Raw genomic sequence first — 113,104 nt, forward strand, 5'->3', positions numbered from 1 at the left:
ACCTCGTTGGCTCCAACGACGTCCTACGTCAGGCGGAGAGGAACGTCGCGCGGCGGGGCCGGATCGTGGTCGTCGGCCTGTCCGACCAATCGATCCAACTCGGCACGTCCGAAGTCTTCGGCATCCGCAAGCATCGCCTCCTGGGGCACCTCGGCTACTCCCGCGAAGATCTCGAGACGGTTGCCTCCCTCACGGGGTGGGGCCGACTGGACCTGTCGCAGTCGGTCAGTGCCACCTACCCGCTTAGCGAGATCGAGCGTGCACTGGCCCACCTCACTGACCGGGCCTCCGATGTAATCCGGGTCGTAGTCAGTCCCTGACCATGTGTCCAACGCCCTCCGCCTGTTTCCCTCGACTGTTGGGTGCACAGGAATCACGGTCGCGTACCAATTGTCCGCAGTGCTATTCGGTGGCCTTCTTCCGATCGTGACAGCTCGCCTCGTGGCCACGGCGGGCTCGAGTTGGCCGGCAGCCGCAGTCTTCGCCGCTTCGGGAGGCCTCACCGTCGGCGGAGTCATGGCCTCTAGACGGCTTGGACGCGGTGCGGCTCACGCGGCCGCGACTGATTCTCTCGGGTCCGCGAGTCAGGTACACCGTTGGCCCGCCGGCCCGCCGGCCCGGCGAACCAGTGAGCAGCCGCCCGGTGACGCGTCGCAGTTGGAATAGACCATTTTGGGCGCTCTTGCGCCGACCAAACATTGGCAGGTCGTTCGGCGATTGCACTGATTCGCGTATGGACGGATCGACCATCATTCAGGCCCTTGCGGGGCAGGGCGCGGCGATTCGACCGACGTGACGCTCTGGGCCGTCGTCGGTCGACGCCGCGGCCTCGAGGTCGCCCCGCGAGAGGAAATTTCGATGTCCCGGATGGTCTCCTCGCGCACCCGCGATCTGTCGTCGCGAAACTAGCGGCGCCAACAGGCCGCGGGCTGAGATCGCTCGCGAATGCTCGGCTGTGACGAGACTTGCGCGCGCTGTGGCGTTGCACCCAGTGACTGGGCGATCACCGTTGCTTTGCGTTGGGCGGCCAGTGCATGGTGTCGGTCGGCGTGTTCGGTATCGGTTCGAGGGCCCGGTCCGAGTGGGAGGTTGCTTGTGATGCCGTAGCGGTCTCGGTAGGCCGCGACGGTAGCGACAGAGGTCAACCAGTCTTGCCGTGCCGCCGGAATCGTCGGTGGATCTCCGAGGCGGCGGAGCCAGGCGGGGCGGGCGAGGAAGGCCGCTGCGGTGAGTTCGGCGGCACGATTCTCGATGAGGTCTCTGCGCTGGTCCAGCGCTTGTCTCATTTCGCGAGCCATCGCGCCCGCGGCCTCGGGGATCATGCCGGCGATGAACGTCGGGCACGTTGCGAGTGACACCGGTTTCACGTCACCGGGGTCCATCGAAAGCCGAAGTCGGTGTTGCAGGACGGCACCGATGTCCTCGGCGTCGCCGAGGTCGCGTCGCGCGACCAGGCGTGGGAGTAGATGGTCGATGTTGTGGCCGTAGGCTTCGGCCCGGCGTAGGGCTGCGGTCAGAGGGCCGAAAGAGTCACCGGCGATCACTGAGTCCACTTGGGCCTCGTCGAGGCCGGAGGATCGTAGAAGTTCTTCCCATCGTGGGCGTTGGGCCGAGGAGGCGATGGTGTCGTACTCGGCGGCGAGCTGGGCGATGGAGGTCCAGGCCTCCTGTTCGGCTGCCATTGTCTGGTGGGCGGAGAACTCGACACTGGAGCGCTGGAGGATACCGAAGAGAATCGACCGGGCGCTGAGGTCCATGTCGGTCGACGGGCTGGTGTGGAGTTCGTCGGGCTGGTCCAACGCGACGTACGCCTTGTTGGACTCGCGGCCTCGTGTCATGGAGACGTACAGGCTCGCCTTGGGGGTTCTCGCGGAGACGAGGACGTGGGCGGTGTCGACCGTGACGCCTTGGGCGCGGTGGGCCGTGATGGCATAGCCGAGTTCGACGTGCTCAGCGAGGTATGCAGGAGGGAGGGTGATCGTTCCAGCGTGTCCGCTTTGGCGGGAGACGGTGATGCTGCCGTCCATGTTGACCTTGTCGATGCGCCAGTGGTCTCCGTTCCGTACCCAGACCCCGCGTCGGCTGCGGAGGCGGCGGTCGTTGCGGCGGGTGATGACGAAGTCGCCCGCCGAGGCAGGTTCGCCGCTGGCGAGGGTGACCTCGCGCGAGATGCATGTCCGGCCGGTGAGGATGCGTTCGGCTCGTGCTCGGGCGTTGAGGGCATGCATTGTCTCGGTCGACTCGGCGACCAGGATGGTGGCCAGGCCGTTGGCCTGGTCGCTGATCCAGGAGGCGTACGCACCATCGAGCATCTCCTCTGTGGTGCCACCGCGAAGGCGATCATGGCTGCCGTAGGCGGTGATGGCTTCGAGGCGGCCTGCGCGCAGGTCCAGGCTCGCGGACCGTTCCCAGTCCTGGGTGAACCGGTGGATCTCGGTGAGCTCAGCGACATCGGTTCGAGCCGCCACGAGGAGCGCGAAGGCGCCGCCTGCGTCGACAGACTGGAGCTGAGCCCAATCACCGACCAGGAGCACCTTCGCGCCGGCGGTCGCGGCAATGCCGGTGATCTGATCCAGGGTGCTCGTGTCCGCGAGGGTTGCCTCGTCGATGATCACCAACTGGCTGGGACGAAACTCGCGGAGACCCACGGTGTAGTCGCGGAGCCACTTCGCGGTGTTCTCGCACCCGATGCCGAGGTCACCGGCGAGCACCTCCGCCGCGGCGGCCGATGGGGCGAGCCCGACGACGCTTTGACGACCGTGCTCCCGGGTCCAGGCGAGGAGTAGTGCGTGCATGGTGGTCGTCTTCCCGGCCCCGCGGGGCCGACGAGCAGGTCGACCTGGCGCCGGGACGTCGCGATCGCGGTGATCGCCTCAGCCTGACTGCGCGTCAAACGCCGGCCGTCGTGTCGGCGCCGGACAGCGGTAGCGATGAACAGGGAGCTCACCACTGGAGAGCTGAGGTCGTTCGCCCGGTCCAGGAGGCGCTCCTCGGCAGCCATCACGCCGGTCGAGGAGTAGATCGCACCATGGCGGGGACGGAAGACCGAGGTGCCGTCCTCGCGCCGGAACTGAGTTGGACTCACTGCGGACTCCGGCGGAGTAAGCGCCACCGAGTTCCTCTCCGCGGACTCGACCACGCGCGCCACCACCGTCTCCCGCTCGCGTGCATTCTTGAACCGCAGGTGCATGGTCTGGCGTGATGCCTCGGCCCACAGGTTCCACCGGCGCCAGGTCGCCCTCTTCCCCGCGACCTCAGCCACGACGACAGACCCGACCTCCTCCACAAGGCCCGCCGGGATCTGGTCGGCGGACGTAAACCTTGGCGTGCCGGCAGAGATCACCGATCGTGCCCAGTCTGTTGCGTCGCGTCGCAGGAGACGGGCCGCTCGGTGACGCCACTCTGCGGTCAGGTCTTCGAGCGACCTGACCTGTTTCTCGGGTCGTGTTGCCAACGTCGCCTTGGCTCGGAGCACCACGATCGCGGCGTTGTTGGGTCGCCGGCCGTGCCGTTGGACGTAGGCGTTGATCATCTGTTCCTTCTCGATCTCGATCGCCCGGGTACGGGTGGAGAACTCCTTCACCAGCGACTCCGAGACGCCGGTGATCTCCCACTGCGGGCTGCGGTCGGCGCCTCTCCCCCGCTGCTCCCAACCCAGCCCGAAGGTACGGGTCAGCCGGTCAGCGAGCACCGCGTTGTAGTACGCCGAGATGGCCGTGACCGCGGCGTGCATCGGTCGACTGTCCAAACTGCGCCACCGGCCATCGAGAACTGTCTGCACCTTGTTCGAGATCACCACATGCGTATGCAGCTGCGGGTCGTTTGCGCGGGAGTCCCAATGGTCAAACGCTGCCGCGATGATCCCGCGGGTCGCGACCTGCGCCACCGCGCCATCGGCGTTGGCCACACCGGCGCGGGTCGCGGCGATCTCGCGCTCGATGTAGTCGACGACGTCTGCGACGGCTGCGTGGTGTGCCGCGACGATCAACTCTTGAGTATTCGGGTCGGCCACACCCCACAGCACCGAGGCCGACTTCGGGACACTGAACGTGTAGTCATAGCCAGCCACCGCCCGCCGACCAGACTGCACAGTCTCCTCGGCCTTGATCCGTGAGGTCTCGGCGGCACGCTCGGTCGTCGAGAGGTCTGGATCCAGACCACGAACACGTTCCTCGACTCGCTCATGGGCCGGTTGATACTCCGGGTAAGCCCGGCCCAAGGGCTCGCCCGTTACCGGGTCACGACCGAGTCCGATCAGCAACGCCAACTGCGTCTCAGTGACTTGCGACCCGGTCAGGATCCGTCCTTCCCCGACAGTGGGCAGTCCCGATCCGGTCCACCGCCCCGGCGGCGTACCCACCTCGGAGTAATAACGAGTCAACGGCGTCGAAAGCGAACGATTGCCATCGCCCGCCGCCACACTCCGAAGGAGGTACTTGTAGCCATCACCGGCATGCATCACACGCATCGACACCGTCATCTGCTGCTCCTCCTCCAACCTGAGGTGCGCATCGGTATCCCGGCATCACGGAACCGTCCTCGATCTGCCAAACGTGTGCCGCTGAAGAAAGGTGGGGGAATCGGGTCTCAGTGGGGCGGAGGATGGATATTCACCATCGGTGAGCCCAACGACACAGCCGCAGCTGTCCGATCCAATCGGAGTCAGCCATCTTGTAGTCGACCCGTAGTTCCTATTCGCTGTCGTGAGCCCGGTGGGCCTCAGCCCGGCCGTGGCATCAGATCACGAGCGGACACCTCGCGAATGATGTCTCGTCGAACCTTTACATTCAATTGGTCGAACAGGCACACGACGTGCACCATGAGCCGTTGACCCATCACTCGACACCGAGCGGCCGATGACTCCAGTGACGCCCCACAAACACGGCGTTCGTCGCCCAAGCCGGTTCTCGTTCGCAGTTTTCTCGTACTAAGTTCAGATTGATTTTCGTGCCACCGGGGGCGTGGCCAGATCCGTTCCAAGTGGACACTCTCGCGATCGAGACGACGGCGTGAGAAATCTTCGGGAGCATCCTGCTGACCAGCGAAAACGCTATGCACCCCCGAGGTGCTCCCCCCGATCATAAGCGGCGCAGGGGGAGCATGGGTGCGACAGGATGGCGAGCGCCGCCCAGCGGCGCGACTCGCGTTTCAGTCGTGTAACTAGATGACATGGCCACGAAATTTGCTGTTGCGTAAAGGGAAACTACAGGTGCCTAATAGACCGATACGCAGAAATCTCGGGCCCTCGGTCCGGAACGATGCACAACCTCGAAGAGCCCCAATCCGCTCAGCGAGGAAGGTGAACCCATTGATGCGACCCCGCCGAATTCCGATCGTCGCGACTTGCGTTCTGGCGCTTGCCGCCGTCACCTCGTGTGCCCAGAGCGACCCCAATACGTCGCCCTCAAGTCCGCCGGCGCACAGCACGACAGAACCGACCGCGGCTCAAACGTCCGACTCCGAAGCCGCTGGGAAGGCGGCAACGACGACCGTTCATAGTTACTACGCGACACTCGATCGCCTTCGCCAAGACCATAACGAGTCCATCGACGCACTGTCCGAGGTCGAGACGAGCACACAACTGAGCGCCGACCGCCACCTGCTGGAGGGCGAGCGGTCGAAAAAGCTGCGCCAAGTCGGAGACACAGAGGTAGCTGACACGTCGGTCGAGAGCGTTAACCTCGACAATTCCGACCCGGAAGCGGGCAAGATGCCGACCGTGACCGTCGACGTCTGCTGGGACGTCAGCGGTGCCGATCTCGTCGACGCCAGCGGTAAGTCAGTGGTCAACCCAGACCGCGCCGACATCGGGTGGACGCGCTACATCGTGGCCAACTACCACTACCGCACCGACCCGCTGACCGGTTGGCGTATAGCCTCCGCACAGGATCTCAAGCAGCCACCATGCGAATCCTGATCCGAGCACTCGTCCTGGTCTGCGTCGCCGCCGGCCTAGCGGCGCTCGGCCTGAGCCATGCGTACGCAGACACGGTCTGCCGAGTCACTGATCCCCTCACCGGACAGTGCAAACTCTCCGTCGAAGTGCCCGGTGGCAATGGTGAGTCTGGCCACGACGATCAGACCGGCGATGGCGGACCGAAGGACACGGGTAGCGGCAACTCGTGCTACTTCAACCCCTCCAAACAACGGGTGCCGGGAAGCGCGGCGATGGTGCCGTGCAGTTCGCCATACGGATCATGGTCGAACGCACACAACTGCTACATCCAGCCATCGCAGCCGCCCCCGCCTGCAGGTGATCCGGCGTGGAAGGGACACGAGCCTGGTGACGGGGCCGTCTACGACTGCTTCCAGCCGCAGACCAACCTGCTTGTCCAGATCTGGGCCGCCACGCCACCACCCGGCGCAGCAGCCGGACCAAGTCCGCGCGAGGTCGCGCAGATGGCTGTCGAGAAGCTGAACCTCAAGGCGATCGATATCGGCATCACGCCCGAGCCCGGACCGGACAGCGTCGGTCTGGTCGGGATGCCGGTGTGGCTGTGGGCAAGGTCGCCGGACATCCAAACGTACGGTCCGGCGACAGCGTCGGCATCTGCAGGTGGGATCACGGTGACCGCAACGGCGCGGGTGCATGAGATCACCTGGGACATGGGAGACGGCACCACGGTTGAGTGCCGCACCGCGGGGACGCCGTATGAGGCGTCCTTCGGGAAGAAGGCGTCGCCCGATTGCGGCCACGTCTACAGGTTGTCATCTGCCAGGGAGCCGGGCGGGACCTACACCGTCACGGCGACCTCGGAGTGGGTGATCACCTGGCAGGGAGCTGGACAGACCGGGACGATCCGACTGGACGGGTTGAGCCGTTCGGTCGAGATCGCGGTCGGGGAAGCGCAGGTGCTCGTGCGATAGCCGGGCACAAGGGGGCGGATAGGGCATGACCAAGGCAGCAAGCGAGGAGAACCCGTTCTCCGCGAAGGCGCCTGTGCCGCGCCTGGTTCCACCGCCCAAGATCCGGCGCCGGCCGGTCCACATCGTCGCCACGATCGCGGCGATCCTCCTAGGCGCCGCGATCGCCGCATGGGGCTGGACGGCCACGACGACGAGCGAGGCGGTGGTTGCCGCCAGAACCACGATTCCTCGCGGCGCCGTCATCACGGCCGACGATCTCACCACCACGCAGATCTCGGGTGACAACACACTGAAGGTCATCCCTGGCGACGAAGTCGACGAGCTCGTCGGCAAGCGAGCTGCTCTCGACATCGCGGCCGGTGGGCTGCTGACCCCGGAGATGGCAACGGACGACAACATGCCCCCGGCTGGTCAGTCGATCGTCGGGATCTCCTTGACTCCGGCGCAGGTCCCGGCCATCACGCCACGCAGCGGAGACAAGGTCCGGCTCGTCGCGACGACAGGCGAAGGCGGCGAGACTTCGTCGGGTACGCCGCTGACTACGAGTGCCGAGGTCATCGACTCGAGTACCGATGAGGTCTCGGGCAACACCGTGGTCAACGTGCTGGTTCCCTACGCCGACGCCGCCGTGCTCGCCGATCGGGCCAGCACCGGAAACATCGCCCTCGTCGTAGATCCGTTGGAGCGCTGATGGCGGTCATCGCACTCGCTTCCGCGTCCGGGTCGCCGGGCGTCTCCACCACAGCGCTCGGACTCGCGATGGAATGGCCCAGGCCCGTGCTCGTCGTCGAGGCCGACCCGACCGGCGGGTCATCGATCCTGGCCGGCTATCTGCGCGGACACATGCAGCCCGGGCCCGATCTGGTCGACCTGATGATGTCGCCTCTCGGGCCCGCCGAGTCCCTACCGCGGATCGCTGTGCCGATCCCGGGTACCACGATCTCGTACGTCGCGGGGACCCGCACCCACGTCCAAGCCGCGGCACTTCGCGACCGCTGGGCGAGCCTGTCCGAGGTCCTCGCTGACCTCGAGGCGACCGGCCAGGACGTGATCGTCGATGCGGGCCGACTCGGGCTGATCGGTTCTCCCGAGCCGCTGATGTGCACGGCTGATCTGACCGTTCTTGTCGTACGCACCTACCTCCCCGCGTTGGTTGCCGCTCGGTCGTGGGCAGAGAACGTGACCCAACCCGGGGTCGGATGGCGCTGGCCCGGACTCCTACTCGTCGGTGAGGGCATGCCCTACACCTCTCGCGAGATCTCTCGCCTGCTTGGGCTACCGGTGGTCGCCGAGATCGCCGACGACCCGGTCGGCGCTGCGGTCTTCCACCGCGGAGCGCCGCAGCCGCGGCACTTCACCACGGGGGCGTACGCCCGGTCTCTGCGGGCAGCCACCGAGGAATTGCAAGCCGAGGTCGGCCGTTCGCGCGCCGCAGTCACGTCGGAGGCGGCACGATGACCAACCACTGGGAGCCATACCGTCCTGATGTCACCACCCTCCCCCTGTTCAAACCCACGCTCCGGGCAGTTGGCGAAGGATCGTCACAGGCGAATGGAGGTCCCTCACTGACCGCTCCCTCAGTGCCCGACCGCCGCGCTGCCGTGCCGTCGAGAGACATGGACTGGGCACTCGTCGCATCACTGCGCTCCCTAGCCTCCGAGCAACTCTCTCAAGCGGTCGCAGCCGAGTCGCACGCCCTGGACCGCCGGGCGCAGGAGGAGCTCGGCCGATCGATTGTGTTGGACCTGATCGAGGCAGCGATGGCCGACGCCGTCGACGCAGGCGACCCTTCCTGGAACCAGGAGCACCAAGACGCGGTCGCACGGGCGGTGTTCGACTCCCTGTTCAGGCTCGGCCGGCTGCAACCCCTCGTGGATGATGACCGGGTCGAGAACATCATCATCTGCGGCTACGACAACGTCACCCTCGACCTCATCGACGGCTCCCAGATCCCCGGTCCACCGGTGGCGGACTCGGACCAGAGCTCATCGACTTCTTGGTCTTCCTCGCCTCCCGCAGCGAGGTCAACGCCCGCGGCTTCTCCGAGGCTCAACCCAAGCTCCACCTGCGCCTCGACGACGGCTCCCGCTTGGCGGCTGCTGCCTGGGTAATGCCCCGCCCCTCGGTCGTCATCCGCCGCCACCGACTCATGGAGGTGACCCTGGACGATCTCGTAAGCCGCGACATGCTCACCCCCGTCGCTGCCTCCTTCCTCCGCGCCGCGGTCCGGGCTCGCAAGTCGATCGTCGTCGCGGGCGCCCAAGGAGCTGGCAAGACCACCCTGGTCCGTGCACTCTGCGGGGAGATCGACCCGTCCGAGGCGATCGGGACCTTCGAGACCGAGTACGAACTCCACCTCCACCTGCTCCCCGAGCGGCACCCCATCGTGCACGCCTGGGAGTCCCGCCCCGGCTCCGGTGAACGCGGTCTCGACGGACGACAGGCTGGCGAGTTCACGCTGGATGAGGCGTTGGTCGATTCGTTCCGGTTCAACCTCTCCCGCCAGATCGTCGGCGAAGTCCGGGGCAAGGAGATCTGGGCGATGATCAAGGCGATGGAGTCCGGCACCGGCTCGATCTCCACCACCCACGCCTCCGACGCCGTCGCCGCGGTACGAAAGCTCGTCACCTGCGCGATGGAAGCCGGCCCCCACGTCACCCAGGAGCTCGCGACCTCGAAGCTCGCCGCGACGGTCGACCTGATCGTCCAGCTCTCCCTGAAGACCGAGACCACCCAAGGCACCTCGCAGCGCACCCGACGGGTCGCCGAGATCATCGCCCTCGCCCCGGGCGAGCGGGAGACCGGGTACGCCACCACCCACATCTTCGCCCCCGACCGCACCGACACCGCCGTCCCAACCGTACTGCCCGACGACTACCGCGCGCTCGCCAAGCACGGGTTCGACCTCGGCGCCTACATCGCCACCCAGCCGCCGGGAGAACAGCGATGACGGCCCAGCTTCTGATCGCGGCGCTCAGCGGCGGGCTGATCGCCGGTGGTCTCGCCGGCCTGATCAGGGAACTACGCGGCGTCGAGGTCGGCGACCATCCCCCAAGGCACCGCCTCCGACTCCCCAAGATCTCCCTGCGTACGCGCGCCCTCATCGCCACGGGGATCGTTGTTGGCGCCATCGGGTGGCTCGTGACCGGATGGCCCCTTGCCCTTGTGATCGCTCCCGCAGCCATCGTCGGGTTGCCCTACCTTCTGTCCGCTCCCGACGCGAAAGACCGCATCGAACACCTGGAAGCACTCGAGGAGTGGACCCGATCCCTTTCGGGCGTCCTGACCGTCGGTATCGGCCTCGAACAAGCCCTGATCACCACCTTGCGGTCGACACCCGAGCCGATCTCCAGGGAGGTCGGACTCCTGGTCGCTCGTCTCCGCGCAAGGTGGGCCACCGAGGACGCCCTCCGTGCCTTCGCCAACGACCTCGACGACGCCACCGGCGACCTGGTCGCCGGCAATCTCATCCTCGCCGCCCGTCGCCGCGGCGCCGGCCTCACCAACTTGCTCGATGGGCTCGCCGAATCGGTCGCGGCCGACGTACGGGCTCGCCGCCAGGTCGAGGCCGACCGCGCCAAGCCACGAGCGACAGCCCGCTGGGTCACCATCATCAGCGCCAGTGTCCTGGTCGTGCTCGGGCTTACCGGCTCCTACATCGCCCCCTATGGAAGCCCTCTCGGACAAGCCATCCTCACAGTGCTACTCACCGCGTACGTCGCCACCTTGGTGTGGATGCGGCGAATGGCCGAGGGCCGCAAGCTTCCGCGCATCATCGGCCCAGCGGTCGAAGACGTACCAGCAGCGGACGGCGCCAGTCTTCGGCCGGTCCATGGAGGTCGGTCATGACTCCTCCGACGCTGATGTCGATGATGATCGCCGGTGGCTTGATCGGGCTTGGGCTCGCGCTACTGGTCATCTGGTTCACCCCCGCCCAACCCGACCTCAACGACGCAGTCAAACGCCTCTCGAACACCTCACCCCACCGGCCCGACGCCGAGGCCAGCACCGTCAACGGCAAGGAGCGCCTCGGGATCTGGGCGATGCGTACGCTCCCGGTCGGGCTATGGGCCAAGACTCCGACACGCGAGCTGGCGCTGCTGCGGATCCCGCTCGCCCGGTTCTACGGCGACAAGCTCACCTACGCCGCGCTCGGATTCGTGATCCCCATCGGGCTGGCGACGTTCCTCTCCTTGCTCGGCTTGGGTTTGCCGTTCGCGATGCCGGTCATCGCCTGCATCGCGCTGGCCGTGGTCATGTTCTTCCTTCCGAACTACAACGCGATCGATGACGCCAAGAAGGCCAGGATCGAGTTCAACCGAGCCCTCGGCGCATACATCGACCTGGTCGCTCTCGAGCGGACCAACGGATCCGGGGTGCGCCAGGCCATGGAGACCGCGGCGGGCATCGGCGACTCCTGGGTCTTCAACCGACTGGCCGAGGAGCTCAACAGGTCCCGCTGGTCCGGGCTCCCGCCGTGGGATGCCCTGCACGCCTTGGCAACCGAGCTCGGCCTGCCCGACCTCGACGACTTCGCCGACATCATGCGCCTCTCCGGCGAGGAAGGAACCGCCACCTACGCCACCCTCCGCGCCCGCTCTGCGGCGATGCGCACCGCGATGCTCAACGACGAGCTCACCGAGGCCAACGCCATCGGCGAACGCATGTCCATCCCCGGCTCCCTGCTCGGAGTGATCTTCATGGCCATCCTCCTCACCCCGTCTCTCCTTCGGATGATCCCCGGCTGAAAGGAACCACCCATGCTCCGCTTCCACACGCTCCGCCTCTACACCATCCTCACTCTTGCCTGGTTCACGATCAGCGATCGCCTACGCCATCCACCGTCCCGCAAGGACGAGCGCGGTTCTGTGACGATCGAGAACGTTCTGTGGGCCGTCGCGGTGATCGCGATCGTGGCGATCGTGGTCGCGGCGATCCGGGCGTTCGTGACCAGTGAGTCAGGCAAGATCAGGTAGACCGCTATGACCCGGGATACGCATAGGCGGGATGAGCGCGGCGCGGTGTCGATCGAGATGGTCGTGCTGTTGCCGGCGCTGTTCGCCGTTCTTTTCCTCGGGATGCAGGCCGCGCTCTACTACCACGCCCGCACCATCGCCATCGCCGCCGCACAGGAAGGCGCCCGGGCCGCTGCCGCGAAACACGCCGGCTCCGGGGATGGGGTTGCTGCTGCGTACGCCTACTTGGCCGACACCGGCGATTCACTGGAATCCTCGAGGGCCTCCGCCCGTAGGACGGCGACAACAGCGACTGTGACCGTCCGCGGGCATGCGCTCTCGGTGATCCCGGGCTGGAGACCGCTCATCACACAGCGGGCCAGCGCCGAGGTCGAGCGGCTCACGGCTCCGGGTGAAACTCGATGACCGCGCAGCCAAGGGACGAGCGCGGGTCCGCTGCCATCGAGGCCGCGATCGGATTACCCGCCTTCATCCTCCTCGTCGGGCTGATCATCGCCGGCGGCCGCATCGCCATCGCCCACCAAGCACTCCAGTCCGCTGCCGCTGACGCCGCCCGGACGGCCTCCATCTCTCGCGAGGCCAGCGAGGCCGACTCCGCGGCACGAGAGGAGGCGAGGACCAGTCTCAACAACCAGAAGCTTCGTTGCCGCAGCACCCAGGTCAGTGTCGACACGAGCGGATTCCGAGTCCCGACCGGGCAGCCCGCCGACGTCACCGTGACATTGACGTGCCGCGTCGACCTCGCCGACCTCTCCGTACCAGGCGTGCCCGGCAGCCGTCTGATCCGAGCCACGATGAGCAGCCCGATCGACACCTGGCGGGAACGAGGCACGCCATGACACAGCCCTCATGGATCCGAGACGAGCGCGGCTCCGCCACCATCTGGATGGTCACCGCGGCCTTCGCGATGAGCATCCTGGTCGGCCTCGCCGTCGACCTCGGCGGCCAGGCCCACACCCAACAGCGGACCCACGACCTCGCAGCCCAAGCCGCACGAACCGGCGCCGAAGAAGTCCTCGCCGCACCTGCGATCGAGGGCAGGTACGCCCACATCGACACCGCCGCAGCCGGCCGCGCCGCCCGTTCGTACCTCGCACAATCCGGCGCCACCGGTGCCGTGCGTGTCCGCGGCAACCGGATCCACGTGCGCGCCACCGACACCTACCACACCCGGTTCCTCTCCATCATCGGCATCACCTCCGTCCGCGTCAGCGGCGATGCCGAGGCCGAACTCGTCCGCAGCCTCAACGGGGAAGAACGATGATCGCGACCCGTGTCTGGGGCCTCCTGGCCAGCCTGGCCATCCTCGCCCTCCTCGTCGGCGCACCCGCTGTATTGCTCCTCCTCGGCGCCGTCCCCACACTCGAAGGACTCACCTGGCGCGACCTTCTGCGTCAAGACGACGGCGCCCTGGCCCTCCAAGCCGTCACCGCCGCCGCGTGGATCGCATGGGCTTGGCTGGCGGTCACCATCTTGCTCGAGGTCACCGCCCGACTCCGCAGCACGCGGACACCGCGTCTGCCCGGGCTCCCCCAAACGACAGCGACCCGACTCGTCGGCACAGCAGCCCTCCTCTTCATCGCCGTTCCCGCGGCCGCACCCACCCTGACACCAGCACGTGCCGCGGCAACGCCACCGATCCCGGAAACACCTCCGCAGCCCGCCACCACACAGGTCGTGATCACGCCCGCTCAAGCGGCTCCGGAATTGGACCAGCCATCGTCGACAGTCCCCTACACCGTCAAACGCGGCGACAGTCTCTGGCGAATCGCAGAAACATACCTCGGAGCAGGAACTCGATTCACCGAGATCATCGACCTCAACCCAGACGCATTAGGCGGCCACGCCGACTTCCTCCCGATCGGACTCGTCCTCCGCCTACCGGCCCCAGCACCACAGGACACAGACGACGAGATGTACGTCGTCCGACCAGGCGACACCATCGCCGAGATCGCCGCGACCGAACTCAACGATCCCGACCGATACCCCGAGATCTTCGAAGCCTCCCGCATCACCACTCAGGCCGGCGGCGCCCACTTGACCGACCCGGACGTGATCCAGCCGGGCTGGACCCTCACCATCCCAAGCCCAGACTCCACTCAAGAGGAATCGCGAGTTCCGACGCGGGACACGCCGGAACGCCATGAACCGCCGATCAGGACGCCCGAGGCGAAACCAGTCGTCCCGACGCCAACGCCACCGTCCCCCGCCAGAGCGTCAACACCAGAGCACGCCGATGAGTACGGCGACGCTGAACCCGCGCCGTCCTGGCTACTGCCCGGCCTAGCAGGGGCCGGGGCCGTACTGACCGGCGGCCTGATGCTCCTACTTCGCCAACACCACCGATCCCAACGGCGCCACCGTCTACCCGGCCACGAGATCACAACACCCCCGCCAGGGCTTCGTCCCGCAGAGAAGTCCATTCACTTCGAAGGCATCAGCACCGCCACACTCATCGAACACCTCGACGCTCTCCTCCGCATGCTTCCCAACCAGGAGCAACCACACCTTCTCGCCGCGGAACTCGGCCACGGCCGGATCACCCTCCACCTAACCGCACCCGCGGCACTCCCCCACCCCTGGACCGGCGGCCCCACCATCTGGGTCACCGATGGTGAAGCTGCGACCACCGGCAACGGAGACAACGCCCCCTACCCGCTGCTCGCTTCCATCGGTCAATCCGACGACGGCCATCTGTGGCTCCTGAACCTCGAAGAGATCAAGATCATCAACCTCACCGGCGACCACGAACGCGCCGAGGCGCTAGGCCGCCACCTCGCCGCCGAACTCACCGTCACACCCTGGTCGATGCTCGTCCAGGTAGACACCCAGAGCCTCGCACCAGAGCTCACCGGCCTCGACCCCCTCCGACTTCACCATCACGACCACCCCGACTCGCTGCTACCACTCGCCGCCGACCTCGACGCCACAGGAAGACTCCCTGGCTTCGACCCGGACCGCTACCACGCCATCATCGCCGCTCAAGACTCCGAACCCATCCGGACCATTGCCAAGACCATCGCCTCCGACCACGACCGCTCCGGAGCAGCAGTCGTCGTCCTCGATGCCGTGCCCGACCTCGACGCCACCAAACTCACCATCACCACCGATGGCCGCCTCACCATCGCGCATCCAACGCTTCAAGACGTAGGCCTCATCGCGGCAGGTATCACCCCCGAAGAGGCCACCACCTGCGCCGCCATCGTTGAGGCGGCGCGAGGCGCAGAGGACCGACCGATGCCACGGAACGAGTCGGCGACCAACGGAATGGAGGCCCTCATCGACGCAGCTGGCGCACTCCGTCCGGAGTACGTCCACGAGCGCTCATCCTCCGGCCGGAAGCCGGCCGGCCACGACTCGTTGCTGCCCGCGCCGACTGAGACGTACGTCGCCCAATGCGCAACCACCCGAGACGACGTGAATCAACTGGCCCCAGTCGTCGACACCGCGACCCGCGACACCGTAGCGACCCTCGACCGAACGCTCGACGACGACGTCGCGGAGTGGCTGTCGCCCCAGCCTCGCTTGCCGAAGCTCACTCTCCTCGGCCCCGTCCACCTACGTGCATGCGGCGCTGTGCCACCCGCACGACGGCCGTACTTCGCCGAGCTCCTCGGTTACCTCACCCTCCACCCTGATGGCGTACGCACAGACGAGTTCCTAGACGCCATCGGAATCAGTCGCAGCCGGCTCACCATCGACCTGGGCAAACTGCGCAACTGGCTGGGCAAGAACCCACGCACGGGCAAAGACCATCTCCAGGACGCACGCAAAACACGCGCCTCCCAGCAACTCGGCTACCCCGCCTACCAAGCCGAAGACGTCCTCGTCGACCTCGACCTCTTCCGCCGCCTTCGGACCCGTGGCCAAGCCCGCGGGGCAGAGGGCATCACCGACCTAGACCAAGCCCTCCGCCTGGTCACCGGCGAACCCTTCTCACAGCTGCGTGACAAGGGCTGGTCCTGGCTCCTCGACGACCAGCGCCACGACCACATCGCAGTCTCGATGATCGTCGACACCGCCCACCTGGTCGTCAACCGGGCCCTGACCGAGGGTCAGCACGACATGGCCCGCGAAGCCGCCGAGATCGCCTCCAAAGCAGCACCGTACGACGACATCCCCCACCTCGACTTCTCCAGAATTCTCTCAGCCACAGGCCACCCGGACCTCGCCGAGGAACACATCGCAGAACACATATACAGCCGCGACGACGGCGAAGGGCCTGCTGAACCACCCGCCCGGTCCAGGCGCGCTGCCAGATAGTTCGTCACGTCGTCGTCAACAACAACCACGCAGCCGCAGACTACGATCGCCCTCACTCCTGCCGGCCTCAGAAGCTTGGGTGCCGACGATGGAGCAGTTGGATGATGGTCATTGCACGGTTTCGTTCCCAGACCGGCTCGCCGCCGATACCCATCACACCGCTGTTTAAGGCGCAGCCGAGGTTGGGATCTACACGGTGATGTGCAGACGTGGTACTCGATCGCAGATGTCCGTCGATGGGCCGCGTCTGAGTCGGGAGCGACTCAGGGGCGACCAAGACGTTCAACGCACCGTTCGACTTCACTTGCCGGCCTCGCTGCTTGGCCAGAAGGTCAGCGTCCGACGTCGTCTGGTGCCTCCGAGACTTCCGCGCGACGGCGGACGCTTGTTAATAGGCCAGACGACAGTGCGTTGGCGGGAGCGTCGAAGAGGCGTCGGATCGGCATGTCGCCGATCATTGTCACGGCCTCGGGATTGGTGATGAATTCCACGGTCGCGCCGCTCGGGTCAGCCAGGGCGGCCTCATCGACGAGTGCCGGGCCAACCACCGCGTGACCAAGCCACTCGCGAAGCGTTGACCCTTCGGTCAGCGCGACCTCGGGACTACGGGAATCGATCTGCACGCGCGCCGACTGGCGCAAGTCGCGCGAGGACGCACCGACCGAGATCTGTGCTTCCCCACCGTCGACGCACCAACCATGCAGTCGGTCATCCCACCGCGCAAAGGCCCGCCAGTGGACGGTGACGTCGACGGCGATCTGATCACCCGGTTCCAGGTGGTGCCTGCCGAAGCTGCACAGTGCACGGCTGGGAACAGGCACGGGAGCCGCCGAGGGCGTGGCGTAGACCTGCCAGACATCTGCGCCGGCGCGACTCCCGGTATTAGTCAGGGTGAACCTCACGCGTACGTCATCGCCGGCTCGAGTGACCGTGAGATCGCCGTAGTGGAACGCGGTATAGCTCAAGCCGTGGCCGAACGGGAAGGCGATCTCGCCGCCGGTTCGGTCGTAGCCGCGGTAGCCGACGAAGACACCCTCGCCGTGGAACGTTCGGCCGCCAGCGCCCGGGAAGTCGAGATACGTCGGAGTGTCGGTGATGTTCATCGGCATCGTCTCTGGCATCCGCCCAGACGGGTTCCTCGCCCCGAAGATGATGTCCGCAAGAGCTTCGCCATAACCCTGTCCTGGTAACCACGCCTCCACGAGCGCCGCCGGTCTCGATGCCCAGTCCCCGCCCGCGAGCACGCCGCCGTTGTTCAGCACGACGACCGTGCGGGGATTCGCGACGATCAGTCGGCGGATGAGCGCGATCTGATCGGGTGGCAGCTCGATGGAGGCTCGGTCGTGACCCTCCGACTCAGTTTCACCCGCGACGAACATGACGACGTCACGCACACCGGTCGCTGCCTCGACCGCCCGGTCGGCATGTTCATGTTGCGATCCTTGGGTGCTTCCATAACCCGGCTCGTAGTGCACCGGTCGCCCCGTAACGGCCCGAATAGCCGCCAACGGCGCCTGCACGTCTCCGACGCCCACCCCAGAGCTGCCGCCACCTTGGATTCGCGGGTCGATAGCAGCGAGACCTATGACCAAGATCTGCTCCTCCCCGCTAATTTTCAACGGAAGCACCCCGTCGTTGCTCAACAGCACCATCGCCGCAGCGGCCGTCTCGACTGCGAGCCGATGGTGATCGGCCGCGTCGGCGGGTCGAGAGCCCTCAGTCGCGTTCGAGCGCCCGGCAAGCTCGGCTATCCGCCGCGCGCTCGCCCGCACGCACTCTTCGTCAAGGTCGCCGGCCTCGACCGCTGCGAGGAGCTTGTCGCGCGAGGCCGTGCCGGTGCCGGGCATCTCGAGGTCGAGGCCAGCCTCAAGAGCGCGTACGCGGTCCTCGACGGCACCCCAGTCGGAGATGACGACGCCGTCGAAGCCCCACTCTTCCCGGAGGATCTCGGTGAGGAGTCGGCGGCTCTGCGAGACGTACTCGCCGTTGACGCGGTTGTAGGAGGCCATGACGGCGGCGGGGCGCGCGGTGCTGACGATGTGCTCGAATGCCGGCAGGTAGATCTCGCGCAGGGCGCGCTCGGACAGCTCCGCGCTCACCCGCATCCGGTCGGTCTCCTGGCTGTTGACTGCGTAGTGCTTGACGCAGGCGCCGACCCCGGAGCTCTGCACTCCCTCGACGAAGGCCGCACCGATGTGCCCGGCCAGGAGCGGGTCCTCGGAGTAGTACTCGAAGCCGCGGCCGCCGAGCGGGGAGCGTTTGATGTTGACGCCCGGCCCGAGGAGCAACGAGGCACCGTTCGCCTTGGCCTCGGCGCCGATGGCGGCGGCAACCCGGCCAACCAGCTCGGTGTCCCATGTGGCCGCGAGCGCGGTGGCGGCCGGGAAGCAGGTGGCACGCACCTTGCCCGACCAGTCCGGCAGGTTCATCGCGAGTCCGGAAGGACCGTCGGACATTCTCACGGAGCTGATCCCACGTTCCGGCAAGGCGTGGGTGGAAGCCATGTCTGCGCCGCTGAGCAACGTGGCTGCCTCGACGAGGGTGAGGTCGTACGCGGCCGTCATGCGGTTCGCCGGTTGTTCTGGTCCGGCTGCTTCGCCAGCGCGGCCTCCATCTCGAGACGTTCCTCCGGATCATGGATGTTCCAAGTCCGACTGGGTTTCGGATCGTCGTCCGGTCGACGGTATCTGCAGCCGAAGCGGTGCGTTCCCGAGCCGACGGTGACCGGTCCCTCGCCTGAAGGCAGGGTGACAGTGGCCCGTACGCCGACAGGGACCGTCACCTCGAGGTCGAACCGATTTCCGGTGCGCCTCCAGGAGGTTGCGATCCGACCGTAGGGAGAGTCGTGCGCTGCCGTCGCATAGGTCAGACCGCCCGCGGGTCTCGGCGCGACTGCGACGGCTGCGTACCCGGGCTCGCCGGGTGCCAGACCAGCGACCACGCGGTGCATGAAGTCCACCACGGCACCGAGCGCGTAGTGGTTGAACGAGGTCATCTCCCCCGGGTTGACCGTGCCGTCCGGAAGCATGCTGTCCCAGCGCTCCCATACCGTCGTCGCACCCATCGTGACGGGATACAGCCACGACGGACACCGCTCCTGGAGGAGCAGGTGGTAGGCGGTGTCGACGCTCCCGGTGCTGGCCAGCGCGTCGCACACCAGCGGTGTTCCGATGAAGCCGGTACGGATCAGGTGGTCACCTTGATGGACCAACGTGGCGAGGCGTCTCCCGGCATCGAGGCGCTGCTTCTCATCGACGAACAGGTCGAACACGATAGCGACCGCGAGTGCGGTCACAGTGTCGCTGACCACCCTGCCCGAGGGCGCCAGGTACTCGTGCTGGAAGGCGCTCTTCGCCCGCGAGGCGATGCCACGGTAGTGGTTTGCCATTTCGTCCTCGCCGCAGATCTCGGCCGCGCGCGCAACGAGCCGGGCCGTGTGTGCGTGGTAGGCGGTAGCGACGAGGTAGGGATCGGTGGCGGAGTCTCCGGGTCGCTCGGGCGGCGCGTGCGGGTCGAGCCAGTCGCCGAGCTGGAAGCCGGTGTTCCACAGCCCGGTGCCGCCGGTCAGCCGGTCCACCTGGTCGACCCAGTCGGTCATCGCAGACAGATAGTCGCGAAGGATCGAAGCGTCTCCGGTCCGCTCGTAGAGCACCCAGGGAACGATCACCGCTGCATCCCCCCATCCAGCCGACGGGTCGGCGGGGAAGCCGCAGTCCAGCCACGGATGGAAGTTGCGCACCGACCCGTGCTCGAGCTGTTCGGCACGGAGGTCATCGAGCCAGCTGCGCAGGACACCGGTCGCGTCGTACAGGAAGCTCGCAGCGGGCGCGAAGACCTGGATGTCGCCGGTCCAGCCCAGCCTTTCGTCGCGCTGCGGGCAGTCGGTGGGCAGCCCCACGAAGTTGTCGCGCATGCTCCACACGACGTTGTCGTGAAACCTGTTGAGCAGCTCGTGGGATGACGCGAACGAGCCGCGACGGACCATGTCGGAGTGCACGACCAGGGCTTCGACCCGCTCGGCTGGATCGAGTCCCTCGGGCCATCCTTCGATCTCGGCGTACCGGAAGCCGTGCAGCGTGAACCGTGGGGTCCAAGTCTCCGAGGCCTCTCCGGCGAAGGCATAGGTGTCGATGGATGTTGCCGAGCGCAGCGGCCGCGTCGCGAGCTCATCGTCCTCGAGCACCTCGGCGTGATGGAGCTCGAGTACGTGACCGCGCGGTGCCGTTGCGGTGAACCTGAGCTTCCCGGAGATATTCTGCCCGAAGTCCAGACGTACGCGACCGCCTGGTCGGCGCTCGATGCTGACGGGTCGCAGCGTCTCGATGACCCGGATGGGCGGCGCCGCGGCCGGGACGAGCTGTACGGCGGGCTGCCGGGGCACCGAGGTGGTAGGAGACCAGCCGGTGTCGTCGTAGCCGGGCGTCGCCCAGCGGCCGGCAGCACGGCGCTGATCGTGGACCTCTCCTTCGTACAGGCCGGTCGATGTGATCGGTGCGGGCGCCCAGGTCCAGGTCAGTGGAATGACCGAGACGGTGCCGTCGGCCGAGGTCGCCTCGAGCTGGACCAGCAGGGCGACGTCCCTCCCGTATACGTCCCACAGGCCGCCGTTGAAACCGAGCCGTCCCCGGAACCAGCCGTCGGCGAGCCATGCGCCCAGCGCGTTCCGGCCGGGATGGACGAGTTCGTCGAGGTCGTAGGTGCGGTAGACGAGGCGATGGTCGTAGGAGGTCCAGCCCGGCGCGAGCACGTCGTCGGCGACCTCACGCCCGTTCACGAGCAGGTCGTAGACGCCTCTGGCGGTGGCGTACGCACGGACGCGTGTCGTCTTCTCGGGTAGATCGAACTCGGCGCGGAGCAGGTAGGCGGGCCGTGGCCCGGACATCGACGCTTCCTGCGAGGGCGACACGAACTCTGCGCTCCACGCGTCCGTCGGGAGGGCGACCTCGACGGTGATCGTCTCGGACCACTCGGTGGGTTCCTTCTGGTCCTCGAGCCAGATCCGGACGCGGATCTGGGCGCGTTGTCTGGGCCGCAGCGTCAGCGAGCTCCACTCGACCAGCTGCGAGCGGCCGGACATCGTCTTCGCGCGGTGGGTCGCGAGCCCCTCACCGGAGCACTCGACCTCGTATGCGACCTGGGTCGCGCCAGGCTCGGCGTCGACGATTCGCCAGCTCAGCCGGGGCCGGTTGTCCCCGATCCCGATCGGATCGTCCAGATGCTCGATCCGGAGGTCAGTCACGCCTGCCATCTCAGCCCTTCACCGATCCGGCCGTGAGGCCCTTCATGACCCGCTGGTTCAGGAACAGGTAGAGCGCGAGCGTGGCCAGAACATTGATGGAGATCGCCGCGAAGGTCGGGCCGTACTGCACCTGACCGAACTGTCCGGTGAAGTTCAGCAGACCGACCTGGACCGTGCGCAGTTCGTCGCGGTTGGTGAACGTCAGTGCGATCAGCAGGTCGTTCCAGATGAAGAAGAACTGGACGAGGGCGACCGTGAAGACGGCGTTCTTCACCAGCGGCACACCGATGGAGACGAACTGCCTGAGCATGCCGGCGCCGTCGAGGGTCGCGGCCTCGAAGACCTCCCGCGGGATCGAGCGGAAGAACGTCGCCATCATGAACACCGTGAGCGGGAGCCCGATCGCGGTGTAGGTGATGATCAACGGCCACAGTGACCCGGTGAGACCGGTCTTGAAGTAGATCGTGAAGAGCGGCAGCAGGATCATCTGGCCGGGAACCATGATGCCGGCGAGGAACAGCAGCAGGATCGGCCCGCGGCCCTTCCAGACCATCACCTCCAGTGCGTACGCAGCAGCGACCCCGAGCGCGATCGTGAGCAACAGCGACGGGAAGACCGCCAGGACGCTGTTGCGCATGTAGATGTCGAGATGGCCGTCTATCCAGGCTGCGCGGTAGTTGTCGAAGTTGGCCCAGTTCTCCGGCAGCGCGAAGACGGAGTTGTTGAGGAACTCGTCCTGGGTCTTGAGCGAGCCCAGCACGAGCCAGACGAGCGGATAGACAACGACGACAAGGAGACCCGCGATGACGATCCAGGTCGCGATACGGCCGAGGCTGAGTCGCTGGCGGGGTCGTCGGGCCCGAGTGCGGACGACGCCGGTGTCGCCATGGAGAGCGGTGGTGGCTGCCATCTCAGGCCTCCGTTCGATCGCGGCGAGCTGAGCGGAAGATCGCCAGGGTGACAAGTAGGCAAAGGGTCGAGAGCAGCAGCGCGATCGCGCTGCCGTAGCCGTACTGCCCGTAGGTGAAGGACGTTTGGAACATGTACAACGTCAGCGGTGTCGTCGTGTTGCCGGGACCGCCGGCGGTCAGCGCAAGCACGGAGTCGAAGACCTTCAAGGTCCCGTTGATGCTGAAGATGATCGAGGAGAGCAGCACCGGCGCGCTGAGCGGCAGGACCATGTGGCGTACCAGCTTGAAGCCGGTGGCGCCGTCGACTCTCGCGGACTCCAAGATGTCCTCCGGGATGTCGACGAGCCCGGCGTACAGAAGGACCGCATAGAAGCCCATCGACCGCCACGCTTCCATCAGCACGATCACGACGAAGCCCGCGCCGCCCGATCCGAACCAGTCGACGGGGGCAAGTCCGACGGCGTCGAGAAGCTGGTTGACCGGTCCCATCTGGGGTGCCGACTCGAAGAGTTGCTGGAACAGCAGCGCGACGGCCACGGTGGGTAGGACCACAGGGAAGAAGACGAGCGTGCGCACCAGGCTGGAGCCCCGGCGCAGCACGAAAGTGTAGAGCAGGGCCAGCCCATACCCGAGCGCGACCTGGACCATCGTCAGCACGACGGCGAACCTGACGGTGAACCACAGTGCGTCGCGCACGTCGGGATCGATGAAGAGCTCGCGAAGGTTGGTGAGGCCGACGTACTCGAAGCCGTTGATGGCGTTGCCCTCGAAGAGGGTGTAGCCGAACGACCATCCGACGGGGAGGAGCATCACGACGCTGTAGACGAGCAGCGCCGGTGCAAGGAGGAGAACGACGATGCGTTTGTCTCCGAGTATGCGGTTCATCTGTTCCTGACTTCTCTAGGTCTGTCGCTTGCCGAGGGGCATCGGCGTGGGCGCCGACGATCGGCGCCCACGCGGGAGTGCTCGGCTCAGCCGAGGTCGCCCTGCACCGAGGCCATGAACTCCTCGGGGCTCATGTCGCCGGTGACCAGCCGCTGTGCGTTGGTTTGACTCGTCGTCGTCGCCTTCGGGCTGAAGAGCGCCTCGAACCAGAGGACGGTCTCGTCCGTCTTCTCCGCCTGCTCCTGAACACCCTTGGTCAGGGGCGGGAGGTCGCCGACGTCGCCGTTGATCTTGAACCCGCTCAGGACGCCCTGGTCCTTGAGGGACTCGGCACCGAAGTTGTCTGCGATGCACTCCAGCCATGCTTTGGAGCCGTCGTCGAACCTCTGCTGCGACATCGCCAGTGGGGTGCCGACGTTGGCGGCGAGCTGGCTCGCCGATCCGGCGCCGCCCTTGACCTCGGGGAACGGCAGGAAGCCGATGTTCTCCTCCCCGATCTGGTTCTGCTTGGGGTCGTTGAAGTTTGCCAGGGCCCAGCTGCCCATGTAGTACATGCCGGCCTTGCCGGTGAGGAACTGGTTGAGGGCAGTCGTGTAGTCGATCGAGCCGACCGAGTCCCCGAAGTAGCCCTCGGCACCCAGGTCAGCGACCGCTTTCGCCGCGCCGACGTACTCGGCATCGGTGAGCGAGGCCTCGCCGTCTGCGACCTTCTGCATCGCGTCGGGCCCGACGGTACGGAAGAGGTAGTTGCCCACCAGCCTGGTCACCGGCCAGCCGTCCTTCCCCGCCGCGGCGAACGGCGTGACACCGGCGCTCTCGAGCTTGGCAGCGGCCGCGATCAGGTCGTCCCAGGTGGCAGGCGCGGTGATCCCGTTGTCGGCGAAGATCTTCTTGTTGAACCAGATGCCCTCGACGTTGAACTCCGTCGGCAGCACGATGTGCTCACCGTCGTAGATCGCCTCGATCGTCGACTGTGCGGCCGGGAGGATGGCGTCGTCCTTGCCCAGGCTCTCGAGCTCGTCATCGATCTTCACCAGGTGACCGGCATCGTTCATCTGCTGCACGATCTGGGGGCTGTTGCCTCCGGAGAAGATCGACGGGAGTGCACCCTGGCCGGCGAGGAGCTGGATCTGCTGGTCATAGCTGGCCTGCGGCTGGGTGGTCACCTTCAGCGGTGCCTCACCCTGCTGGTCCGCGCAGGACCCTTTGCCGAGGGCGTCGAAGGTGTCCTTGATCGCGGTGTTCTCAGCGAGCGAGAGATAGTCGAAGTCCGAGCTCTCCTCGTCACCGCTGCCGCCAGAGCCGCCCGAGCAGCCGGCGAGCACGAGCGCTCCCGCGGCCGCGATCGCCAGGGCCATCGGGGCCCGACGGCGTGCTGTTGCGCGTGCGTTCATCGCACATCCTCTCTGTGTAGCGCTGCCGATTGAAGCGCTTCAAAGCGAGACCGTAGGGTGTGGCGACCCTCACACACAAGAAGTTCCGACTACGTTTCACAAACTCGAATGAGGCCTATTCGCCGAACGAATACCCAAGCCGCGGAAACGTCAGACAACATCACCCGAACCCGCGGTTGAAGCGCGTCAATCCCGGTGTCGTCGACGCGGCATCGCGCCGTATGCTTCCTGCTGACCGAAGGAGAAGAGCGATGGGTACGCCACAAGAGAAGCGATTCCACGGCCGGACGCGCGCGGGCATCGGAGATGTCGCCGCCCTCGCCGGTGTCGCCCAGGGCACGGTGTCCAACGTCCTCAACCACCCCGACCGAGTCTCTCCCGCGACGCGGGACAAGGTCGAGCGCGCCATGGCGATGCTGAACTACGTACCGAACCAGATCGCCCGCTCGCTCGCAGTAGGTGTCTCCAGCTCGGTCGGGCTCGTGCTCTCGGACCTGAGCAACTCGCTCTTCATCGACATCGCACGCGGCGCGGAGACCGCGGTCGCCGCGTCCGGCGGGAGCCTGCTGCTCGCAAACACCAACAGCGAGCTCGAGCGCGAGCAACGCTGCCTGCAGATGTTCGCCCAGAGCCGCATCACGGGCGTGATGATCACCCTCAACGACGCCAGCCACTACGCGGCGATCGCCAAGGTCGCCCCACACACGACGCCGGTGGTCATGCTCAACTATCGCGCCGACACGAACCACTTCTGCTCAGTCTCGGTCGACAACGAGCTCGGCGGATATCTCGCGGCACGACACCTGATCGGCATCGGCCGTCGGCGGCTCGCGTTCGTCGGCGGACCTGACGAGCTGACTCCTGTCCACGACCGTGAGCTCGGCTTCTGGCGGGCAGTGAAGGAAGCGGATGTCGCGGCGGAGGTGCTCCGCCCGAAATCCGTCAACCGCGCCGACGGCTGGCACATCGGAGTTGGCCTCGCCGATCGAAGCCCCGGCGATCGACCGGACGCGGTGTTCGCGGCCAGCGATCTGCTGGCGGCAGGCATCCTGCAGGCCCTCGCGTCCCGTGCGGTGAAGGTTCCCGAGGATGTCGCGATCGTCGGCTACGACAACAACCAGGCGGCCTGGGACAGTCCGGTTCCGATAACGACGATCGCTCAACCAGGCGAGGAGATGGGCCGCCTCGGAGCGGAGATGGTCGCGGAGGAGGTCAGGGCCGAAAACGGCACCGCCCACCATGCCCACCGAGCTCAGGTGCTTCAGCCGCAGGTCGTGGCACGCGAGAGCACGACCCGGTCACACTGACGTACGGCCCATCACGCGATCTATGGTGCATGAGTGAGAGCGATGTCACTTCGAAATCTCGACCTGAACCTGCTCGTCACCCTTGATGCCCTCCTCGAGGAGCGGAACGTGACGAGAGCCGCGGGCCGGCTCAGCCTCAGCCAGCCCGCCGTGTCGACCGCGCTGCAGCGGCTCCGCAGGCACTTCGGGGACGAGCTGCTCGCACGTGACGGCAACCGCTACGAGCTGACACCGCTGGCCCAGCAGCTGCGGGAGCCGACCGCATCCGCACTGGCTGGTGTGGAGCGGGTGTTCGGGGCTAGCACCACCTTCGACCCAGAGACTGCGACGCGCGAGTTCACCGTGATCGTCTCCGACTACGCCGCCGCGGTGCTGGGCGACAGGCTCGCCACGGTCACTGCCGAACGAGCACCAGGGGTCCGGCTGCGCCTCAAGGCCCAGTCCCACTTCGACGTCAACCACGCTCCCGAATCGCTCCGGTCCGCTGACGGAATGGTGCTCCCCCACGGGTTCCTCACCGACGTTCCTTCCCAGGACCTCTACGAAGACAGCTGGGTGCTGGTGGTGTCACGCGACAACGCCCTGGTCGGCGACGTGGTGACCCTGGAGGATCTCGGCCAGATGCCGTGGGTGATGACCCACCATCAGCCGACCGCGTTCACGCCGGCGGCGCGCCAGCTCAGCATGATCGGCATCGAGCCAGAGATCCAGGTCGTCGTCGAGAGCTTCCTGCCCGTCCCCTTCTTGGTCGCCGGGACGCCAAGGGTCGCGCTGCTCCAGCACCACCTCGCAAGCAAGCTCTCCGATGCGGCCGGTGTACGCGTTCTCGACTGCCCGTGGGATGTGGTCCCTTTGGTGGAAGCGTTCTGGTGGCACCCAGTCCACCGATCCGACCCAGCGCACGCGTGGTTGCGCGACACCTTGATCGAGGCCGGCAGGCTGGTGACCGGTGACCCGTCCTGAATCGGCCGATGGGGTCCTGAGCCGTGCCGTACGACTCCTGGAGTGCTTCGATGCCCGATCCAGCGAGCTGACCGTCACCGATCTGTCACGCCGCGCCGGGCTGCCGCTCTCAACGACGTCGCGGATGGTTGCCGAGCTCTCCCGGCACGGCCTCCTGGCCCGGTCGGAGGATGGCCGTAAGGTCCGGGTCGGCGTACGCCTGTGGGAGCTCGGCTCGCGTGCCGCGCCGACGCGAGGGCTGCGCGAGGCGGCCCTCCCGTTCATGGAAGATCTGCACGCGGTGGTCGGCCACCACATCCAGCTCGGGGTCCTCGAAGGTCGCGAGGTGCTGTTCCTCGAGCGACTCTCGGCACGCGAGGCCGTCGTGAACGTGACCGAGGTCGCGGGCCGGCTCCCCCTCCATGCCTCCTCCGCAGGGCTGGTCCTGCTCGCCCACGCGCCGGCCGACGTCCAGCAAACCGTGCTCAGCGAACCACTGCGACGCTTCACGGCGGCCACGATCACCTCACCCGAGCAGCTGCGAACGACGTTGGCGGAGATCCGCCGTGTCGGACACATCCACACACCGGGCCACATCCGCGAAGCTGCCGCCGGGGTTGCTGTGCCGGTCCGAGGCCGCGGCGAACATGTGGTTGCGGCGCTGTCAGTAGTGGTCCCGAACGAGGAACTCGCGATCCGCACCGTGCCCGCCCTGCACGCCGCTGCCCACGGGATCCACCGCGCGATGTCGTGACCGACGCCACACAAACCCTCTCACTCAGTGGAAGAACCCTCGATCAACTAGTGGCGTCCACCACACACTCACCGTCATGGTCACGTCCTCCACTACGGGCAACAGCGTCCGGGTTGCCGCCAAGAGAACCATCGCTGACGGAATCTGTGAACTGACGCTCACCGACCCCTGCGGCCGGCACCTTCCCGACTGGACACCCGGCGCACACCTCGACCTGATGCTGCCGGGCGACCGCGTGCGGCAGTACTCGCTGTGCGGTGACCGAGGCGACGCCCACAATTATCGCGTCGCGGTGCTGCGTGAGCGCGACGGACGTGGCGGGTCGGCGTACATCCATGACGTCCTGGGCGAGGGAGACCTCCTCGGGATCGGCGGCCCGCGCAACAACTTCCGGCTGCGTCCGGCGAGCCACATCCTCTTCATCGCCGGCGGCATCGGCATCACCCCGATCCTGACCATGGTGCGAGCCGCCGAGGCCATGGGTACGTCCTGGGCTCTCCTCTACGGCGGCCGCTCGCGCGACACGATGGCCTTTGTCGGCGAACTCGAGCAGTTCGGCGACCGTGTCCAGATCGTTCCGCAGGACGCGGCAGGACTGCCGGATCTCGAGGCCGCCATCGGTGACCTTCCCGCGGGTGCGAGCGTCTACTGCTGCGGGCCGACCGGCCTGCTCGAGGCCGTAGGGCACGCGTGTGAGGTGCTACCTGCCGGGAGTCTCCGGTTGGAGAGGTTTGTCGCCCAGCCCCCCGTCGCTCCGGTCCGGCGCACCGGCTTCACCGTCGAGATCGCGTCGTCAGGCACCGTCGTGGAGGTCGACCCCACCCAATCCATCGCCGACGCGCTCGCGGCAACCGGAGCTCCCGTCCTGACCTCGTGCAAGCAGGGCATCTGCGGTACCTGCGAGACCGGCGTACTCGCCGGCGACATAGACCACCGCGATTCTCTCCTGTCCGACGAGGAACGCCGGCGCGGCGACGTGATGTTCGTCTGCGTCTCCCGCTCCTGCAGCGACCGCCTCGTCCTCGACCTCTGACCCATTCCGACAACTGGAGACGACATGCTGACCGCCGACCACCCCCGATCCGCCGCCCCGATCCTGACCGACGACCCGTTCGGACGCGAGGTGCTCACCGATCCGCTCCCCTTCCACGAGCGCCTCCGCGAGGCAGGCCGGGTGGCGTACTTGCCCCAGTACGACCTCTTCGCCATGGGCAGATATGACGACGTCCACGCGAGCCTGACAGACTGGCAGACCTTCCAGTCGGCTGCGGGGGTGGGGATGTCCAACTTCCGCAAGGAGAAGCCGTGGCGTCCGCCCAGCCTGCTCTTGGAGGCCGACCCGCCCCACCACGACGCGCCCCGTGCCGTACTCGAAGAGATCCTGAGCCCGCGCCGGCTTCGCCATCTGCATGCGCAGTGGCTCGCCGACGCCGAAGTGCTTGTCGACGAGATCCTGGACCGCGGCGAACTGGACGGCGCGCATGACATCGCTGACGTCTTCCCGCTGCGGGTATTTCCCGACGCGGTCGGCCTGCGCCAAGACGGACGCGAGAACCTGCTCCCCTACGGAGACCACACGTTCAACTCCTTCGGCCCGCCGAACGCACTTGTCCAGAAGGGCCAGGACCACCTCGGAATGACCTCCGCATGGATCGCAGCCCAGTGCGGACGTGAAGCGCTCGCCGCGACCGGCTTCGGCGCCGACATCTGGGCGGCCGCCGACCGCGGCGACATCACCCACGAGATGGCGCCCCTGATCGTTCGGTCACTCCTCACAGCTGGAGTCGACACGACCGTCCACGGCCTCAGTGCCGTTATCCATGCCTTCGTCGAGCATCCCGACCAGTGGGACCGGCTGCGGGCCCAGCCCGGACTCGCGCGAGTGGCGTTCGACGAAGCCGTCCGGCTGGAGTCGCCAGTCCAGACCTTCTTCCGGACGACTACGAGGGATCTCGACATCGACGGAGTAGTCATCCCCGACAGCCAAAAAGTGCTGCTCGTCCTTGCCGCGGCGAACCGCGACCCTCGCCACTGGGTCGACCCTGACCGCTTCGACCTGTCACGCGATCCCTCCGGACACGTCGGGTTCGGCATGGGGATACACCAATGCGTTGGCCAGCACGTCGCACGGCTCGAAGCCGAAGCCGTCCTGACCGCGATGGCCCGTCGTATCCGTCGTGTCGACGCGGTCGGCCCAGCCGTACGCCACCAGAACAACACGCTACGAGGATGGAAGTCCATCCCGATTCAAGTGGTCCCCGTCTGAGGAGTGCGCGGCACCTGCAGTCGTGCTTATGCATGGCCTGACTGGCCGACGACAACGGGAGGATGGCCCCTGTCTGAGGCGGCCAAATCATTCAGCCGACCGTACTTCGCGATACCGGGGGAGCATCCACTTGACCTGCTGGAACGTCGGTTGCTCCCTCACCTTTTGACCGGAGGTGCAGCCCGCATAGGTAGGAACAGAGGCAGGCGCCATGGCCAATCGTCGATTGCATGGACATCTCGAACCACAGTCCCTCGCCTTGGCTGACGACGGCGTTCCGCGACGCCGCACGTTCTTTTGACCTTCCGTCCGCGGCGATCACGCTGGCGCTCGCCCGCGTCCCTGTCTTCCCGTGCGTCCCCGGCGGCAAGCAGCCATTAACGGCGCGCGGCTTCCACTCCGCAACATTCGATCCACACCAAGTTCATAGATGGTGGACACGCACGCCGGACGCGAACATCGGCATCCCGACCGGCGCGACCTCGGGATTGGTCGTGGTCGACGTCGACGTGCACCGCGGCGGCGATGGGTTCCGCAACTTCTCCCGCGTCACCGAGATGGGTCTCACCAGACGGTGGGCGTGGATGGTGCGTACGCCCTCGGGTGGCATGCATGCCTACTTCGCTGCCGCTCACGATGTTGAACAGCCGTGCTGGTCAGTCCCATCTAGGCACATCGACTTCCGTGGCAACGGCGGCTACATCGTCGCGCCGCCGTCGGCGGTGACGATCTCGGACGGGAGCACCCGGCCGTACTCGCTCATGAGCTTTGGGCACCACGCCGGAACCGTCGACTCTGTCGGACTCCACCGCGTCCTCGCCCCACCCAAACCGCCACCACCGCGAAAAGGTCCACCTACCAACATGCCTGGCTCAAGGTCTTCTCCCGATCGCCTCGCGGCGTGGGTTGCGAGGCGCCCCGAGGGCGCCCGCAACGGCGGCCTCTTCTGGGCTGCCTGCCGGATGGCGGAGGCCGGGCACGACTTCACCCAGACCTTCCAACTCCTCGGCGGCGCAGCACAGTCGGCCGGTCTCCCTGACACCGAAGCATTCCGGACGATCAAGTCGGCCTACAGAATCGCCAGCCGGCTCGGACCGAGCAACGCCCCCGCGAGTCGCCCAGGCCCTACGAGACCTGAGGGGGTGGCGATGTGAGTGCCGAACCCGTCCACGACACGAAGGACCACGGCACTGAGCCGACACCACTGGCGGTGCACCGAGACCCGTCCCGAGGCCAGGCCCAGTCGGGCCTGATACCGATCTCGAAGAGCGGCATCGCCTGGGTACGTCCCAGTGACCTTCCCACCATGATCGCCGGCCGTGTGATCGGACGGGGACTGGACCTCAAGGCCGAGCTCGTACGCCGTGCCAAGCACCCCACACGACCGCGCGCACCCCTGCAGCAGACCACGAGGGCCGCGATCGCAACGCCCGAGCCGCCGTCAGCCACGCACCGGCACGGAGGGATCTCGCTATGAGCCTGGACTTCACCACCGCCAGCGGGCTTCGGATGCTCCTCACCGAGCTGCACTACGCCGGCCCGGACGCCTGGCGTCATGACCCTGACGCGGCTGCTCTGATGCGGTACTCCACTGACAAGTACGCCAGTCTCGCGACCAAGCACGGCCTCGAGCCCGACGATGCGGCGTACGCGGCGTTCAACGTGCTCCGCACCGATGCGGTCCGGAAGGCCCACGACCCATGGGCCGTCACCACTCGAGCAGTACAAGTCGCCCTCATCTACGACGAGCGCGCCAACGGCCTGCTGTGCTCCACCCACCAGGCCCGCCGCGCCGAGATCTCCGCCCATCACGACGCCGATCGGTTCGGCGATCACGAAACCTCTCTACTCGACTACCACCCCGCCTTCCACGTCCAGTCCGAGGTGGACAACCTCGATGAGGAGGATCCGGAAGCGCCACAGGTGACCGTTCACGACGCATTCGAGATGACCGTGAGGCTCTTCACCGCGCTGGGTTGGCCTGAACATGCCGTCCGGCACGCGATCACCTACGTCTCCTCACGTCTCATGGACTCCGGTAACCGCGCCACCACACATGAAGGGCTGCGCAAGGACCGGCTCGCGCTCCGTACGCTCGACCTCACCCAGTCCGGCTGGACGACGCTGCTCACCACGATGCTCGGCAACCCCCGTCCCGAGCACGAGCACACGCGACGCGGTCACGGGATCTGGTACCGCTTCCTGCTCGGCGAGACACCGGCAGACCTGCTCCACGAGGACGACCTCGTCCACGCCATCTCGGCATCGGCGCCCACCGTCGACCCGCACTCGCGCCTGGAGAGGTTGCTTGCCGATGTCTCCTGAGACCCATGCAGAACGCACCCTCGATGCGATCACCGTCGGCGTACGCCACCGCAAGGACCTCGGCGACATCGACGAGCTCGCCCACTCCATCAACGAGATCGGCATGCTCCAGCCCATCACCATCACTCCTGACGGGGTCCTCGTCTGCGGCCACCGCCGCCTCGAGGCCGTACGCCGCCTCGGCTGGCGCACGATCAAGGTCTGGATCCGCTCCGGCATCTCCAACCGCCTCACCGAGCTCCTGGCCCAACAAGACGAGAACAGCCTTCACAAGCCCCTCGCCCCCACCGAACAAGCCGACCTATACACGGAGCTCAAGGCCTTGTACGCCGAGGAAGCCCAACGCCGCCAGGAGGCAAGCCGATTCGGCGGGGACGACGTGGACAGCAGCGCTTCTTCGGCCGGAGAGAACGGTTCCGGTGACTCACCGGAACCGTCACCCAACTCCCGCGAGTCCCGCTACCAGGCCGCCAGGATGGTCACCGGGTCCGGCTCCTACCAACGGCTCGACCACATCAAGTTCCTCCGAGCCGTCGCCGCCGACTCGTTCCAACCACCGACCGTCCGTGAGCTGGCCGCTGCCGAGCTCGCTGCCGTTGAAGCGGGTAGTCCGGTCGAGCCCGCTTATCGGAAGGTCCAAGCGGCCATTGAGCTAGCTGCCCATCCATCCGGCAAGGACGACAACCTCGACCGCCTCGCCACCGAAGCGTTGGCTCGGGTCAAGCAGACCAAGGCTCGCCGCGGCACCAAGAGACTGCCCGAGCCATCGTCAGGCCAGCATCATCCCGAGACGTCGCCGCGGTACCGCTCTCTCCGGTCCTTCCTCCTTACCTGGGCAGAGCTACAGGGTTGGACCGCTCATTACGACTTAGACGAGCTCGCTCGCCAGATCTCTGACGAGGAGTACGCCCGCTTCGACCGAGTGATCTCGGAATCCGTCGCCTTCCGCGACCGTCTCGGCGCCATGCGCCGAGCAATCCACGAATCCGCGTGACCGTCGCGCCTCCGAGTTGCAGCCGCCGACCCACCCCACCGTTTGTGAATGGGCCGGCGACCGGTTCGTGGGATCAGTGTCTACTCGAAGGCCCCGATCAGATCGGCCGCTCGTGCGGCAGCCTCGTCGATACATTCCTGGTCAGCCAGACACACGCGCAGGCACGACGCGGCGACCACGCCCTCGATGGTCTGGCTGATCCGGTGCCCGTCGGAGCGCATCCCGATGACGACTTCGACCAATTGCAGCAGCAACGTGCCGAGCAGGTTGCCCTCCGGAGTCATCGCCGCGTCCGGACGAGAAGCCGCGACCTGTCCACCCAATCGGGCATAGGCGGCCCGGAGCTCCTCACGCGCTGACCCGAACGGGCCGAAAACCTCCTTGCGCTGCACCTCCGGCAGTCTGCTCAGCACCCCGGCGTTGCGTGGCGCGGCGGCGAGCGTACGCACGTCGAGCACCACCAGCAGATGCAGCCGCACCTCAGGCCCCGCGTCGGTCTCGGCGCCGAGGATCTCGATCTTCTCGATCCGGTCCAGCGTGGGCCGGATCGATCGCTGGAGCAGCTCGCCGAGGATCTCCTCCTTGCCGGATGGGAAGTGGTAGTAGATCGAGGCTTGTCTGATCCCGACGGCCTCGGCGATGTCCCGAGTCGAGGTCGCCGCGAATCCCCGGTCCACGAACAGGCCTGCGGCGATGTCGAGGATCTCCTCTCGCGGCTCCATCCACGATCGCCGACCACCGGCCATCTGGGGCAGCACGCGTGGACGACCTGCCCGACGGGCGACCAGCTCACCGCGCTGGATGGTCGGATTCTCGGCGCCCCGCATCGCGTTCGTCATGTCCGATGACGCTAAATCCGGGCGGGCACGCGTCGGAAGAATGTTGCGAAATGTTGCGAGGTGAGATGTATTGACGCACACTGAGCGCGCCCCGAAGATGGAAGAGATCGAGCAACAGATCGCAACCATTCAGACAGGTGGGAAGACCATGCAGCTAACGTTCATCGGCAAGGACCCGGAGTCGAACCCGACCGGGTCACCGACGATCTACCGCACGGAGACGGGATCATGGGTGGTCCAGGGCTGGGTCGTCGACGACACCGACGCACTGGCCCAGATGAACATCCCCGAAGGCGAGACCTGCGTCGAAATCCCCGACAGGATGCTTCAGTTCTTTGGACAGGGAGACCGTGGCTTCGATAACCGATGACGAGTTCGACGACCTGCTGCGCAGCTTCACCGACAGTTCCGTCCACCTAGAGACCCGCGACGCTTACGGCACCGCAGTCGAGCTCCCCTACATGGCCAAGTGGGCAACTGGCGAGCACGACGACCTGGCCTGGCTCAACGACTGGTGCACCACCCTCAAGGAACACACCAACGCCGGCAAGACCGTTCGACGCGCTCGGATCGTGTCTGAGCCGTTGAGCGACTACCAGCGCTGGTCCTACAGCATCGCACAGCCGATGGTCGACGCCGGCGAGGACATCCGCTGGGTCCCCCGCCGCACAGTGTCGTCGGTCGCAATCCCAGGCAACGACTTCTACCTGTTCGACAACGAGCTGGTGGTCTTCCTCATCTACGCCGGCAACGGGCTCGGCGTCGAGAAGATCACCTCAACCGACCAGCACGACATCCATCTGTGCCGAACGGCGTTCGAGAACGTCTGGAAGCACGCCATCCCTCACCGTGACTACCAACCTGTCTAGCTCAGCGGCCAAACAAGCTCGGCAAGCACTCGGCCAACGGCTACGCGACATCCGCAAGGACGCCGGCCTCACGGCCCGAGCGCTTGCCGAGCTGACCACGCAGCACTACACACGCATCAGCAAGATCGAGAACGGCGTCCAATCCCCCACCGACCAAGACATCCGCGACTGGTGCACCGCATGCCAAGCCGAGACTCAGACCGCGGACCTGATCGCGACCCAACGTGCCGTCGAGTCGGCCTACCTCGAGTACCGACGCCAAAGCCGCGCCGGCATGAAACGAGTTCTGGGCGCACACACCCTCAGCCGCTATGACCAGACCACGGTCTTCCGCATCTACGAGCACAACGTCATCCCCGGCCTCTTCCAGACCCCCGACTACGCAGCCGCCATGCTGGAGTTCTGGATCGACTTCCTCAACACCCCCAACGACGTCGACGAGGCAGTCGCCATCCGCGTCCAACGGCAGAAGGTCCTCAACCAGCCACGCAAACGCTTCTCTGTGCTGATCGAGGAACAAGCACTCCGCACCTGGTTCGGCACAGCCGACACCCAAGCCACCCAACTCGAGCATCTCATCGAGATCTCGACCGTTCCCAACGTGTCCCTCGGCGTCATCCCGCTGATGACCGAACGCCAGGCCGTCGCCTCGGCCGGCTTCTGGATCTTCGACGACGCCCTGGTCGCCCTCGAAACTCCCACGGCCAGCATCGAGGTCACCCAGCCCCAAGAGATCCATCTCTACACGCGCATGTTCGACGTACTCCAGAACAGTGCCGTGCACGGCAACGACGCACGCGAACTCATCCGCGCAGCAACCCCATCGCGAACATGACCGCCTAACGGTCATAGGAGTCGCATCGCCTCGGCGGCGGGACACTCGGCACACCTCTTCGCAGACCACTCGGACTGCCAGGAGGCCGCAATGCTCGCTCCCCACCTCGCCAATCTCGCCCGCAATAAGGCCGCGCTCGCTGCCATTGCCGCTGCCGTCACGTTGGGTTGCGCAGGAACGGCGATCGCCTTCGCTGGTGACGGGACTGATTCGGCACCGCGGCCGCGTTCTTCGGCGGCGTCGCAGGACGGCTCAGCCACAGGCTCGACGGAAGTGGCCCCGGTCGACCAAGTCATCGAGACCAGCGACCCAGCAGCCTTTGCGGTCTCGGTGGCACAGGTCTTGTTCGCCTGGGACGCGACCGAGTCGACGCCGCTCAACGAGTACACCGGGCGCCTGCTCGCCGTCGCCGACCCCAGCGGCGAGGAGTCAGCCGGCCTAGCAACGGACCTCACGACGTACCTGCCCTCACCCGAATCCTGGGAGGACCTGAAGACGTACGAGACCCGGCAATGGATCGACATCACCTCCTTCGAGGTCCCCGATGGCTGGAACATCGCACAGGACAACGCAAAAAGTCCCGACATCGCCGCAGGCACCACCGCCTACACGATCACCGGCCTCCGCCGACGCTCCGGCATCTGGCAAGGCGAGACCGCCAAGACGGTCGACGAGGTCTCCTTCACCATGTTCATGACCTGCAAACCGACATACGACAGCTGCCGGCTGCTCCGCCTCTCCCAGCTCAACAACCCGCTGCGATGACCGGGCCAAGCATGCGCCTCGCACTCATCGCCGCTATGTTCGCCGCCATACTCCTCTCCCCCGCCGCTTGTCTCTCGAGCGTCGCGATCGTCGTACAGGCGGTAGGCCTACCGCGCGGCAGCTGTGGCGATTCGATCGAGATCGGAGACGTACCCGATCACCTCACTGCGCGCACCACCAGCGGCACCACGATCACCCTCGACCGCACCCAGCTCACCCATACCGCAACGATCGCCACCATCGGCAGCCGCATACCCGGCGTCGGCCGTGAAGGAGTACGCATCGCCCTCATGGCGGCTCTGACCGAGTCGAGCCTGCGGATGCTGGCCAACACCAGCGCTTGGCCCGAATCCACCCAATTCCCCAACGACGGCAACGGCGCCGACCACGACTCACTCGGCCTGTTCCAGATGCGCCCACTCGCCGGCTGGGGCACCGTCGCACAACTCATGGACTCGACGTACCAGGCACGCGCGTTCTTCGGTGGGGAGAACGGTCCCAACCGCGGCTCACCGCGCGGGCTGCTCGACATCCCGGGCTGGCGGCAGCTCCCACCGGGTGCGGCCGCTCAGGCCGTCGAGGTCTCCGCGTTCCCTGATCGGTACACCCAGTTCGAACCCGTCGCCGACGCGATCATCGCCGCCCTCGCCAGCCACACGGACGGCCAGCCGGCGAAGGTCACCGAGACCAGCAGGATCGTCTTCCCACTTCCCAAGGGCACCTGGAGTGCGACCAGTCCGTATGGATGGCGCACCGATCCGGTCACCGGCGCCAGTTCCCTCCACACCGGCAGCGACTACGCCGCCCCGCTCGGCACCACGATCCTCGCCATCAGCGACGGCACCGTGACCTACGCCGGCTCGCATCCCTCCGGCTACGGCCACCTCATCCTCATCAACCACACCATCCGCGGACGAGAGGTCAACTCCGGCTACGCTCACATGTACGGCAACGGCATCCACGTACGCGTCGGCGACGCGGTCACCGCAGGTCAGCACATCGCCGACGTCGGCTCCGACGGCAAGTCCACCGGGCCCCATCTCCACTTCGAGATCCGGCTCGACGGCCGCTCAACAGACCCCACGAACTGGCTCAACGATTCCCGGCTTGCAGGCCAGCCCGTCCTCTTTCACTGTTCTGACCGGGTATTTTAGGCTTCGAGATGCTCTACTGATAGTTCTGGAAGTAGAGCAGGGTTTGCATCTGGCACCTGCTTGAGGACCGGCCTAACTCCGAGTGCCGCTTGGAGGACCGACCTGACCGTCTCGTTCTCGTCGCCGATCAGGTGCCCATAGGTGTCCCGACGCCATCAAGATTCGCTGGCCTCGGAGACGACTGACTCCGACTACTGGGGCGTTGGGAAGGCCGGCGGACGAGGCGCGGGGTGAGGCACTGCGCGGACCGGGATCTCGCGGCGCCGAGCCAGAGTCCGGCACCGTAGGCGAGGTCGTCGAGGCGGCGGCCGATGAGGGTCGTCGGCCGGACGTCGGTCTCGTGAAAGGCGACGGCGGTGTCGACGACGAGAGCGGCGAGCACCATCCGGCGTACGGTGCGGCTGAACAGGCAGGCCACCAGCGTGAGTGGCCACCAGTGGCGCAGCAGGAGCGCCGACTCCTGGCGCAGCGACCAGCCGAGTCCTCGGACGGCGAGGCGGGCGGCGAGGCCACGGCGGCCGGGGACGTCGGGCAAAGCCTCCGAGACGACGCGGCCGCCCCAGGCCAGCGAGGCGAGCGCCGCGGGCGCCGACCACCAGCGGCCGGCGAGGATCGCGGCTCCGGCTGCGGCCATGGCCGGGGACAGTACGGCAGGGGCGACCGCAGAGCCGTGCCGGCGGCCGAGCTCGGCACCGCCGGTGCCGTAGACCAGCTTTCGACCGAGCCAGCCACGGATCGTTCCGCGAACCTCGTGCAGCGCTTCGAGATCGGGCGCGTAACGGACCACGTGCCCGGCCTCGACCAGTCGCCAGACCAGGTCGACGTCCTCACCGACGCGTAGGTCACCGGCGAAGCCATCGACCTCTCGCAGGGTCGAGGTGCGGGCGACCAGGCAGGCCGACGGCAGCCAGCCGACGGCCGCACCGGGGCGCACCGAGCACGCTCTGGTGCCGAGGGAGAGCGAGGAGGCGGCCATGTCGTGGCGTTCGAACCACGCCGGCCGGGCCTTGTCGCTGTGCCCCCGAACCAGTGGCCCCACCAGTGCGACCCGAGGGTCGGCGAGATGACCGGCGAGCTGGGCGAGCATCTCCGGGGCGGCGGCGACGTCGGAGTCGACGAAGGCGACATAGGTGGTGGCGACCCGGGCCAGCCCAGCGTTGCGGGCGCCGGCAGGTCCCACGTTGTCGGTGAGCGCGAGGAGGGTGGCGCCGTGGCGGCGTACGACCTCCGCGACAGCCTCTGGGTCCCGGGAGGCGTCGTCGACGACGATGACGCGGAGCACACAGGGCCCGCTCAGAGCAGCCAGGCAGCGGTCTAGGAGCTCGGGCCGGTCGTGGGCCGGGACGACGACGGTGAGCTCGGCCCGGTCGGCGGGCGTCAGGTCCGCGGGATCGGCGAGGTTGCCGTCGAGCAGGCGGCGAGCGATGACATCAGAGGTGGCATCGTGGACCCGAACCTGCCTGCCGGCCACACGGTCGGCAACCGTGGACGCCAGGCGCATGGACCGCAACGGGGAACCGCCGACCAGCGACAACCCACCGTCCGCCGTGGGCACGAGACGTACGTCATCGCGCACCCGCACCGTGAACCCATCCGGCAGCCTCATCCGCCGAAGCCTCCGTCGGCGGCGACGACCGAGCCGTTGAGCACCGCCCCGGCACGCGAGCAGGCGTGCACGACGGTGGCGGCGACCTCGTCGGGCGTGAGCAGGCGGCGCAGAAGCTGGTGGGCGGCGAGATCCTCCGGGCCGACCGCATAGAGATCGGCGGTCGCAGCGAGCATCGCGGTGTCGGTGGAACCCGGCGAGACGGCGCAGGCAGTCACGCCCGTGCCGGCCAGGTCCGCGGCCAGGCCCCGCACCAGACCGACCACGGCATGCTTCGCGGCGTTGTAGGCGGCGAGATGGAACAGCCCGCGCGAGCCCGCGGCGGAGGCGAGCGCGACGAACCGGCAACCGCCGGGATCGGGCCCCGCGAGCATCACGGGGACAGCCGCCGTCGCGGTGTTCCAGACACCGGCGACGTCGATCTGCCACTGCAGGTCGAGCGAGGTGTCCTCCCACAACGGGCGCCCGCCGGCGATCACCGCCGCACCGGCGACCGCGACGTCGAGCCGCCCCCACGTCTGGTTCGCCGCGCCGACCGCCGCGGTCAGCGCCGCCGGATCCCGTACGTCACCGACGACCGGCTCGACCCAGCCCGCCGGCAGCGAGGCGACCAGGGTGTCCAGGTCGGCCTTCGTCGCCTGGCGATAGCCGACCGGAGAGTCCTCCCCCACGCACCAGTCCAGCGCGACGACACGTACGCCCCCGGCCACCAGACCACGCACCGTCGCTGCGCCGATCCCGCGCGCGGCGCCGGTCACCAGCGCGACCCGTGTCGCCGCTGCGCGCGCTGGTTTGGGCTTCATCGGGCCGCGGCTCCGATCCGGAGCCGGTCGTAGGCAGCGACGACCATCGCCTCGAGGATGCGCTTGCCCTGCTCGGCGCTCGCTCCGGTCGGGTCACCGAGAACGCCGTTGGCCGAGACGGCTTCGACGCCGCCTGCCCGCATCGCCGGCAGCAGGTCGGTGATCGGGCGGGTGTTGCCGGGGACGGCCTGCCGCAGACGTACCCGTTCGGGGGCCAGGTGCAGCATCAGCGAGGTCTCGGTCTGGCCGGCGTGCGGATCCGCGTCCGGGACCTGACAGGGCACCCAGGAGACCTCTCTTCCCTCGGCGCGAAGGACCGCGACGGCGGCCGTGACCGCGTCCAGGTTGCCGCCATGGCCGTTGACGAAGACGACCCGGGAGGCCCAGGTGGTCAGCGAGCGGCCGAGCTCGACGAGGACCGAGGTCAGGGCCGCGGTCCCGATCGAGATCGTCCCGGGAAACGACTGGTGCTCACCGCTGGCACCGATCGGCACGGCCGGGGCGACGGAGGCGCCGATGAGCGGGGCGAGCTCGTCGGCGACCGCGGTCGCGATCACCGTGTCGACGTCGAGCGGCAGGTGGGGCCCGTGCTGCTCGGTGGAGCCCACCGGCACCAGGACCGTGCCGCCCGCCACGATCTCCGGCCAGGGACGGTCGACCAGGCTCACGGCCGGTCCAGTGGTCGGCCCGATGGTTGCCCGAGCGCGAGCTCGAAGCCGTCGGGGATCACCAGGTCCTCCGGGGTGAGGTCGTGGATGGAGGCCTTGCCCATGCCCAGGACCGCGGAGTCGAGGCCGTTGCGGAGGATGTCGAGGACGTTCTCGACCCCGGCCTGGCCGTTGGCGCCCAGGCCCCACAGGTAGGCGCGGCCGACCATCACCGCACGCGCGCCCAGGGCGAGCGCCTTGGCGACGTCGGAGCCGCGGCGTACGCCACCGTCGAGGAGCACCTCGATCTGGTCGCCCACCGCGGTGGCGATCGGGCGCATCACCCGGATGGTGGCCGGGGTGCCGTCGAGGTTGTTGCCGCCGTGGTTGGAGACCGAGATCGCGTCCACGCCCGCGTCGACCGCGCGCAGCGCGTCGTCGACCCGGCACACGCCCTTGAGCATGAACGGCTTGCCCTGACCAGAATTGTCGGCAGTCAGGTCCATCCAGGTGGCCACCATCCAGGCCACGTCGTCCCACGACGGCGGCGGCGTGGTCATCCACTCGTAGTAGGCACCGAAGAACGTGGGCGGCTCCCCCAGGCTGCCGTCGTCGGCGATGGGTGCCAGGTTGGGGGCGGTCAGGTCGGGGATGCCGCCGCTGCGTGCGTAGGCCGCGAGCCATCTCCCCCGGCTCATCACCTCGGGTGCGAACCTGAGCATCGCGGAGAGGTCGACCTTCTCGGGGATCTCCGGGCTGCCCCAGTCACGGCCCATGGAGAAGGACCAGTCCAGGGTGGCGATCAGCGCCTTCGCTCCGGCGGCGTGCGCCCGGCACATCCGGCGGATCATCACGTCGCGGTCACCGGTCCAGTACATCTGGAAGAACGTCGCCGCGTTGGCCGCCACGACCTCCTCGACCGACTTCGAGGCGAAGTTGGACAGCCCCATCACCGTGCCCCGAGCCGCCGCCGCCCGCGCGACCGCGACCTCACCGTCGGGATGGACGGCCTGTACGCCGGTGGGCGAGATGATCACCGGGAACCCGATCTCCTGGCCCAGCACCGTGGTCGACAGCTCGCGCTTGTCGTGATGGCCGGCCACGTGCGGCGCCAGCCCGAGGTCGGCGAACGCCTGCTGGTTGTCCGCGATCGTCTGGCCGCGCTCCGAGCCGGCCAGCAGCGCCGCGTACACCGGCTTCGGCAGCCGCTTGCGGGCACGCTCCTGCGCCACCGCGACGGACTCGAACCACGGGTTCTGCTTCCAGGGGTTCTTCCAGGCCATGTCTGTTCTCGCTTCTGTTCTCAGGGTCAGTTGGGTGCGAAGCCGGCCAGCGGCGACTCGGCGCACGCACTCACCGGCGCGCTCACGGGTGGGGCAAGGTCGGAGTCCGGACGCCGTCGGGAGAGCGTCAGCAGCACCGGCGCGTTGCGGCTTGGGGCGCTGCGGGAGTGGTCCTGACCGACCGCGGGAATGGTCCGGGCACCGGCCAGCGCGGACTCGCCGTAGCCCTGGACACACTCCGGATCCGGCCCGTCCAACGGCAGTCCGGTGAAGAACTTCGCGGCCATGCAACCGCCACGGCAGGAGTCGTAGTGGGCACAACCCGAGCAGGCGCCACCGGTCTGCGGCTCCCGCAGCTCCTGGAAGAGCGCCGAGGTCTTCCACACCGTGTCGAAGCCCCCGTCGGCGAGCAGGTTGCCCGCCAGGAACTGGTCATGGATCGCGAACGGACAGGCATAGACATCCCCGACGGGGTCGATCAGACACACCACCCGGCCGGCGCCACACAGGTTCAGACCAGGCAACGCACCGCTGCCGTCCTCCGGCCCGAACGCGGCCAGGTGGAAGAAGGAGTCCCCGGTCAGCACATTGTCGCCGTTGGCGACAAGCCACTCGTACAGCTCCCGCTGCTGCTCGGGCAGCGGATGGAGCTCGTCCCACACATCCGCCCCGCGGCCCGAGGGACGCAGCCGGGTCAGCCGCAGCGTCGCCCCGAACCGGTCCGCGATCGCCTTGAACTCGTCGAGCTGCCCGATGTTCTCCCGGGTGCAGACCACGCTCAGCTTGGCGTCGCGGAACCCGGCCTCGTGCAGGTTGCGCAGCGCGGTGATCGCGGTGTCGTACGACCCCGTCCCCCGCACCCGGTCGTTGACCTCGGCCGTTGCCCCGTCCAGCGAGATCTGTACGTCCACATAGTCGCTCGCGGCCAGCCACCGCGCCCGTTCCGGGGTGAGCCGGACGCCGTTGGTCGAGAACTTCACCCCGACGTCGTGGGCGACGGCGTATTCGACCAGGTGCCAGAAGTCGGGACGTACGGTCGGCTCGCCACCGCCGATGTTCACGTAGAAGACCTGCATCCGCTGCAGCTCGTCGATCACCGCCTCGCACTGCTCGGTGCTCAGCTCCCGCGGGTCGCGCCGGCCGCTGCTCGACAGGCAGTGCGCGCACTCCAGGTTGCACGCATACGTCAGCTCCCAGGTCAGGCAGATCGGCGCATCCAGGCCGAGCTCGAAGTGCTCCACCAGCTTCATCACAGGCTCCTCACGTCACGGGACGGATCATGTCGGTCCGGGCCAGGCCGGAGAGCGCAGCGACGTACGCAGCGTGCTGGCCCTCCGGCACTCCCGATGCCACGAGCGCACCGTGCACGTCCGGGTGCGACCCCAGGGCGCGTACGACCGCCACCAGCTCGGGGCGCTTGAGGAAGGTCAGCTTCCGGTTCCCGAAGTGGTAGGCCAGCGCCCCGAAGGGCTCAGGCCGCAGCGCGACCGACGGCGACAGCACCCATGCGCTGTCCAGGCTCACGGCCATGCTCGGATCACTCAGCATGACGACGCTCAGTAGACGCCGCACATGCCGTCGATCGAGACCTCTTCGATCAACGACTCCTCGGTCAGGGCCTCGTCCACGATCTGGGTGTTCTCGTCAGGGTTCATGACAGCTCTCCTTCATCTCGGGTGACGCACAACACATTAATGACACTGGAGGTCAAAAAGATAGAGGTTGTCTCGAACCGGGAACTCTTTTGCCTTCAGCACGCCAGAGACGGCTGATAGATTCCGACGAATGCCGACCAGCCCCGCCCCCGCGACGCGGCGCAGCTCGATCCGCGGACGCCCCGCCGCGACCACGCACGCGGAGATCGAGCAGGCCGCCTTCCAGCTGTTCATGTCCAGGGGCTTCGAAGCCACGACTCTCGACGACATCGGGGAGGCGATCGGAGTCGGCAGGCGCACCATCACGCGCTACTACCCCTCCAAGAACGACATCCCCTGGGGACAGTTCGACCGCACCCTCGACGGCTTCCGCGAGATCCTGCGCTCCATGCCCGCCGACCTCCCGCTCCACGTTGCGGTCCACCGGGGCGTACTCGCGTTCAACGACTTCCCCGCCGACGCCAGCCCCAGCCACCGGGACCGGATGCGCCTGATCCTGACCACCCCGGCCCTCCAGGCCCACTCGGTGCTCCGCTACACCAGCTGGCGCCAAGTCATCGCCGATTACGTCGCCGAACGCACCAACACACAGCCTGATGACCTCCTCCCCCAGACCATCGGCCAAGTCGCCCTCGCCCTCGCCCTCGCCGCCTACCAGGCATGGCTAGCCGACGAGGACGCCTCACTCCCCCACCTGCTCGACGCCACAATGGCGCACCTGCGCTCGTACCTCTCGAGCTGAAGCCGGCCGCTACAGCGCCGCGGCGCCGGAGACGCCCTGGGCGATCCTTCGCGTCGACCTCGGCCACCAGCTCCGCGCCACCGATCAGGTGCGGCGCACGACCGCCTGCGACGAGGGTGTCGTAGAGATCCTGCATCGACTCCTAACCGGCACAGATCGCGACGATGTCCGCCTCGACGGTGTGCGAGACCACCTCGACCACGACATGCGGGCCACGGTCGTCGGCGCTCGTCGGAGGCACCCGACACCAGCAGTCCCATCTCCTCGCGTCAACTCTCGAACAGGACCCCCCGGCGACTGACCACTACCAGCCGTCGATACCGCCGGGCCCGCGATGTCCGCCGCCCTGCGGGCTGGATCCCCACGCGCAACAGAAGGGCAGCCAGTGCTGGTTCGGCGCAACTTCGCCTGGGTGATCGTTGGTCTCGTGGAGAGTACGGCGAAACGACCATCGAGGTGACTGTGACGAACTCTGCGGCGAAGGCGATGAACTACAACTTCGAGATGAGCGCAAAGTCGTCCAACGGTTCGAAGACAGTCGGCCAGGCGTACGCCAACCCCCAGGAGACCGAGCCCGGAGAATCTCTCAAGATCGACGCGTAAGGGTCCTACGACCTCCCGGAGGGCGTCAAGATCGAGGTCGCCAAGGTCGACCAATACGCCAACTAGCGCTGGTTGACATACACAATGCACGGCAGACAGGCCGGGTCATCCAGACTGGGGCCGCCTTCGTCGGGTGGGCGAGCACACCTCATGTAGGTCAGCGACGCCTACAAGAGGACTCACTATGGGCCGCCCAGATTCACCTACGTCAGTCACCGCCGGTGTGAACGTCACGCCCAACACCAACGGCCTTCCCGGCATCGCTCAGCTCCGCGAGATCGTCGGAGCGATGATGACCGTTGCTCTGATCCTCTCGGTCCTGGCTTTGCTCATCGCCGCGATCGTCTGGGCGCTGGGTGCGAACTCGAGCAACCCTCACCTCGCCGGCCGAGGCAAGGTCGGCGTCTTGGTTGCCCTGGGAGCCGCGATCGTCACCGGCGCCAGCGTGACCCTGATCAACTTCTTCTGGAATGTCGGACAGTCGGTGTGAGCGATGAGTGTGTGCGACGTACCCGGGATCAACGAGGTCTGCAATACCGCCGGCGAGCAGGCCGTGAACGTGGCGACCCTGCCGTTCCAATGGCTCGCCGACGCCCTAGCCGCCACCGCGAAGACGCTGATCGAGACGACCTGGACGGTCATAGACGACACCACCATGGTCGACCTGACCACCGGCCACTTCACCCGCATCTACAACATCGTCTTCGGCATCGCGATCGTGGTGATGCTGGGCTTCTTCCTGCTCCAGATCATGACCGGCCTGATCCGCCGCGAACCCGCAGCCCTCACCCGAGCGATCCTCGGCCTGGCCAAGTCGGTCATCGGCTCCTTCCTCGCGCTCGGTCTCCTCGCTACCGCGCTCGAGATCACCGACCAGCTCGCCCGCGGCATCGTCCACGCAGCGGGCACCAATATGGATCGGATGGGCGAGGAGATGGCTGTCCTCGCCGCCTCGGTCGGGGCGATCAGCACGAAGAACCCCAGCGTCGGGATCATCCTCACCATCATCATGGCCGGCCTCTTCATCGGCGCCACGTTCCTCGTTTGGCTCAGCCTGCTGGCCCGCAAAGCCCTGCTTCTGGTCGCGGTCGTACTCGCCCCGTTCGCCCTGGCTGGCGCCTCCTGGGACCACACCCGCACCTGGGTATCTCGCTGGGCATCGTTCGTGATCGCCCTAATCCTGTCCAAGCTCGTCGTTGTGGTGATCTTCCTGCTCGCCACCAGCCAGGTCTCCGCCCCCATCGACGCCGACCTGACCAGCCTCTCGGAGCCACTCTCCGGCGTCGTACTCCTCCTCATCGCCGGCTTCGCGCCCTACCTGACCTACAAGGCCATCAACTTCATGGGCTTCGACATGTACCACGCCATGTCCGCCGAACAAGAGACCAAACACGCCCTCAACCGCCCACTCCCCCTCCCCATCCGCCAACCCATCCTGCAACCGCAGAAGGTCCTCGGCGGCGGAAGTGAACAAGGAAACACGCCGCAGCCCAACCCCTCCCCATCCGCGCCGACCGGCGGCGTCGCGACCACAGCAGGTTCGCAAGGAGGAACGGCCGCGGCGAGCTCCGCGATGCCGGTGGCAGCCGGGGCAGCGGCCGGCGTCCACGTCGCGAAGGAAGGCGCCACCGCCGGCCCGAAGGCCGGTACGTACGTCGGCGCCGCAGCCCAGAACGAGAGCGATGCCGCCGAGGGCACTGCACCCCAGAGCCGCGAATTTCCGCCGGCATCCGACGTACCGCCCCCGCAGGCACCGCTGCCCCGCGTCGTTGATCCGACGCCAACCACGAAGCCCGGGACCAAACCATGAGCATCCACCCGAGGCCGTACGAGCTCGCTCCAGTCAAGTTCTCCCGACTCTCCAAGCGCGGCATCATCCTTGGCCTCTCCCTGAGCCAGCTCGTCGTACTCGGCATCGGCGCCCTCGCCCTCCTCGTTGCCCTCTACACTGCCAGCGGCGCCGGGCTCGTGATCGCGACGCCAGTCCTGGTGACGTGTGCGGTCCTAGCCTGGGGCAGCGTCGGCGGGCGCCGAGTCGTGGCCTGGCTCCCGATCACCACCATCTGGGCCTGGCGCACAGCCACCGGCCAACGCGAGTTCCGACGCCGCATCACCCGCCCGCGCCCCGCCGGCACCCTCGCCCTCCCCGGCGACGCAGCGTCGCTACGCCAGTGGCACGACGACGAGACCGGCGCAGTCATGATCCACGACCCCCATGCAGCCACACTGACCGCCACCATCGGCGTGACCCACCCAGCGTTCACCCTTCTCGACCCAGCCGAGCAACAACGCCGCGTCACCGGCTGGGGCCGCGTACTCGCCACCACCTGCCGCTCCGGCCGCATCGCCTCCCTCCAAGTCCTCGAACGCACCCTCCCCGATTCAGGCCGCGGCCTCGCCGACTGGTGGAAAAGCCACGGCACCCACGACGACACCTGGGCCTCCAAGACCTACGCCGAACTCATCGACCAAGCAGGTCCCGCCGGCGAACGCCACGCCACCACGATCTCAATCGCCCTCGACATGAAGGCCGCTGGCCGAGCCATCAGAGCCGCGGGCAAGGGCATCCGAGGCGCGGCAGCCGTTCTCCGCCAGGAGATGACGACACTCACCGCAGCCTTACGCGCCGCCGACCTCAGTCCGGGCGACTGGCTCTCCCCCGGTGAGCTGGCCCTGATCCTCCGCACCGCCTACGATCCCGGCGTCGCCACCGCACTCGAACGCCAAGGAACCCTCGGCCGCGACCTCGCCACCGCCGGACCCAACGCCATCAACGAATCCTGGGGCTCACTGCGCTCCGACTCCGCCCACCACGCCGTCCTCTGGATCAGCGAATGGCCCAGATCTCAGGTCTACCCCGGCTTCCTCGCTCCGCTCGTGCACACCACCGGCGTACACCGCGCGATCTCGCTTCACTACAAGCCGATACGTGCGGATCTCGCCGTCCGCGACCTGCGCCGCAAGAAGACCGAGTACATCTCCGACGCCGCTCAACGCCAACGGATCGGCCAGATCGAAGACGCCCAACAGACCGCCGAATACGCCGACGTCCTCCAACAAGAAGCCGACCTCACCGCCGGCCACGGCCTCCTCCGCCTGACCGGGCTCCTCGCACTCTCGGCCGCCGACGCCGACGAACTCGAACGCGTCGTCGCCGCCGTCGAGCAAGCAGCCGTACAGGCATCGTGTGAGACACGACGGCTCTGGGGACAGCAGGCCCACGCTCTCGCTGCTGCGGCTCTTCCGCTGTGCAGTCGGCTCTGACCGATCCCGGACGAAGGCGGCCCGAGCGAGCGATGCGACCGGCGGGGGTTCCGTCGCAGCACTCACCCGAGCCACGACCTTGGTACCACGCTGGAACGACTTGGGGCGACCGCATGACGAGTCAACTACGTCACACCGACTCGGCCCTTTGCCGTGAGCGACGCGAACCCAACTCCCCGGCCTGCGGACGGCGACGCGCACCTTCGTGGCGTCCATCCCAACGTCCACGGAGAAGCACTATGCCGATCAGCGACTCAAGCACCCACGCAGCCCAAGCACGCGAAAGCCTGCGCCACCTTGCCCACAGCGGCCGGAGGATCGAAGACCCCGGCGAGCGCTACGACCTGCTCGGCGACATCTCGCTCGCACTCAACTCCATGGCACAGTCCCTTCACCAGATCGCACGAGTCCACGACAGCCTCGAGCACGGCCGCGCCCGTGTCGCCGAGAGCGCTCGTAGCGGAAGGGCAACCTCATACGCGGTCTCGTGGGAAGTCCACCGATCCGCCGAGATCCTGACCCAGGCCGCAAGCAGCGTCGATCGGGCATGTCAGAACGAGGCACGAATCTCGTACGCACCACCGGATCCGACCCTCAACCAACCGATCAGCGGCAGTCGCGCCATCGCGGGCACCGGCATCCAGCGATGACCGACCGCCTCCAATCAGCCACTCTGGTCTCCCCAGGACGGGCATCGCGCCGCGACCGCAAGCGACGCCGCGAACTAGCTAAGCGGCTCGTTTCTGAGGACAGGACTCAGTTGCGGGCGCAGAGGCGAGCCGAATCCGAAGCCCTCGCAACAGAGCGCCGCGCGACGCGACCGCTACCTCGATCCGGCGAGCCGGGCCCCCAGGCTCTCCGGACTCCCGGCAGGCTCCGACTCCCCCGCCACCAGGACACCTCCGCAACCCTCGCCGGGGCGTACCCCTTCCTCGCCGAAGGCGGGCTCGGCGCCGACGGCGTCTTCGTCGGCACCGACCTCTACTCCGGCTCCGCGTTCGTCTACGACCCCTGGGTCCTCTACGCCCGCGGCCTGATCACCGCCCCCAACCTCGTGCTCGCCGGCATCGTCGGTGCTGGCAAGTCCGCCCTCGCCAAGAGCCTGTACGCCCGCTCGATCCCCTTCGGACGACGCGTGTACGTCCCGGGCGACCCCAAGGGCGAACACACACCAGTCGCGAAAGCCGTCGGCGGCCAAGCCATCGCACTCGGCCATGGCCTGTCCAATCGACTCAATCCACTCGACGAGGGCCACCGGCCACGTGGCGTCGACGACGCCCAATGGGCTAGTCAGGTGACTGCCCGCCGCCGCGACCTGATCGGTGCGCTGACTGAGACGATGCTAAGTCGACCTCTCACCCCACTGGAGCACACTGCCATCGACATCGCCCTGACCGCTGCCTCACGCGCAACTGACGTTCCGGTCCTGCCGCTTGTCGTCGACCGACTCCTCTCCCCCGACCCCAGAGACGATCCCGACGGACGACTAACCGAAGACGGTCGTCTCGCCGGTCACGGTCTGCGGCGCCTGGTCGCCGGCGATCTCGCCGGCCTCTTCGACGGTCCATCGACCGTACGCTTCGACCCATCCCTGCCGATGGTCTCCCTCGACCTCTCCCAGGTCACCGAGAACTCCACTCTGATCTCCGTCCTGATGACCTGTGCCTCCGCCTGGATGGAGTCCGCCCTCCTCGATCCCGACGGCGGCCAACGCTGGGTGATCTACGACGAAGCCTGGCGCCTGATGCAACACCCAGCACTCCTCCGCCGGATGGACGCCCACTGGCGCCTCGCCCGGCACTACGGGATCGCCAACATGCTGATCTTTCACAAGCTCACCGACCTCGACAACGTCGGCGACCACGGCTCCGCCGCCCGCGCGCTGGCATCCTCGCTCCTCGCCAATGCCGAAACGCGCGTTGTCTACAGACAAGAGACGGATCAACTCGGTCCCACGGCGTCGGCCCTCGGCCTCACCGGCACCGAGCAATCACTGCTCCCAACGCTCGGGACCGGTCAAGGTCTCTGGCGGATCAAAGACCGATCCTTTCTCGTTCAGGCGCAACTACATCCAGCCGAACTTTCGCTCTATGACACATCCCGCAGAGCATCTGGAACGACCGGCTCCTAGCCGAGACCCGTGGAACTCGCTGCGAGGACGCGCCGGGCGAGGCCGTCACGCCAAGACGAGAGCTGGCCGGTCACGCGGGCTACGCAGACCCGGTCTCGGTCTCGCCAGGAAACGCCGGTTCAGCGTCTGCGTCGTCCGGGTCATACCCTCTGGAGAGGCCGGAACGGGCTTTGTTGATGTCGCCAGATGCATCAGCCCACCGAAGCTGGTAGTTGTCGGTGTTCACGGTGCAGTACCAATCGGTGATGCAGTCGTTCCACTCCTGCGCCGTGGACGCGTACACAGCCAGTGCTCCAGAGGCCAGGTTGTAGATGTTCTGGCAGCCATCGGCAAGGTCGTACGACTGGACTGTTCCGCGCACGACGGCGGCATCGCCTGCCGCCTCTCGAAGTTCAGCGTTCGTCAGGCCGACGTCGAGCTGGCTGTCTATCGCATAGACAGCGTCGACGAAGTCGCCGATCTCCTTCTGGCACGCCCTCCATGCATCCTGGTTGGCCTTGACCTTGGCGGCGGCCGCAGCATCCTGTCTATAGTCGATGATCGCCTCGACACCGCGCCAGATGCCGACACCTGCTGCGCCGATCACGAGGACGCAGATCACCACGACGGCGACGACCAGCCTGCGTCGGCGCTTCCTGTACACGGGAGGTGGCACAGAGGGCGGCGGCATCGAAGGGCCCGGAGGATAGGCAGTCATAGCGGCGATACTCGCGACCGTCGAATCGCATCTCTGGCGATCCGAACACCGGATACCCGGGATCGGGGACACGTCGCCGCGCCCTCGATCGACTCTAGGCGCACGCCGTCCGCGCTGCACAACCGAAGGCAGCCCACGGCGATCGTCCGCGCGTCGACCAGGGTGCACCTCATCAACATGGCATGGGACCAGGACCGAACACGGTGCACGCGCGAGACAGACAGCAAGGCGCAAGCGCGAGCGAAGCGTCAGGCGCAGCTCGAGGTCATGCACGAGCGAATGGTCGGCGAGGTCAAGCAGTTGGTCACGGGCGACGACTGGCGCCGAGCGCTCGAGTTCGCAACGAAGTTCCGGAGCAGGAGCTTCCACAATGTTTTGCTGATCCATCGTGCTCATGAAGACAACTACGCTCAGGGTTTGGTACCCGGCCCGACCCCGACGTACGTCGCTGGTTTCCGCCAATGGCAGAGCCTCGGGCGATCTGTGATGAAGGGGCAGCCGGGCACTCAGATCATGGCCCCAGTCAAGGTCAGAGTTGCGTCGATGACACCCGCGGATCCCGACTCGTGGCGGAGGCTCGCGAACAGCGAGCGCGCCAAGCCTGGAGAGGCTACGAGATACAAGATGGCCGGGCTCCGGCCGGCGTACGTTTGGGACATCTCTCAGACCGAGGGCGATCCGATTCCGGAGCCGCCTGCGCCAAAACTTCTCGAGGGTGCAGCTCCCGAGGGGTTGTGGGAGGCACTGGCCGAGCACATCACCGAGCGTGGGTTCGATCTGCGGCTGGTGTCGAATGCGAAGGCGATCGGCGGGACGAACGGGATCACCGACTTCATGACTCGTTCGGTCTCGGTCCGCGTGGACATGGACGACGCCGCCATGGTCCGCACGCTCGCACACGAGGCCGGCCATGTCGTGCTGCACAGCCCGGTCGACATGCAGGAGGATGCTGCCCGGCACCGTGGCATCAAGGAGATCGAGGCCGAGAGCGTCGCAATGATGGTCACCAGGGCCCACGGGATGGACAGCAGCAAGTACACCGTCCCGTACGTATCGACCTGGGCCTCGCAGGTGCCAGGCACCGACCCGGTCCAAGTCGTCCAGGACACCGCCGCCCGCGTCCGTCTCGCAGCGATCAGCATCCTGAACCATCTCGACACCGAAAAGATCCCCGACGGAACGCCGCCCGGGTTGGACCGCAACGATCCTGCTCGCTCGGCGTCTGCTGGCGTCGACCAAGGTCACCCGCCGCCAAGGACCAGCTCGGTCGAGGGCCCGGGTCTGTGATGCGTGGCCGCACCAGGACCAGGGGCCCCATCGCTCTCCCGACCGTCCGGATCCATGTCAACGCGGATGGGGCGCCTACGGTCACTGTGGACAAGGAGCCCTACACCCTCTCGCCCAGTTTCGGCCGAGACCAGGTGCGAGGGCTCCTCCAAGATCTCGCGGACGAGCTCGGACCGATCCGCGTCGAGATCACCGAATCCGACGGCGAGAAATACATCGACATCCAAACACCCAGCGATCCCGACCCCACGCCCCGCCAGGCGGCGCGCACGCGCCCGGAGACACCTCGGATCCGCGGCCGCTTTGATTCCGAAGAAGGCGTCATGGTCGCCGTCGTCGTAGCGCGACGCACCGCACAGACCGACGGCACCGTGACCGTGCGGTTGCCTCCCGCGTTCCTCCAGCGATACGGCGACGACGTCGTTCTCATCGGACAGACCACGAAGACGTCGGCCACCCTGACCGAAGGCGGCGAGGGCGTGGCGCCATGAACCTCAGTCCGCGCCAGATCGACGACGAGCTGGTCAACCTCGGCCTCATCCTTCTGGCTGGCGGTGTCATCATCCTCGGGGTGCTCAGACTTGCCGGGTCGATCGCAACATGGATGACCGGGACTGCCAGGCCACGACGCGGACTCAACGGCGCCGCCGACGTGATCACCACCCCCGCTGATCCGGGTGCCGCCCTGGGCGCTCACGGACTGTCGCCCATCGTCTACTGGCTCGTGGTCGCTGCGCTCTTCACCCTCGCTGGGGCAGTCTGCTGGTCGGGCTGGCGCGTACTCGGCAGGATGCGAGAGGCATCGAGACGAGACATACATCGGATAGACGGCGTCGCGACCCGCCGCGATGTCATCCTTGTCGCGTCCGAGTCGACCCTCCTCGGGCGAGCCGACAGCCTCCGCCCCGGCTTGCCCAAGCCGGCCGCGCGAGACGTGGGATACCTCCTCGGCAACGCCCACGGACGCGGCGTATGGAGCTCGGTCGAAGACTCCATGCTGGTGCTCGGTCCACCGCGCTCCGGCAAAGGCCTGCACCTGGTGGTCAACGCGATCCTTGACGCTCCAGGGGCGGTGGTCACCACTTCCACTCGCCCGGACAACATCGCCATCACCCTCGAGGCAAGACGCGAGCGCGGACCCGTCGCTATCTTCGACCCCCAACACCTCGCCGAAGGACTCCCCCACGGCCTGCGCTGGTCACCGGTACGCGGCTGCGAAGACCCCCTCACCGCGATGATCCGCGCCACAGGCCTCGCCTCCGCCACCGGGCTCTCCGCTGGCGGTGTCGAGAGCGGCGGCTTCTGGGAAGGCAAGACCCGCAGTGCACTCCAAGCACTCCTCCACGCCGCCGCCCTCGACCGACGTACGCCCGCCGAGCTCCTCTCCTGGACCCTCGCGCCGGCCGCCGCGGCCGACGCCGTCGCGATCCTCGCCGGCCGGCCCGACGCCGCCACAGGGTGGGCCGAGTCGCTGGACTCGATGATCGAGGCCGACCCACGTACCCGAGACTCGATCTGGATGGGCGTCTCCCTCGCTTTGTCCGCGCTCGCCGACCCACGCGTACTCCACGCCGTCAGCCCCACTGAGGATGAGGCCTTCGACCCCACCGCATTCCTCGAGCACAACGGAACGCTCTACCTGCTCGCCACCGGAGCAGGCGCTGGCGCCTCCTGGCCACTGGTCGCCGCGCTGGTCGAAGACCTCGTCGAGACCGCACGCCACGTAGCCGCCCGCTCCTCCGGTGCCCGGCTCGACCCACCCCTGCTCCTGGCGCTCGACGAGATCGGCAACCTGGCCCCGCTCCCTTCACTCCCGACTCTGATGGCCGAAGGCGGTGGAACAGGCATCACCACCATGCCGGTGCTCCAGTCCCTCTCTCAGGCACGCGACAAGTGGGGCGACCATGCCGCCAACGCCATCTGGGACGCCGCCATCGTCAAGGTCATCCTCGGCGGCACCGCCGCCGCCCGCGACCTCCAAGACCTCTCCACCCTCATCGGCGAACGAGACGAGCACACCGACACCATCACCATCGGCGACCACGGCACCCGCGGTCTCCAACGCTCCACCCGCCGCGTACCCATCCTCCCGCCCGACACGATCCGCACCCTCGCCTTCGGCACCGGCCTCGTCCTGCTTCGGTCCACGCCACCGATCGTCACCGACCTGCGTCGCTGGACAGCCCGCCCCGACAGCAAGGAGCTGGCCCGGCTCCGCACCACGACGGAGAAGCAGCTGGGACATCACCCGATGCCACAGTGACTACGCAGCCCTCGAACGGGGCTGCTTCCACCTCCCAGCCGGCGGCTTCTCAGCATCAACGGGCCTCAGCGTCAGCATGGGCCCGTGTCGATCTGATCCCCACCCCCGCGACGAGGACGGCTTCGCGCACCTGTCTTCCGAGAGCGACGCCGAGCAAGCGGTGTCGTGCGATCGGGAGGCACCTCATGTCGATCCCCACCCAGCTCAGCCTGCACGGCTACATCGCGACCATCCCCGAGCTGACGAAGGCCCGCGACGGCAGCCCACGGTTCCACGCCTGGTTCGGCGTGGAGCAGTTCCGGAAAGAACCCGACGGTTCCTTCACCAAACTCGACCCGGTCCATGGTGACCTCGTCGTCTACGACACCGCGGCCAAGCGCGCCGTCGAGCAGTTCCGCGTCGGAGACTCCTTCGTCGCAGCCGGCTACATCAACGAGTACGAGATCGACCGCGACGATCAGCAGATCCCACGCCAGGAGTTCGTAGCTCGCAGAATCGGCCACGATCTCGCCCGGACCCGCTACGAGGTCCTTCGCGGAAGCCCGGCGGCCGCCGAGACCACATCCGGCGCCGCGAGCGAGTCGATCACCCCCGCTGTCGGGCTCTGAGGCCAACGATGGGCACGACCTACGAAGGCGGCGGCGGTGACGAGATCCTCCGGCCGATCAACTGGAACCTGCTTACCGCCGAAGAGGCCGAGAGCGAGTGGCTCGATTTGAATGCATGGGTCGGCTGGCTCCGATTCGCCTACGGTCTCCAACCCGCCACCATCCCGCCCCTGTGGCACCGGCACGACGAGCTCGTCTGGGAACTCTCCGCACTGCACACCGCCTGGCTCAGCGCCTACGACCCCGAGGCACCGCCCGGTGCCCCGCTCGCATGGCATCGCGAGTTCGTCGATGCCCGACATCGTCTACGCGACTGGGTTAGCACCTGCGGCACCAAGCTCGACCGCGACCGACCGACCAGGCAGGCAACCTGGCCCGGCGAACCCCCGGCAGCCGCCCCTGTCGAGCGGGCGATCGAGAACCGGGACATCGACTTCAAGGAGTTCGTACGCAACGACCTCGCCACGCGCCGTCGACTCGAGGACGAAGTCGCCCACGAGCGCGCCCGCGACCTCGTGGACCGTCTCGGCGGGGCTGGTGAGCCCTCCTTGTGGCGTTTCGGGTCGCAGTTGTCCACAGACACCTGAACCCGCCGGGCCATCCGCAGCGGGTGCTGTGAGCGTCGAAAGACAGCCGTCACTCACTCTGAAGGAGTCCGAATCATGCTTCTCGCCCACGCCGTCGCTATCGCCGAGGCGCGCACCTACATCGCCGCACTCGCTGACACCGCGACTAGCGTCCTCAGCTCAGTCGCCTACGACCGCGCCTTGATCTACCTGGACTCGGTCCACGGGGACCAGGTCCCAGCGCTCACCGGCATCCCCTTCGGGCACCCGGCGACGCTGTATCAGCTGGCGCAGCAGTCAGTCACCGATCTCGGAGCGTACGGCCTCGACCCGGTGCACATCGAGCTCATGCTTGCCTATCTCTCTGACGCGTGGGCGCTCGACCACAGCACTCTCGAGCACGGGGCACTGGTGCTGCCGTCCTGGATCGACCCGATGGACCCGTCGTGACCTACGGCGAGAGCGGTGGCACCATCCGCGCCGGACTGACCACACTGCTGCACCAGCACCGCACCCAGCAGCGGCTCAGCAACAACCCCGGCCGATCCACAAGCCACACCCTCGAGCAGCGCAAGACGTACGGCACACAGATTCGGCGCTACCGACAAGGCCTCCTGGTCTGGTGCCACCAAGCAACGGTCGCCGCCGACCCCTACCTCGGCGCCAACGAGTTCTTCGACCACCACAACCGAAGAAAGGCCGACGGACCCTACGACCTCCTCCGCAAGGGCCTCGAACGAGCCATCGACACCTCAACGGCACCGCTTCCGCCACTGGAAGAACTGAGCAGACCCCACGAGATCGAGCTCGTCGAGTCCTGGCGACAGATCGCCGCAGCAGCAGCCATCGGCGAGCACGACTTCCACGCCGGCGCCGGCCACGGCATGCTCAGCGCCGCCCAATGTCACACCGTGATGAAAGACGTCGCGGCAGTCGTCCAAGCCCTGGTCATCCTCGACCACCGCTACGCCCCCACACCCGGCTGGGAGAAACTCCGCAATGCCGGCCAACTCGGATGGAGCGCCCTCGCCACCGGACTCGAAGCCAGCATCGGCACACCCGATTACACCGTCGACCACCGCGGCTGGCGTCCGCCGCTGAGGTTCATCCGCGGCCCCGCCCGCCCCGGCCTCCTCGGCGTCCTCCAAGCCGAGCAGAACCTCCTCGTACGCCTCAGCTCATCAACCGCGCCGATCAACCTCCGCCTCGCCGCGTCATCCCAGATGGTCATATCCGCAACCCTCGCCGCCCGGACCACCAACTCCGACCTCCAGCATCAGTGGCACACCCGAGCGGAGACATACAAACTGATCGGGCACGCCCTCCGCGACGTGCACCCAGGACACGCCCAGCACGGCGCTCAAGCAGCCCAAGAGGCCAACAACCTCATCGCCCGGACCGCCACCCTGCCTGCCGATGCAACACCCGACGAAAGGATGCTCGCCGCCTTCGACAAACGATTCACCGCCCTCGACGCCCGCTTCGCCGACCTCATCGAGAACGGATTCCGCAACAACATCATCCTCAGACGTACGAAACTCCCCCGCATCGACACCGACAGCCCTGCACTGGTCAAACCAGTACGCGGGCGCCTCGCCCCCATCGTGAAGGCCAACGACTCCGACCTCCTCACCATCGCCAGCACCCGCCTGCGCCCCCGACTCGGGTCGTCTGCACCGCCGCCCCGAGCCGCCGATAGCCGCGCCAGCCTCTATGTCGCACTCGTCACAGAGGCACCGTCAGCCATCGTTTGGCGACGACTGACACCGGACGCGGGGAGCACCGAAGGTCGTCGACCTTCGCTCTGAATACCGCCCGACCGAAGATGGGGCAGACCGCGTCAGTTCGCCCAGAATGACTCTCCTTGCAAGATGCCCTGCATTGGAGGCGCCAAATGGACAAACTCGCGACTGACAGTCCATCTACGTGGTGCTCAACCATGGGATAATCAACGCATCATGATTGAGAAGATCATCATCAGGGGCTACCGGAAGTTCGCTGACATTGAGATCAAGCCGCGCCCGAAGATGAACATCGTTGTCGGTGACAACGAGACCGGAAAGTCGACGCTGCTCGAAGCGATTTGTCTCGCACTCACGGGCAAGGTCAACGGCAAGTGGGCGATCGAGGAACTGAATCCGTTCTGGTTCCACGTCGCCAACGTCGCGGACTACTTCAAAAAGTTCGGGACCCCCGATCAAGTTGCGCCGCCAGAGATCGAGATTGAGCTCTTCCTGGCCTCGACCGATGCAGACGCCCAGCGCATGCGCGGTGTTCACAACTCGCTCGCCCAGGACTGCCCGGGCGTCCGCATGCACATCAAGCCATCCGACGATTACGCCGTCGAGTTCGCTGAGTACATGAAGGGCGATCACCCCGACGTCTTACCGACCGAGTTCTACGACGTTGAATGGCGTGACTTCAACGACCAGCAGATCCGCCGGCGGCCAGCAGTGTTGGGCCTGTCGTTTATCGACTCGCGAACCATCCGCTCGGCAGCCGGAGTTGACTACCACACGCGTCAGATCCTGAGTTCGTTTCTTGACGAGAAGGAGCGCGCAGCCATCGCTGTTGCTCACCGCAAGGCGCGCCACCAGATGACCGTTGAGGCGCTTTCATCAGTCAACGAGCAGATGGCCGAAGACAGTTCCGATCTTCATGACAACGTGATCGGGTTGGCGATGGATCAGTCAGCGAGAGCATCGTGGGAAACAGGCGTGGTTCCGCAGGTCACCGACATCCCCTTCGCCATGATTGGGCAGGGCCAGCAGGCCGCAATCAAGGTGGCGCTGGCGATGCGGCGTCGCGCTGAGTCGGCAAGATTCGTGCTGATTGAAGAGCCAGAAACTCATTTGTCGTACAGCGGGCTGCGTCGATTGATTTCCAGAATCGAGAGCCTCGCGGGCGATGCGCAGCAGGTATTCGTCACGACCCACAGTTCGTACGTACTCAACCGGCTGGGCATTGACAACCTCCTGTTTCTGAGCGCGACTGGAGCTGCTCGCATCGCCGACCTGAGTGAAGGCACCGTCGCCTACTTCAAGCACATGTCTGGCTACGACACTCTGCGCCTAGTTCTTGCGAGTCGGTTGGTGCTCGTTGAGGGCGCGTCAGATGAGATGGTCTTCGAGCGCGCTTTCCGAGACGTGACTTGTCAAACGACGGCCGAGGTAGGCATCGATGTCATCGCCATGGGCGGCATCACCTTCGCTAGGGCGCTTGAGCTCTGCACCAAACTGGATCGACCGGTTGTCGCGCTGCAGGACAACGACGGCAACACGGTTGAGGCGATCCTCGAGGGGTTACAAACGTACCTGTCCGACGACCGCAAGATGTGCATCGGTGACAAGGCGCTCGGGCACACCCTCGAACCGCAGCTCATCACCGCCAACTCCGCGCCAATGATGAAGATCGTCCTCAAGCTCCGTCAACAGGACAACCCGGAGACGTGGATGCCCAACCACAAGACGGAATCAGCACTTCGGATCCTTGAGTCCGACCAGACCATCGCGTTTCCGCCGTACATCCTCGAAGCTGTCGAGCTGGCACGTTGAACCATCTTCTACTCGCGGTCGCTGGGGGACGGAAGACGCAGTCAATTATTGAGGTGTGCGCTGGTGCTCCTGCCGAGCGCAAGATCCTCGTACTCGGGTACACGCGCGCCAGTCAGGACGAACTCGAGCAGCGAATCAAGGCGGCCGCACCCTTCAAGCGAAGTATCGAGGTCTGCGGTTGGTACACTTTCCTGCTGCATCACATCGTCCGTCCCTATCTGCCGATGCTATATGCGGGGCACCGTCTCGCCGGGTTCAACTTCGATGGGGAGCCGGTGCGCGGCCGTTACGCAACGGGCGCCTCGCGGTTTCTCGATTCGGAAGACCGCGCGTTCAAGCTGCACCTGTCGAAGCTGGCCTACGACGTTATGACGGCCAGCCAGGGCGCGGTGATCGACCGCCTGCAACATATTTATGACGAGATTCGGATCGACGAGGTGCAAGACCTCGGCGGCTACGACCTCGACATCATGTCGGCACTCTTCTCCTCGACCATCGACCTACATCTAGTTGGCGACATGCGCCAGGCGCTTCTCTCGACCAACACACGCGACCCGCGGTTGAAAAAGTACCGCTACGGCGAGTTGATCCACTGGTTCCGACTTCAAGAGAAGAACCAGTACCTCACGATCGAAGAACGCCCGCAGACCTACCGATCGAACCAGACGATCGCGAACTTCTCAGACACGATCTTCGCAGCGACCAACCAGTACAGCCCGACGGTGTCCGCGTCAAGAGAGTCCTCTCATCACGAAGGGCTGTTCGCCGTGTCACCGCAACAGCTCGCCGCCTACCTTGAGGACTTCAACCCACTCTGTCTCCGACATGGAGCGAACTCCGGCACGGCGTATGACCTGCCTTACGTAACGTTTGGCAACGCCAAGGGGCGGACGGCGGACCATGTGCTGATCTGCCCCACGGCTGGCATCACGGAGTTTCTGGCGACGGGCAAGCCTCTTGACGGTCGCCCTGCGTGTGCCCTCTACATCGCCGTCACGCGGGCGAAGCACAGCGTTGCCTTCATCATTGATGAGGAAGCGCCAAGTGTGTTGACGGCTTGGAGTCCGTGACTTCGACGTGCCATCCCGCTCAAGATCCCTGTCTCTAGTCGCCAAGTCGCGGTTGGCGCCGGACGTACGTGTCGCGTGGAGGGCGATCCTCGAGCCAGGGATAGTCGCTCGCACGGCGTTCCGCGAGTCGCTCGTCAACCGACATTGGCTCCAGGCCAAGTTCCGTTCTCATGGCGTTGCGCAGTACTTCAACGAGGTCTCTCGTCTGAAACCACATCGGGTAGTAGTCGTTGAACTGGCTGCGCAATTCGACGGGCGCGGTCACTTCAATGAGCGCCGTGGACACCCGGTCGGCCAGGTCGACGACCGAGGGAGTGGCGAGCAACTCGACTTCGCCGAGCGCTGCCTGCAGTTCCGTCTCCCACTGGTGGATGTAGTCGTATAAGCGCTCTCGCCGGACTTCATCGTCCTCAGGGCTCTCATCTTCGCCGTGTCCGGGCAAGAACACTGCCGCGGAGTCGATCTCTCGAAGCATCGTCTCGGCCAGTCCCAGGAACTGCGCGAATGCGGTTCGACGATCCACTAGCCAGCGGCGCTCATCCTCAGCCTCGATCCGCCGCTGCTCGGTCCCCCGGCTCAACCAACCGGTTAGAAGGGCACCGCCGAGACCGCCCGCGAGCGTAAAGCCACCCACGAGGAGCGCCGTCGTGGTTTCCGGCTCCATGTGTGTGAGCGTATCCGCCTGCGAATCCATCAGTCGAGCGGGCGGCCACGACCTCCACGCATAGGGAGGCAAAATCCGGCGCTCTGCCGCGAGCGGGCCTCTCCCCCAGGTCGATGTTGATCGGACCGCCCTCTAGGAACTCGCTTTCCTGCTGCACTAGCGCTGGGACGCCAGGCATACACTCGACCGCGTGTGCGAGTGCAGCGCGAGCCTCGACGACGGAACCGTCCGACGACAGGGCACGAGTTGTCTCGATCCATAAGAGTGCGTCGATCGCTGGACGGATCGGTTGAGGCTTTCTCCGTTGAAGGTCGTCGTGACGGTCCTCTGCAAGTTCGCACCATTCGTCCACCGACCACGGTGGCTGCTGACCCATGACCGCGGCGACGGTCAGAGATTCCAGCGACGGCCCGCTCAGCTCCTTGAAGGCGGCGTCCATCCACGTCTCGGAGTCGGGTCGATGCAGGTCCGGGTGGGTCAAGAGGTGCCACAGAAGGTAGCTAGCGAGCATCGCCCGCCGCTGGGCTTCGTCCATCGGCCCGTTCAGAAGTACCTCAATCCGTACAAGAACCGGACGCATGTCCGCCGAGAGCTGCTCCTCCCGCTTCGAGAGCACCTCGATGAAAATGGACGCGACCTCATCAAGACGCTGTTGAGCCGTTGATGCAGTCATGTTCTCGGGTCGCCACATGTAGTACTGAGGCGCGAGCTGCATCCGGACCACGTTCGGCAGATTCTCGCGGTAGTTGTAGGACTTGTCGACTTGGGTCGGACCTTGGCTGACGAAACTCCGAACCACGTAGATGCAAACCCGATGGAGACCCTCGTGGGTCAGCATGAGGTCACCGCCAGCGGGGCTGATCGTGTGCGCGCCGTCCGACATGATCCATGCCTCGCGCACAAGCTCCTTGAGGCCATGCACACTGTCTGAGCGGACCTGGTACGCACGCCCAAGCGCACGCCGGAGCGACGTGGGACGGATCGGATGAACGTACGGCGGCAACTGCTCGCGATAGAAGTCCGGCGTGAGGTGGTGCCTGACGAATTCAACGAAACGGTGCTTACTGCCGGCGCGCTCCGCCTCCAAAATCGCTGTCTGGACGCCTGCTGTCTGCTCAGGAGACAGACCCCGCATGGCGCGATCTAGAATCTTGCGCTTCCGTGAATCGAGCCGTTCCCAGTCGAGTCCAGGCGGATCGAAGCCTTCGGACAGCGCCTCGAGCGAAGCCACGTAATCGGTGTAGGCCTGCGTCGGATCCTCGAGGCAGCGACGTGCTGCATTGACGATCCGCTTGATTGCTCGCAACGCCCTCTCGTACTCAGGTCGACTCAGAGCCAGCAGTCGACCGATGAAGGCTCTCGCCTCGTCAATCTCCTCATCGGTGATACTGAGATCCTTGTCGAACATCCGACTGATGAACGCGCCCCGTCGGGCACGAGGACGACGCGACCGCTCACTGATCAGATGCCGGACGCGGGCGTGATCAAGATCGAACACGGCGTTGAAGGCGAACGACAAGATGGCCGCGAGGTCCTCGTAGATCTCTTCCCCACCGGTCGACACCAGGAGCTCATCTGTGCCGTCGGGACGGGTCGCCTCTAGTCGTTCGACCAGCGTCACCCACACGGCCGTGGCAGCGTCGGTCGCCAACGAGGTCTCGGGCGACATCGACCCTGTGCCAATGTCGATTTGATCTCTATCAACCAGTTGGAGGTTGCAGAACATTGGCCGCCGGTGCTCGGTTTCGTGCAGATCAACACCATCTCTGAAGTAGATGCCAGTCGAGACCTGGAGCATGAACCAAGCCTCGCATGCCGGACCGACGACGACACCGAGTCTGCGCCAACTCATCAAGTCTCGTTGTGCGCTGGTCAGTGCCTGCATCCAAGCCCGGCGCATCGCTCCCCCGCCGACTACGCCGGTCTTCGGCGCACCAGCGTCGCTACCTTCCCCGTAAGAAGCAGGTCGCTGGGATCAAGCGACATGCGTAGACCCCGCCATCGCACGCTGAGGCGCGTACAGAAGGCCCCGCAGGCGCACCCCTGCACCCCTGCACGGCTTCGCCCGCCAGCGTCGTCGGACTGGATCACGAGGCCAAACCGACATAGACCGGCATGCCCGACCCGCCCGCTATGGCGCTGACAAACGAAGCCGTGCGGGCCTACTACATGTAGTGCGCGTATCTACCCGATACCGGGTGTGTCGCTGCCCTGATGGCGCAGGCTGTTTCGGGTCAGTGGGACTTTCTGACAGCCCCTCGGTCCGGATGGCGCCACCGCTTGCGGGTCAAGCCCCTGTGGCACCACGGGGGCGGCGGCTCCGCACGGCGACAGCACCGACGGAGCTGAGGAAGGGGTCGGTGGCCGTGTGAAACGGGATCCGCGTTCCGAACCGTCAGAGGATGTCTCGAAGGCCGAGGATTTTGGCGAGGGTACTGCAGACATCGAACTCAGAGGTCAGCGTGAGTTGCGTAATGCCATCAGCGTATACAGCACCTCGGAACAGGCCCATCACGTCGCCTTCGAACACATAGTGCGGCGTTGCCAGTCCGAGGGCATGCTCACGGAAGCGCTGATACTCGCTGGGCGTCCGGAACATGACGGAGAACAAGTGGTCGTCCATCCTTGTGATGGAGACATCCCACGACTCCTTGAGCGCATCCAATACTGGCTCCGCGTCTAGGGCAGGATGGACCTCGGTAAAGAGGCTGGCGTCATCGTCGTTCTCGTCAAACATCTCCGGCCGTCGTCTCCAGTTGATGCGAATGTGGTCTACGACGTGGTCGATGTCCGCAACGGTCGGGACGTACGACGCGAGGTACTTGACCATCCACAGGATGGGAGCGTCGACCAGATTCTCGCCCACCTCGGACACGATCCGGCGAGCCTCTGACAGTATCTCCGCGCAGTGGTAGTCGACGCACGATGCGAAGGTCTTCAGGATGCGCCCGCTCAGGTCGTAATCAGGTGGTAAGGGGTGGTTTGACACCAAAACTTGCGCTTGGCTATACAACTCCCTGTGATTCGGGTCGCCGTCCACGTCGAGCGGGTTGTAGCGATCGCCACGCTTATAGACATTGCTCTCGTAATCAAACTTCCGCTGGCACAAGTCGATCAGCCGCGACTGCACGCACAAGTTTCTCAAGAAGTCATCCGCGTCGTAGCCAAGACGCATGCGCCAATTCCCGTTATACTGCCTGAGCTCGTCGGGCGTCTTCGACGCGATGAGGCTCGCCGCATACCAGATGTCTTCGCCCGACTGCCGGAACAACGAATCGAACTTTTCAGCGTCGCCTGGCGGCGGATCGTCATCCAGCCGGAGCGCCTCCTCGATGTCCTTTATCTCGTCGTTCTTCTTCGCTTCGAAGAACCGGATGTCGGTCAGGACGTCGACAATCGTCGGCCGGTTGCCGGGGCTCTGCGCCAGCATGCGCGCCACGATTGGGTCAAGATAGGACATGAGCGGGTAGGACGCCTCGATGGAGGAGTAACTTGGCCCGGCGGGGATCTCTCGGGTAAAGCACTCGTTGACTATTAAGCCCAGAGCGTAGACGTCAGCTGCCGGTCCCAGGCCACGGGCGTCTTGCCCTCTTCGCTGCTCGGGAGATCGGTAGTCCCTGTTGCCGACCAGGTCGCCCGCTGACGTGAGGGTGGAGTCCACGAAATGAGCAATCCCGAAGTCTGCCAGGGCCGCGGACGCGCCATCGACGAGGACGTTCTCCGGCTTGACGTCCCGGTGCACGATGCCGCGCTCATGCGCGAACCGCAGCGCCTCGCCAATCTGTTGGACGTAGGACAACAGCGTCTTGGAATCCGCTTCCCCTCGGTTGATGACGTCGCGAAGAGTATCCGGGTAGCACGGCATGATGTAGAAGAGTCGGCCCTCGTCTTCGCCTCTTCCGACGACAGGGACGATGTGGTCGTGATGGCAACCCTCTTGGAAAGACGCTTCCCGGTCGAAGCGCTCAATCTTCTTCCGGTCGGCTGTGGGTCTGAGTACCTTGATGGCCCAGCATTTCGCTTCAGCGTCAGCCAGCCACACGTCACCCGAGCCGCCGCCGCCAACGGTCGTCCGCAGTTCATAGTCAACGCCGTCGCATGTCAGCCGATTCCCCTTCTTCAGAGACAACTCCCACCCCTCTCCAATCGGGCGACCTCGGGCGACCCAAGGCCACGATGCTCCATCCAGTCATCATGGGCACAACCAAGCCACCTCGAACAATGACCCCACCGTCCCTTCAAAGGACATGTGGGCGAAGTACGGAGTGTCGAGCCTGCGCTGACCGTCCAAAGTTGCCCTCGGCCGGACACGGTCAGGACGCTGGACGACAGCAAGCTGGCATTGCCGATGAGCCTATCGAAGGAAGTCATGGACCGTCGTACGCCGCCCAGTAGGTCGGCCAACTGCTCCCCGAACGATTCGCCGTCTTCAACCAAGTCAGTGACCTTCCGGCCAAATCAACACGACGACCGCAAACGGACGTGCATGATCATCCCCCGCCCGGCGTGAGGAGGCAACTGCTCACGATCAGCGGCATAGCGCCGCCACACCTGCCGCCCGTATGCGTCTTATCGCCGCCAAGGGGTCGGATCACGCTGGCCGAGAGAAACAGGTGGGCTGATCGGTCGCGACCGCCTAGCGTTGCGGGGTGATCGAGTACGGCAGAAGGACACGACGACTTCCAGCTCCGCCGCGGGTCGTCTGGGCTGACTTGGCCAATCCCAAGCGCAACGGCACTCGCACCTGGCTCGCGCTCCTGTCCGATGAGGTTGAGCCCGACGTATTCGACCCTGACCCACCGAAGCGTCTCGCATGGTCCTCACTCTGGCCGAGCCGACCCGACGACAATGTCGTGTTCGAACTCGTAGACCGCCACGGCGAGACAGCGCTGACATTCATCCTTCTCAGTGCCGGCGACCCGCCCGATGACAGCAAGACCGGGCACATCCGCAAGAGGATGAACCAGCTTCTGTTCGCCGAGTTGCGTTACTCATACGGCCAATGAGCCCTGGCTGCCTCCGGCGCGTCGTATCGCCGCCTATCGGGTAAGAACACGGCAACGCGAAAAACACCTCCCCGGGGATCTTGTTTGATGGGACGATCAAAGCAGGAGGTCTGAGATGCCACGTCAGATCATCACGACGCCAAACGCACCGAGCTCGCCGCTCTTCAGCCAGGGAGTGAAAACCGGCTCCCAGGTGTTCATCTCGGGAACCACCGGTATCGACCCGAGCACCGGTCGCATGGCCGGCGACAGCATCCAGGCCCAGACCCGCCAGGCGCTGGCGAACTGCGAGGCCATCTTGCGAGAGACCGGCGCGACCCTCGATGACGTCGTCGAGGTAGGCGTGCTGCTCACTGACCCGGATGACTTCGCCGGCATGAACGAGGAATACGCCCACTGGTTCCCCGTCGATCCGCCCACCCGCTACGCCGCCAAGCTAGGAGCCGAGATACCAGGACTGCTCGTCTCGATTCGCATGACGGCATTCCTTGCCTGACCGCCAGATCCATGGTTGATCGACGCCCTGCGCCTCAGGTCTGGCACTGCGTCACACCGCCGCCAAGGCCGCGCCTTTCTGCCGCCGAAAACCGACGAGGCCACACCTGAGGGCCGTCGCTGAAGATCAGTGACGTTGAGAACGACCTCGATCAGCAACACCCTCGGAAAACTAGGAGTTCGGCAAGGCTCAGGCCACTACGGTGGTTCTGTGCCGTTTCCCCTGCTCAGCGAGCCGACGCGATACGCCGGCGACAGGGGGAGCCCTTTCGCTGGTGACGGACCCTTGCGGGTCCTGCTCGACCTTCCTGCCGACCTGCGCCAACTGGAAGCCGGACCTTGGGAGGGTCCGATAGCGCCCACGCCCGAGCACCTCCTCTGGTCCCTATGTCAGGGGTCGACCGACATCGAGCTGACCTGGCTCGCCGATCCCGGAGAGACCGGTGCCGGAGCAGTCCACTTCCAGGAGCCGCACCTGCCGAGCGACCACTGGCCGTTCAGGATCGAGCGCAACGGCGGCGAGACGTTGGGCGCCGTCTCAATGTATCGCCAACTTGTCCGGGCAGCTGACGACGATCCACTGAGGGCACTGGACAGTTACGCGAAGGCCGCCCTGTCCCGCGACCTCCGCGCCCACGTCACCGTCACCAAAGATCTGGACCTGCTCAACCTCACAGGCTTCTACGCCCGCAACATCAACCCGATGACCGCGGTCGACGCGCTTGCGGTAGTAGGGCTCTACCTGCGCAAGGACGACCCATTTCTAGGCGCCTGGGCACCGAAAGGTGGCTTGAACCTCGATCACCACCTCACGGCCTGGGTCGCCGTCCGCTCTCAACTTCCCAGCGGGTGGAGATGGGGCAGCGCCCTTGTCGATCACAGCACCGCCACTGATGACGACTACGCCACCCTCCTCTTTGGGTCGTTCTTCGAACGCCTGGTAAGGATGCTCAATCATCGAGACGACATCCACCGCGCCGCCGACAACCAGACGGGTCTCGACGCCACCGAGGCGCTCGACACGTTCATGTTCAACGTCGTCGGAGCGTTCGACGCCGCAGCCATCGCGGCCCACATGGGCGCCGGCCGCCAGTTCGCAGACCGCAGAAGGGCTGGATGGCAATCGAAGGATTGGCGAAAGGAACTCGGTGTGCAGCACCTGTACGAGATGTTCCAAAAGAACAAGCCCGCTGACGACCTCTTCGCCGTCTGCCGGCTCCTCCGCAACACCGTCCACGGCGCTGGCCTCAGTTCGATGGTGGTGTCCAGCATGTCCAGCAGGAAAACCCTCGTACGGCTTCCGCACGCCGAGGCCGCCGAGATCGTCGACCGCCTGGACCACCTTGCGCCAGTCCACACCTGGGGCATCGACGAATTGCACCGCGGACACCTCTACATCGACCCATCTCGGCTCGTCGAAGGACTCATGCCACACATCTTTTCGACGCTTGACGAAGTTCTCGCGCACACGCCACTCGAAGGCCTGACCGGTACCGGCGTTGTTCGCGAAGACATACCCGTCGACGGATTCTTCGACATCAGCACACGCACACGGACGTGCCTGTTGACCGGGCTCAATCCGCCGTCGGACTGAGTCAGATCAGCCAGCTCCACAGCGCCCCGATCCGCTCGACTCCTCTGCCATGCCGCCGCTGAGCGGACCGCCTCCCAACGTGACAGCGACGCGCACGGCCTGCTGCGATCGTTCCTCTCCCCGGTCCTGCGTCGCTCCGCCACGACAGTGGCCAGCGTCCTCCCGTCGCGTCGCGGATGCTTGCTGAATCCGGACTCGCTGACTCGGACGCAGCACGCGCGCCAGATGAGGACGGCCCGCCGAAGTATGACGATGTCGACATCATCCGGCCACAGCAGTTAACCGCTGGTGAGAACGACGTGAGCACACTCGCCTGCACCTACGCGCCGACGCCCGCTCGAAGGTCGATGGGCGTCACCGCGCACCTGACCCATATGCCCAACCCCAAGACGATCAATATCTCTCAACGCGTGCCGCGGGTCCAGGAGAGCGCGTCGGAGGAGATGGCCTCCGACCCGTTCTTCAACACGGAAGACGCCTCCGGCTATCTCGGCGTTCCTAAGGCCACGTTGCTGACGTGGCGCGTTCGCCGGCCCGGTTACGGACCGCGCGCGGTCAAGGCTGGCGGCCGGCTCAAGTACCGACTCTCCGAGCTCGACCGATGGCTGCGGGCCCATCAGGAGTCCTTCCCAGAGGACGAGGACATCGACAACGAACCCCCGCCTCAGCCTCAGACGTCAGTCCGTAACCGCCGCCGCACCAGTCGCGTGCGAGGGGCTGCCCTGCGGGCAACTAGCCCCGACGAGGTCGCCTGAGGTCGAAAGGAAAGGCAGAATGGCAAGACAACGACTGATGGTCGGCACCTACGGCGAGATCAGTTGCTTCCAGTTGAAGAACGGGTCGTGGCAGGCGCGCGCCCGATTCTGCGACGTCGATGGTGTCGTGCGTCAGTACCGCAAGAACGGTGAGACAAAGAACAAGGCGAGGGCCAACCTCAAGGCGTTCTTCGTCGAGCACACCGGCACTTTCGGCGACGGCGCGCTCGCGCCCGACGACACCGTTCAGAATCTTCTCGATCTCTGGTTCCAGAAGATGGAGCAGGCGGACGGCGGCCCCAGCACGGAGACCTTGGGCTACTACCGTTCCCATGTCCGCTGGATCCTGGACAGCGACAAGACCGATCAGCCGCTCGGCGCGTACCAACTCCGGCACGTACGGCCGGTGATCATCCAGGCTGCACTGGACAGCTCGGGAGTCTCGGCCGACATGCGCAAGCGCATTCGCAGCGTCCTCGTGCGCGCCTTCGACATGGCAATCTTCCACGAGGCGATCAACGGCAATCCAGCTACGGCTGTCCCGTCGGTCCCGGTGCCGCGGCACAAGAAGAAAGCCGTTCCCGTAGAGGATCTTGATGCCGTGCGTCTGGCCATCCGCGAGTGGGCCAATGCCGACAAGCGGAACGGACCCAAGAGCGTCGACCTGCCTGACATCGTCGAGATGCTTGTCGCCACCGGCATGCGCATCGGGGAACTGCTGGCATTGCGTTGGTCCGACATTGAGCTGGCCGCCCCACCTCAGCGTCGCGACGACGAGGGCTGGTTCCCGTGGCTGATGGTCAACGGCCAGATCACCTCGAAGGGCAAGCGAGTCGACTACGGCAAGACCGACGCGGCGATCCGCCCGATCGCGCTCCCCGACTGGGCGGCGGCGCTGCTGCGGCGTCGGAAGGTTGCCCAGACTCCCAATGACCTCGACGCAGTGTTCATCACTCGGAACGGCACCTGGCACTACCCCACCAACATCCAGGGCCGCCTGCGCCACATTCGTCTGCTCGACGACTACGCCGACCTCACGGTCCTCCAAGGCGTCACGCCCCACTCCTTCCGACGCACCGTAGCGACGCAGATCGACGAGATCTACGACGCCGAGGCCGCGATGAACCAGCTCGGCCACACCTCCAAGACGGTAACTGAGCGGCACTACATCAATCGCAAACTTGTCGTGCCCGATTACCGTTCAGCTACCGAGCGCCTCGCACCGGGCTCCGAGACAAACGGCGGCCCAGCGGTCGGGCTCTGAGAGCCCTCGGGGACCACGAACGACTCACCCCCCCATCCCGTAGACGCGCTCAGCGTCCGTCTACGGGATGTTCTGCGCGCACCCATACTGTCGCGGCGGCTGACGCGCGCGGGGTTCCCCAGGCGCCTGAGCTGGGCTCGCTTTGCGGAAACCGAGCCCAAAGTGAGCCTTAAGGCCCGTTCTCGGAGATCGACCGCGAAATCCCGAATCGCATCACTGCTGTTCAGAGCCGGTTTTCGTCAGCAATGCGACGCATTCGACATGATGCGTCATCGGGAACAGGTCGAAGGCACGCAGGGACTGTAGCCGGTAGCCGTGCTCGGCGAAGATCGCTACGTCACGAGCCAGAGCGGCGGGGTCGCAGGCGACGTACGCGACCTTCCGAGGCGAACGCGCGACGACGGCCTCGACGACCTTCCGTCGGGCACCCTCTCGGGGCGGGTCGAGGACGACGAGGTCGAACGGGCCTTCCTCGAGGCGTGCCAGCACGGTGGCGACATCACCGGCGCTGACCTCGGCGGTCGGGACGTTGCCCACCGAGAGCGCGGAGGCGGTCGGGTCGCCCTCGACGGCGACGACACGTCCGGTGGGACCGACCCGGTCGGCGAGGAAGGCGGAGAAGAGGCCGACGCCGGCGTAGAGGTCCAGGACGGTGTCGCCCGGGGCAGGTGAGAGGGCGGACAGCACCGCGGAGACCAGCGTCGAGGGCGCGCCGGGGTGGACCTGCCAGAAGCCGTCGGCGGAGACCTCGAAGGAGTGCTCCGCTCCCCCGACGGCGACCTGCTCCACGACGGTCCCAGCACCGGGCTCTCGCGCATCCTCTGTCGCGATCAGGCAGTCGTCGACGGGGATGACGTCGTGGGAGCGGTACTTCCGCATGCCTCGGCCGCCACCCGGAGCCGTCGTGTAGCGCTGACGGGTCCGCCAGCGCAGCCCGTCCTCATCCCCAGGAACGGCCTCGACGGCCAGTTCGGACACCAGCGGGTCCGAAGCCGACAGGCCACCCAGGCGGACCAGCTGCTCGCGCAGCACCGTCGCCTTCAGCTCGCGCTGAGCGGACACGGAGACGTGCTGGAAGTCGCAGCCGCCGCAGAGGCCCGGGCCGGCGTACGGGCATGGCGGAACGACCCGTTCCGGTGCGGCCGAGACCACCGAGACCGCGTCGCCGCGCCAGAACCGGTCGCCGGCGGTTCCCTCGGTGATCTCGACGACCACCTGCTCACCGGGCAGGGCGTGGCGTACGAAGACCACGCGGGAAGCGTCCTCGATCTGCACCCGGGCGACGAAGTGGCCACCATGGGCGACCGGGCCGACCTCGACCTCGAAGCGACGACCGACGTACGACTCGCCCTTCGACGCCTTCGGACGGGGCCGCCGCCCACGGGGCGCGGGACGCTGCGGGCGGCTCATCGGCGTCCGCTTCCGCGGCGCAGGCCGGGCGCGAGCCAGTATTCCTCGCGCAGCTCCTCGGCGCGCTCCTTGCCGGAGGCGAGCTGGTAGGGCACGGAGATGACCATGACGCCCGGGGTGAACAGCAGCCGGCCCTTGAGCCGCAGCGCCGTCTGGTTGTGGAGGAACTGCTCCCACCAGCGGCCGACGACGTACTCGGGGATGTAGACGGCCACGACGCCACGTGGGTTGGCATCCCGGATCGCCGACGCGTACTCCACGACCGGGCGGATCAGCTCGCGGTAGGGCGAGTGAAGCACCTTCAGCGGCATCGGCAGGTTGCGCTCGTCCCACTGCTTCAACAGGTCGGCGGTGTCGGAGTCGGTGGTCGAGACCGTGACGGCCTCGAGGGCGTTGGGCCGGGTCGCCTGGGCGAAGGCCAGCGCCCGCAGGGTCGGCTTGTGGAGCTTGGAGACCAGCACGATCGCGTGGACCCGGGTCGGCAGCACCCGGTCTCGCTCGTCTGCGGCCAGCTCACGGGCGACATTGTCGTAGTGGCGCCTGATTCCCAGCATGACCACGTAGAAGAAGCCCATGGCCAGGATCGTGATCCAGGCGCCGGCGAGGAACTTGGTGATCAGCACGATCACCAGCACGACCGAGGTCATCCCGAGACCGAAGGTGTTGATCGCCCGCGAACGCTGCATCCGGCGCCGCTCGCTCGGGTCGCGCTCGGTGGCCAGATGGCGGGTCCAGTGGCGGATCATGCCCAGCTGACTGAGGTTGAAGGAGACGAAGACGCCGACGATGTAGAGCTGGATCAGCTTGGTGGTCTGTGCCTCGAAGATGATGATCAGCGCGATCGCCAGCACGGCCAGGAAGACGATGCCGTTGCTGTAGGCGAGCCGGTCGCCGCGCGCTCCCAGGGACCGCGGCGCGTAGCCGTCCTTGGCGAGGATCGAGCCGAGCACCGGGAAGCCGTTGAACGCGGTGTTGGCGGCGAGAACCAGGATGATCCCGGTGACGGTGATGACGAAGTAGAAGCCCGGCGGGAAGTCGTTGAACACCCCGGCAGCGATCTGGGAGATCACCGGATGCTGCTCGTAGCCGGCCGGGACCGCGTCGCCGGCGGCGGTGCGAAGGTTGTCGAGAGCGTGCGGGTCGACGTAGCGGATGCTCATCTGGTTGGCCAGCACGATGATGCTCATCATCATCGTGATCGCGATCAGGCCGAGCAGCAGCAGCGTGGTGGCGGCGTTCTTGCTCTTCGGCCGCTGGAAGGCGGGTACGCCGTTGGAGATCGCCTCCACACCGGTCAGCGCCGCACAGCCGGACGAGAACGCGCGGGCGAGCAGGAAGACCAGCGCCACCTGGTTGAGGGTGCCCTCCCAGCCTTCTTCGGGCCTGATGTGGAGGGAGGCGCTCTCCGCCTCGGGCAGGTTGCCGTTCACCAGCAGCAACAGGCCGTAGAGGCCCATCCCGAGGATGGCGAACATGAACAGGTAGGTCGGGACCGCGAAGAACGTCCCCGACTCGCGTACGCCGCGCAGGTTCATCGCGGTGAGCAGCACGATCGCGATCGAGGCGACCAGGACCTCGTGACCGATCAGGCTGGGGATCGCGCTGGCGGCGTACTGCGCGGCGTTGGAGATCGACACCGCCACCGTCAGCACGTAGTCGACCAGCAGGGCGCTGGCCACGGTCACGCCCGCTTTACGCCCCAGGTTGACCGTCGCGACCTCGTAGTCGCCGCCGCCGCTCGGGTAGGCGTGCACCGTCTGCCGGTAGGAGGTGACCACGGTCAGCATCACCAGGGCGACGACCAGGCCGATCTTCCAGGACCAGGCGTAGGCCGAGGCTCCCGCCACCGCCAGCATGATGAAGATCTCGTCGGGCGCGTAGGCCACCGAGGAGAGGGCGTCGCTGGCGAAAACGGGTAGCGCGATGCGCTTCGGCAGCAGCGTCTCGCCCAACTGAGAGCTACGGAGCTTGCGACCGATCAGGATCCGCTTGGAGACATCGCCAACACCCACAACCGCAGACGCTACGGCACATCGCGGCTTCGGCGCGCTTCCGGATCGCCACGCGCATCCGAACACGCCAACTTCGAGGGCGTAGGCGACGCGCGGCCCGGGCGAGTGCAATCATGACACGGTGCACGTAGTGATCATGGGCTGTGGCCGCGTCGGCTCGACCCTGGCCAGGAGCCTTGAGGACCGCAACCACACGGTCTCGGTCATCGACCAGAACTCCGAGGCGTTCCGGCGCCTCGGACCGGGGTTCAACGGCGACAAGGTCGCCGGGATGGGCTTCGACCGCGAGGTCCTGCTCAAGGCCGGTATCAAACGGGCCGAGGCGTTCGCCGCGGTCTCCAGCGGTGACAACTCCAACATCATCTCCGCCCGGGTGGCGCGCGAGGAGTTCGGCATCCAGCAGGTCGTGGCCCGCATCTACGACCCCGGCCGCGCCGAGGTCTACCAGCGCCTCGGGATCAGCACCGTGGCGACCGTGAAGTGGACCGCCGACCAGGTGCTCCGCCGGCTCCTCCCGGCCGGTGCCGAGCCCGACTTCCGCGACATGTCGGGCAACATCCGCATCGACCAGGTCATCATGCCCGAGTCCTGGGTCGGCCAGCGGACCATCAAGTTCCAGCGCCAGTCCGGCAGCCGGATCGCCTGGATCGACCGGCTCGGCGAGGGTGTCCTCCCGGTCCTCGAGAGCGTGATCCAGGAGGGCGACGTGCTCCACATCGTCATGCGCGAGGAGAACACCGCGCAGGCGTACAAGACGATCAAGAACGGCCCCGAGGAAGACTGACGATGAGAGTTGCTATCGCCGGGGCCGGGGCCGTCGGCCGGTCCATCGCCCGTGAGCTGATCACCAACGGCCACGAGGTGCTCCTCATCGACAAGAACCCGGGCTCGATCAAGCCCGAGCGGGTCGCGGACGCGGAGTGGCTGCTCGCCGACGCGTGCGAGCTCTCCTCGCTCGAGGAGGCCAGGCTCGACAACTGCGACGTGGTCATCGCCGCGACCGGCGACGACAAGGCCAACCTGGTCTGCTCGCTGCTGGCCAAGACCGAGTTCGGCGTGCCGCGCACCGTGGGCCGGGTCAACCACCCCAACAACGAGTGGCTCTTCACCGAGGCCTGGGGCGTCGACGTCAACGTCTCCACTCCGCGGATCATGTCGGCGCTGGTCGAGGAGGCCGTCACCGTCGGCGACCTGGTGCGGCTGTTCACCTTCCGGCAGGGCCAGGCCAACCTGGTCGAGATCACGCTGCCCGCCGACTCGCCCTACGTCGGCAAGCCCACCGGTCTGGTGCCGTTCCCGGAGAACTGCGCCCTGGTCACGCTGCTGCGTGACGGCCAGGTCTACGTACCCACCCCCGAGCAGCCTCTCGAGCAGGGCGACGAGCTCCTCTTCGTCGTGCCCACCGAGAAGGAGGACGAGCTCGAGCGTCTTCTCGCCCCCACCGGCCACGGCGGCTGACGCCGAGGACCTCGTACGCAGCAACCCCACGATCTCGGCAGGACGACAGTTGGCGCGCTTCCCCCTCCTCCAGACGCTTCGTCCTGTCCGGGGAAGGCTGATCGCCAGCCTGCTGCTGATGGTCGTCTCGACCGTCGCCGGGCTGGTGCCGCTGGTCGGGATCGTCGAGCTCGCCCGGATCCTGCTGCCCGCGGCGTCCGGCGCCCCGGTCGATGCCGACGCCGGGCGTGCCTGGGTCGTGGTCTGGGTGAGCGTGGCGGCGCTGCTGGTGCGCCTGGCGACGGTGCTCGGCTCGTCATGGCTCTCCCACGTCGCCGACCTCGACCTCTCCATCCACCTGCGCCGGCTGCTCGTCGCCCGGCTCGGCAGGGTGCCGCTGGCGTGGTTCACCGAACGCAACTCCGGCACCGTCAAGAAGGCGGTGCAGGACGACGTCGCCGCCCTGCACCACCTGGTCGCGCACTCGGTCATGGAGCTGACCGCGGCGATCACGCTGCCGGCCGTCGTGGCCTGCTACCTCTTCGTCGTCTCCCCGCCGCTCGCCCTGGTCACCCTGGTCCCGCTCGCGCTCGGGCTGGTCGGGTTCCGGATCTCGATGCGGGGTGCCGCGGCGCTCTACCGCGACTACGACGCCGGGCTGGCCGAGCTCGCCGCGGCCACGGTCGAGAACACCGGCGGGATCGCGGAGATCAAGACCTTCGGCGCGACCGGGCAGGCTCACCGGCGCCTGGCCGAGGTCGCCACCCGGTTCGGCGGCTTCAACCGGGCCTGGATGCGACACTCCGCCCTGGGGATGCTGCTGATGGAGCTCGCGCTGACGCCGGCGCTGACCCTCGTGCTCGTGCTCGGCGCCGGGGTCTGGATGCTCCGCGCGGACTGGATCACCGGACCCGACCTGGTTCCGTTCCTCGTCCTCGGCCTGGCCATGACCGCGCCGGTCACCGTCGCCGGCTACGCCGCCCGTGAGCTGCGCGAGGCCAGCGAGGCGGCCCGACGCATCCAGCGCCTGCTGGCCGAGCCAGAGCTTCCCGAGCCGGCCGCCCCGGGCCCAGCCCCAGACTCCTCCCGGGTCGAGCTGCACGGTGTCTCCTTCGCCTACTCCCCCGGTACGCCACCGGTGCTCCACGACATCTACCTGCTCCTCGAACCTGGCACCGTGACCGCGCTCGTTGGTCACTCCGGCTCGGGCAAGTCGACACTGGCCAAGCTGCTGCCCCGCTTCGCCGACCCCACCGCCGGCCGGATCACCATCGCCGGGGTGGACCTGCGCGAGATGACGAGCGCGCAGCTCTACCAGCAGGTCTCCTTCGTCTTCCAGGACACCGGGCTGCTGCGTACCTCGATCCGCGACAACATCCGGCTCGCTCATCCCGAGGCACCGGACGAGGAGGTACGCCGCGCGGCCGAGGCCGCGCAGATCGCGGGCCGCATCGACGAGCTCCCGCGAGGCTACGACTCGGTGGTCGGTGAGGACGGCCAGCTCTCGGGCGGCGAGCGGCAGCGGGTCGCGATCGCCCGCGCCCTGCTCTCCGACACCCCGATCCTCGTGCTCGACGAGGCCACCGCCGCAGCCGATCCCGAGTCGGAGGCGCTCGTCCAGCGGGCCCTGTCCCGCCTCGTCGCCGGACGTACGCTGCTGGTGATCGCGCATCGACTCTCGACGGTCACTGCGGCCGACCAGATCGTGGTTCTCGACGATGGCCGGGTCGCCGAGCTCGGCACCCACGAGGAGCTCCTCGCCCGGGGAGGGCGCTACGCGCGGCTCTGGGCCGCCGACCAGCGCGCCCACCCGGTGGACGGCTGGGCCGAGGAGGAGTCGGCATGATCACCATCGTCCGCCTGCTCGCCGACCTCCTCGATCACGCTCATCGGCGCCAGCTCGCCCGCGTCGTGGCGATGTTCGTCACGACCGGCGTACTCCAGGGGCTGGCCTTCGCGTCTGTCGTGCCGGTCCTGGACGCTGCGCTGCGCCAGGACTGGGACGCAGCGACGACCTGGCTGGGCGTGCTCGCCGGCCTCTTCGTGGCCCATCACGTGGCGCTGACGGTGGGCAACCTGGACGGCTACGACCTGGCCTGCGACCTGCTCGACATCACCCTGGCCCGGCTCGGCGACCACACCGTGCGGCTGCCGCTGGGCTGGTACGACCAGGACCGCACCGGGCAGCTCTCCCGGATGGCGTCCAAGGGCGCCACCGACATCGCCTCGGTGCCCGGTCACCTGCTGCGGCCGCTGATCGCCGCCGTGGTCAGCCCGGTCACCGTGGTCGTCGCGATGGCGTTCCTGGAGTGGCGCCTGGCGCTCGCGCTCCTCGTCGGGGTCGTCGCGGTGCTGGCCACCACCCGGCTCCTGGCGACGATCGTCGGCCGCGGTGAGGGCGCCTACGACGCGGCGATGTCGGAGGGCTCGGCGCGGGTGGTCGAGTTCGCGCTCAACCAGCCGGCGCTTCGGGTCTTCGGCCGCACCGTCCACGGCAACGAGCTGGTCGAGAACGCGCTGCGGGAGCAGAAACTGGCCTCGCGTCGGCTGCTGGTGACCGGGTTCGGCGGTCTGGGGATCCAGCTGCTCTCCATCCAGGCGCTGCTCACCCTGGTGATCGGGCTGACCGTCCACCTCAGTCTCGGCGGAACGCTCGCTCCGGCCACGGCGATCGGTCTCCTCGTCCTCACGGTGCGGTTCGTGGAGTCGCTCATCGACTACGGCGAGCTGTCCAGCGCGCTGCGGATCGCCGAGGGCTCGTTGCGCCGCGTCCTCGATGTGCTCGCCCTCGAGCCGCTCCCCGAGCCGTCCGCGCCGGGCGACCCGGCCGACAGCGGCATCGAGCTGCGCGGCGTGACCTTCTCCTACGACGGCACCACCCGGGTCCTCGACGAGGTCTCCCTCGCCGCGCCGCCGCGCTCGCTGACCGCCGTGGTCGGGCCGTCGGGCTCCGGGAAGAGCACCCTGCTGCGCCTGGTCGCCCGGTTTCACGACGTCACGTCGGGCTCGGTGATGCTCGGTGGGGTCGACGTACGCGATCTCGGCACCGAGGCGCTGATGCGGCGCGTCTCGATCGTCTTCCAGGACGTCTACCTCTTCGAGGGCACCCTGCGCGACAACGTGATGATGTCACGATCCGACGCCACGGAGGACGAGCTGCGGGAGGCCGCCCGGCTGGCCAGGGTCGACGACATCGTCGACCGCCTCCCCCACGGCTGGCAGACCCGGATCGGTGAGGCCGGATCCACGCTCTCGGGCGGAGAGAAGCAGCGGGTCTCGATCGCCCGCGCGCTGCTGAAGGATGCCCCCGTCGTACTCCTCGACGAGGCGACCGCCGCCCTCGACGCCGAGAACGAGGCCGCGGTCCAGGAGGCGCTCACCGCGCTCTCCGCCGACCGTACGGTCATCGTCATCGCCCACCGACTCCAGACCGTCGTCGCCGCCGACCAGATCGTCGTCCTCGACGGCGGCCGGATCGTGGAGCGCGGCTCCCACTCCGAGCTTCTGGCTCACGGCGGGCGGTATCTGGACTTCTGGCGCGAACGTACGCAGGCCGAGGGCTGGCGGCTTCTCGCCAGCGAGTAGACATGAGAGCCACGCCGGCCGGGCGTCCTGAGGACGACCCGGCCGGCCTGGCTCGGACTCAGAACGCGTCCGGGTGCAGGCCCTCAGCGATCGTGCGCACCGCGGTGACGTTGCCGAGCGTGCCCGGGAACGTGTCCGGGGTGCGCAGGGCGATGAAGCGGTCCTCCTTGACGGCGGTGACGTCGGGGAAGGTCTTGCGCAGGTACGCCTCCACCCGCCCGGCCTCGGACTCCTCCCGGACGGCGAACACGATGGCGTCAGGGTTGCGTGCGGCGACCTCCTCCGGTGAGACGACCGCGGAGAAGAACTGTGAGAAGAGCTCCTCGTCGGGGCTGAAGACGTTCTCGCCGCCTGCGCGCTCGATCATGTCGTACTCCACCCCGGCGCCGATCGCGGAGAGCGTCTTGCCCTCGACGAAGAGCTGGGCGACCGTGGGCCGTGGGCGGTCCTGCACGGCCGTCTCGACCGCCTCGAGGTCGCCTCGCGTCTCGGCGACCAGCTCGTCCGCGGCGCCCGAGACCCCGAAGATGCTTCCGAGTGCCTCCAGGTCGGTGAACAGGTCGGTCACTTCACCTGTCGACCGGCGCTCGGGGCAGCCGCCGGCGGCGACGTAGGTCGTCACCCCTGCGTCGTTGAGCTGGTCGATGGTGGCGAAGCCCTGCTCGGCGGTGAACTCGTACTCGGTCGGGGCGACGACCGCGTCGGGCTGTACGTCGAGGAGCTGCTCGCGCGCCGGCGGCGCATCGGTGCTCAGCTCGGGCACCTCGCTCGCGTCCGCCGCGACGTCCTCGGGGAGCTCGTGCATCGCCGTCTGCGCCTGGCCGACGAGCCGGTCGGCGACCCCGAGGCGTACGAGCAGCTCGGTCTGCGCCGGACTGAGCCCGACGATGCGCTTCGGAGCCGACTCGACCGTGATCTCGCGACCGCAGTTCTCCACGGTCACCGGATAGCCCTCGGCAGCCTCACCTTTCGCCGCGGCGTCATCCTGGACGCCGGTGCCGCCGCAGCCGGTCGCGGCCAGGAGCGTGAGCGCTGCCACCGGGACGGTGCGCAGCAGTGGGGTGGTGTTCATGTGTTCCTCTCTCGAACCCGCGCGGACGTCCCGCGCAGGAGCAGGTGTGGGGTGCCGGCCTCAGGGTCGGTGATCCGGCTGGCCTCCACACCGAAGACCTCGCGCACCAGATCGGGCGTGAGGATGTCTGCGGGCTTCCCGAGCGCGACGACGTGCCCGCTGTCGAGCACCGCGACCCGATCGCAGTACGCCAGCGCCAGGTCGAGCTCGTGCAGCGCGACCACGGTGGTGATCCCGAGCTCCGCGACGGTGTGCATCAGTTCGAAGCGGTAGGAGACGTCGAGGTGGTTGGTGGGCTCGTCGAGCAGCAGCAGCTCTGCCTCCTGGGCGATCGCCCGGGCGAGCAACGTACGTTGCCGCTCACCGCCCGAGAGCCGGTGGACCGGCCGGTCGGCCAGCGTGGAGACGCCCGCCAGCTCCATCGCCCGGCCGACGACCAGCCAGTCCTCGGGACTGTCCCGGCCCAGCACTCCCCGGTGCGGCGTACGTCCCAACAGCACGCTCTCGGCGACGGTGAGCCCGAACTCGTCCGGCGGCTCCTGGGCCATCACCGCGACCCGGCGAGCAATCTCGCGCCGGCTCATCGTGGCGACGTCGGCTCCGTCGAGGAGAACCTGGCCCGAGACGGGCTTGAGGGCGCCGAAGCAGGCCCGCAGGATGGTCGACTTGCCGCTGCCGTTGGCGCCCAGCAGGCCGAGGACCTCCCCCGGCTCGACCACGACCGAGGCCGCGGTGACGACCTCCCGGCTGCCCCGGTTCAGGGTGAGGTCCAGCGTCTCGAGCCTCATCGCGCCATCCCCTGCTCGTCGGCGGCCCGGCCGCGCATCAGCCAGAGGAAGAACGGCACGCCGATCAGGGCGGTGATGATGCCCAGCGGCACCTCGGCGGGTGCCGAGACGGTCCGGGCGATCAGGTCAGCGCCGCACAGGAACAGGGCGCCGCCGAACACCGCCACCGGGACGATCCGCCGGTGGTCGGAGCCGACCAGGACCCGCGCGATGTGCGGGACCACCAGACCTACGAAGCCGATCCCACCGGCGACCGAGACCACGGTGCCGGTGAGCAGCGCGGCGGCGAGCAGCAGGACCGACCGCAGCCGGTTGACCCGTACTCCCAGTGCGGTTGCGGTCTCGTCGCCGACCTGGAGCGCGTTGATCGCGCGGCCGGTGGTGATCGAGACGCCGAGCGCGACTACCAGGGAAACCAGCGGCCCGACGAGGTCGGTCATCGTGGCGGCGGAGACCGAGCCCAGCAGGAAGAACATCACGCTGAACACGTTCTGCGCCTCGGTCGTGAGGGTCAGGTAGCTGGTGATCGCGCTGAAGAACGTGCCCAGCGCCACCCCGGTCAGCACCAGTCGCTGCGGGGCGATGCTGCCGTTCTTGTACGCCACCCAGAACACCGCCGCGGTGGCGACCGCGGCTCCCAGGAACGCCGCGGTGCCGATCCAGGCGCCGACCGCCGCCGCGCCCAGGACCACCACCGAGACCGCGCCCACGCCGGCCCCCGAGGAGACGCCGATGATCGCCGGCTCGGCCAGCGGGTTGCGTACGACCGCCTGGATGAAGACCCCGGCCAGGCTCAGCGCCGCTCCGGCCAGCGCGGCCAGCAGCGCACGTGGCAGCCGGAACTGCCAGACCACCTGGTCCTGCAGCGCCGTGTAGGTGCCGTCGCTCATCCACGGCATCCCGGGCAGCAGGTGCCCGGTGACGAGCCTGGCGGCGTCGAGCGCGCTCAGGTCGACGGTGCCCGACGACGCGGACAGCGCGATGACGACGAGGAGGGCGGCAGCGAGGCCGATGGTCAGCACCCGGGCGCGCCATCTGCGCCGGGCGATGGCGGCGGGCACGAGGACGCGGTCGCGACGCGCGAGCGTCGGTGGCGATACGCCGTCCGTGGTCACGGAGATATCGGTGGGGGTCATCACACTCCTGTGGGTTCTTGAGCTGAGTCGAGGGCGAAGTCGAGGACGGAGGCCGCGAAGTCGTGCACGGCGTCGAGGTGATTGCCGCCGTGGCCCATCCGAGGGCGGTGGCTGCGTACGACCTCGGCGCCGCGAGCCGTCAGCGCCGCGGCGAGCCGGTCGGTGGGTGCGGCCGCGACCCGGGAGTCCTCCGCGAAGGTGGTCAGCAGGAAGCGAGGCCAACGCGCGCCCGGAAATCGGCGGGCGCGCTCGAACGGCGAATAGTCGCCCATGGCGGCGCGCACCGCCGGATCGTTCGGCTCGCCGAACTCCGCGGCCCAGTGCCGCGCGCCCGGGTGCTCGCCGATGCGCTGCGGGTCGAGCGGCGCGGCCGTGCAGGCGACCCCGGCGACGAGGCCCGGTTCGGCGAGCGCCGCCGAGACGGCCACCAGTCCGCCGAGCGAGGCCCCGGCGAGCACCAGCCGCTCCGGTCTGGTGAGGCCGAGGCGCACCAGCTCGCGCGCGACGGTGACGGCGTCGGCGACCGTACGCGTCTTGCCCACGCCCTGCCCTGCGGTGTGCCAAGCCGTGCCCGCCCCGCCTCCGCCACGCAGCCGGGCGGTCACGTGCAGCCCGCCGAGCTCGCACCAGGCGGCGACCGACGGCTCGAAGGCCGGGAGGTCGACGATCCCGAACCCGCCGTAGACCTCCAGAAGCGTCGGGCCGCCGGAGTCGCCGGAGTCGCCGGAGTCGCCGGTCAGGATCAACTCGATCTCCGCGCCGTCCTCCGCCGTCACGGTGATCAGCCGCGACCGCGCGCCCTCGCTCGTCGAGCGTGCCGCCTGTTCGAGCGGCATCACCCGCGGTGCGTCGGCCGGCGACTCGATTCGCACCCAGGCGCGGTCCTGCGCCCAGGAGAGACCGGAGACGGTACGTACGTCCTGCTGCTCCGAGATGGCGACGGTCTGCGTCGGCGCGAGGACTCCGGCATCGGCGGCGAGGCGGACGACCACGGAGTGGCCGTCCCGGACCAGGTGGACCAGGCAGCCGCCCGGGATGGCCTGGGCGTGGACTGGGACTCCCGGCAAGGTGTTCAGCCGACATCGCGCCAGTGCCGGTCCAGGCACCCGGAGACTCACCAGCTCGTCGCCGGTCACCGCCAGCAGCGTGTCCGCCGCGGCGCTGACGCTGCGGGCCCTGGGGAGCTCGATCATCTCCGAGCCGTCGATGCCGACCAGCCGGGTCCGCGTCTCGTCGGTCCGGGCGACGACCGCCGTGCCGCCGACCCCGACCGGCGTCGCGCGCTCACCGGCGGCGGTGGTGAACAGCGTCCGTGGCGGCTCGCCGCGCCGGACCCGCAGGCAGCGGCCCAGGGTGTCGACGAGGAACAGGTCCTCACCGGCCCAGGCCATCCGCGTGTGCCTCACCGCCACCCCGTCGAGCTCGGTCGAGGTCCGCGACGACGTCTCCACGACGACCACGCGCCCGTTCTCGGAGCCGTCGTCGCTGACCTCGAGGGCGACCAGGTGCCCGTCCGGCGACGGCGCGAAGCCCTGGATCCTGACGCCCGGGTCGAAGACGAGCCCGCCGTCCTCGTCGACCAGAACCGCGAGCAGGTCCCCAGAGCGCCGGGACAGCCGAAACCGGACCAGCGGCAGTCCCGGACGACCCGACCGCTCGGCACGACGCAGCGCGTCGCGCACGCTCGCGCGCCTCACCGTCCCACCCCGTCGACCCAGGTCTCGGGAGGCCTGATGACGCCGAGGTGCCCGCCCTCGTCGAAGGGGGATCCCAGGTCGATGGTCGACTCGATGCCCGAGCGGCGGACGAGGTGGAGCTCGCCGTCGCCTCCGCGCGTGACCGCGGCCAGGTCGCCGGAGACCAGCGCCAGCGCCCGCCGTTGTGCGGACCTGTCCCCGACGGGATCCCACGGAGCCACCCCGGGACGCGGGGCCGCGCTCATCGGCGGGAGCCCGACCTCGCTGAGCCGGCCGTCGGTGAGCATCGCCAGCCGGTCGCCGTCGGGATGCACGACCGTCCAGGCGACCGTTCCACCGGTGGCGTCGGGCCGGAACACCAGGCCGTCACCGGTCCGGATCACCTCAACCGCTCCGTCGAGCGTCCAGCACACCAGGTGGTTGGTCCAGGTGTCCCACCGCTCGGCGTCGGAGTCGGCCCCACGCACGGAGCAGATGATCCCCAGCGCCGGATCGAAGCGGAGGAAGTACGCCCGTCCGGGGACCGGCCACGGCCAGGTCTCCAGACGCTCGGGCCGGCCACCGGTCACCCGGAGTCGTTCGACGCCCGCTTCGGTGGACAGGTGGACGACTCCGGATCGATGGTCGGCGGCGTCACCGTGCCCGAGGTCGCCCGCGAGCTTCAGGCGCTCGCCGCGTACGACCGGGCAGTGCGGCCCGGCCCGGAGCAGGTCGTGCAGCGCGATGACCTCCGCCTCGCCGGGCTCGCGGTGTCGCAGCACGACCATCGGCTCCCCTGTTCCGACATCCGGAACGATCACGACGCCGGGTTCGCCGGTGCGGACCCGCACTCGCACAGCGGTCGTGCCGCTCGGGTCGGCCAGGTCCACGACCGTGACCAGATCGCTCCACGGATCCCAGGAGGCGCCCAGGCCCGTGGTGACGACGACGTAGCGCCCGGTGGGGTCGCAGGCGAGATGCTCGGCGGGGATCGCGACCGGCACTCTCCGCGCCTGACCTGCGCCGTCGATCACGACGAGCGTGCCGAGCGCGTCGTCCGCGAACACCGCCCGGGCCCCGCCCGGAACGCCCGCCGGGAGGGTGAGGACACCCGCGTGCTCGGCCAGCGTCGCCCTCGACCACGGGCCGGGTGCACCACCGGGTTCGGAGGTCCGCCAACGGCCGGCGCGATGGTCTGCCAGGACGAGTGTGGGGCTCATGGTCGGACACACTACTGGTATTGGGAATGATTCTCATATACGTTTTGCCGCTGTCCGCACCAGCGGGCCCCGGCGACGCCGGGCCGAACGATCCGACAGAGGAGACAGCCGATGAACAACGACATCGTGAGCGAGATCGAGGACACCGAGCAGCTGGCGCACCTTTCCGCCACCCACTCCAACGCGCTGGTCGAGAACCCCTTCGACTGATCGCCGCCGGGTGAGCACTCAGTGCCGTTCGGGCGACCTGGCCACCGTCTGATCGCGGGGGTGCCGGGCTGACGAGCTCGGCACCCCCGGCCCTGTCTGAACCACAACCGAGTATCCAGGAGAGGCCCGATGTACCCCAGACACGACTGGCGCCCACTCCCCGCCGCCCGCGGCGAGGTGCGCCTCTCGACCGACATGCCGGCGCTGCGTACCGGCTCGGGCGACTTCCTCAGGCTGCACGACCTGCCCTGCCCCGGCCGGGTGTCGACCTACCGCTACCTGCTCCGGGTACGCCGCGCCGCGCTGGAACGCGACCAGCGAGCCCTGGCTTCACGATGGCCCGAGGGCCGGCGCAGCGTCCTCGTCCTCGGCCGTGGCCGGCTCAGCCGCGCACTCGCCGCCGAGCTCGCGCGCTCGGGCGCCGAGGTCGTCCGCGACGACGGGGCGCCTCCGCACACCGATGCCGTCGTGGACGTACGCGAGGTTCCGCAGCGGCCGGACCCCGGGCTCGACGAGCGTCTCGGGCACCTGCTCGCCGGCGGAGCGGTGCTGCTGCGCGGTCGGCGCGAGGGCGGCCGGATGCTGGTCTTCCCGCTCGTCGTCGACGGCAGCGAGGCGACCCCGGACCAGGTCAGCCGCCGCCGGCTGGCCGCCTCCCCCGCCGCCCCCGAGCTCTCCTCGTGGCTCGCGAGCGGCCACCACGACCTACGGCCGCTGCGCCGCGCGACGCTGACCCTCACGGTCGCTCGCTGCCTGGCCATCCTGGAGGACTGGGCCGCCGACGATCCCGCGCTCATCGAGCACCGACGTCTGCTGCGCGTCGTCGGCGACGGCCTGCGCGAACGCACCCACACGGTCCTCGGTTTCGACGAACCGGCGCCGCGCCCGCAGGAATCCGCGCGGTGACCGACCCGGAGGCCAGGCCCTTCCCGGTCACCACCCGCGACGGCGTCGTCCTCGGCGGCTGGCTCGTCCGCTCGGTCGGCACCGCACGTGCGGTCGTGCTCGTGCGGACGCCGTACGACGCCCGGGCGCACCTGCCGCTGGCCAGGTCGCTGGCGCGTCACGGCTTCGACTGCCTGGTCCAGGACGTACGCGGCCGCTACTCCTCCGCCGGCACCTGGCGGCCCTACGCCGCCGAAGCCCTCGACGGGACCGACACCGTCAATGTTCTGCACCAACGCTGCCCCCGGACACCGGTGATCACCTACGGCGCCTCCTATGCCGCCCACACCGCCCTCGCGACCGCCCGGACGGATGCCCGGGTGACCCGCGTGGTCGCCGTGGTGCCGGCCCTCGGGTCGTACGAGACCGCCTACTCGGCCGACGGGATCCCGCAGCACCTGGACCGGCTCGGCTGGTGGGCGATCCACGGGTTCGCTCGCGAGGACGAGGCGGCGTTGGATCCGTCCGTCCTGCGGGCCGCGGCCGCGGTCGCCGACCGCGAGGGACCGATGGCGGCCGCGGCTCGTCTCGGCTGGGAACCGGCGCGTCTCGACGCGTTCCGCGAGCTGTGGACCACCCCGGCGCTCGATCTGCCCGACCACTTCGGCGACGTCACCGCGCCGCTGCTGGTCGTCACCGGCGACGCCGACCCGTTCGACGCGTACGCCCGCAGGCTCGCCGCCGGGTGGGGTGCCCGCAGCGGAGCGGGCTGCTCCCTGGCCAGCGGCCCCTGGGGGCACGACCTCGGCATCGGCACCACGGACCCCGCGCTCCGGGCGGCGTACGACGCAGCCGGCTCCCCCGGCCGCATGATCCTGCGCTGGCTCACCCACGCCGAGCCCGCTCCTGGGCGGGAGCTCCGGCTCGATGTCGCCTCCCGAACCTGGTTCGAGCGGCCACTTGCCACGACCGCGCCGGCAACCGAGAGAGGACACGCATGACCAGGTCAGCGATGCCACCGCTGGACGTCGAGCGTCTGGTCGACAAGGAGACCGGACTGATCCGGCGGGTGCGCGAGGTGCTGCGCCCCGAAAGGGCGCCGTTGCGCTACACCTCGCTGACCGCCGAGGTCTCCGATGCGCGCTGGCTCGGCGACTGGCCCGCCGACCGGGTCTCGCTCGGCACCACGTTCGGCGATGTCGCGGGTGCCCGGATCGCCGCGATCGCGGAGGGGGTGGAGCGCTACTGCGGCAACTTCATCCCCGACCGGCTCGATCCGGCCGACCACGGGATCGGGACCGCCGCCGAGCTGCGGGATCAGGGCCTTCGAGTCATCGATCTCGACGACCTCCCCCGCTGGAGCACGGCGCAGCTGGCCCGGCCCGACTTCCCCTATCGCGCGCTCGACGACGAGCTGCCGACGCTGTGGAGCCGTTGCCAGGAACAGCCGGTCGACGGATGGACCGATCCGGCGACCGACGTCTGGATGCCTCACTCCCTCATCGGTCTCAACTGGCGCCAGCGGCGGTTCGCTCACCTGGACCGCGTCTTCCACCTCAACTACGCCGGCATCGCCACCGGCCAGGGCGCCGCCGACGCCCACGACCGTGGCCTTCTCGAGGTCGTCGAGCGCGACGCCCTCGAGGTGTGGTGGCACCACGGCGGACCGGCCCAGGGGATCGACACCGGCTCGGTCCCGGGACTGAGCGCCGATCTGGACGGCGCACCGCTCGACGTGCACGTCATCCGGATGCCCACCGAGCTCGCGCCGGCGATGGCCGCCCTCGTACGCGACCGGGACACGGGTGTCTACGCCGCCGGCTTCTCTGCGTCCACCGACCCGGTCCGGGCCGTCCGCAAGGCGGTGCTCGAGGCGGTCCACACCTGGATCTACACGCTCGGCTGCCGTGACGCCGACGGCTGGGTCTTCCAGGCCGTACGTGCCGGTCTGATGGCTCCCGGCCTCTACCTCGACCACCGCGAGGACCGCCGCTACCTGGACTCGGCGGGGCCGGACTTCACCCGGGTCCGCGACCTCGGTGCCCATGTGCAGGTCTGGCTCGATCCGCGGGTGCACCGTCTCGCCGAGCGGTTCACGGCGCCAGCCCTGGGCAGCGTTCCGATCTCCGAGGTCGCTGCCACCGACGTCGCCGAGGTGCGCCACCGGCTGCACGAGGGCGGTCATCGGGTGATCACTCGGGACCTCACGACACGGGATGTGGCACAAACGCCGCTGCGGGTCGTACGCACCTTCGTCACCGGCCTGGTGCCGAACGCCCCGGCCGCGTTCCGCTACCTCGGGATGCCGCGCTTCGCCGAGGCCGCACGACGCCGCAACTGGGACCCGGTCGACCTCGACGAGCCGCTGGCCCTGTGCCCGCCGCCCCACATGTGATCCGGAGACGCGACATGACCTCGAGCGCCGCGCTCCTCGAGACCGCCTTCTCCCCCGACCTCCCGGGCGATCCGCTGCCTCCGGGACCCCGCGAGAACCGCTGGCCCGGCGAGCCCGTCGAGATCAGCGGCACGGCGGCGACGGCGATCCACCGGCTGTGGCGGGCACGCGGTCACCATCCGCGCCCCGACGGGACCCCGACGACGATCCCGCGCCGGGCGGTCCCCTCCGCGGGTGGCTCCTACCCCGTGCAGTGGCACCTGGTGGTGCCTCCCGGCCACGGGCAGCCGCTCAGCGAGGGCCGCTACGTCTACCACCCGTCCGACGAGATGCTCGTCCGTCGCTCAGAACCCCGAGGACCGAGCCGGCTCGCACCCGACCACGTCGAAGTCGTCCTCACCGTCCAGCCGGGACGAACTTTCGGCCGCTACCGCCACCGGGCGTGGCCGTTGTGGGTCGCCGATGCGGCGTACGCACTGGAGGCGCTGCTCCTCCTGGTCCCGGACGCCTACCTGCCCGAGGACTGGTCCGACCTCGCCGCTGCCCGCCGCGCCCTCGGCCTGCCCCGAGCGGCGCAGGCCGCGTGGTGGCTCGAGCGCGGCCTCGTGCCCGAGATCGCGCTCGCCCGGATCCGGGTGCACCGAGACCCGCGCCTCGACGAGGTCGCCTCCGCCGCGATCTGCTCGCGTCGAAGCCCTGGGCTGGATCGCTTCCAGAAGCGCCGCGACCAGATCCCCGGCACCCGGCCAGGCGCCCAGGCCGCGCGGCAGAGCGGCCAGTCCTGGGTGCTCGGCGCCGACCGCGTCATCGGCTGGCCGCGCCCGCCACGGCTCGACGCCACCGGCTACGCCCGGCTGTGGCAGATCCACCGCCAGGCCGCCCGCCACACCTACTCCCTGACCGCCCGGGGCCATGGCGTCCGCGCCGTCTCCGGGTTCTGCACACGCCCGATGGACACCCGACCGCTGGTCCACGCCATCGCCATCCTTGAGAACGGAGCCGCCGCATGATGGTGGACAAGCTGCTTCTGCGCACCGCGCTGCGACATCCGGCCCCGGCCGCGGCCACCGTCGGGCTGCAGGTCCTCGTGACCGCGACCTACCTCCCGCAGGCCTATGCCCTGGCCCAGGGGCTCTTCGCGGTGGTCGACCGCGACGACGACCGTGCGGTCGCGGCAGCGCTGTGGATCGCCGGGATCGTGGCGGTGCGCTGGCTGCTGTCCTGGGTGCAGGCGACCGCCGCGGCACGGCTCGGTGAGAACGTACGCCTCGGGGTGCGGGACGAGGCACTGCGAGGCGTCCTGGTCCCGGAGTCCTTGCACGACGCCGGCCGGCGGGACGGAGGCCTGAGGACGGCGCTCGTCGATGGGGTCGACGGGGTCGACGCGTACGTCACCCGCTACCTGCCGGCGCTCGCTCAGGCCCTCGTGCTGATCCCGCTCGTGACGGTCCTGCTCGTTCTCGTGCACCCGCTCGCCGGCCTCGCCGCCGGGCTGGCCGCGGTCGGCGCGCTGACCGCTCCGCTGCTGTGGAAGCGACTCATGCGACGACGCTCTGACGACCACTGGGACACCTACGAGGGCCTCGGCTCCGACCTGCTCGAGGCCCTGCGCGGGATGGCGACCCTGCGCCTGCTCGGTCGGGTCGCGGAGACCCGTGCCCGGATGGCCCGGCGGAGCGAGGAGCTGCACCGCGCGACGGCGCGGGTGATGCGTACCTCGCTGCTCGACACCGCGCTCATCGACCTCGCCGTCCAGGGCGGCACGGTCGCCGCTGCCGGGCTCGCGCTGATCGCGAGCGTGAGCGGGACGGGGGTACCGCCGGCCGAGCTCTACCTGGCGCTGATGCTGGTGAGCGAGGTCTTCCGGCCCATCCGGGATCTCTCCGGCGCCTGGCACGCGGGCTATCTCGGGACCTCCGCCGTCCCGGCGCTGCGCAGGCTCGGCGTCGGCGGGCTCAACGCCGCCCGGGAAATCGGCCCGGCCGATGTGAACCGGACCGTGGCGCCCACGGCGGCGCTCGTCGTCGACGACGTCTCGTTCGCCTACCCCGACGGGCCTGCCATCCTCGACGGCGTCCGGGAGCGCTTCGAGCCCGGCACCGTCACCGCTGTCGTCGGCCCGAGCGGCGCCGGGAAGACCACCCTCCTCGACCTGGTCCTCACCCACCTCTCCCCCACCGGCGGCCGGGTTCTGCTCGACGGTCGCCCGGTGCGTACCTCCGACGTGGCGGTGGTCTCGCAGAGACCCGTGCTCTTCGAGGGAACCGTCCGCGAGAACCTCCGGGTCGCCCGCCCCGACGCCAGCGAGGCCGACCTGTGGGAAGCGTGCGCGGCGGCCGGCATCGAGCAGGAGGTACGCAGCCTCCCCGCCGGTCTCGACACGCCGATCGCCAGCGCCGGTGCGAGCCTGTCGGGCGGTCAGCGCCAGCGGATCGCGCTGGCCCGGGCGGTCCTCTCGGACCGCCCCGTCCTCCTCGCCGACGAGCCGACCAGCGCCCTGGACCCGGCCTCGGCACGCACCGTCACCGCCACGCTCGCACGGCTCTCCGCCGACCGCATCGTCATCGTCGTCGCCCACCGCGAGGAGTCGCTCGACGGGGTCGAGCGGATCCTCGAGCTCACCCACGGCCGACTGACCCCGCTGCTCGGCGGGAGCCACGTATGACCACCCCAGCCGCCCCCGCCCGGCCCCTCACCGGGCTGCTCCGTCATCTCGGCGGCGAGCGCCGCGCCATCGTCGCCACCATCGTGCTGGTGGTCGTCAGCCAGGTGTGCCTGGGGGCGATCTCGGTACTGCTCGCCGCCGCCGTCGGGCACGCCGTCGTCCTCCGCGACGCACCGCCGGGCTGGTTCTGGGCCCTGCTGGCCGGCCTGGTGATCCTCCGGGCGCTGTTGACCTGGGGCGAGATGGACGCCTCCCACGCGCTCGCGTTCCGGGTGCTGGCCCGGCTCCGGATGGCGCTCTTCGACCGCTACGCGGTCGCGTTGCCGACCAGGCGTCGCGAGAACGTCGGTCGCGCCGCCTCGACTGCGATGGCCGACACCGAGCGGCTGGAGTTCTTCTACGCCCACACCGTGGCGCAGCTCGTCGCGGCGGCGGTCAACGCGCTTCTCGGGCTGGGCCTCCTCACCGTCGTGCAGCCCACTCTCGCGCTGGTCACCCTCACGGCGCTCGCGCTCGTGCTGGCGACGGTCCCGCTCGGCCGGCGCCGCCTGGAGACTCTCGGTCACGAGGTCGTGGAGGCGACCGGTGCCCTCTCCGACCGTGTCGTCGACGTGCTCGGCGGCCTCCGCGAGGTGCTGGGCTACGGCATCCACGAACCGGTCCGCCGTCAGATCAGGGAGACCGGCGCCGAGGCCGCCCGCGCCGCGGGCCGGCTCGAGACCACTCATCGGGTGCTCGCCGGAGCACGGGAAGCGGCGGTGGCCCTCGCCGGTGTGGGCGTGTTGGTCAGCGTCGTCGGCCGTGACGTCGCCGCCGAGCACGTCGCCGCCCTGGTCGTCCTCGCGCTCGCGACGGTCGCCCCTATGGCCGACGCCGCGGCGACCTGCGCCCGCCTTCCGGCGCTGCGCGCGGCCGCCGCCCGGGTCGGCACCGAGCTCGCCCGCCCGTCCGTGCTGACCCTCGACACCCCGCAGGCGCCCCTCCCCGAGGGGCCGCTCGGCCTCAGGATGAGCGATGTGGACTTCGGGTACGACGACCGGCGGGTTCTGGACGGGTTCGATCTCACCATCGCGCCCGGGGAGCACGTCGGGCTCCGCGGCCCCTCGGGGGCCGGCAAGTCCACCGTCGTGGCGCTGGCCAGCAGGCTCTGGGACCCCGACGCCGGCGCCGTCGACCTCACCGACTCGGCCGGCGACCACGTACCGATCTCGGCTGTCGACGACACCGCCCTCCGGGCCGCGCTGTCCACGGTCGAGCAGGACGGCGCGCTCTTCTCCGGCACCGTACGCGAGGCGATCGCCGGTCCCTCGACGACCGACGCCGAGATCGAGGCACTGCTGGCCCGCCTCGGCCTCGCCGACGCGGTCACCGCGGAGAGCCACATCGGCGAGGGCGGCCTCCGCCTCAGCGGTGGACAGCGGGCACGACTGCGGCTGGCGCGCGCCGTCCTGCAACGTCCGCGGATCCTGGTGCTGGACGAGCCCACCGCCGACCTCGACGAGGCCTCCGCGCGGCAGGTCACCGACCTGCTCGGCACCCTTCCGGCCACGATGCTGGTCGTCTCCCATCGTCCGCAGACTCTCGCCGGGGTGGACCGGGTGGTCGAGATGAGCTCTCGAGAGGCCTCAGAAGGCACCCCGAACCCCCGCAGAGCCCGTAACCACGCGGAACACGCCGCGCGTGAACGTTGAAGATCTCCAGGTCTGGCCTACGCTGGCGACGAGCCGCATCTCGTCAACCTTTGCGGCTCGGATCAACGATTTAAGGAGATCGCATGAACCGCACCGACCTGGTGAGCGAAATCGCCAAGCAGGCCGAGATCACCCAGACGCAGGCTTCCGCCGCCCTGGGTGCTGCCATCGAGGCGATCAGCGCGGCCGTTGCCAACGGCGACAAGGTCACGCTGCCCGGCTTCGGTACGTTCGAGTCGCGCGAGCGCTCGGCTCGCACCGGCCGCAACCCGCAGACCGGCGCCGAGATCAACATCCCGGCCTCGAAGGGCCCGGCGTTCAAGGCCGGCTCCGCTTTCAAGGAGCGGGTCGCCAAGGGCTGAGTCCCTGGACACCTAAAAGGAGGGGCCGGGTCGTCATGACCCGGCCCCTCCTTTGTTCTATGACTGTTCTCAGAGGGCGATCTCCCGGTCGGCGACCGCAGCCGACAGGTCGGTGTCGTGGGTGACCAGCAGCAGCGCTGCCCCGCTCTCGTCGATCTCGCTCATCAGCGCGTCGACGGTCTGCTCCTGGGTGACCAGATCGAGCCGCGAGGTGGCCTCGTCGGCGAAGACGAGGGCGGGACGCGGCAGCATCGCCCGCACGACCGCGATCCGCTGCAGCTCACCACCGGAGACCTGCCCCTGTCGGCGGAGCAGGATCTCGTAGGGCAGGCCGAGCCGCGCCAGCGACGCCCGCACCTCCGCCTCCCCCACACCATGGCGCCGCATCACGTCGCCGAGCGCCTTCTCCAGGCTCACCTGCTGCGGGAAGGAGAGCGCCGGGTCCTGGTACAGCTTCTGCAGCCGTCCCCGGCCCACCCCTTCTCCGTACGTCACCGACCCCGCGTCGAGCCGGGTCAGCCCGAGCAGCGCGTTGCCGAGCGTCGTCTTGCCCGCGCCGCTGGGCCCGGTGATCGCGACCCGCTCGCCGGCCCTGATCTCGAGGTCGAGGTCCTCGAAGACCGGCCCGTGGGCGTACGCCTTCGCGAGACCCGAGGCGCCGACCAGGAGCTCGCTCCCGGCGGGCGCCTGCGAACGCATCCAGGGGTGGTCCCAGCGTGAGGGATCGGCGGCCAGCAGGCGTCGGGTGTAGTCGCCGGTGGGCGTGGTCAGCACCTCCTCGGCCGGACCGGACTCGACCACGGCCGCCTCGCGCATCACCATCACCTCCCCGCCGAGCCGGCGGGCCAGGCGCAGGTCGTGGGTGATGGTCAGCAGCAGGCCACCCTCGTCGAGGTGGCTGAGCAGCAGGTCGGCGAGCTGGTCGACCGACGCTCGGTCGAGGCCCTTGGACGGCTCGTCGAGGATCAGCAGCCTGGCCCCGCCGATGGTCGCCGCGGCGTACGCGACCCGCTGGGCCATGCCGCCCGAGAGGGTGTGCGGGTAGGCCCTGCCCGCGTCGGTCAGCCCGACCTGGCTCAGCCGATGGTCGGCGGCCCGGGCCGCGGAGACGCTCCGTGGCGACCAGCCCGGTGCGCCCTCGGCGACCTGGGCGCGCACCCGCATGGTCGGGTCGAGCGCGAGCGCGGGCTCCTGCGGAAGCAGGGCGACCTCGCGGCCCCACAGCTTCCGCCGACCACCCCGGTCGGCGAGGTCGAGGGACTCGTCCCCGATTGCCAGCGACCCTTCGGCTGCCAGCTCGGGCGGCAGCGTACCCATGAGCGCGTGTGCGAGCACCGACTTGCCCGAGCCGCTCTCGCCGACGATCGAGAGCGCACGCCCGGCCTCGATCCGCACCTCCGGTACGTCGGCGAGGACCAGCGATCCGGTGCGTACGACCACTCCGGTGGCTTTCAGGTTCATCGCCCCTCCTCCGGGGATCGCAGCCCGAGCAGGCAGACGGTGAGCAGGAACAGGACCCCGACCGGGGCCAGCGGCATCCACGGCGCCGCGTCGTAGAACGGGAACGACTCGGTGATCATCAGGCCCAGCTCCGCGCGTGGCGGTTGGAGACCGACCTTGACGAAGCCGAGCGTCGACATCGCCAGGATCGAGGTGACCATGCCGAGCGAGGCCAGCGTCACCAGCAGCGGACGCAGTGCCGGCCACAGATGGCGGCGGACGACGTGGGTCCAGCCGAGCTGGAGCAGCCCGGCCGCCTCCACGGCGGGTGAGCCGAGCACCAGGGCGCTACGTGCGCGCACCACCCGGAAGAACTCCACCCACTGCACCAGCGCGAGCCCTACGTAGAGCGCCACCATGCTTCCGGGCGCGGCGAGCGCCGAGACCAGCAGCACCACGAGCAGCGCCGGTACCGCCACGAAGGCCTCCGAGACCGAGCGCAGCAGCGCGTCGACCCAGCCACCGAACCAGGCCGAGGCGACCCCGGCGACGCAGCCGAGGACCAGCGCGGTCGCCACGCACACCAGCGCGAGCAGCAGCGAGACCCGGGTGGCGTGCGCTACCCGGGAGGCGACGCTACGCCCGTAGTCGTCGGTCCCGAGCGGGTCCGACAGTGACGGCGGCTGCAGGTAGCGAGCCAGGTCCTGGCTCGCGGGGTCGGGCAGCACCAGCGGCCCGACCAGCGCGAACGCGGCGATCAGGACCAGCCCACCGACAGCGGCGACCCGGGTCCACGACCGCTGCGGCCTGGACCCGAGCGTCTGTTCCAGCATCAGCATGCTCATGCGGCCACCGCCCGTCCCCGCGGCCGCGGGTCGAGCCAGGCGACGGCCAGGTCGACCAGCGTGTTGACCAGCACGATCAGCAGCGCCAGCACCAGCGCGGACGCCTGCAGCACCGGGATGTCACGCCAGAAGACGGCGTGGACCAGCGAGTGGCCCAGCCCGTCCCAGGCGAAGAGGCTCTCCACGACGACGACTCCTTCGATCAGCACGACGAACTGCACCCCGAGGTACGGCACCAGCACGACCGCGGCGTTGCGCACCACGTGTCTGACCAGCACCCACCTCTCGGCCAGCCCCTTGGTCTGGGCGAACTCCACGTACGCCGAGCCGCGGACCTCCACGACGGCGTCCCTGGTCACCCGCGCGATGAGCCCGGAGAGTCCGAGCCCCAGGGTCAGCGCGGGCAGCACGATGCTCCCGCCGCCGTGCCCGACCGCCGGGAAGAGTCCCAGCTGCGCCGAGAGCACGATCATCAGGAGCAGCCCCAGCAGGAACGGTGGCACGGCACGTACGCCGGCGACCCACAGCGATGCGAACCGGTCGGCGATCCCGCCCGGCCGGCGCGCGGCCACGACCCCGATCCCGGCTCCCAGCACCACCGCGATCACGATGGCGAGCGCGGCCAGCTGGAGGGTGCCGACCAGGTAGAAGCCGACCTCCTCGAGCACCGGCTGGGAGGTGACCAGCGACCGGCCCAGGTCGAGCTGGAGGAGGTCGACCACCCACGCGCCGAGCTGCTGCCACAGCGGCTGGTCCAGTCCCAGCTCGTCACGCACCTGGGCGGCCGCGGCCGCGTCGACCATGTCGTAGCCGTAGCGCCCCGCCGCGATCCGGTAGGCGATGTCCCCCGGCAACCGCTGGGTGATCACGAAGCAGAGCGCGGATACGCCGACCGCCACGGTGAGCGCTTGCGCCGCCCGCCGGACGAGGACGCCCCCGACCACCCGCGTACTCACGACGCCAGCTCGACGTCGGTGATCCGCCAGGTGGTCTCGAGGGAGTCCAGGACGAACCCGTCGACCCGGTCGCTGACCGCGGCGTTCATCCGGTACCACGCGACCGGGACCAGCGGCAGCTGCTCCTGAGCCGCCCGCACGATCGTCTCGCGGTGCGCGGCGCCCTCGGCACCTTCGGCTCCCGTCGTCAGCGCGGCCACGGCCTCCGCGACGGCGGGGTCGCTCCAGCCCATGGCGCCCCAGTCGGACCCACCCTCGCCGAAGGTGTCGGCGACGGTCGGCAGCGGGTCGGTGACCAGCGCGAAGAACTGGGCGACGAGCGCCATCTGAAGGGTCCCGTCGGCGTGCTTGGCCGGGATCTCGCTGGAGTTGGAGACCTCGACGTCCACCTGTACGCCGACCTTGGCGAGCTCGGCCTGGATGGCGGTGGCCAGCGCCGGCAGCTCGGGTCGGTCAGGATAGGTCAGCAGCTCGAGCCGCAGCGGATCGCCGTTCTTCGTGAGAGTGCCGTCCGCGCCGGCCTTCCAGCCCGCGTCGGCCAGCAGCGCCTCGGCACCCTCGGTGTCGTAGGTCAGCGGCTCGAGGTCGGCGTCCCAGTCCTTCAGGGTCGGCGGCATCAGCTGGGTCGCGGCGAGCTCCTTCTCCCTCAGCACCGCCTCGGCGATCGCCTCCCGGTCGAGCGCGAGGCTGATCGCCTGCCGGACGCGTACGTCCTTCAGCGCCGGGTCACCGGCGTTCATCTTCATGTGGATCGTGCGGGGCTGCAGGGTCGAGGCCATGTCCACGCCGTCGGTCTTCTCGACCCGCTCGCGACCGGCCGGCTCGAGCCCGAAGACCACGTCGGCCTGGTCGCTGGTGGCCATCACCGCGCGGCTCTCGGCGCGGCCGACGGCTTGGAAGGAGACCTTCTCGACGTCGGGCTCCTCGCCACGCCAGTCGGCGACACGCACGGTCTCGATGTGGGAGGGCATCTGGATCGTCTCGATCCGGTAGGGCCCGGTGCCGATGACGTCCTCGACCTTCCCCTCCTCGTCGTAGGCAGAGGGGGCCAGGATCGCGGTGCTGTAGTGGCTGAGCACCGCAGGCAGAGAGACGTACGAGTCGGCGAGCTCGATCACCACCGAGCCGCCGTCCGCGCGGATCGCCTCGACGCCGACGTCGGCCAGCGGGCTGGCGGCCTCGGCTTCGACCTTCTCGAGAACGGCGACGACGTTCTCGGCGGTCATCGGCTCGCCGTCGTGGAACTCGGCGTCCTCGACCAGGTCGAAGGTCCAGGTCCGGTTGTCGTCCTCGGCCGCCCACGACGTGGCCAGGCCAGGTGCGAGCGCACCGTCGATGTCGGCGGTCACCAGGGTCTCGGTGACCTGGAGCCGGGTGAAGAAGTAGCCGTCCGCGGAGGACTCGAGGCTGTGCAGCTCGAACGGTCCGGCGATGCGCAGCGTGTCGCTCGGGCTCTCGGATCGCGAGCCGCACGCGGTCGCCGCGAGAGCGACGGCCGCGAGGACCGCGACGCCTCGCAGGTGGGGGCGGATGTGCATGTTGCTGCCTTCCAGTCAGGTGACCCCGAACCCTAATGAGAATGATTCCCATCTGCAACTTGGTTGTCGGAGGTCCAGCAGACAGACGTCGGCCCCGCAGCTCACAGAGCCGCGGGGCCGACGTTCAGGGCGGACTGGACTCAGCCCTGGCGTGCCTTGAGGCGCGGGTTGCGCTTGTTGATGACGAAGACCCGGCCGCGGCGGCGTACGACCTGGGAACCGGGCTGGTTCTTCAGCGACCGGATGGAGTTGACGACCTTCATGGGAATCTAACCGTTAGTGCTCGTGTAGGGCAGCAGCGCGACCTCGCGGGCGTTCTTGATCGCCTTGGTCACCGCGCGCTGCTGCTGCGGGGTGAGTCCGGTGACGCGGCGCGAGCGGATCTTGCCGCGGTCGGAGATGAACGTACGCAGCAGCTGCACGTCCTTGTAGTCGACGTAGGTCACGTCCGGCGCCAGCTGCGGCTTGCGCCGCTTGCGGACGGGAGACGGCGGTCGTTTGGGCATCAGTTCGGCTTCCTTTCAGCAGAGGCTCTCAGCGGAGCTTGACGGGGTCGACGTAGCCGCGCTGGACCGCGCGGACCAGGCGACGAGGCACGTCATAGCTCTGGCCGTCGACGGTCACCGGCACGAGCGCGACCGGGGTCGCCTTCCAGCTCGACCGGCGGTGGCGGGTGTTGCTGCGCGACATCTTGCGCTTGGGTACGGCCATGGCGGCCTCCTTCGGGGTGGTGGATGCGATTCAGGCGGCGCGACCGATGGGGCCGAGCCAGTCCTCGAGCCCGTCCCAGGACTCCTCCCAGATCTGGCCGCGCTGGGCGATCTCCTGGTCGGTGAGCAGGGCGCGCTCGAAGGCCCGCGGGATCTCGTCGGCCTCGTCGTCGATGCCGATCACGACGATCCGGGTGAGCCGCTCGGTGCGACCCCACTTCTGGGTCGAGCCCACGCTCGCCTGCCCACCGGCCCCGTCCCAGACGCAGATGTCGTCGGGACGGGTCGGCACCCAGAAGCAGCCTCGTGAACGGCGCGGGCCACCGCCGAGACGCTCCAGCTCCTCCTGGAACCGGACCGGGTGGATCGGACGCTCCGAACGCAGGTCGAGCCGCCAGGCGCCACCCTCGGGCAACGGCGGCAGCGCGTTTCGGCGCACCTCCGCGACCCACGCCTCGACAGCGTGGTGCCGGTGCACGCCGGCGACCAGGCCGACGGCGTCCAGGAGCGAGGGGTCGGTCACCACCGGCGTACCCGGCCGGGCGAGAGTCGCGACCAGCGACTCCTCCTCGGGATCGGGAGTCTCGGTGATGCTGACGACGTCGGCGTACTCGACGATCGCACTGGCGACCTCGGCGACGCCGCGACGGTCGTCCTCGGAGGTGGCCAGCCCACGCTCGTCGAGGAGGTCGGGACCGAGCAGGTCCTCGGCGACGGTCGCACCCTCGAGCGCCGCGACGACGGCAGCGATCGAGATGTGCGGAGCCATCCGCGGCGCCCACGCGAGCACCCGGCAGACCTGGATCGCCTCGGCGGCGACCGGCAGGCAGGCGACGATGCTCCCCCAACGGCCCTGGGCCGCCAGGCGCTCGAGCGTCGGCACGATGTCCTCGCGGATCGCGCAGGCCACGCAGGCGTGGGCGAGGTTGATCTCCTCGTGCTCGATCACGCCGGTCAGGTCACTGACGACGCGGGTGAGGAGCTGGCGCTCGGGATCGATGATGTGGCGCACCATGACCGCGTCGGGGAGGCCGAACTGGAGCGAGATGGTCGCCGAGAGCATCGCGCTCTCCGCGACCCCGCTCACCAGGATCACCGGCACCTTCGGGACCGAGAGGTTGCGTGGGGACCGCGGACGAGGCGTACTCATCGGCCACGCCCGTAGCGGCGCTTGAACCGCTCGACCCGTCCCTCGGTGTCGACGACGCGGCCGCGTCCGGTCCAGAACGGGTGGCTGGCGCTGGAGACGTCGACGTCGACGACCGGGTAGGTCTCGCCGTTCTCCCAGGTGACCCGCTCGTGGTCCTCGGCGAGACGCTCGAGGATCGTCGACCGCATCAGGAAGAGTTTGTCCGCCGAGCGGTCGCGGAAGACGACCGGCCCGGAGACGGGGTGGATGCCTTGCTTCATGGGGACCTCCCGCTGTAATTAATGATAACGGTTCTCATTCTACACACAGGATCACGCCCCGCTCATATCGAGGCGAGGCTCACCCCTCGGCGGTGTGGGTGTGCATGCGTACGCCGTCGCTGTTGAAGATGCTCAGCACCTGCGCCGGGCGAGACCCGGTCGCGAAGATCGCGTGCGGCACCCGGGTGTCGAACTCGGCGGCCTCGCCGCGGGTCAGCACCAGGTCGCGGTCGCCCAGCAGCAGCCGCAGCTTGCCGGAGATGACGTAGAGCCACTCGTAGCCGTCATGGACCCGCGGCTCCGGCACCTCGGTCACCGGCTCGTAGGTGATCTTGAAGGTGTTGACCGGCGAGCCCTCGGGAGTCAGTGGCGCGATCTCCATGCCGTCACGGCGGATCACCGGCCGGCGCACCCGCGGATCCGGGACCGACGGCGTCACCAGGCTGTCGAGACCCACACCGAGGTGGCGGGTCAGCGGGATCAGCAGCTCCAGGCTCGCCTGCCGCTTGCCCGACTCGAGCCGGGACAGCGTGCTCGGCGACATCTCCGCCATCGCGGCCAGCTGATCCAGGGTCCATCCCTTGCTGTGCCGGATCGCCCGGATCCGCGGGCCGACCTGCTTGAGCTCGTCGATCATGTGCTCCATCTCCCATTTGCCATTTCTGCAAGAACCCTTGCCGTTCCTTCATTGTGCCACTGAACTGGAGGCATGACCCAACACACCGAACACTTCGACGCAGTCGTCATCGGCGGCGGTGCCGCCGGACTCTCCGCTGCCCTCATGCTCGGCCGCTCCCGCCGCCGGACCGTCGTGATCGACTCCGGCCTCCCCCGCAACCGCTTCGCGGCCCACATGCACGGCGTACTCGGCCACGAGGGCATCGACCCCATCGACCTGCTGCGCAAGGGACGCGAGGAGCTGGCGACGTACGACGTCGGGATCCGTCCCGGGCGCGTCGCCCGCCTGGACGAGACCGAGCACGGCGTGAGCGTCCTCCTCGAGGACGGCGAGCGACTCACCGGCCGGATCGCGATCGTCGCCACCGGCGTCACCGACGAGCTTCCCGACATCCCCGGCCTGGCCGAGCGTTGGGGCGCCACCGTCCTGCACTGCCCCTACTGCCACGGCTGGGAGGTGCGCGACCGGCGGATCGGCGTCCTGACCACCTCACCGCTCGGGATGCACCAGGCACAGCTGATCCGGCAGTGGAGCGACGACGTCTTCGTCTTCACCGCGGGTCTCGGCCCGCTCGAGGAGGCCGAGGAGCAGCGGCTGCTGTCGCGCGGGATCACCCTCGTGACGTCGCCGGTCACCGAGGTCCTCGGCGACGGCGACCAGGTCACCGCGGTGCGCACCGCGGACGGGCTGACCACCGAGGTCGGCGCCATCTTCACAGCCGGCACGCTGCGCCCGCACGACGACTTCCTGACCCACCTCGGCCTCGACCGCGCGGACTCGCCGGTCGGCAGCTTCCTCGCCGTCGACGCGACCGGCAAGACCAGCAGCGACCGGATCTGGGCGGTGGGCAACGTCTCCAACCCGATGGCCAACGTCCCGATCAGCATGAGCGCCGGCACCATGGCCGGCAGCGTCGTGAACATGACCCTGGTCACCGACGACTTCGACCGTGCCCAGGCCGGGCCCGCCGCAGTGGACTTCTGGCAGGAGAGGTACGCCGGCAGCGACCGGATCTGGTCCGGCAAGGTCAACACGGTGCTCGGCGACATCGCCTCCGGCCTCGAGCCCGGGACGGCGCTCGATCTGGGCTCAGGGGAGGGCGCCGACGTGATCTGGCTGGCGCAGCAGGGCTGGCGAGCCACCGGCATCGACATCTCCGAGAACGCCGTCACGCGCGGCCGCGAAGCCGCGCGGGCTGCCGGGCTGAGCGAGGACCAGGCGAGGTTCATGGTCTCCGACCTCTCCTCGCCGGCCGACCTCGACGGGAGCTACGACCTGGTCACCGCCAGCTTCTTCCACTCCCCCGTCGAGCTGCCGCGCACCGACATCCTGCGCCGGGCGGCCGAGCTGGTGAGCCCGGGCGGACACCTTCTGGTCACCTCCCACGCGGCTGCACCGCCGTGGGCTGACGCCGCCGCGCACGAGCACCGCTTCCTCGACGCCAAGGAGGAGCTGGCCGAGCTCGGCCTGCCCGAGGAGAGCTGGGAGACGGTCGTCCTCGAGCACCGGCACCGTCCCGTGACCACCCCGTCCGGCGAGGAGTCCACCCTCGAGGACGCCGTGGTCCTGCTCCGTCGCCGGTGATCGCCAGGCGGGGCGTCAGGCGGCGCCGCAGGTCTCGGTGAGGAACTCGCCGAGGCGCTCATAGGCGAGGTTCTGGGCCTCGCTGCGCTCCAGCGGGTCTTCACCGCGGCCGGTGCGCAGGGCGTCCTCGATCATCATCCGCACGCCCTCGACAGCGGCCGCCGGCGTACCTTCTGGAACACCCATCGACTGCAGGCTCGTCGCCGCCAGACCGAGCGCGGTCTCGTTCTCGTCGTTCGGGGTGGACATCTGGGTCGCGTGGGCGTTCGCCATCGTCTGTACGGCGCCGCAGAACTCCTCCAGGGAGGCGACCGGCCCCGCGGCGACCGGAGCGGCCGACGAGGTCGCATCCGAGGGGGCGGAGATTGCCGGAGCGTCTCCACCGCCGAGGTCGCGGGTGAGCACCACGACACCGATCGCGACCGCGATGAGCACACCGACGATGAGCGCACGCGGCGGGAGGCGGTCGCGCCAGGTCGGCTCACGCCGCGCCTCTGCCCGGCGAGCGGGGTTGCCGGAGCGCCTCGGGTCACCCATCGATGCTCACTGGTAGGTGTTGGCCGGCGCCTCGCGCGGCTCGACGGAGGCGGCCTCGATGGCCGTCTCCGACTTGCCGCCCGGCGCGGTGCCCTCGACCCAGCGACCGGTGACCGCGACCCACGAGTCGCGCTCCGGGGCCTCGTCGTAGTCCTCCACCCGCACCCGCGAGGCGCTCGCGTCGGCGGCACAGCAGGCGATGGCGATGCGGGTGACGTACCAGTTGCCGTTCTCGTCGGTGCTGACGAAGCCGGTGAGGCGTATGTCGCGGTCCTTGATCGTCGCGCCGTCCTCGACGCCGGCACGCCACATGAACTCGGCGACCTCGACGTCGACCGGCCCATCGGAGGCGGGCAGCGGCAGGATTTCGGCATCGGGGGCCGCCGCGACCGGGTCGTCGGCACGCCGCTCGGCGAGGTAGGCGCCCAGGGACGGCGGGCTGGCGACGAAGACGATCACCCCGGGCACGATCGCCAGCCAGGTCATCGCCGGGACCTTGTGGTCATGGGCGTCGTGGTCGTCGCCGTCCTCGCCGTCGTGCCCGCCCGGCGCGGGGCGCAGCAGCATCCACACGGTCAGCCCGAGCAGCACCACGCCGGTGGCGACCAGCGGCCACTTCATCCAGCCGGTGACGTACCTCAGGTAGCCGTCGCCGAGCGAGAGCCGCAGCAGGACGGCGCCGAGAAAGCCGATGACCAAAGCCTGGGTAGTACGAGTCACAGCAGCCACCATCCGATGCCGACGGCGGAGGCGACCGCCGTGATGATCACCAAGGGCACGAAGCGAAGCGCGAAGCCCATGCCGAACTGGCCTGCCTCCATCGAGGCGAGCTTGATGTCCATCGCCGGGCCGACGACGAGGAAGACCAGCTTCGCGGTGTCGGAGAAGGCGGTGAACGAGGCCGCGACGAAGGCGTCGGACTCCGAACAGAGCGCCACGATGAACGCGAACAGCGCCAGCGTGGCGATCCCCAGCACCGCCTGACCGGCGACCGTGTTGACCACCGAGCGGGGTACGAAGGTGTTGACCGCCGCGGCCAACATGGCGCCCAGCACCAGGAAGCCGGAGGCGTGCAGGAAGTCGTGGCTGACGTTGCCCAGGAACGATCGACCGTGGGCGTGCTCGTCGCGGCCCAGGTTGGTCAGCCGCTCGAGCAGCAGCTTGCCGCGGGCGAGCATGATCCAGCCGACAGCCACCGCCGTGATCAGCGACGCCAGGAAGCGCGCCAGCACCATCACCGGCTGGCCGGGGAAAGCGACCGCGGTCGAGACCAGCACCGCCGGGTTGACCGCCGGCGCGGCCAGCAGGAACGTCAGCGCTACCGCGGGCGCGACCCCACGGCGGATCAGTGAGTTGGTCACCGGCACCGCGGCGCACTCGCAGCCCGGCAGCCCGATCCCGGCCAGGCCGGCGACCGGGACACCGAGCGCCGGGCTCTTGGGCACGATCTTGCTCAGCGCCTTCTCCGAGAGGAAGGTCGAGATGACGGCGCTGAGCAGCACGCCACCGAGCAGGAACGGAGCCGACTGCACCACGATGGCGACGAAGATGGTGCCCCAGGTGTTGAACAGGTCGTGGTCCAACAGCGGCAGCAGCCAGCGCTGGGAGAGCAGGATGACGAGCAGGACGATCGCCACGATCTCTGTCTGCCCCAGCCGGAACCCAGACTTCTCGGCCGTCCGCACGGGGGTCTTCGTACTCATGGAGCGTGTGTTTAGCACAGCCCGATGACGCCCGGGTTGCGCCTCGCCGACTCGGAACGATTCTCGTTAGGAACTCACCAGCTGGACTTGGTGATCCCCGGCAGATGGCCCTTGTGCGCGAGCTCGCGGAACCGGATCCGGGACACGCCAGCCTTGCGCAGGTAGCCTCGCGGTCGGCCGTCGACCTGGTCGCGGTTGCGCAGGCGTACGGGTGAGGAGTCGCGCGGCAGGCGGGACAGGGAACGGACGGCCTCGGCCTGCTCGACCGAGCCCGGCTCGGCGGTGCGGATGCGCTCCTTGATCTCGGCCCGGCGTGCTGCGTACCGCTCCACGATCTCGCGGCGCTTGGCCTCGGCCGCGATCTTGGACTTCTTGGCCATCAGGCCTTCTCCCCTCGGGCGAGCATCTCGGCGACGACAGCGTCGATGCCGCGTACGTCGATCCGCTTGATCGCGTTGGTGCTGAGCCGCAGCGTGACCTTCCGACCCAGGCTGGGGACGTAGTAGGTCTTCTTCTGCAGATTCACCTCCCAGCGTCGCCGGGTCGCCTTCTTGGACCAGGGGCGGTTGTTGCCGAAGCCGGGACGGGCTCCGGTGACCTGACACGTGCGTGACATGGCAGCCTTTCTTCTTATTGGGAATCGTTCCCATTATGACATAGGTGTTCCACGTCGTGTCATCGACCGCCCTGCTGACGGTGCCACTGGGCAGGGGATCCATACCGATACCGACTAACATGTCGCGCATGGCACCAACCCAGCAGGTCAAGCGGCGCGCAACCAACCAGGGCGCCGCGGTGAAGGAGGCTCTCGCCGCCGAGGACACCTTCCGCAGCGCCCAGGACGTCTACGCCACGCTGCGAGCCAACGGCGAGAAGATCGGCCTCTCCACGGTCTACCGCCACCTGCAGATCTTCGTCGACGACGGACTCGCCGACGTGATCCACAAGCCCGACGGTGAGTCCACCTACCGGCTGTGCGGCGACGCCTCCACGACCCATCACCACCACCTGGTCTGCCGCAGCTGCGGCAAGGCCGTGGAGATCGAGGGTCCGGCCGTGGAGACCTGGGCAGACAAGGTGGCGGCGCAGAACGGCTTCACCGACGTCAACCACACCGTGGAGATCTTCGGCCTCTGCGCGACCTGCGCCGCCTCCTGACTCAGCTGCGCCGACGCACCGCCCCCAGCGCGGCGTCGACCAGCAGGAACACGACCAAGCTGATCCCCAGCATCGGGACGAACCAGCCGACGAGCGCGGTCACCGCGATGCCTCCCACCAGCACAGGCACCGGCAGCCGGCGCCAGGCACCGCGCGGCACCGGCCGGCCGAACCGCAGCCGACTCGCGCCGCGCGGCCGCCGCAGCCACCACATCCGGTAGCCGAGCAGGGTCATCACGATCAGGCCGATCGCCAGCGCTGCGAGCGCCAGCTGGTTGACGACGCCGAACAGGATGCCCATGTGGGCGCCGATGACCCAGTCGGTCAGCTTGGCCATCACCGGCCAGTCGGCGAAGTCGACCCGGTCCAGCATCTTGCCCGTGGCGGGGTCCACGCTGATCGCGTCGTAGCCGGTCGGCCAGTCACGCTTGTTCTCCGCCGCCGTCCACGCGCTGGCGCCGTCGGCCGGCGGAACCAGGTAGAGCGGATCACCCAACCCGGCCTCCCGCGCGGTGGCGAGGACTCCGTCGACACCGGCCCCGTCGGAGAAGACCGCATCGGGGTCCTCGACGCCTGCCGCCGGCCCCGAGGAGCCGTGGTGCGCGTGCTCGTCCGCGGCGCCGCCGGTGTGCAGGGACGTGGCCGGTGTGGGCTCGGTCCACGACAGCGCGGTACGCACCTCGCCGATGTTCGCCCCGGCGAAGCGCGACCAGGTCAGCCCCGAGACCGACAGCGCCAGTACGCCCAGCAGGACCCACACCCCTATGACGGCGTGCCACGACATCACCCGGGACCGTCCGGTGGCCGCCGGGTCGGGCGTGACCAGCCGGCGCACCCGCCGGTCCCGGCGTCCCTTGCCGATCCACAGCATCAGCCCGCCGAGGGCGACCACCCACAACCAGCTCGCGGCGAGCTCGCTGTAGTGACGCCCGAAGGCACCCAGGTGGAGGTTGCGGTGCAGCTCGTCGAGCCAGGCACGGAAGCCGAGCCACTGGCCGTAGCTGCGCACCTGGCCCTCCACGCCGGCGGTGTAGGGGTTGACGAAGACCGACATCGCGTAGTCGTCGGGCACGGTCTCGTCGGTGAAGACGACCCGAGTGCTTCGGTCTGCGGCGGGCGGCACGTCGACGCGGAGGATGTCGCCGTCGGGGTGGCTGGCCCGGGCGGCGGCGACCTGCTCGGCCAGCGGCACCGTCTCGCCGGCCGGGGTGACATGGGTGAGCTCGTGGTAGGCGATCTGCTCGACCTGCGGAGCGACCGTGTAGAGCAGCCCGGTCACCGAGGCGACCAGGATGAACGGGGCGACCAGCACCCCGGCGTAGAAATGCAGCCGCAGCACGAGCGGGCGGATCATCGGCCACCAGCCGGGCCCGGCGCCGGGCGCCTCCGTAGGCGGCTCTGCCGGCGGTGCGGTCTGGAAATGGGTCGGAACGGACATTGGAGGTTTCTCTCTCTCGAATTTTCGGGTACGCAAGACAGCCACCGGGACTCGCCCGGTGGTGCTCGCAGAGGGATCTCAGAGGCCTGCCGGCCTCGGCGGTCCCCTTCGCGGAGAGACATCGGCCCACAGGGCCGGTCGCGGGACGAACTGTGTCGACTCGGCGAGCAGGCGGCCGGCGACCGCGACCCGCGGCATCGGGACGCTGCGTACGGCCACGGCGAGGGCCCTGCGGTGCAGCACCCAGACGACGACGGAGAGGACGGCGGCGCAGGCGTGGGCCAGGAGCATCGCGGCGCCGTCGGCGGAGCCGAGCGAGGTGCCGACTGCGTGATGGTGCTCGGCGCCGGGGGCCGCGGAGAACGCAGCGAAGACCTCGTGGAGCCCGAGTTGGGACAGGCCGGCCAGGACAGCACCGGTGAGGAGTCCGACCCGGCGCTGCAGCACCACGACGCCGGCACCGAAGACGGCCAGGGCCGCCGCGGCCAGCCAGCCGGCACTCGGCAGCGCGCCGCCCGCGGCCAGGTGGGCCAGGGCCGCACCGGTCATGATCTCGAGCGTGGCGAGCAGGGAGAGCCACACGCTTCCGCGTGTCGGCCTCACCACCCGGAGCTCCATCCGGCTCAGGCGTCCTGGGGGCGGCCCTGGACCGGCGTGTGGTTGCGGGCGAGGAGCCAGATCATGGTGCCGTAGCAGGCGATCCGGAGCACCCAGCCGAGGCCGGTGCGGAGGATGCCGAGGGCGAGGATCGCCCAGTCGCGGTCGATGGTCCCACTCCAGGCCAGGAACCAGATCGGGCCCTGGATGGCCGCGCCGATCGCTCCGGGAGCCAGGAAGAGCCAGGTCAGCCGCGAGCACAGCTTCACGATCTGCTTGTCCTGGTGCCACTCGAGCGGATCGCCGCTGGCGACGCCGATGAAGAAGCCGAAGATCGGCCAGCCGATCAGGCACAGGCCGCCGACCACGACGGTGTAGCCGAGGCTGATCAGGATGCCGGGCAGGAAGTAGGCCAGCGCCTGCTCCTCGGCTGTGCCGCCCATGGACTGGGCCAGTCGCACCACCGCGAAGCCGATGAGGATGCCGAAGATGGCGTTGCCGACGTACTGCAGACTCGAGCGCTGCACGAGCCGGACCAGCAGGAAGGCCGCCGCGGTCGCGGCCGAGGCGATCAGCGCGACCTTGAGGTCCTTGACCACCAGCCAGGCGATGGTGAAGACCAGCCCGGGTACGCCGGCCTCGAGCATCCCGCGCACACCGCCCAGCCCGGCGGACATCTGGCGGCGTACGACCGCCTCGACGGTGTCGACCGTCGGATGGTTGTGGTCGTGCTCGTCGCCCTGGCCGTCGGCAGGGGTCTCGGAGGCGGGGCTCACGTGTGGTTGGCTCACTCGTTGGGGTCCGGTATCAGCTCGTAGCGGGGGTTGAACATGATGCGCTGGCCATCGGTACGGCCGATGCGGCCCTGTACCTGCAGGGACCGGCCCGGGCTGATCCCGGCGATGCGCCGGCGTCCCAGCCAGATCAGCGTCAGGGTGCCGGAGCCGTCGAACAGCTCGGCCTCCAGGGCGGGGACACCGCCACGGGGCCGCAGTGTGATCGTACGCAACGTCCCCCGCAGTCGCACCGGCTCACGGTCGGGCGCGTCGGCGATCGAGGCGACATCCTTGGCGACGTAGGCCGCCCGGATCTCGCTCGCGTCGATCGAGGCGGTGTTCGCCCACTCGCTGAGCTTCGCGCGCAGCCGGCCCTTGGACACTACCGGCTCACTTCTCCACGCGACGCGCGTTGGGCGGCAGCTTCACCTCGAGCGCCTCGCCCTTGGGCTTGGCACCCTCACCGCGGCGCACGACCACCCGCTCGAGGAGCTTCTCCCACTCCTTGCCGGCGGTCGGCTCCATCGCGGGACGGCCCATCATGGTGGCGCGCAGCATCCAGCGCGGGCCGTTGACGCCGATGATGCGGGTCTGCTGGACGGCCGGCTGGCCGTCAGGCAGCTTGACCTTCATCTGGGTGATCAGCTCGGTGCCCCACGGGCCCTCCAGGTCGGCGGTCGCACCGCCGCGCTGCTGGACGTCCTCGCGCAGCATCGGCAGCGACTCGGTCCACAGGTCGCCGTTGCGGGGCGCCGCGAAGGCGCGCAACTCCATGGCGCCGTCCTCGGCGGTCAGCATCACGGCCGCGATCTGCCCGGACTTCTCGTCCACCTGCAGGCGGAGCTCCTTGCCCGGCGCGGGGGCGAGCATCATCGACCCGAGGTCGACCCAGTCGCCGGTGATCAGACCGTCGGGGACGGAGTCGATGTCGAACGGCCCGACCTCGGGAGCCGCCGGCACCGGCCGCTCGGGGGCCATCGGCCCGTCCTCGACCGGTGCAGATGGCTCTCCCCGGTGGGAGGGCGTGGACTTGCGACGGAACTTCACGACCATCTGCTTTCAGGTTGCGGTGATTCTCTGAGGAGACTTATCTAACACTGATCCCTCAGCGGTTGGAGAAGCCCCCTGTAGAACCGTATCCCCCATCTCCACGAACGGAGTCGGGCAATTCGGAGACCTCGACGAACCGAGCCTGCTCGACGCGCTGGATCACCAGCTGGGCGATCCGGTCGCCGCGGCGCAGCTCGATCGCCTCGACAGGGTCCAGGTTGATCAGCGCCACCTTCACCTCGCCGCGGTATCCCGCGTCGACTGTGCCGGGGGCGTTGACGATGGACAGGCCGTGCTTGGCGGCCAGCCCGGAGCGCGGGTGCACCAGGCCGACATACCCCTCCGGCAGCGCCATCGCGATCCCGGTCGGCACCAGGGCGCGCTCCCCCGGCTTCAGGCTCACGTCCACGGTCGTCCGCAGGTCGGCTCCGGCGTCGCCCGGGTGGGCGTACACAGGTGGCGGCAGCTCGGCGTCGAGACGGACCAGGGCTACTTCGAGATCAGACACAACCCGCACCTTAGATGCTCTTCGGCTCACCCGATTCGTGACTCCCTTGACCGACGTGAAAAACTCACGATTCGTGAGCACCCCGGCGTACGACGAGCGACTGACCGTGCCGCTGCGGTGGTGGGTCCAGGGCGTCATGTTCCTGGCGACCCTGTGGATCGCTGTCATCCTGTGGGTTCCGGCCGCGCTCGCCTGGGGCATCACCGCGGCGATCGGCGGCCTGTTCGCGCTGGCCATGATCGTCTTCGGCAACGCCAGGATCACGATCGCCGACGGCGTCCTGCGCGCCGGGCCCGCCCGGATCGAGGCGCGCTTCCTCGGCGAGGCGGTCGCTCTCGACGAGACCGAGGCACATCACCTGGCGGGGCGCGACGCCGATGCCAGGGCGTACCTGCTTCTTCGTCCCTACCTCAAGCGCGCGGTGCGGGTCACGATCGACGACCCGGCCGACCCGGCGCCCTACTGGCTGCTCTTCACCCGGCACCCGGTGGCGCTCGCGAAGACGGTCAACGCACTCCGAGCGAGTCTCTGAGCGGCAACCTCCCGGCCATGGCCTAGGCTCGAGGTATGTCCAAGTCCACCAAGGCTGACAAAGCCGACAAGGCTGACAAGGTCTGGGCGATCATGGCCCTCGTCAGCGGAATCGGGGCCGCCAAGGTCACGAACAAGGTCCTCTCCACCGGCTGGAAGGCGTCCACTGGACGCAAGCCACCGGCGAACCCCGCCGACCCCGACGTACGCCTCGTGGAGGCCGTGCTCTGGTCGGCTGCGACCGGCGCCACCGTCGCGCTCGCGCGGATGTTCGCCCAGCGGCGTGCGGCCAACTACTACGTCAAGTCGGTCGGTCGGCTGCCCAAGCAGCTGGAGCGGGACGAGCGCTGAGTCAGCAGATCTGAGATAGCAAAGAAGGCCGTACGGAATCCGTGCGGCCTTCTCCTCTTTTCCCGGCTTGCGTCGGGCTTTCCGCCGAGTCGGCGCGTTTGTACAGAGCGCTTGCCAGCGCAAGCTGTACAAACCCGCCGACTCGGCGGCTTTCAACTGCGCTTACGCGCAGTCGAAGCAGATCATCTTCTTCTCGTCAGCCAGCTGGCTGCGGTGGTGGACCAGGAAGCAGCTCATACAGGTGAACTCGTCCTCCTGCTTCGGCTTGACCTCGACCGCCAGCTCCTCGTGGCTGAGGTCGGCTCCCGGGAGCTCGAACGACTCGGCCGCCTCGGCCTCGTCCTCGTCAACCTTGCCCGAGTTCTTGTCGTGACGACGAGCCTTGAGCTCTTCGATGCTCTCCTCGGACTGGTCCTCTTCATTTTTACGCGGTGCGTCGTAGTCCGTCGCCATATGCGCCACTCCCCTTCTTACTCATCTTCAGTCCCCCCGCGCGCCCCCGAGGGCAGCGGCACGGCCCGTGATTGTGCACCATCAACGCGGATTTCGCACACTCAACCGGATCCGCGTCGCCGAAACGTTCTGTCATCTGGCGGTATTCCCTATCACGGGTATAGATGAGCAGTGAGTTTCGGGTGGGTGAACGCGGCTGTACCGACGGGGCTCCGGGACCTTCCCGGCCCCCGGCCGGTCATAGATCTACATCAACCAGCGGCTTTCAGTCGGGTACGACACCCGGGAGCGAGTCAACTGGCAGAAAACCGGCCTGAACAGCCGCTTTCCGTAGTTCATCGTAGCCGTGGGCTGGTGCGACGATCACGAACCGGCGACCGCCGATGCCGGTCGTCGCCTCCCAACGAGCACCGGCGGCTTCCGCGACCAGGCCGGCCGCGGCATGGTCCCACAGGTGCAGCCCCTCTTCGAGGTAGCCGTCGAGGGTTCCCTCGGCCACCCCGCAGATGTCCAGAGCCGCCGAGCCGATGCGACGAACGTCACGTACGACCGGCAGGAACCGGACCAGTGCTTCGGCCTGAACCCGGCGGAGCTCGGCGTCGTAGGAGAACCCGGTGGCGATCAGCCGCTGCCCGAGCCCGGCGGGCTGACGTACGCTGATGGGCTCGCCGTTCTTGACCGCGGCGACCGATCCGTCGGGCTGCCGGAAGGCGGCGTAGAGGGTGCCGCGGGGCACGTCCACGACCGCACCGGCGACGACCTCGCCGGCGTACTCGGCCGCGATCGAGACCGCGTAGCTCGGAAGGCCGTAGAGGAAGTTGACGGTGCCGTCGATCGGGTCGACGATCCAGCGAACCCCGCTGGTGCCCATCGTCTCCTCGCCCTCCTCACCGAAGAAGGCGTCCTCCGGACGCTCCTGGGAGATCAGCCGCCGGATCAGCGCCTCGGTGTCCCGGTCTGCCTCGGTGACCACATCGGTCACGGTCGACTTCGTGGCCGCCACCTCGACCACGCCGGCGGCCCGCTCGCGAACGAGATCGGCGGCCGCGCGGGCGGTCGCCACCGCGAGCGCGAGCAGGTCTCCGGACTTGGGGGCGGGCTGAGCCGGCGCTGGATGCTCTGTCATGGGGCCGACCCTATGCCGCGGCCGATCAGCTGATCACTCGGAGTACTGGGGCGAGTCCTCTCCGGACAGGGTCGGCAGCTGCGAGCGCTGGTTGAAGCAGCAGCCCGCGGGGCAGCGGTCGGGCCCGGGGCCCAGGTCACCCACGGTAGGCCGCTCAGGGGCCTGCCCACGCTCCGCAGCGGCACGTTCGAGGAGCAGCTCGCGTACGGCAGCGACGAAGCGCGGGTCCTCTCCCGCGGTCGGGCTGCGGCGGGCGTGGATCCCGAGCTTCTCGGCGGTGGCCATGGCCTCGGTGTCGAGGTCGTAGACGACCTCCATGTGGTCGGAGACGAAGCCGACCGGGCACATCACGACAGCGGTGACATTCTTGCTCGCCAGGTCCTCGAGGTGGTCGTTCACGTCGGGCTCGAGCCAGGGGATGTGCGGGGCGCCGGAGCGGCTGCAGTAGACGAGGTCCCACTCGTGGGTGACCCCGCGCCGCTGCGCGACCTGCTCGGCGATCACCTCGGCGACGTCGAGGTGCTGGGCGACGTACGCGTTGCCGTCGGGGCCGGCGTTGTCGTTCATCGAGGTCGGGATCGAGTGGGTCACGAAGAGGATCCGCGCGCCATCACGCTCGTCCTCGGGCAGGTCCTCGAGGGAGGCGAGCACACCGTCGACGACGGGTGCCACGAAGCCCGGGTGGTTGTAGTAGCGCCGCAGCTTGTCGAGCACCGGCGCGCTCTCGACGTCGCCGCTCCTGTCGCACGCCTCGAAGAGGTTCTCGCGGTACTGCCGGCACGAGGAGTAGGACGAGTAGGCGCTGGTCGCGAAGACCGCCGCCCGCTTGATCCCGTCGGCCCGCATCTGCGCGACCGTGTCGCTCAGGTAGGGATCCCAGTTGCGGTTGCCCCAGTAGACCGGCAGGTCGATCCCGTTCTCCGCCAGGTCGCTGCGCAGCGCCGCCAGGAAGGCCCGGTTCTGGTCGTTGATCGGCGACTTCCCGCCGCGATCGAAGTAGTGCTGCCCCACCTCGACCAGCCGCTCCC

Annotated in this window: 113 protein-coding genes and 2 pseudogenes (2 of these 115 running past the window's edge); 65 read left to right on the forward strand and 50 right to left on the reverse strand. The window is 68.3% G+C overall.

The annotated features are described in order from the left end of the window. Positions 1-320 carry the final stretch of a zinc-binding dehydrogenase gene (locus ABZY89_RS03635; RefSeq protein ID WP_355224716.1) on the forward strand. 751 nt of this gene lie to the left of the window's left edge, so only the last 320 of its 1,071 coding nucleotides appear in the window; the start codon falls outside the window, past its left edge; the stop codon is at positions 318-320. Between the two features lie 585 nt (positions 321-905). On the opposite strand, the gene ABZY89_RS03640 is transcribed toward ABZY89_RS03635, so the two are convergent. Together ABZY89_RS03640 and mobF are read right to left on the reverse strand one after the other, a co-directional pair. Beyond that, positions 906-2,795 (reverse strand): AAA family ATPase, encoded by a 1,890-nt coding sequence (locus tag ABZY89_RS03640; protein WP_355224718.1) that lies wholly within the window; start codon positions 2,793-2,795, stop codon positions 906-908. Positions 2,796-3,439: 644 nt separating this feature from the next. Then, positions 3,440-4,480, reverse strand: a pseudogene (gene mobF / locus ABZY89_RS03645) (MobF family relaxase); the annotation flags it as partial. Positions 4,481-5,311: 831 nt separating this feature from the next. Here mobF and ABZY89_RS03650 point away from each other — a divergent pair. From ABZY89_RS03650 to ABZY89_RS03705, 12 genes are all read left to right on the forward strand, one after another. After that, positions 5,312-5,917, forward strand: coding sequence for a hypothetical protein (locus ABZY89_RS03650; protein WP_355224720.1), 606 nt, complete (start codon positions 5,312-5,314; stop codon positions 5,915-5,917). Continuing rightward, positions 5,905-6,867 (forward strand): hypothetical protein, encoded by a 963-nt coding sequence (locus ABZY89_RS03655; RefSeq protein WP_355224721.1) that lies wholly within the window; start codon positions 5,905-5,907, stop codon positions 6,865-6,867. The genes ABZY89_RS03650 and ABZY89_RS03655 overlap by 13 nt, the downstream gene beginning before the upstream one ends. Before the next feature lie 25 nt (positions 6,868-6,892). Then, positions 6,893-7,558 (forward strand): SAF domain-containing protein, encoded by a 666-nt coding sequence (locus ABZY89_RS03660; RefSeq protein ID WP_355224723.1) that lies wholly within the window; start codon positions 6,893-6,895, stop codon positions 7,556-7,558. Beyond that, positions 7,558-8,325 carry a hypothetical protein gene (locus ABZY89_RS03665; protein ID WP_355224725.1) on the forward strand — a complete coding sequence of 256 codons (768 nt, stop codon included), beginning with the start codon at positions 7,558-7,560 and terminating at the stop codon, positions 8,323-8,325. The genes ABZY89_RS03660 and ABZY89_RS03665 overlap by 1 nt, the downstream gene beginning before the upstream one ends. 538 nt (positions 8,326-8,863) lie before the next feature. Beyond that, a complete protein-coding gene (locus ABZY89_RS03670; protein ID WP_355224727.1) occupies positions 8,864-9,817 on the forward strand; it encodes a CpaF/VirB11 family protein in 954 nt (317 codons plus the stop codon). Next, a complete protein-coding gene (locus ABZY89_RS03675) occupies positions 9,814-10,716 on the forward strand; it encodes a type II secretion system F family protein (RefSeq protein WP_355224729.1) in 903 nt (300 codons plus the stop codon). Before ABZY89_RS03670 ends, ABZY89_RS03675 begins: the two co-directional genes overlap by 4 nt. Then, positions 10,713-11,615, forward strand: coding sequence for a type II secretion system F family protein (locus tag ABZY89_RS03680; protein WP_355224731.1), 903 nt, complete (start codon positions 10,713-10,715; stop codon positions 11,613-11,615). Before ABZY89_RS03675 ends, ABZY89_RS03680 begins: the two co-directional genes overlap by 4 nt. 12 nt (positions 11,616-11,627) lie before the next feature. Further along, entirely contained in the window at positions 11,628-11,843 is a 216-nt protein-coding gene (locus ABZY89_RS03685; protein ID WP_355224733.1) for a hypothetical protein, read from the forward strand. 6 nt (positions 11,844-11,849) lie between these two features. Next, positions 11,850-12,248, forward strand: a complete 399-nt coding sequence (locus ABZY89_RS03690; protein WP_355224735.1) for a TadE family protein — start codon at positions 11,850-11,852, stop codon at positions 12,246-12,248. Continuing rightward, positions 12,245-12,682 (forward strand): TadE family protein, encoded by a 438-nt coding sequence (locus ABZY89_RS03695; protein ID WP_355224737.1) that lies wholly within the window; start codon positions 12,245-12,247, stop codon positions 12,680-12,682. The genes ABZY89_RS03690 and ABZY89_RS03695 overlap by 4 nt, the downstream gene beginning before the upstream one ends. Then, complete coding sequence (locus ABZY89_RS03700; protein WP_355224739.1) at positions 12,679-13,107, forward strand: pilus assembly protein TadG-related protein; 429 nt, start codon at positions 12,679-12,681, stop codon at positions 13,105-13,107. The genes ABZY89_RS03695 and ABZY89_RS03700 overlap by 4 nt, the downstream gene beginning before the upstream one ends. Then, positions 13,104-16,106 (forward strand): LysM peptidoglycan-binding domain-containing protein, encoded by a 3,003-nt coding sequence (locus tag ABZY89_RS03705; protein ID WP_355224741.1) that lies wholly within the window; start codon positions 13,104-13,106, stop codon positions 16,104-16,106. Before ABZY89_RS03700 ends, ABZY89_RS03705 begins: the two co-directional genes overlap by 4 nt. Positions 16,107-16,438: 332 nt before the next feature. Here ABZY89_RS03705 and ABZY89_RS03710 read toward each other — a convergent pair whose 3' ends face one another. The 5 genes from ABZY89_RS03710 to ABZY89_RS03730 all read right to left on the reverse strand — a co-directional run bounded on the left by ABZY89_RS03710 (position 16,439) and on the right by ABZY89_RS03730 (position 24,535). Continuing rightward, entirely contained in the window at positions 16,439-18,562 is a 2,124-nt protein-coding gene (locus tag ABZY89_RS03710; protein ID WP_355224743.1) for a glycoside hydrolase family 3 N-terminal domain-containing protein, read from the reverse strand. Positions 18,563-18,666: 104 nt separating this feature from the next. Continuing rightward, entirely contained in the window at positions 18,667-21,345 is a 2,679-nt protein-coding gene (locus ABZY89_RS03715) for a family 78 glycoside hydrolase catalytic domain (RefSeq protein ID WP_355224745.1), read from the reverse strand. 10 nt (positions 21,346-21,355) lie between these two features. Beyond that, positions 21,356-22,255, reverse strand: coding sequence for a carbohydrate ABC transporter permease (locus ABZY89_RS03720; protein WP_355224747.1), 900 nt, complete (start codon positions 22,253-22,255; stop codon positions 21,356-21,358). A 1-nt stretch (position 22,256) separates the two neighbouring features. Further along, positions 22,257-23,141 (reverse strand): sugar ABC transporter permease, encoded by an 885-nt coding sequence (locus ABZY89_RS03725; protein WP_355224748.1) that lies wholly within the window; start codon positions 23,139-23,141, stop codon positions 22,257-22,259. Between the two features lie 86 nt (positions 23,142-23,227). Beyond that, positions 23,228-24,535 carry an extracellular solute-binding protein gene (locus tag ABZY89_RS03730; protein WP_355224750.1) on the reverse strand — a complete coding sequence of 436 codons (1,308 nt, stop codon included), beginning with the start codon at positions 24,533-24,535 and terminating at the stop codon, positions 23,228-23,230. A 251-nt stretch (positions 24,536-24,786) separates the two neighbouring features. On the opposite strand from ABZY89_RS03730, the gene ABZY89_RS03735 reads away from it, so the two are divergent. The 9 genes from ABZY89_RS03735 to ABZY89_RS03775 all read left to right on the forward strand — a co-directional run bounded on the left by ABZY89_RS03735 (position 24,787) and on the right by ABZY89_RS03775 (position 33,123). Further along, positions 24,787-25,842: a LacI family DNA-binding transcriptional regulator gene (locus ABZY89_RS03735; RefSeq protein ID WP_355224751.1), complete on the forward strand. Its 1,056-nt coding sequence runs from the start codon at positions 24,787-24,789 to the stop codon at positions 25,840-25,842. 42 nt (positions 25,843-25,884) lie between these two features. Continuing rightward, on the forward strand, positions 25,885-26,805 hold the full coding sequence (locus tag ABZY89_RS03740) for a LysR family transcriptional regulator (RefSeq protein WP_355224752.1): 921 nt from the start codon (positions 25,885-25,887) through the stop codon (positions 26,803-26,805). After that, positions 26,792-27,538 (forward strand): IclR family transcriptional regulator, encoded by a 747-nt coding sequence (locus tag ABZY89_RS03745; RefSeq protein WP_355224753.1) that lies wholly within the window; start codon positions 26,792-26,794, stop codon positions 27,536-27,538. Before ABZY89_RS03740 ends, ABZY89_RS03745 begins: the two co-directional genes overlap by 14 nt. Positions 27,539-27,614: 76 nt before the next feature. Beyond that, positions 27,615-28,571, forward strand: coding sequence for a PDR/VanB family oxidoreductase (locus ABZY89_RS03750; protein WP_355224755.1), 957 nt, complete (start codon positions 27,615-27,617; stop codon positions 28,569-28,571). Between the two features lie 24 nt (positions 28,572-28,595). Next, a complete protein-coding gene (locus ABZY89_RS03755) occupies positions 28,596-29,804 on the forward strand; it encodes a cytochrome P450 (RefSeq protein ID WP_355224757.1) in 1,209 nt (402 codons plus the stop codon). A gap of 230 nt (positions 29,805-30,034) precedes the next feature. Beyond that, on the forward strand, positions 30,035-30,958 hold the full coding sequence (locus ABZY89_RS03760) for a bifunctional DNA primase/polymerase (RefSeq protein ID WP_355224759.1): 924 nt from the start codon (positions 30,035-30,037) through the stop codon (positions 30,956-30,958). After that, positions 30,955-31,281, forward strand: a complete 327-nt coding sequence (locus tag ABZY89_RS03765) for a hypothetical protein (protein ID WP_355224760.1) — start codon at positions 30,955-30,957, stop codon at positions 31,279-31,281. Before ABZY89_RS03760 ends, ABZY89_RS03765 begins: the two co-directional genes overlap by 4 nt. Then, positions 31,278-32,129 carry a hypothetical protein gene (locus ABZY89_RS03770; RefSeq protein WP_355224761.1) on the forward strand — a complete coding sequence of 284 codons (852 nt, stop codon included), beginning with the start codon at positions 31,278-31,280 and terminating at the stop codon, positions 32,127-32,129. The genes ABZY89_RS03765 and ABZY89_RS03770 overlap by 4 nt, the downstream gene beginning before the upstream one ends. Then, positions 32,119-33,123, forward strand: a complete 1,005-nt coding sequence (locus ABZY89_RS03775; RefSeq protein ID WP_355224762.1) for a ParB N-terminal domain-containing protein — start codon at positions 32,119-32,121, stop codon at positions 33,121-33,123. Before ABZY89_RS03770 ends, ABZY89_RS03775 begins: the two co-directional genes overlap by 11 nt. 80 nt (positions 33,124-33,203) lie before the next feature. Here ABZY89_RS03775 and ABZY89_RS03780 read toward each other — a convergent pair whose 3' ends face one another. Beyond that, the gene (locus ABZY89_RS03780) at positions 33,204-33,962 is read right to left on the reverse strand and encodes a helix-turn-helix domain-containing protein (protein WP_355224764.1); all 759 of its coding nucleotides are present in this window, start codon (positions 33,960-33,962) and stop codon (positions 33,204-33,206) included. 70 nt (positions 33,963-34,032) lie between these two features. Between ABZY89_RS03780 and ABZY89_RS03785 the strand changes: the two genes are divergently transcribed. The 5 genes from ABZY89_RS03785 to ABZY89_RS03805 all read left to right on the forward strand — a co-directional run bounded on the left by ABZY89_RS03785 (position 34,033) and on the right by ABZY89_RS03805 (position 37,585). Further along, positions 34,033-34,332, forward strand: coding sequence for a hypothetical protein (locus tag ABZY89_RS03785; protein WP_355224766.1), 300 nt, complete (start codon positions 34,033-34,035; stop codon positions 34,330-34,332). Then, complete coding sequence (locus ABZY89_RS03790) at positions 34,313-34,831, forward strand: DUF6879 family protein (protein ID WP_355224768.1); 519 nt, start codon at positions 34,313-34,315, stop codon at positions 34,829-34,831. The genes ABZY89_RS03785 and ABZY89_RS03790 overlap by 20 nt, the downstream gene beginning before the upstream one ends. Next, positions 34,812-35,666 (forward strand): helix-turn-helix transcriptional regulator, encoded by an 855-nt coding sequence (locus ABZY89_RS03795; protein WP_355224769.1) that lies wholly within the window; start codon positions 34,812-34,814, stop codon positions 35,664-35,666. Before ABZY89_RS03790 ends, ABZY89_RS03795 begins: the two co-directional genes overlap by 20 nt. 90 nt (positions 35,667-35,756) lie before the next feature. Next, positions 35,757-36,431 (forward strand): cell wall protein, encoded by a 675-nt coding sequence (locus ABZY89_RS03800; protein ID WP_355224771.1) that lies wholly within the window; start codon positions 35,757-35,759, stop codon positions 36,429-36,431. 11 nt (positions 36,432-36,442) lie between these two features. Then, positions 36,443-37,585 carry a M23 family metallopeptidase gene (locus tag ABZY89_RS03805; RefSeq protein ID WP_355224773.1) on the forward strand — a complete coding sequence of 381 codons (1,143 nt, stop codon included), beginning with the start codon at positions 36,443-36,445 and terminating at the stop codon, positions 37,583-37,585. A 127-nt stretch (positions 37,586-37,712) separates the two neighbouring features. Here the strand turns inward: ABZY89_RS03805 and mftF are convergent, their stop codons facing one another. Genes mftF through mftA form a run of 7 tightly spaced genes read right to left on the reverse strand, consistent with a single transcriptional unit; the run spans position 37,713 to position 43,579 of the window. After that, complete coding sequence (gene mftF / locus ABZY89_RS03810) at positions 37,713-39,191, reverse strand: mycofactocin biosynthesis glycosyltransferase MftF (protein WP_355224775.1); 1,479 nt, start codon at positions 39,189-39,191, stop codon at positions 37,713-37,715. Next, positions 39,188-39,994, reverse strand: coding sequence for a mycofactocin-coupled SDR family oxidoreductase (locus tag ABZY89_RS03815; protein ID WP_355224777.1), 807 nt, complete (start codon positions 39,992-39,994; stop codon positions 39,188-39,190). Before ABZY89_RS03815 ends, mftF begins: the two co-directional genes overlap by 4 nt. Continuing rightward, a complete protein-coding gene (gene mftE / locus ABZY89_RS03820) occupies positions 39,991-40,662 on the reverse strand; it encodes a mycofactocin biosynthesis peptidyl-dipeptidase MftE (RefSeq protein WP_355224779.1) in 672 nt (223 codons plus the stop codon). The genes ABZY89_RS03815 and mftE overlap by 4 nt, the downstream gene beginning before the upstream one ends. After that, positions 40,659-41,924 carry a pre-mycofactocin synthase MftD gene (mftD, locus tag ABZY89_RS03825; protein ID WP_355224780.1) on the reverse strand — a complete coding sequence of 422 codons (1,266 nt, stop codon included), beginning with the start codon at positions 41,922-41,924 and terminating at the stop codon, positions 40,659-40,661. Before mftD ends, mftE begins: the two co-directional genes overlap by 4 nt. A gap of 26 nt (positions 41,925-41,950) precedes the next feature. Beyond that, complete coding sequence (gene mftC / locus ABZY89_RS03830) at positions 41,951-43,174, reverse strand: mycofactocin radical SAM maturase (RefSeq protein WP_355224782.1); 1,224 nt, start codon at positions 43,172-43,174, stop codon at positions 41,951-41,953. A gap of 10 nt (positions 43,175-43,184) precedes the next feature. Further along, positions 43,185-43,454, reverse strand: coding sequence for a mycofactocin biosynthesis chaperone MftB (gene mftB / locus ABZY89_RS03835; RefSeq protein WP_355224784.1), 270 nt, complete (start codon positions 43,452-43,454; stop codon positions 43,185-43,187). A gap of 26 nt (positions 43,455-43,480) precedes the next feature. Further along, positions 43,481-43,579, reverse strand: coding sequence for a mycofactocin precursor MftA (gene mftA, locus ABZY89_RS03840; protein ID WP_355224786.1), 99 nt, complete (start codon positions 43,577-43,579; stop codon positions 43,481-43,483). Positions 43,580-43,709: 130 nt separating this feature from the next. Between mftA and mftR the strand changes: the two genes are divergently transcribed. The 7 genes from mftR (at position 43,710) to ABZY89_RS03875 (ending at position 50,319) form a co-directional block, all read left to right on the forward strand. Continuing rightward, positions 43,710-44,321: a mycofactocin system transcriptional regulator gene (mftR, locus tag ABZY89_RS03845; protein WP_355224788.1), complete on the forward strand. Its 612-nt coding sequence runs from the start codon at positions 43,710-43,712 to the stop codon at positions 44,319-44,321. A 462-nt stretch (positions 44,322-44,783) separates the two neighbouring features. After that, on the forward strand, positions 44,784-44,924 hold the full coding sequence (locus ABZY89_RS03850) for a hypothetical protein (RefSeq protein ID WP_355224789.1): 141 nt from the start codon (positions 44,784-44,786) through the stop codon (positions 44,922-44,924). 184 nt (positions 44,925-45,108) lie between these two features. Then, the gene (locus tag ABZY89_RS03855; RefSeq protein ID WP_355224791.1) at positions 45,109-45,414 is read left to right on the forward strand and encodes a DUF6112 family protein; all 306 of its coding nucleotides are present in this window, start codon (positions 45,109-45,111) and stop codon (positions 45,412-45,414) included. Positions 45,415-45,417: 3 nt separating this feature from the next. Continuing rightward, positions 45,418-46,734, forward strand: coding sequence for a conjugal transfer protein TrbL (locus tag ABZY89_RS03860; RefSeq protein ID WP_355224793.1), 1,317 nt, complete (start codon positions 45,418-45,420; stop codon positions 46,732-46,734). After that, complete coding sequence (locus ABZY89_RS03865; protein WP_355224794.1) at positions 46,731-48,188, forward strand: SCO6880 family protein; 1,458 nt, start codon at positions 46,731-46,733, stop codon at positions 48,186-48,188. The genes ABZY89_RS03860 and ABZY89_RS03865 overlap by 4 nt, the downstream gene beginning before the upstream one ends. Before the next feature lie 239 nt (positions 48,189-48,427). Continuing rightward, on the forward strand, positions 48,428-48,838 hold the full coding sequence (locus ABZY89_RS03870) for a hypothetical protein (RefSeq protein WP_355224796.1): 411 nt from the start codon (positions 48,428-48,430) through the stop codon (positions 48,836-48,838). Between the two features lie 404 nt (positions 48,839-49,242). Beyond that, positions 49,243-50,319 (forward strand): ATP-binding protein, encoded by a 1,077-nt coding sequence (locus tag ABZY89_RS03875; RefSeq protein WP_355224797.1) that lies wholly within the window; start codon positions 49,243-49,245, stop codon positions 50,317-50,319. Positions 50,320-50,398: 79 nt separating this feature from the next. On the opposite strand, the gene ABZY89_RS03880 is transcribed toward ABZY89_RS03875, so the two are convergent. Next, positions 50,399-51,016 carry a hypothetical protein gene (locus ABZY89_RS03880; RefSeq protein WP_355224799.1) on the reverse strand — a complete coding sequence of 206 codons (618 nt, stop codon included), beginning with the start codon at positions 51,014-51,016 and terminating at the stop codon, positions 50,399-50,401. Between the two features lie 267 nt (positions 51,017-51,283). Here ABZY89_RS03880 and ABZY89_RS03885 point away from each other — a divergent pair. The 10 genes and pseudogenes from ABZY89_RS03885 to ABZY89_RS03930 all read left to right on the forward strand — a co-directional run. Then, positions 51,284-51,535: pseudogene (locus tag ABZY89_RS03885) on the forward strand (ArdC family protein); the annotation flags it as partial. A gap of 24 nt (positions 51,536-51,559) precedes the next feature. Beyond that, positions 51,560-52,303: a hypothetical protein gene (locus ABZY89_RS03890; protein WP_355224997.1), complete on the forward strand. Its 744-nt coding sequence runs from the start codon at positions 51,560-51,562 to the stop codon at positions 52,301-52,303. 86 nt (positions 52,304-52,389) lie between these two features. Then, positions 52,390-52,794: a hypothetical protein gene (locus tag ABZY89_RS03895; protein WP_355224801.1), complete on the forward strand. Its 405-nt coding sequence runs from the start codon at positions 52,390-52,392 to the stop codon at positions 52,792-52,794. Beyond that, the gene (locus ABZY89_RS03900; protein WP_355224802.1) at positions 52,791-54,566 is read left to right on the forward strand and encodes a TraM recognition domain-containing protein; all 1,776 of its coding nucleotides are present in this window, start codon (positions 52,791-52,793) and stop codon (positions 54,564-54,566) included. The genes ABZY89_RS03895 and ABZY89_RS03900 overlap by 4 nt, the downstream gene beginning before the upstream one ends. Before the next feature lie 185 nt (positions 54,567-54,751). Continuing rightward, positions 54,752-55,174 (forward strand): single-stranded DNA-binding protein, encoded by a 423-nt coding sequence (locus ABZY89_RS03905; RefSeq protein WP_355224804.1) that lies wholly within the window; start codon positions 54,752-54,754, stop codon positions 55,172-55,174. Positions 55,175-55,182: 8 nt separating this feature from the next. Next, entirely contained in the window at positions 55,183-55,761 is a 579-nt protein-coding gene (locus ABZY89_RS03910; protein WP_355224805.1) for a hypothetical protein, read from the forward strand. Between the two features lie 75 nt (positions 55,762-55,836). After that, positions 55,837-56,190, forward strand: a complete 354-nt coding sequence (locus ABZY89_RS03915) for a hypothetical protein (protein ID WP_355224806.1) — start codon at positions 55,837-55,839, stop codon at positions 56,188-56,190. Continuing rightward, the gene (locus tag ABZY89_RS03920; RefSeq protein ID WP_355224807.1) at positions 56,187-57,548 is read left to right on the forward strand and encodes a hypothetical protein; all 1,362 of its coding nucleotides are present in this window, start codon (positions 56,187-56,189) and stop codon (positions 57,546-57,548) included. The genes ABZY89_RS03915 and ABZY89_RS03920 overlap by 4 nt, the downstream gene beginning before the upstream one ends. Positions 57,549-57,698: 150 nt before the next feature. Then, on the forward strand, positions 57,699-59,294 hold the full coding sequence (locus ABZY89_RS03925; RefSeq protein WP_355224809.1) for an AAA family ATPase: 1,596 nt from the start codon (positions 57,699-57,701) through the stop codon (positions 59,292-59,294). Positions 59,295-59,347: 53 nt separating this feature from the next. After that, positions 59,348-60,364: a hypothetical protein gene (locus ABZY89_RS03930; RefSeq protein WP_355224810.1), complete on the forward strand. Its 1,017-nt coding sequence runs from the start codon at positions 59,348-59,350 to the stop codon at positions 60,362-60,364. Positions 60,365-60,398: 34 nt separating this feature from the next. Here the strand turns inward: ABZY89_RS03930 and ABZY89_RS03935 are convergent, their stop codons facing one another. The 3 genes from ABZY89_RS03935 to ABZY89_RS03945 all read right to left on the reverse strand — a co-directional run bounded on the left by ABZY89_RS03935 (position 60,399) and on the right by ABZY89_RS03945 (position 65,157). Beyond that, positions 60,399-60,887 (reverse strand): hypothetical protein, encoded by a 489-nt coding sequence (locus ABZY89_RS03935; RefSeq protein WP_355224811.1) that lies wholly within the window; start codon positions 60,885-60,887, stop codon positions 60,399-60,401. Between the two features lie 19 nt (positions 60,888-60,906). After that, positions 60,907-62,826, reverse strand: a complete 1,920-nt coding sequence (locus ABZY89_RS03940; protein ID WP_355224813.1) for a hypothetical protein — start codon at positions 62,824-62,826, stop codon at positions 60,907-60,909. A gap of 597 nt (positions 62,827-63,423) precedes the next feature. Further along, positions 63,424-65,157 carry a serine/threonine-protein kinase gene (locus ABZY89_RS03945; protein ID WP_355224815.1) on the reverse strand — a complete coding sequence of 578 codons (1,734 nt, stop codon included), beginning with the start codon at positions 65,155-65,157 and terminating at the stop codon, positions 63,424-63,426. A gap of 520 nt (positions 65,158-65,677) precedes the next feature. Between ABZY89_RS03945 and ABZY89_RS03950 the strand changes: the two genes are divergently transcribed. The 5 genes from ABZY89_RS03950 (at position 65,678) to ABZY89_RS03970 (ending at position 70,142) form a co-directional block, all read left to right on the forward strand. Continuing rightward, positions 65,678-66,034 (forward strand): hypothetical protein, encoded by a 357-nt coding sequence (locus ABZY89_RS03950; protein ID WP_355224817.1) that lies wholly within the window; start codon positions 65,678-65,680, stop codon positions 66,032-66,034. Positions 66,035-66,149: 115 nt separating this feature from the next. Then, a complete protein-coding gene (locus ABZY89_RS03955) occupies positions 66,150-66,530 on the forward strand; it encodes a RidA family protein (RefSeq protein ID WP_355224819.1) in 381 nt (126 codons plus the stop codon). A 210-nt stretch (positions 66,531-66,740) separates the two neighbouring features. Further along, positions 66,741-68,123, forward strand: a complete 1,383-nt coding sequence (locus tag ABZY89_RS03960; protein ID WP_355224821.1) for a hypothetical protein — start codon at positions 66,741-66,743, stop codon at positions 68,121-68,123. Between the two features lie 176 nt (positions 68,124-68,299). Beyond that, a complete protein-coding gene (locus ABZY89_RS03965) occupies positions 68,300-68,878 on the forward strand; it encodes a helix-turn-helix domain-containing protein (protein ID WP_355224823.1) in 579 nt (192 codons plus the stop codon). Positions 68,879-68,915: 37 nt separating this feature from the next. Continuing rightward, entirely contained in the window at positions 68,916-70,142 is a 1,227-nt protein-coding gene (locus tag ABZY89_RS03970) for a tyrosine-type recombinase/integrase (protein WP_355224824.1), read from the forward strand. Positions 70,143-70,355: 213 nt separating this feature from the next. On the opposite strand, the gene ABZY89_RS03975 is transcribed toward ABZY89_RS03970, so the two are convergent. Beyond that, positions 70,356-71,552 (reverse strand): TRAM domain-containing protein, encoded by a 1,197-nt coding sequence (locus ABZY89_RS03975; protein WP_355224826.1) that lies wholly within the window; start codon positions 71,550-71,552, stop codon positions 70,356-70,358. Further along, positions 71,549-73,564 (reverse strand): APC family permease, encoded by a 2,016-nt coding sequence (locus ABZY89_RS03980; RefSeq protein ID WP_355224827.1) that lies wholly within the window; start codon positions 73,562-73,564, stop codon positions 71,549-71,551. Before ABZY89_RS03980 ends, ABZY89_RS03975 begins: the two co-directional genes overlap by 4 nt. Positions 73,565-73,685: 121 nt before the next feature. Between ABZY89_RS03980 and ABZY89_RS03985 the strand changes: the two genes are divergently transcribed. From ABZY89_RS03985 to ABZY89_RS04000, 4 genes are all read left to right on the forward strand, one after another. Beyond that, on the forward strand, positions 73,686-74,348 hold the full coding sequence (locus ABZY89_RS03985; RefSeq protein WP_355019522.1) for a TrkA family potassium uptake protein: 663 nt from the start codon (positions 73,686-73,688) through the stop codon (positions 74,346-74,348). 2 nt (positions 74,349-74,350) lie between these two features. Continuing rightward, positions 74,351-75,022, forward strand: coding sequence for a TrkA family potassium uptake protein (locus ABZY89_RS03990; RefSeq protein WP_091041412.1), 672 nt, complete (start codon positions 74,351-74,353; stop codon positions 75,020-75,022). Between the two features lie 118 nt (positions 75,023-75,140). Then, the gene (locus ABZY89_RS03995; RefSeq protein WP_355224828.1) at positions 75,141-76,847 is read left to right on the forward strand and encodes an ABC transporter ATP-binding protein; all 1,707 of its coding nucleotides are present in this window, start codon (positions 75,141-75,143) and stop codon (positions 76,845-76,847) included. Beyond that, positions 76,844-78,586: an ABC transporter ATP-binding protein gene (locus tag ABZY89_RS04000; protein ID WP_355224829.1), complete on the forward strand. Its 1,743-nt coding sequence runs from the start codon at positions 76,844-76,846 to the stop codon at positions 78,584-78,586. Before ABZY89_RS03995 ends, ABZY89_RS04000 begins: the two co-directional genes overlap by 4 nt. A gap of 58 nt (positions 78,587-78,644) precedes the next feature. Here the strand turns inward: ABZY89_RS04000 and ABZY89_RS04005 are convergent, their stop codons facing one another. From ABZY89_RS04005 to ABZY89_RS04025, 5 genes are read right to left on the reverse strand one after another with little or no spacing between them, the layout of a single operon-like run. Then, positions 78,645-79,658 (reverse strand): ABC transporter substrate-binding protein, encoded by a 1,014-nt coding sequence (locus tag ABZY89_RS04005; RefSeq protein WP_355224830.1) that lies wholly within the window; start codon positions 79,656-79,658, stop codon positions 78,645-78,647. After that, on the reverse strand, positions 79,655-80,446 hold the full coding sequence (locus ABZY89_RS04010; protein WP_355224832.1) for an ABC transporter ATP-binding protein: 792 nt from the start codon (positions 80,444-80,446) through the stop codon (positions 79,655-79,657). The genes ABZY89_RS04005 and ABZY89_RS04010 overlap by 4 nt, the downstream gene beginning before the upstream one ends. Continuing rightward, positions 80,443-81,582, reverse strand: a complete 1,140-nt coding sequence (locus tag ABZY89_RS04015; RefSeq protein ID WP_355224833.1) for an iron ABC transporter permease — start codon at positions 81,580-81,582, stop codon at positions 80,443-80,445. Before ABZY89_RS04015 ends, ABZY89_RS04010 begins: the two co-directional genes overlap by 4 nt. Beyond that, the gene (locus ABZY89_RS04020; RefSeq protein ID WP_355224836.1) at positions 81,582-83,264 is read right to left on the reverse strand and encodes a prolyl oligopeptidase family serine peptidase; all 1,683 of its coding nucleotides are present in this window, start codon (positions 83,262-83,264) and stop codon (positions 81,582-81,584) included. The genes ABZY89_RS04015 and ABZY89_RS04020 overlap by 1 nt, the downstream gene beginning before the upstream one ends. Positions 83,265-83,275: 11 nt before the next feature. Further along, positions 83,276-84,478 (reverse strand): hypothetical protein, encoded by a 1,203-nt coding sequence (locus tag ABZY89_RS04025; RefSeq protein WP_355224837.1) that lies wholly within the window; start codon positions 84,476-84,478, stop codon positions 83,276-83,278. 111 nt (positions 84,479-84,589) lie between these two features. Here ABZY89_RS04025 and amiA point away from each other — a divergent pair, with 111 nt between their 5' ends. The 8 genes from amiA (at position 84,590) to ABZY89_RS04065 (ending at position 92,686) form a co-directional block, all read left to right on the forward strand. Continuing rightward, complete coding sequence (amiA, locus tag ABZY89_RS04030) at positions 84,590-84,688, forward strand: streptamidine family RiPP (RefSeq protein WP_241248494.1); 99 nt, start codon at positions 84,590-84,592, stop codon at positions 84,686-84,688. 129 nt (positions 84,689-84,817) lie between these two features. Further along, positions 84,818-85,594: a hypothetical protein gene (locus tag ABZY89_RS04035; protein WP_355224838.1), complete on the forward strand. Its 777-nt coding sequence runs from the start codon at positions 84,818-84,820 to the stop codon at positions 85,592-85,594. Then, entirely contained in the window at positions 85,591-86,574 is a 984-nt protein-coding gene (locus tag ABZY89_RS04040) for a CocE/NonD family hydrolase (RefSeq protein ID WP_355224840.1), read from the forward strand. Before ABZY89_RS04035 ends, ABZY89_RS04040 begins: the two co-directional genes overlap by 4 nt. After that, a complete protein-coding gene (locus ABZY89_RS04045; RefSeq protein ID WP_355224842.1) occupies positions 86,571-87,968 on the forward strand; it encodes a YcaO-like family protein in 1,398 nt (465 codons plus the stop codon). Before ABZY89_RS04040 ends, ABZY89_RS04045 begins: the two co-directional genes overlap by 4 nt. Positions 87,969-87,982: 14 nt before the next feature. Continuing rightward, positions 87,983-88,978: a hypothetical protein gene (locus ABZY89_RS04050; protein ID WP_355224843.1), complete on the forward strand. Its 996-nt coding sequence runs from the start codon at positions 87,983-87,985 to the stop codon at positions 88,976-88,978. Then, the gene (locus ABZY89_RS04055) at positions 88,975-90,633 is read left to right on the forward strand and encodes an ATP-binding cassette domain-containing protein (protein WP_355224845.1); all 1,659 of its coding nucleotides are present in this window, start codon (positions 88,975-88,977) and stop codon (positions 90,631-90,633) included. The genes ABZY89_RS04050 and ABZY89_RS04055 overlap by 4 nt, the downstream gene beginning before the upstream one ends. Then, entirely contained in the window at positions 90,630-92,324 is a 1,695-nt protein-coding gene (locus ABZY89_RS04060) for an ABC transporter ATP-binding protein (protein ID WP_355224846.1), read from the forward strand. The genes ABZY89_RS04055 and ABZY89_RS04060 overlap by 4 nt, the downstream gene beginning before the upstream one ends. Positions 92,325-92,407: 83 nt before the next feature. Further along, the gene (locus ABZY89_RS04065) at positions 92,408-92,686 is read left to right on the forward strand and encodes an HU family DNA-binding protein (protein ID WP_350658695.1); all 279 of its coding nucleotides are present in this window, start codon (positions 92,408-92,410) and stop codon (positions 92,684-92,686) included. Positions 92,687-92,755: 69 nt separating this feature from the next. Here ABZY89_RS04065 and ABZY89_RS04070 read toward each other — a convergent pair whose 3' ends face one another. From ABZY89_RS04070 to ABZY89_RS04115, 10 genes are all read right to left on the reverse strand, one after another. Continuing rightward, positions 92,756-94,147 carry an ATP-binding cassette domain-containing protein gene (locus ABZY89_RS04070; RefSeq protein ID WP_355224848.1) on the reverse strand — a complete coding sequence of 464 codons (1,392 nt, stop codon included), beginning with the start codon at positions 94,145-94,147 and terminating at the stop codon, positions 92,756-92,758. Further along, complete coding sequence (locus tag ABZY89_RS04075) at positions 94,144-94,971, reverse strand: ABC transporter permease (RefSeq protein ID WP_355224850.1); 828 nt, start codon at positions 94,969-94,971, stop codon at positions 94,144-94,146. Before ABZY89_RS04075 ends, ABZY89_RS04070 begins: the two co-directional genes overlap by 4 nt. Continuing rightward, the gene (locus tag ABZY89_RS04080) at positions 94,968-95,927 is read right to left on the reverse strand and encodes an ABC transporter permease (RefSeq protein WP_355224852.1); all 960 of its coding nucleotides are present in this window, start codon (positions 95,925-95,927) and stop codon (positions 94,968-94,970) included. The genes ABZY89_RS04075 and ABZY89_RS04080 overlap by 4 nt, the downstream gene beginning before the upstream one ends. Beyond that, positions 95,924-97,465: an ABC transporter substrate-binding protein gene (locus tag ABZY89_RS04085; RefSeq protein ID WP_355224853.1), complete on the reverse strand. Its 1,542-nt coding sequence runs from the start codon at positions 97,463-97,465 to the stop codon at positions 95,924-95,926. Before ABZY89_RS04085 ends, ABZY89_RS04080 begins: the two co-directional genes overlap by 4 nt. A 140-nt stretch (positions 97,466-97,605) precedes the next feature. Continuing rightward, the gene (gene ykgO / locus ABZY89_RS04090; RefSeq protein WP_141780388.1) at positions 97,606-97,728 is read right to left on the reverse strand and encodes a type B 50S ribosomal protein L36; all 123 of its coding nucleotides are present in this window, start codon (positions 97,726-97,728) and stop codon (positions 97,606-97,608) included. 6 nt (positions 97,729-97,734) lie between these two features. Beyond that, a complete protein-coding gene (rpsR, locus tag ABZY89_RS04095) occupies positions 97,735-97,971 on the reverse strand; it encodes a 30S ribosomal protein S18 (protein ID WP_355224855.1) in 237 nt (78 codons plus the stop codon). Between the two features lie 28 nt (positions 97,972-97,999). Next, positions 98,000-98,176, reverse strand: a complete 177-nt coding sequence (gene rpmF / locus ABZY89_RS04100) for a 50S ribosomal protein L32 (RefSeq protein ID WP_355224856.1) — start codon at positions 98,174-98,176, stop codon at positions 98,000-98,002. 30 nt (positions 98,177-98,206) lie between these two features. After that, positions 98,207-99,325 (reverse strand): GTP-binding protein, encoded by a 1,119-nt coding sequence (locus ABZY89_RS04105; protein ID WP_355224857.1) that lies wholly within the window; start codon positions 99,323-99,325, stop codon positions 98,207-98,209. Next, a complete protein-coding gene (locus ABZY89_RS04110) occupies positions 99,322-99,585 on the reverse strand; it encodes a type B 50S ribosomal protein L31 (protein ID WP_355224859.1) in 264 nt (87 codons plus the stop codon). Before ABZY89_RS04110 ends, ABZY89_RS04105 begins: the two co-directional genes overlap by 4 nt. 79 nt (positions 99,586-99,664) lie before the next feature. Further along, positions 99,665-100,222 (reverse strand): XRE family transcriptional regulator, encoded by a 558-nt coding sequence (locus ABZY89_RS04115; RefSeq protein WP_355224860.1) that lies wholly within the window; start codon positions 100,220-100,222, stop codon positions 99,665-99,667. 72 nt (positions 100,223-100,294) lie between these two features. On the opposite strand from ABZY89_RS04115, the gene ABZY89_RS04120 reads away from it, so the two are divergent. Beyond that, positions 100,295-101,848, forward strand: a complete 1,554-nt coding sequence (locus ABZY89_RS04120; protein ID WP_355224862.1) for a bifunctional NAD(P)/FAD-dependent oxidoreductase/class I SAM-dependent methyltransferase — start codon at positions 100,295-100,297, stop codon at positions 101,846-101,848. Between the two features lie 15 nt (positions 101,849-101,863). On the opposite strand, the gene ABZY89_RS04125 is transcribed toward ABZY89_RS04120, so the two are convergent. The 5 genes from ABZY89_RS04125 to rpmB all read right to left on the reverse strand — a co-directional run bounded on the left by ABZY89_RS04125 (position 101,864) and on the right by rpmB (position 104,704). After that, positions 101,864-102,385, reverse strand: a complete 522-nt coding sequence (locus ABZY89_RS04125; protein ID WP_355224863.1) for a hypothetical protein — start codon at positions 102,383-102,385, stop codon at positions 101,864-101,866. Positions 102,386-102,391: 6 nt separating this feature from the next. Further along, a complete protein-coding gene (locus ABZY89_RS04130) occupies positions 102,392-103,105 on the reverse strand; it encodes a TIGR03943 family protein (RefSeq protein ID WP_355224865.1) in 714 nt (237 codons plus the stop codon). Beyond that, positions 103,102-104,088 carry a permease gene (locus ABZY89_RS04135; protein ID WP_355224867.1) on the reverse strand — a complete coding sequence of 329 codons (987 nt, stop codon included), beginning with the start codon at positions 104,086-104,088 and terminating at the stop codon, positions 103,102-103,104. The genes ABZY89_RS04130 and ABZY89_RS04135 overlap by 4 nt, the downstream gene beginning before the upstream one ends. 74 nt (positions 104,089-104,162) lie before the next feature. Continuing rightward, complete coding sequence (gene rpsN, locus ABZY89_RS04140; RefSeq protein ID WP_355224869.1) at positions 104,163-104,468, reverse strand: 30S ribosomal protein S14; 306 nt, start codon at positions 104,466-104,468, stop codon at positions 104,163-104,165. Continuing rightward, positions 104,468-104,704: a 50S ribosomal protein L28 gene (gene rpmB, locus ABZY89_RS04145; RefSeq protein ID WP_355224871.1), complete on the reverse strand. Its 237-nt coding sequence runs from the start codon at positions 104,702-104,704 to the stop codon at positions 104,468-104,470. The genes rpsN and rpmB overlap by 1 nt, the downstream gene beginning before the upstream one ends. 128 nt (positions 104,705-104,832) lie before the next feature. Between rpmB and ABZY89_RS04150 the strand changes: the two genes are divergently transcribed. Further along, positions 104,833-105,246 carry a transcriptional repressor gene (locus ABZY89_RS04150; RefSeq protein WP_355019538.1) on the forward strand — a complete coding sequence of 138 codons (414 nt, stop codon included), beginning with the start codon at positions 104,833-104,835 and terminating at the stop codon, positions 105,244-105,246. 1 nt (position 105,247) lies between these two features. On the opposite strand, the gene ABZY89_RS04155 is transcribed toward ABZY89_RS04150, so the two are convergent. From ABZY89_RS04155 to dut, 6 genes are all read right to left on the reverse strand, one after another. Next, positions 105,248-106,684, reverse strand: a complete 1,437-nt coding sequence (locus tag ABZY89_RS04155; protein ID WP_355224872.1) for a PepSY domain-containing protein — start codon at positions 106,682-106,684, stop codon at positions 105,248-105,250. 78 nt (positions 106,685-106,762) lie between these two features. Further along, entirely contained in the window at positions 106,763-107,290 is a 528-nt protein-coding gene (locus tag ABZY89_RS04160; protein WP_355224874.1) for a cell division protein FtsQ, read from the reverse strand. 17 nt (positions 107,291-107,307) lie between these two features. After that, positions 107,308-108,057, reverse strand: coding sequence for a DUF3159 domain-containing protein (locus ABZY89_RS04165; RefSeq protein WP_355224875.1), 750 nt, complete (start codon positions 108,055-108,057; stop codon positions 107,308-107,310). A gap of 11 nt (positions 108,058-108,068) precedes the next feature. Continuing rightward, positions 108,069-108,440 carry an OB-fold nucleic acid binding domain-containing protein gene (locus ABZY89_RS04170; protein ID WP_355224876.1) on the reverse strand — a complete coding sequence of 124 codons (372 nt, stop codon included), beginning with the start codon at positions 108,438-108,440 and terminating at the stop codon, positions 108,069-108,071. A gap of 7 nt (positions 108,441-108,447) precedes the next feature. Next, a complete protein-coding gene (locus ABZY89_RS04175) occupies positions 108,448-109,110 on the reverse strand; it encodes a DUF3710 domain-containing protein (RefSeq protein ID WP_355224878.1) in 663 nt (220 codons plus the stop codon). A gap of 52 nt (positions 109,111-109,162) precedes the next feature. Then, complete coding sequence (gene dut / locus ABZY89_RS04180; protein ID WP_355224879.1) at positions 109,163-109,615, reverse strand: dUTP diphosphatase; 453 nt, start codon at positions 109,613-109,615, stop codon at positions 109,163-109,165. 73 nt (positions 109,616-109,688) lie between these two features. Between dut and ABZY89_RS04185 the strand changes: the two genes are divergently transcribed. Both ABZY89_RS04185 and ABZY89_RS04190 read left to right on the forward strand, forming a co-directional pair. Next, complete coding sequence (locus ABZY89_RS04185) at positions 109,689-110,147, forward strand: DUF3093 domain-containing protein (RefSeq protein WP_091041378.1); 459 nt, start codon at positions 109,689-109,691, stop codon at positions 110,145-110,147. 35 nt (positions 110,148-110,182) lie between these two features. Beyond that, complete coding sequence (locus tag ABZY89_RS04190; protein ID WP_355224881.1) at positions 110,183-110,497, forward strand: DUF4235 domain-containing protein; 315 nt, start codon at positions 110,183-110,185, stop codon at positions 110,495-110,497. A gap of 162 nt (positions 110,498-110,659) precedes the next feature. Here ABZY89_RS04190 and ABZY89_RS04195 read toward each other — a convergent pair whose 3' ends face one another. From ABZY89_RS04195 to ABZY89_RS04205, 3 genes are all read right to left on the reverse strand, one after another. Further along, positions 110,660-110,950 (reverse strand): DUF4193 domain-containing protein, encoded by a 291-nt coding sequence (locus ABZY89_RS04195; RefSeq protein WP_040755057.1) that lies wholly within the window; start codon positions 110,948-110,950, stop codon positions 110,660-110,662. A 265-nt stretch (positions 110,951-111,215) separates the two neighbouring features. Then, on the reverse strand, positions 111,216-112,076 hold the full coding sequence (locus ABZY89_RS04200; protein ID WP_355224883.1) for an inositol monophosphatase family protein: 861 nt from the start codon (positions 112,074-112,076) through the stop codon (positions 111,216-111,218). 33 nt (positions 112,077-112,109) lie between these two features. Beyond that, positions 112,110-113,104, reverse strand: the 3' portion of a protein-coding gene (locus ABZY89_RS04205; RefSeq protein WP_355224884.1) for a ferrochelatase. Its footprint extends 112 nt past the window's final position; 995 of the gene's 1,107 nt are visible here — the last part of the coding sequence; its start codon lies beyond the right edge, outside the window — the gene reads right to left on this strand; its stop codon occupies positions 112,110-112,112.

This window comes from Nocardioides sp. NPDC006303 (genome assembly GCF_040613175.1).
Classification (GTDB): domain Bacteria; phylum Actinomycetota; class Actinomycetes; order Propionibacteriales; family Nocardioidaceae; genus Nocardioides.

What these genes read in the sequence shown, in the direction of transcription:
- ABZY89_RS04075 (WP_355224850.1), bottom strand. Translation starts at nt 94,971, where the DNA reads ATGAGCATGCTGATGCTGGAACAGACGCTCGGGTCCAGGCCGCAGCGG.
- ABZY89_RS03925 (WP_355224809.1), top strand. Translation starts at nt 57,699, where the DNA reads ATGATTGAGAAGATCATCATCAGGGGCTACCGGAAGTTCGCTGACATT.
- ABZY89_RS03870 (WP_355224796.1), top strand. Translation starts at nt 48,428, where the DNA reads ATGCCGATCAGCGACTCAAGCACCCACGCAGCCCAAGCACGCGAAAGC.
- ABZY89_RS03650 (WP_355224720.1), top strand. Translation starts at nt 5,312, where the DNA reads ATGCGACCCCGCCGAATTCCGATCGTCGCGACTTGCGTTCTGGCGCTT.
- ABZY89_RS03865 (WP_355224794.1), top strand. Translation starts at nt 46,731, where the DNA reads ATGAGCATCCACCCGAGGCCGTACGAGCTCGCTCCAGTCAAGTTCTCC.
- ABZY89_RS03755 (WP_355224757.1), top strand. Translation starts at nt 28,596, where the DNA reads ATGCTGACCGCCGACCACCCCCGATCCGCCGCCCCGATCCTGACCGAC.
- ABZY89_RS03655 (WP_355224721.1), top strand. Translation starts at nt 5,905, where the DNA reads ATGCGAATCCTGATCCGAGCACTCGTCCTGGTCTGCGTCGCCGCCGGC.
- ABZY89_RS03815 (WP_355224777.1), bottom strand. Translation starts at nt 39,994, where the DNA reads ATGAAGCCCAAACCAGCGCGCGCAGCGGCGACACGGGTCGCGCTGGTG.
- ABZY89_RS03770 (WP_355224761.1), top strand. Translation starts at nt 31,278, where the DNA reads ATGAGCCTGGACTTCACCACCGCCAGCGGGCTTCGGATGCTCCTCACC.
- ABZY89_RS04070 (WP_355224848.1), bottom strand. Translation starts at nt 94,147, where the DNA reads ATGAACCTGAAAGCCACCGGAGTGGTCGTACGCACCGGATCGCTGGTC.
- ABZY89_RS04045 (WP_355224842.1), top strand. Translation starts at nt 86,571, where the DNA reads ATGACCAGGTCAGCGATGCCACCGCTGGACGTCGAGCGTCTGGTCGAC.
- ABZY89_RS03800 (WP_355224771.1), top strand. Translation starts at nt 35,757, where the DNA reads ATGCTCGCTCCCCACCTCGCCAATCTCGCCCGCAATAAGGCCGCGCTC.
- ABZY89_RS03685 (WP_355224733.1), top strand. Translation starts at nt 11,628, where the DNA reads ATGCTCCGCTTCCACACGCTCCGCCTCTACACCATCCTCACTCTTGCC.
- ABZY89_RS04120 (WP_355224862.1), top strand. Translation starts at nt 100,295, where the DNA reads ATGACCCAACACACCGAACACTTCGACGCAGTCGTCATCGGCGGCGGT.
- ABZY89_RS04195 (WP_040755057.1), bottom strand. Translation starts at nt 110,950, where the DNA reads ATGGCGACGGACTACGACGCACCGCGTAAAAATGAAGAGGACCAGTCC.
- ABZY89_RS03995 (WP_355224828.1), top strand. Translation starts at nt 75,141, where the DNA reads ATGGTCGTCTCGACCGTCGCCGGGCTGGTGCCGCTGGTCGGGATCGTC.
- ABZY89_RS04085 (WP_355224853.1), bottom strand. Translation starts at nt 97,465, where the DNA reads ATGCACATCCGCCCCCACCTGCGAGGCGTCGCGGTCCTCGCGGCCGTC.
- ABZY89_RS04175 (WP_355224878.1), bottom strand. Translation starts at nt 109,110, where the DNA reads ATGGTCGTGAAGTTCCGTCGCAAGTCCACGCCCTCCCACCGGGGAGAG.
- ABZY89_RS04200 (WP_355224883.1), bottom strand. Translation starts at nt 112,076, where the DNA reads ATGACAGAGCATCCAGCGCCGGCTCAGCCCGCCCCCAAGTCCGGAGAC.
- ABZY89_RS03730 (WP_355224750.1), bottom strand. Translation starts at nt 24,535, where the DNA reads ATGAACGCACGCGCAACAGCACGCCGTCGGGCCCCGATGGCCCTGGCG.
- ABZY89_RS03775 (WP_355224762.1), top strand. Translation starts at nt 32,119, where the DNA reads ATGTCTCCTGAGACCCATGCAGAACGCACCCTCGATGCGATCACCGTC.
- ABZY89_RS04155 (WP_355224872.1), bottom strand. Translation starts at nt 106,684, where the DNA reads ATGTCCGTTCCGACCCATTTCCAGACCGCACCGCCGGCAGAGCCGCCT.
- ABZY89_RS04110 (WP_355224859.1), bottom strand. Translation starts at nt 99,585, where the DNA reads ATGAAGCAAGGCATCCACCCCGTCTCCGGGCCGGTCGTCTTCCGCGAC.
- ABZY89_RS03735 (WP_355224751.1), top strand. Translation starts at nt 24,787, where the DNA reads ATGGGTACGCCACAAGAGAAGCGATTCCACGGCCGGACGCGCGCGGGC.
- ABZY89_RS04190 (WP_355224881.1), top strand. Translation starts at nt 110,183, where the DNA reads ATGTCCAAGTCCACCAAGGCTGACAAAGCCGACAAGGCTGACAAGGTC.
- ABZY89_RS04015 (WP_355224833.1), bottom strand. Translation starts at nt 81,582, where the DNA reads ATGACCCCCACCGATATCTCCGTGACCACGGACGGCGTATCGCCACCG.
- ABZY89_RS03855 (WP_355224791.1), top strand. Translation starts at nt 45,109, where the DNA reads ATGGGCCGCCCAGATTCACCTACGTCAGTCACCGCCGGTGTGAACGTC.
- rpmF (WP_355224856.1), bottom strand. Translation starts at nt 98,176, where the DNA reads ATGGCCGTACCCAAGCGCAAGATGTCGCGCAGCAACACCCGCCACCGC.
- ABZY89_RS03860 (WP_355224793.1), top strand. Translation starts at nt 45,418, where the DNA reads ATGAGTGTGTGCGACGTACCCGGGATCAACGAGGTCTGCAATACCGCC.
- ABZY89_RS04065 (WP_350658695.1), top strand. Translation starts at nt 92,408, where the DNA reads ATGAACCGCACCGACCTGGTGAGCGAAATCGCCAAGCAGGCCGAGATC.
- ABZY89_RS03900 (WP_355224802.1), top strand. Translation starts at nt 52,791, where the DNA reads ATGAACCTCAGTCCGCGCCAGATCGACGACGAGCTGGTCAACCTCGGC.
- ABZY89_RS04060 (WP_355224846.1), top strand. Translation starts at nt 90,630, where the DNA reads ATGACCACCCCAGCCGCCCCCGCCCGGCCCCTCACCGGGCTGCTCCGT.
- ABZY89_RS03975 (WP_355224826.1), bottom strand. Translation starts at nt 71,552, where the DNA reads ATGAGCCGCCCGCAGCGTCCCGCGCCCCGTGGGCGGCGGCCCCGTCCG.
- rpsR (WP_355224855.1), bottom strand. Translation starts at nt 97,971, where the DNA reads ATGCCCAAACGACCGCCGTCTCCCGTCCGCAAGCGGCGCAAGCCGCAG.
- mftC (WP_355224782.1), bottom strand. Translation starts at nt 43,174, where the DNA reads ATGAAGCTGGTGGAGCACTTCGAGCTCGGCCTGGATGCGCCGATCTGC.
- ABZY89_RS03725 (WP_355224748.1), bottom strand. Translation starts at nt 23,141, where the DNA reads ATGAACCGCATACTCGGAGACAAACGCATCGTCGTTCTCCTCCTTGCA.
- mftR (WP_355224788.1), top strand. Translation starts at nt 43,710, where the DNA reads ATGCCGACCAGCCCCGCCCCCGCGACGCGGCGCAGCTCGATCCGCGGA.
- ABZY89_RS03740 (WP_355224752.1), top strand. Translation starts at nt 25,885, where the DNA reads ATGTCACTTCGAAATCTCGACCTGAACCTGCTCGTCACCCTTGATGCC.
- ABZY89_RS03805 (WP_355224773.1), top strand. Translation starts at nt 36,443, where the DNA reads ATGCGCCTCGCACTCATCGCCGCTATGTTCGCCGCCATACTCCTCTCC.
- ABZY89_RS03940 (WP_355224813.1), bottom strand. Translation starts at nt 62,826, where the DNA reads ATGCTCCAGGTCTCGACTGGCATCTACTTCAGAGATGGTGTTGATCTG.
- ABZY89_RS03910 (WP_355224805.1), top strand. Translation starts at nt 55,183, where the DNA reads ATGGGCACGACCTACGAAGGCGGCGGCGGTGACGAGATCCTCCGGCCG.
- mftD (WP_355224780.1), bottom strand. Translation starts at nt 41,924, where the DNA reads ATGGCCTGGAAGAACCCCTGGAAGCAGAACCCGTGGTTCGAGTCCGTC.
- ABZY89_RS03675 (WP_355224729.1), top strand. Translation starts at nt 9,814, where the DNA reads ATGACGGCCCAGCTTCTGATCGCGGCGCTCAGCGGCGGGCTGATCGCC.
- ABZY89_RS04150 (WP_355019538.1), top strand. Translation starts at nt 104,833, where the DNA reads ATGGCACCAACCCAGCAGGTCAAGCGGCGCGCAACCAACCAGGGCGCC.
- ABZY89_RS03880 (WP_355224799.1), bottom strand. Translation starts at nt 51,016, where the DNA reads ATGACTGCCTATCCTCCGGGCCCTTCGATGCCGCCGCCCTCTGTGCCA.
- ABZY89_RS04105 (WP_355224857.1), bottom strand. Translation starts at nt 99,325, where the DNA reads ATGAGTACGCCTCGTCCGCGGTCCCCACGCAACCTCTCGGTCCCGAAG.
- mftF (WP_355224775.1), bottom strand. Translation starts at nt 39,191, where the DNA reads ATGAGGCTGCCGGATGGGTTCACGGTGCGGGTGCGCGATGACGTACGT.
- ABZY89_RS03965 (WP_355224823.1), top strand. Translation starts at nt 68,300, where the DNA reads ATGCTTGCTGAATCCGGACTCGCTGACTCGGACGCAGCACGCGCGCCA.
- ABZY89_RS04125 (WP_355224863.1), bottom strand. Translation starts at nt 102,385, where the DNA reads ATGGGTGACCCGAGGCGCTCCGGCAACCCCGCTCGCCGGGCAGAGGCG.
- ABZY89_RS03915 (WP_355224806.1), top strand. Translation starts at nt 55,837, where the DNA reads ATGCTTCTCGCCCACGCCGTCGCTATCGCCGAGGCGCGCACCTACATC.
- ABZY89_RS04135 (WP_355224867.1), bottom strand. Translation starts at nt 104,088, where the DNA reads ATGAGTACGAAGACCCCCGTGCGGACGGCCGAGAAGTCTGGGTTCCGG.
- mftA (WP_355224786.1), bottom strand. Translation starts at nt 43,579, where the DNA reads ATGAACCCTGACGAGAACACCCAGATCGTGGACGAGGCCCTGACCGAG.
- ABZY89_RS04000 (WP_355224829.1), top strand. Translation starts at nt 76,844, where the DNA reads ATGATCACCATCGTCCGCCTGCTCGCCGACCTCCTCGATCACGCTCAT.
- ABZY89_RS04010 (WP_355224832.1), bottom strand. Translation starts at nt 80,446, where the DNA reads ATGAGGCTCGAGACGCTGGACCTCACCCTGAACCGGGGCAGCCGGGAG.
- ykgO (WP_141780388.1), bottom strand. Translation starts at nt 97,728, where the DNA reads ATGAAGGTCGTCAACTCCATCCGGTCGCTGAAGAACCAGCCCGGTTCC.
- ABZY89_RS04115 (WP_355224860.1), bottom strand. Translation starts at nt 100,222, where the DNA reads ATGATCGACGAGCTCAAGCAGGTCGGCCCGCGGATCCGGGCGATCCGG.
- ABZY89_RS03720 (WP_355224747.1), bottom strand. Translation starts at nt 22,255, where the DNA reads ATGGCAGCCACCACCGCTCTCCATGGCGACACCGGCGTCGTCCGCACT.
- ABZY89_RS04025 (WP_355224837.1), bottom strand. Translation starts at nt 84,478, where the DNA reads ATGAGCCCCACACTCGTCCTGGCAGACCATCGCGCCGGCCGTTGGCGG.
- ABZY89_RS03760 (WP_355224759.1), top strand. Translation starts at nt 30,035, where the DNA reads ATGGACATCTCGAACCACAGTCCCTCGCCTTGGCTGACGACGGCGTTC.
- ABZY89_RS03710 (WP_355224743.1), bottom strand. Translation starts at nt 18,562, where the DNA reads ATGTCCGACGGTCCTTCCGGACTCGCGATGAACCTGCCGGACTGGTCG.
- ABZY89_RS03690 (WP_355224735.1), top strand. Translation starts at nt 11,850, where the DNA reads ATGACCCGGGATACGCATAGGCGGGATGAGCGCGGCGCGGTGTCGATC.
- ABZY89_RS03780 (WP_355224764.1), bottom strand. Translation starts at nt 33,962, where the DNA reads ATGACGAACGCGATGCGGGGCGCCGAGAATCCGACCATCCAGCGCGGT.
- ABZY89_RS03680 (WP_355224731.1), top strand. Translation starts at nt 10,713, where the DNA reads ATGACTCCTCCGACGCTGATGTCGATGATGATCGCCGGTGGCTTGATC.
- ABZY89_RS03970 (WP_355224824.1), top strand. Translation starts at nt 68,916, where the DNA reads ATGGTCGGCACCTACGGCGAGATCAGTTGCTTCCAGTTGAAGAACGGG.
- ABZY89_RS04005 (WP_355224830.1), bottom strand. Translation starts at nt 79,658, where the DNA reads ATGAACACCACCCCACTGCTGCGCACCGTCCCGGTGGCAGCGCTCACG.
- ABZY89_RS03890 (WP_355224997.1), top strand. Translation starts at nt 51,560, where the DNA reads ATGACACCCGCGGATCCCGACTCGTGGCGGAGGCTCGCGAACAGCGAG.
- ABZY89_RS03705 (WP_355224741.1), top strand. Translation starts at nt 13,104, where the DNA reads ATGATCGCGACCCGTGTCTGGGGCCTCCTGGCCAGCCTGGCCATCCTC.
- ABZY89_RS03665 (WP_355224725.1), top strand. Translation starts at nt 7,558, where the DNA reads ATGGCGGTCATCGCACTCGCTTCCGCGTCCGGGTCGCCGGGCGTCTCC.
- ABZY89_RS03640 (WP_355224718.1), bottom strand. Translation starts at nt 2,795, where the DNA reads ATGCACGCACTACTCCTCGCCTGGACCCGGGAGCACGGTCGTCAAAGC.
- rpsN (WP_355224869.1), bottom strand. Translation starts at nt 104,468, where the DNA reads ATGGCCAAGAAGTCCAAGATCGCGGCCGAGGCCAAGCGCCGCGAGATC.
- ABZY89_RS04055 (WP_355224845.1), top strand. Translation starts at nt 88,975, where the DNA reads ATGATGGTGGACAAGCTGCTTCTGCGCACCGCGCTGCGACATCCGGCC.
- ABZY89_RS04035 (WP_355224838.1), top strand. Translation starts at nt 84,818, where the DNA reads ATGTACCCCAGACACGACTGGCGCCCACTCCCCGCCGCCCGCGGCGAG.
- rpmB (WP_355224871.1), bottom strand. Translation starts at nt 104,704, where the DNA reads ATGTCACGCACGTGTCAGGTCACCGGAGCCCGTCCCGGCTTCGGCAAC.
- mftB (WP_355224784.1), bottom strand. Translation starts at nt 43,454, where the DNA reads ATGGCCGTGAGCCTGGACAGCGCATGGGTGCTGTCGCCGTCGGTCGCG.
- ABZY89_RS03905 (WP_355224804.1), top strand. Translation starts at nt 54,752, where the DNA reads ATGTCGATCCCCACCCAGCTCAGCCTGCACGGCTACATCGCGACCATC.
- ABZY89_RS03750 (WP_355224755.1), top strand. Translation starts at nt 27,615, where the DNA reads ATGGTCACGTCCTCCACTACGGGCAACAGCGTCCGGGTTGCCGCCAAG.
- amiA (WP_241248494.1), top strand. Translation starts at nt 84,590, where the DNA reads ATGAACAACGACATCGTGAGCGAGATCGAGGACACCGAGCAGCTGGCG.
- ABZY89_RS03955 (WP_355224819.1), top strand. Translation starts at nt 66,150, where the DNA reads ATGCCACGTCAGATCATCACGACGCCAAACGCACCGAGCTCGCCGCTC.
- ABZY89_RS03660 (WP_355224723.1), top strand. Translation starts at nt 6,893, where the DNA reads ATGACCAAGGCAGCAAGCGAGGAGAACCCGTTCTCCGCGAAGGCGCCT.
- ABZY89_RS04050 (WP_355224843.1), top strand. Translation starts at nt 87,983, where the DNA reads ATGACCTCGAGCGCCGCGCTCCTCGAGACCGCCTTCTCCCCCGACCTC.
- ABZY89_RS03700 (WP_355224739.1), top strand. Translation starts at nt 12,679, where the DNA reads ATGACACAGCCCTCATGGATCCGAGACGAGCGCGGCTCCGCCACCATC.
- ABZY89_RS03990 (WP_091041412.1), top strand. Translation starts at nt 74,351, where the DNA reads ATGAGAGTTGCTATCGCCGGGGCCGGGGCCGTCGGCCGGTCCATCGCC.
- ABZY89_RS03695 (WP_355224737.1), top strand. Translation starts at nt 12,245, where the DNA reads ATGACCGCGCAGCCAAGGGACGAGCGCGGGTCCGCTGCCATCGAGGCC.